Genomic DNA, 103,750 nt, shown 5'->3' on the forward strand with positions numbered 1-103,750 from the left:
CCCCCCCCCCCCCCCCCCCCCCCCCCCCCCCCCCCCCCCCCCCCCCCTCGGACCCAGCTTATCGCGACCTAATGCCCACGTGCCCACCAACACGTAGGAGAACGCCATGAAGCTGGATGACATACCTACAAAGGAACTGCTGGCCCTGCATAACCGGATCGCCGACAAATCGGCCGGACCCAAGACCTTCGCGACGCGTGCGAAGCTCGCGGCGCGGATCAGGCAGGTAGCAACAGACAAGAACATCGACCTGAGCTCGTTCGGGCAGCAAAGGCCGCCCGAGGCGACCGCGACGCTCACAGGGCCGGAGGCTGAGGCCACCGAAGCGCCGGAAGCGACCAATAAGATGCCGCGCGGCCTAGGAGTGGGTGATCTCGCCCGTGCAATCCTGATGGACCCCGTGGGCTATCCACACGCGTTGGTGGCCGACATGGTCAACGCGCAGATCGACGGCGCGGCAGCGACGGCAAAGTCGGTTAGGTGGTATGCCAACGACATGCGCAAGAAGGGCGTCGAGGTGCCGCCCCGCCGGAAGCACTACCCCGCCGACATGGACGAGGAGCAGTCGGCCGAGGCGCTGCGCACCGTGCGGGTGGTCGAGTCCGCGCCGTCCGACGGCTGACGCCGTTCTCCCGCCGTGTACGAGAAAGGGCCACCTTCGCGGTGGCCTTTTCTTTTCATGCGCTTGTGCGCGATCGCGTCCCGACTGCGGATCAGGTGGCCAGCCTCAGTGGCCAAGTTCCGGGCTCGTGCACAAGACCGAGCGCGTCGAGGATGTATTTCGATGCGCGCTCCTGGTGCTCACGTAGGTGGTCGATCGATGGGTGCAGGTAGCCCATCGTGACGCCGCCGCTCGACGCGCTGTGGTTCAGCAGGAACCGCAGCTCCAGTAGCGGCACGCCGGCCTGCAATGCGAGCGACGCGTATGCGTGCCGCAGCGCGTGGCCGGTGAGGTCGCCGAGTTCGTGCTGCTGGACCTCTGCCACCCGGCCCGACGCCGAGTCTGCCGGGAACAGGTAGGGCGTCCTGCGCTTTACGCCGTCGGCGTTCGCCTCGCGGTGGGTGAGCAGGTCGGCGAGCACCGACGACAGCGGCAGGTTGAACTTCTTGGACGAGCCGCCCTTGGGGTTCGGGACGTGAAGGCGCCCGTCGCCGAGTTCCGCGCGCCTCGCCTCGCACGAGGCCGTCCGGCGCATGCCCGACAGCAGCATAAATAGTTGGAGGTCGCGGCGCACCGGGTTGCCCAGAGACAGCACCGCTTTGCCCCAGGCCTTGAGCTTGTCGGGGCTGGCGTCCACCTCGCGACGGCGCATGCCGTTCATGTCCACGTTGCCGACCGGGTTCGGCGGCAGGTCGGGGAACTGTCGCAGGGCGCGGTTGTAGACCGAGCGCAGCACCCGCATGACGTTGTCGCCTGACGTGGCTCCATTCCTTTCGGTGATCCTGCGGTGGCGCTCGCGCACGCCCTGACGATCCGACCCAATCTCGGTCAGGGGGCGGCTGAGCCAGTCCTTGAGGTAGTAGGTGACGTGGTACTCGTAGCCGCTTCGTGTCTTGTCGGCGAGGCGGCGCGAGTTGAGGTGCAGGTCAAGCGCGTCGCGCAGGGTGATGCCGCGCGCCCGAGCCTTACGGCGCTCCTCGTTCGGGTTGGTGCCACCCCGCATGCCGACCAGCGTCTGCCTCGCGAGATCGCGGGCCTGCTTGGCGTCCATCGCCGGGTGGTCGCCAAGCTTCGTCCGGACCTGCCGGCCGTTGACGAGCGACTGGACGTAGAAGCTGCGCTTATTGGCGGTCACGATGAGGTAGAACCCCCTCATCTCGGTGTCCGCGTGCAGGATGCTCTTGCCGCGTTCGGACGCGGGTGTGCGCTCGACGAGCGCCTGGGTGATCTTCGACTTCATGCTGGCTCCGGGTGACGGGGCCACGGCTCGGACACGGTTTCGCACCACAAGGTGCCGTGTTCAGACGCGCCGTTTTTGCCCCTGAAGCCTCATTAAGTCGCGGTTTTTCCTCGGTGTAAGCCGCCCCGGACCATCCGATTTCAAATCATGGCACGGCTCAGGCGCACCGACTTGTAAGCGGTAGGTCCCCAGTTCGAATCCGGGTGCCGGCACCACGAAGGCCTTTCCGCTGTATCCCGGAAAGGCCCGCCCGCTGCCGGGCTTGGCGATCAGCTTCCCCAGAATGCGTCTTCCTGAACTTGATCGGCCGAGAACAACCGGACTTCGACGATCTTGCCGTCTTCGATGCGCAGCAGATCCACGCCGGCCTGCTTGAGCGTCACGCCATTGGCCTGGCCGGAAAATTCCAGCGTGATGGCCACCCAGTCGCCACTGGCCATGTAGTCATCGGCACGGCTGATGGCGAAGGTGCCGTTGGAGACCTCCATCATCTTGCCCAGCATCGGCCCGACGACTGCCATGCCGCGGTGGGTGCCGGAGAACTGATGGTTGCCGGGCTGGTGCCAGATCACGTCGGGCGAAATGAGGCTGCCCAGCGTTGCGTGGTCGCCGGTCTGGACCGAGGTGATGTAGGACTTGGCAGTGTCGATGTTGTTCATGGTGTTTTCCTTGGTTGGTTGAAATGTCAGCGTGTAAGGCCTGCAGGCGCGGGTGCCTGGTTGGCCGATCTTGAGTGGGAGTAAAGCGCGGTGCGGTCAGCGGTCATAGGTCAGGACATCAGGCTTTGCTGGGCGCCGGGATGTAACGTGATCGACCAATTGACGTGCACGACGCGCCAGCGTCCTTCGATGTAGCGGAAGACCTGTGTCGAATTCCAGGGAGTACCCGGCTTCTCACCGCCCTGGCCGTCGCCGAGGATGTTCTGCAGGTTGTAGTGCAACACAGCCATGTCGCGGTTATCGCTGACCATTACCACCGGCTGGATGTAGTCGTTGCGCAGGATCTTGAGCTTGCCCTCGAACACTTTGCGAAAGTAGGCCTCCACCGCCGCATGACCGTCCAGACGCAGCGCGGTCAAGGGATCGAAATACGACACGTCATCACTGTAGACCTCCAGTGCGCCATCGACGTCGCCCTTGTTCCAGCGTTCGTTGATGCCGTTGTCCACGGCCAGAATGGCCTGCGTGATCTGTTCGATATCGGCTTGCATCGTCTGTCTTCTCAGGAAAGTGGGGGGGCGTGCTGTGGGAGTGATTATTGGACTTGATTCGCCGACGCGAGCGGTCCAAAGTGGACGGCTAATGATCATTTCCGGACATCTTTCAACTGGTGCGGGCCGATGACCAGTCCCGGGCGCACCCGTTCTGCGAAGGCGCAGGCGAGGTCGCAGATCCTGCCGTTGGCCTATCACCCGCAGGGCCCCTATGGTCTCGACCTGGAAGTCTTCACGGTTGCCGATCTGCGAACCCGTGCAACCCCGGAAGAAGTGCAGGCGACGCACCGTTACGGCTTCCACACCTTGTTGTGCGTGACCCAGGGCGTGTGCACCCAGCTGATCGACTTCAAGGCGATCGCCTGCGAGCCAGGTTCGCTAGTGATCGTGCGGCCCGGCCAGGCGCACAGCTATGGCATCAAGGACGACTGGGATGGTTGGAACGTGATTTTCCGCCAGGAGTTCGTGCTGCCGGCAGCAACAACGCCGGGCGATCTGAAGCTCGCCTTCGATCTGGGCAAACTGCCGGATCACGTGCACCTCGGTCGCGATGACTTGAAGCGGCTGACCGATGTGATCGTGCAGATGCGCCAGGACACGCAGATGGAGGCGCCGCAAGAAGACGTGCACGCCCTGTTGCGTCATCAGCTGCATGCGTTGCTGACGCGGCTCAGCATTCTGCATGGCCGTACCCACGTGCGCGATGTTGCGGTGTCTGCGGCGCTGCGCCGCTTCCACCGGTTCCAGCAGCTTGTCGAAGACTATTTTGCCCAGTGGCATCAGGTTGCCGACTACGCCGATCGACTTGGGTGCACAGAAAAAAGCCTGGCGCGCGCAGTGCAAGCGGCGATGGGCACCACCGCAAAGACCTTCATTGCCGCACGGATCAATCTGGAAGCCAAGCGCCTGCTGGTGCACACATCCCTGCCGGTTGCCGCAATCGCCGAGGAACTGGGCTTCGACGAAGCGACCAACTTCAACAAGTTTTTCAGGCGGGAAGTGAGTTGTACGCCGTCGGAATTTCGGCGGCGGTATCGGGTTGCCGAGCGATAGCGACCGCCTGCATGCGACTGCGCAAAGAGCGGTGGCCCGCCGCCATCTCCGCCATCGGGACGTGATGGCGCGACGCGTCTGATGCGGTAGCGGCTTCATCGGGACACCTCGCTGGCCGTGCCCTCAGCGCAACCGCGCTCCTCGGCAAGCGGGCCGAGCTCCCGTATGCGGGTAAGTCGCGCGTAGCTCGCAGCTCGAAAATCGGCATCGCGCAGCGGTGTTGCTGGCTGCGCGGCAGGACGCTTGGCAGGTCAGGCCGGGCGACCAGCCGAGAGCAGTTCCAGCACGGCCTTGCCGGCGTCGGACTGTGCGGCGGCGTCGCTCAAGCGTTCGGCCAGGGCTGCCACGACAATGGCATGGGTGTGCCGCAACACGCTGTCTGCATCGGCGCTGGCGTCCACGACGTGTTTACCCGGCAATTGCAGCGCGGCGAAGATGGCACGGCAGCGTTCCAGGTTGTCCTGGGTTTCGAAGTGGTTGGGTGCGTCGCCGCGGGCGCGGATGCGGGCCAGACCGGTGGGTGGCGGCAGATCGAGCAGCAGCAGCACGTCCGGGCGCGGTGCGAAGGCATTGCGTTCCAGCAGATCGTCCAGCGGCAGGCCGGCCGCGCCCTGGTAGGCGACCATCGACGGAAAGTAGCGGTCCAGGATCACGATGTCGCCGCGCGCCAATGCGGGGGCGATGAGGGTGTCCACATGTTCGTGGCGGTCGCGGATCAGCAGCTCGGCTTCTTCGTCCGCGCTCAGGCGGCCGGTGGCGGCGGACTGACGCAGCTGGGTGCCCCAGGGGCCATTGGTCGGCTCCTTGCTCAGCACGACGCGGGCGCCGGCCGCTTCCAGTGCGTTGGCCAGGCTGCGGGCGAGGGTGGTCTTGCCGGCGCCGTCGATACCTTCGATCGCGATCAGCAAGCCACCGGGCTTCAGTTCGATTGTCATCGCGCTACTTTATCCGATCGTGGCAATGGATCCGTCGCTGGCGATCTTGCAGGGCGTGCGCCCTGCATTGCTGCGGGGCGCTGGATCACGCAATGGCATGGCGTGATCGCAGGCGACGACCTTCATCCCAGACGACCTTCATCCCACATGAGCAGGTTGCGCAGGACGGCGACGATGGCGGCGCCGCGCTGGCACGTCATCGCGCAACGCTTGCTGGGCAAGTTGGGCAGTGCATGCGCGTCCTGCCATCTGCCATCCGCCATCCGCCATCCGCCATGCACAAGCACCAAGCACAAGCACAAGCACCAAGCACCAAGCACCAAGCATTCGAACACAACCAGCCGTCGAATAGATCGATGGTGCATCTGGTGCCGAGTGGACGTATCGGCGAGGGTCTGGACAGCTCTCCCGCGCGCCGCCAAGCGCGGCAATCGCTGCAAGACGTCAGTCTTTGGCTGTGTGCAGCGGCGATCACTGCATCTTCGCCAACAGTGCGGTTCACGCGTAATACCGCGGGTTGTTCACAGATTCCCCGGTCGCCGCGTTACCCGGCGCTGCCGCTATTGCCGATTCAGTATCACGGGTATGTCTTGCGTGATGTCAGGAATGTCCTGATGTCACCGCTTCTGTCCGCTGGGCATACTGAATAAGTCAGACACAGCGCTCATTTGTAGTACGACTGAGTCGCGTTTCTGGCTTCAAGGAAGAAGGACGCGTCGCCGCCACCCTAGAGGCGGCATCCCCCGCGTGACGCCCTTTTAGGCCCGTCGTGACCGGATTCCTTGTTTATTTTTTTGGCGTTTTGCCCGCCGCCGTAGACGTACCGCGCCCGGGCGATCAGCTTGCCGAGGTATAGCGATAAGACAGCAGCGATTTCACCAAAAAGGTGATCTGGGTGGCCGAGCGCGCATCCACGCGCATGACCGGAATGCGGAAGCCTTCGGCCACCAGCGCATCGCGGAATGGCGGCAGCAGAAAGTCTTCGACCTCGTCGGTCATGGTGATGCCCACGGCCAGGCTGGCGTCCGGTGCGATCTGCGAAAACTCACGCAGCAACGCCAGGGTCGCCTCCAGCATCTGCGGGTCGCGCGCATTGCTCAGCACGATCACGCCCAGCGCGCCGTCGCAGACCAGCGGCCACATGAAATCCAGATATTTCTGGCCGGGCACGCCGTAGACGTGCAGCAATTCGCCGTCTTCCAGCTCGATGGAGCTGTAGTCCAGCGCGACCGTGGTGTAGGTCTTGTCGCCGTAGGCATCCTGGCTGAGCGGCATTTCGGTGCTGACCGGCTCCACGTCGGAGATGGCGCGCACCGCGGTGGTCTTGCCGGCGCCCATGCCGCCAACGAACACCAGTTTGTTGGCTGGAAGACTCATGACTGCGCCTGAGAAAGAGAGAGGCCAAACCGACGTGCGACCCAGGAGAAGAACCGGGAATTACTGCTGTCCGGGCGACGCGGCGTTGAAGGCACGGGGATCTCCGCAGTCTGGGCAAGGCCGCTGGCAAGTGCGGCGGCGAACAGGCATTCCACCGTCTGCAGCGGTAGCTTGCAAGCATTGGCCAGCGCCTGCGGGCGCCAGGGGCGCGCATGCAGGTGGGCAATGGCGAGCAGCTGCGCAGGCGAACTGGTGTCGGCGCTCAGCTCCGGCCACTGCCGCAGCTGCAACGCACGGCTGGCTTCCACCGCCGGCAGCGCGGGGCGCAGGTGCTCGGGCAGGGCGAAATACAGCGCTTCGAAGGAAAGGCGCTGCGTCAGAGCGGCATCGGCATCGCCGGTCACGCGCTGCCAGCCGGGGCGATCCAATGCGGCAACGAGCTCGGACAGCGACACGCCGGCCGGCAGGAGCAGGCAGCGACTGGAGGGGTCCACGCGCACCAGCAGGTGCGCAGTGCGCAGCAGCACCGGGCTTGCGCCGAATTCGCCGCGGCAATGGCGCAGCAGCAGCGCCGGTTCGGCCACCTGGGCGGTATGTGGCGAAGACAACAGCAGACGCATCTGCTCGTTGAGTTCGCGCACTGTGGCGCCGTGCTTGAGCCAGGCGCCAGCGACAGGCGTGCGCGAGACAACCAAGACGCGCACCGGCTGGCCTTGCAATGCCTGCCATGCGGCCAGGCCGTCGGCCGTTTCCAGGCCCAGCACCACCACGTCGGCCGCATGCTGCGGCCATTCGCCCAACTGCACGTCGATACGCTCGGCGAGCAGCAGCGAGCACGCCAGTTTCAGGCGCGTGGTGTGCAGCAGATCCAGGCCGGCCGTGGCGACCCGCATGGCGTGAATGGGTGTGGTCATGAGAGGGCGCAGGCGTGGCGCAAAGGTCGTGGCGCAGAAGAACGACAACACCTGCCGGTACGCACCGGCAGGCAGGGTCGGCGACGCGGGTGCGCCGCCGGACAGGCATCAACTGAAATCCAGGGTCTTTTCGAACGCCTTGAGCTCGTGGCGGGCCATGGCCAGGTTGGCCTTGGCGCGGTCCAGCACGACATACAGAAACAGCGTGCCGTTGCTTTCGAGCGGACGCAGCAGGTGGTACTGGCGCGACAGCGTGATCAGGATGTCTTCGATGGTGTCTTGCAGGCCGAGCTGCTCGGCGATACGGCGCTTGGCACGCACTACTTCGGTATTGCCGGCCGCGGCCAGTTCCAGGTTGAGCTCGGTGCCGCCGGTCATGCCCAGGGCCATGCCGCTATCGCTGTCGACCAGCGCGGCGCCGACGAAACCGGCGAGCGAATGCAATTGTTCCAGATTGAGTTTTGACATCGGTGGTCCCCTTCCAAACGGTGAGAAAAATCGGTGAGCTCATGCCAAGCACGAACAGTGCCAACGGCATCAGCCGGCCGCTTGCGCCAGGGCTGTGGCCAGGCGCCCGGCGCAGTCGCGCGCATTGAACAGCAGCGCGGCGGCATTGATATCGGAGCCGCCCACGGCGGTCAGCGTCAGCGGCTTGTCGGCGCGGATGCGGATCAGCACCAGTTGCCCGCCACGCGTGCTGATGGTCGCGTAGTCGGCCTCGCTCAGGCTCGACTCGCGGGCCAGCGTCTCGCCCAGGGTCAGGAACGAATTGGCCATCGCGGCTAAGCGACGTCCGTCCACATCCAGGCTGGATTGTTCGGTAATGGCGCGGCCATCGGCGGTGGACAGCATCAACAGCCGAATCCCCGGCTCGCGTTCGATGGTCTGTGCGAATTCGCGCCCGATCCGGTGCAGGTCGTACTGATGCGACGCCCGCGCGACTTCGCCCACGGCAGCCTTGACGACCTGGTTGACGGCGTTATGCGGCATGAAACTCCCCTGTTGCTGATGGCCCGAGCGCGTACGTGATGCGTGTCCTGCGCTGGCCGGCGCACCATACCACCGAGGTATTAGTGCGCAGTCACACCAGCCTCAGGCGCTTAACTGGGCGGTCAGACAAGCAGAATCTGCAAAGTCCAGCGGGCCACAAAGTGTCGTGGCACGTCACTGTAGCGGCGCGACAAGGCAGATCTAAACCCGTTCGTTTTGCCCGCAGACAGATGCAAACGGCATGCCGTGCTGCGCTGCCGCGCGTCACTGCGAGGGCGCGCCACTAGACTGCACGGCTTTATCGATGCTGGAGCAATACATGGCAACGCAGTACGTGCCGGTTTCCCTGATTGGCGTTCCCACCGATATCGGTGCCGGCCACCGCGGCGCACGGATGGGGCCGGAGGCGCTGCGCATCGCCGGGTTGCAGGAGGCCCTGGTCGGCCGTGGCGTGGAGGTGCGCGATCTGGGCAATCTGGATGGCCCGCGCAATCCCTGGCAGCTGCCGCAGGCCGGTTACCGGCATCTGGACGAAGTCGTCGCCTGGAACCAGGCGCTGATGGACGCCAGCTACGCCGAGCTGCAGGCCGGACGCATGCCGATCATGCTGGGCGGCGACCACTGCCTGGGCATCGGTTCAATCACTGCAGTGGCCAGGTATTGCCGTGAACAGGGGCGCCCGCTGCGGGTGCTATGGCTGGATGCGCATTCGGATTTCAACACCAGCGAGGTAACCCCGTCGGGCAACGTGCATGGCATGCCGGTGGCCTGCCTGTGCGGGCTAGGCCCGCAGGCGCTGACGCATCTGGGCGGCAGCGCGCCGGCGCTGCTCCCCGAGCAGGTACGGCAGATCGGCATCCGCTCGGTGGACCCGGAGGAGAAGCGCCTGATCAAGCAGCACCGCATCGACGTCTACGACATGCGTTACATCGACGAAGCCGGGATGAAGCGCACCATGGAAGCCGCGCTGCAGGGCATGAGCGCCGACACCCACCTGCATGTGAGCTTCGATGTGGACTTCCTCGACCCCAGCATCGCGCCGGGCGTGGGCACCACGGTGCCGGGTGGCCCCAACTACCGTGAGGCGCAGCTGGTAATGGAGATGATTGCCGACACCGGGCGCATGGGCTCGCTGGATATCGTCGAGCTCAATCCGGTGCTGGACAACCGCAATGCCACCGCCGAGCTGGCGGTGGATCTGGTCGAAAGCCTGTTCGGCAAGTCGACGCTGATGCGAGATTGATCCAGCGCTGAACGAGGCTGGCCCTCGTTCACATCAAATCCACGTCCGCGCAGTCAGATTTGGCGCCAAGCGAGGTGCGTTGGCACCGGGCGCAGACCGAGGAAGAGCAATGAAGCGACTGCTGACACTGATGGTGCTGGGCCTGTTCTCGGCCGGCGTGATGACTGGCTGCAACACCATGGCCGGCGCCGGCAAAGATATGCAGGGCGCGGGCGGCAAGGTCGAAAAGACCGCCGAGAAATGCAGCGACGGTAAGTGCTGATCCGTCACCGCTGGGTGGCGTTTGTTTGATTTGATTGATCTGCGGCAACGCGCCGCTTTACCCACGAAGGAGTCTGTTATGAAGCGTGCAATTGTGCTGCTGGTGCTGTCGATGTTCTCGGTCGCGATGTTGTCGGGTTGCAACACCGTCGCAGGTGCCGGTAAGGACGTGCAGGGCGCTGGCGAGAAAGTGGAAGACGCAGCGCGTAAGTAATCTGACGCCGCATGCAATAAAAAACGGGCCGCAAGGCCCGTTTTTTGTGCCGAATTGACTGCGCTTCAGCGCACGTGGATCGTGCCGCTACATTGCTGCGCGCGCATGCGCAGCTACACGTCAGCGCATTTGGTCGCCCGTTCAGTGCCGTGATTGCCGGGTTGACACCTCTTGATGCGCAACAAACGCATCGCTCGGCAACCTGCCAGAACGGTCAATCGCGGCCGCATCAAGCGGAGTCAACGCAATGAACACTGACATCATTTCTGGCAAGTGGACCCAGCTCAAAGGCAAGATGCAGGCCAAGTGGGGTGATCTGACCGACGACGATTTCAAGGTTGCCGAAGGTAATGCCGAATACCTGCAGGGCAAGCTGCAGGAACGCTATGGCTGGGATCGCGACCGCGCCCAGACCGAAGTTCGCGCGTTCGAAAAGTCCGTGCGCGACGACACCTGATCTGCACACCGCGTCGCCCCCGCGATGGTGGGCGACGCTGCATTCTCTCGGGCCGCCCTGTGCGGCCCGTTCTGCGTCTGGCAAGCGCGCAGCCGGGGATGAAGCGATGAGCAGCACGCGGAACCGTTAAACTTGCGCGCTGACTCCCTGGCATTACGCAGATGACCACTCGCGTTCTCACCGGCATCACCACCTCCGGCACCCCGCACCTTGGCAACTACGTCGGCGCGATCCGCCCGGCCATCCAGGCCAGCGCCGGCGACGATGCGGAGAGCTTCTATTTCCTGGCCGACCTGCACAGTCTGATCAAGGCGCAGGACCCGGCGCGCACGCAGCGCTCCACGCTGGAAATCGCCGCCAGCTGGCTGGCCTGCGGCCTGGATCCGGACAAGGTCTGGTTCTACCGCCAATCGGATGTGCCCGAGACCACCGAGTTGATGTGGTTGCTCACCTGTGTCGCCGGCAAGGGCATCCTCAATCGCGCGCATGCCTACAAGGCGGCGGTGGACAAGAATCGCGCCGACGGTGAGGACGACGATGCCGGCGTGAGCGCCGGATTGTTCATGTACCCGGTGCTGATGGCGGCGGACATTTTGATCTTCAACGCGCACAAGGTGCCGGTGGGGCGCGATCAGATCCAGCACATCGAAATGGCGCGCGATTTTGCGCAGCGCTTCAATCATGTGTATGGACGCGACTTTTTTACCTTGCCCGATGCAGTGATCGACGAGCAGGTGTCCACCTTGCCGGGCCTGGACGGCCGCAAGATGAGCAAGAGCTACGGCAATACGATTCCGTTGTTCGCCCCGCGCGAGGAACTGCGCAAGCTGGTGTTTTCGATCCTGACCGACTCGCGCGCGCCGGGCGAAGCCAAGGACACGCAGGGATCGGCGTTGTTTCAGCTGTATCAGGCGTTTGCCACGCCGCAGGAAACGGCCGCCTTTGCGCAGGCATTTGCCGACGGCATCGGCTGGGGCGACGCCAAGCAGCAGTTGTTCGAGCGGATCGATCAGGAGATCGCACCGCTGCGCACGCGTTACGAGACGCTGATGGCCGATCCGGCAAAGATCGAAGCGATTCTGCGCGCCGGCGGTGCACGCCTGCGTGCGCGCTACGCCACGCCACTGCTGGCCGAGCTGCGCACTGCGGTGGGTCTGCGCGATCTATCCGATCAGGCGGGTCCTGCGGCCGCGCAGGCGGGCGAAAAAATCGCCTTGCCGGTGTTCAAGCAGTACCGCGAGAACGATGGCCAGTTCTATTTCAAGCTAACCGATAGTGCCGGTGCACTGCTGCTGCAGAGCGACGGCTTTGCCTCGCCGCGCGATGCAGGCCAGTTGATCGCACGGCTGAAACAGGCCGAGCAGGCCAGCGATCTGCAGCTGCCGGGCGTGCATGCACAGGTCCAAGCCGATACGATCCTTGCGGCGATGCGGGTGCTGCGCGACGCGTGATCGATGCGGGTGCGCAAGCTGCGGCAACCGCCTTGCGCGCGTGGGGGATTGCATCGCATGTGCAAGGCCGAGATTCAACAAGATGCTTGCGTAGTGCTTGAAGCCATCGTGCTAATGCATCGTTGCCTGAAACCACCGGCACACCGCGCACGCACTGCCTGCGCCTACACTGCGGCAGTCTTCTTTTAAAGCAGCTAGCGAGACGTAGCGAGCGGTTGTCAGGTGGGTGTGGACGCCGCGCAGTGATCGGAGCGTACGCGTGGTACATGCCGCACCGAACAACGGCCGCACAGTCGTCTTGTCAGTTGCTCTTATCGCCACGGAATAGGAATGACCGCATTGAACGAACCCAGCATCCACACCATCGATACCGGCTTTGGCGGCGTGCAGTTCGACGCGGCGTATCTGATTGTCGAGGGGCAACGCGGGGCGCTGGTCGATTGCGGGACTTCCCTGTCGGTGCCGCATCTGCTGGCGGCAGTGCAAGCCGCCGGGCTGACGCCTGCGCAGGTGGAGTGGTTGATCCTGACCCATGTGCATCTGGATCACGCCGGCGGTGCCGGTGCCTTGCTGCAGCATCTGCCCAATGCGCGCGTAACTGTGCATCCGCGTGGTGCGCCGCACCTGATCGATCCGGCACGGCTGATTGCCGGTGCTACCGCGGTGTATGGCGAGGCGGAAATGGCACGCAGTTACGGCGAGATCGTGCCGGTGCCGGCCGAGCGCGTGGTGCAAGCGGTCGATGGCCAAGCGGTGCTGCTGGGCGAACGCGCGCTGCGCACGATCGATACACCGGGACACGCGCGCCATCATCTATGCGTGTGGGATGCGCGCAGTCGCAGCTGGTTCACCGGCGACACCTTCGGGCTGTCGTATCGCCAGCTCGATAGCGCGCAGGGCGCTTTCATCCTGCCGACCTCTTCGCCGGTGCAGTTCGAGCCGGAGGCGATGCTGCAGTCGATCGCGCGGCTGATGGAGACCGCGCCGGAGGCGATGTATCTGACCCATTACGGGCGGGTCACTTCGCCGGAGCCATTGGCGCAGGAGCTGATCGAGCAGATCCATGCGATGACCGCCATCGCACTGAGCTGCGCACAGCATACGGATCGCCATCGCTGCATGGTGGCGGGGTTGACCGAACTGTATCTGGAGCGCGCCCGCCTGCACGGCTGCCGCCTGGACGACGCGGCGGTGGCGCAGCTGCTGGCTACCGATATCGAACTCAACGCGCAGGGCCTGGCGTGTTGGCTGGATCGCGCAACGCGGGCCAGTTAGCGCGCTTGGAGCGGCTGACAAAATCTCTAGAACGCTGCATCAATTGCGGCGTGCATGCCGTCAACAATTCGATTAGCTCTCAAGCTGACCTACGCCTTGAGAAAGTAAGTCGGAGGACTGTGCTCACCGCCAAGCGGGCGCGGGCGCGGCCGGTGCTCGGTGCGGCATGTACCACGCGTACACTGCGGTTTCTCCGCGCCGTCCACACCCACCTGACGACTGCTCGCGACGTTTTGTTAGCCGCCCTTAGCCAGGCATGCAGTCCATGCGATTGAATACAGTCTCGTGTCGTTGCGCTCCGGTGTTGGCCGCACGCTTGTAAACTGTGTGTCATCTATCTGTTGCAAGGCCACGCCGTGAACCCGATGCGCATCCTGTTGTTGTCCGCCTGCCTGTTTGTGGGAGGTGTGGCGCAGGCCGCCAACGATCTGCCCGGTGGCGGCATCGATGCGGAGGCGTTGTCGCGGCACGTGCGCTTGCTGGCATCGGATGAATTCGAAGGCCGTGCGCCGGCGAGCGCGGGCGAGCAGCGCACCGTCGATTATCTGGTCGAGCAGTTCAAGGCCGCCGGCGTGCAGCCGGGTGGCGAGCAGGGCGGTTGGACCCAGGCCGTGCCGCTGGTACGCGCGCAGGTGGAGGGCCCGGTCAGCGCCACGCTGCGGGTGGGCGGCAAAACGCAGGCCTTGGTCAACGGCACCGATGTGACCTTGCAGAGCCTGCGGCCGATCGACAAGGTGGCGTTGAAGAATGCGCCGTTGGTGTTCGTCGGTTACGGCATCAGTGCGCCGGAGCGGCAGTGGGACGATTACAAAGGCGTGGACCTGCGCGGCAAGATCGCAGTGGTGCTGATCAACGATGCCGACTTCGACACCGCACAGCCGGGCGCGTTCGATGGCAAGGCGGTCACCTACTACGGCCGCTGGACCTACAAGTACGAAGAAGCCGCGCGCCGCGGCGCCGCCGGTGTGTTGATCGTGCACGAGACCGCGCCGGCCGCGTATGGCTGGGCCACGGTGCAGAGCTCGGGCCTGTCGCCGCTGTTCGATATCGAACGCAGCGATGCCGATGCGCGTGCGCAACACGTGCCGGTGCGTGGCTGGATGCAGCGCAGCTTGGCAGCGTCGTTGTTCACGCAGGCCGGGCTGGATTTCGAACAGGCCAAGCAGCGTGCGCAGCAGCTCGACTTCGCACCGATGGCGCTGGGCGATGCCACGTTGTCGGTGGACTTCAAGCTCAAGCGCGAACGCGTGGTCACGCATAACGTAGTGGCCAAGCTCACCGGCACCCAACATCCGGACGAGACGGTGATTTTCTCCGCGCACTGGGATGCATTCGGCATTGGCAAGGCCGATGCCAGCGGCGATACGGTGCGACGCGGTGCAGTGGACAACGCCACCGGCGTGGCCAGCGTGCTGGAACTGGCGCGCGTGTTCGCCGCCGGCCCCAAGCCGCAGCGCACGCTGTACTTCATTGCATTGACCGCCGAAGAAAAGGGCTTGCTCGGCGCCAACTATTACGCGGCGCATCCGCTGGCGCCGTTGGACAAGACCGTGGCCGTGCTCAACATGGAAATGTTCAGCCCCGACGGCCCGACGCGCGATATCGCCTCGTGGGGCCGCGGCCGCGTGTCGCTGGAAGGCGATCTGGAACAGGCCGCCAAAGCGCGCGATCGCAGCTATTCGCCGGACCCGAATCTGGAAGCGGGCTTCTTTTACCGCGCCGATCATTTTGCCTTCGCGCGCATGGGCGTGCCGGCGATTACCGCAGGCCCGGGACTGGACATGCTCAAAGGCGGCGTCAAGGCGGGCAAGGCATTGCGCGATACATACTTCGCCGACTGCTATCACCAGCCCTGCGACCGCTGGACTCCGCAATGGGATGCCACCGGACATGCCGCCGATACCACGCTGGTCTACGACGTAGGCGTGGCGCTGGCCAATGGCCGGCAGTGGCCGAGTTGGCAGGATGGCTCGGAGTTCAAGGCCATCCGCGCCAAGAGCGATGCCGCGCGCAAGTAAGGCCTGACGGGTCAAACGCCCGCTGCGGTGTTACCGGGCCGGGCGTTGTATGGCTGGCGATGGCCGTGCGCAGCGCATCCAACCGCTAAGAGCAGCTAACAAAACTACTGTGCAGCCGCCAGGCGGGCGCGGCCGGTGCTCGGAATCGGCATGTACCACCCGTACACTCCGGTTCCTCCGCGCCGTCCACACCCACCTGACGACTGCTCGCTACGTTTTGTTAGCCGCTCTAAAGCGCGGAGCGTCGGCTGCAGTTTTATTTTTTGGGTTTGCCGCAGGGATAGCGCTTGCGCAGCGCTTCGATGATCAGGCCGGGAGCGGCTTCGTCCAGGCGCGCATCGGGCAGCGCGGTGATATCGGCGATGATCGGCAGCAGATCCGGCGGGCCGGCCTTGCCCGCCGGCATGCACCATTGCGTGCGATAGCTGGTGCTGGCCACGCCGAGCACATAGGCGCCGGCGCGGCTGGCCGAGACCATGACCTTGAGTTCGGGCTGGTTCGGTGCGTTGATCTCCGGCGCCAGCGAGCCATCCAGCCCCGCCTCGATCAATTTGCGTCCGCTGAGTTCCCACGGCTCGAGTGTGCGTGCCGCTGCGGTGGTGGAGAGAACGGTCAGGGCGGCCATGGCCAGCCAGGGAAGGCGACGTAGCATCTGCGCTCCGCAATGAGGGGTGAGTTGCACCATAGCGCGCAAGGCGGCGAAGGGCATGCATGTAACGCCTTGGAGCGCCCCGCGCCGCGACTGCGCGAACAGCAGACACGCGCAGCTGGTGCTCCGCATCGGCATGTGTCAGATAGGCGCCAGTTCCTGTGCGCCGTCCATACCCGCATGCAGCCGTTCTTAGGTTGCGGCCAGGCAGACGCAGCCGTGGCGCATCAGCAACATGCCACGCGTGCTGTGGTGTTGGTGCACGCCGTCCACGCGCCTGATACGTGGCTGCCAGGTGCCGTCAGCCGTTTTTGGGCTTGGGTAGGTGCTCTAGAATGACCGCTTCCGCTGCACTTGGCCCTGTTCCGATGTCTTCCTCTCACGACGCTGCCGCGCCTGCGCGCAGCGGGTTGGTCGCTCTCGCGTTGCTGCTGGTCTATGTGGTCTGGGGCTCGACCTATCTGGCGATCCGGTTTGCGCTGGAAGGCGGCGCGCAGCCGCTGACGATGGTGTCCGGCGCGCGCTTCATCATCGCCGGCAGCGTGCTCTACAGCGTGCTGCGTTGGCGTGGCGTGGCGGCACCGACGCGTGCGCAATGGAAGAACGTGGCCTTGATGGGCGCGGCCTTGTTGCTGCTGGGCAACGGCATGGTGGTGCTGGCAGAGCGCAGCGTGTCTTCGGGCTTGGCGGCCACGTCGGTGGCGTCGGTGCCGCTGTGGATGGCGTTGTTTGGCGCGTTGCGCGGGCAGCATGCCAGTCGTGGCGAATGGCTGGGCATCGTGATCGGATTTCTGGGCGTGGTGTGGCTCAACGCCGGCAGCAGTCTCACCGCAACGCCGGGGGGATTGGTGTTGTTGCTGATCGCGCCGATCGGTTGGGCATTCGGCTCGGTGTGGTCGCGTGGACGCGATCTGCCATCGCCCTTCATGACTGCCGCCGGGCAGATGCTGTGCGGCGGTGTGCTGCTGGTGAGCACCGGCCTGCTGATCGGCGAGCGCCCGCAGGCCTGGCCGACGTCGCAGGGACTATTGGCGGTGGCGTACCTGTGCGTGTTCGGCTCGATCGTGGCGTTCACTGCGTACGTGTGGCTGCTGCATCACGTCCGCCCGGCGCTGGCCGGCAGCTATGCCTACGTCAATCCGGTGATTGCGGTGGCGCTGGGGGCGTGGCTGGGGCATGAGCAATTCACCGCGCACGATATCGGCGCGATGGCGGTGATTCTGGGTGGCGTGCTGGTGGTCACCCTGGCCAGGGCACGGCGATGAGCACGCCTGTGCCGGTGCCGGCGGAGGACGCGCGGCGCGGTCTGTTGATCACCGCCTCGGCCTTCGTGATCTGGGGTCTGGTGCCGCTGTATTGGCATCTGCTCAAGGCGGTGCCATCGCTGCAGATCATTGCGCACCGTATCGTGTGGAGCACGGTGCTGGTGGTGGCGTGGCTGGTGGCGACCTCGGGCCTGCGTTGGTGGCGCACGATTGCCGCGCAGCCGCGCGCGTTGTGGATGCTGGCTGGCAGCAGCGTGGCGATCGCCTTCAACTGGGGCCTGTATATCTGGGCGATCAACGCCGGGCATGTGATCGAAGCCAGCCTGGGCTACTTCATCAATCCATTGCTGAGCGTGTTGCTGGGCGTGCTGGTGCTGAAAGAGCGCCTGCGCGGCATCCAGTGGCTGGCGGTGGTGTGCGCCGCAATCGGTGTGCTGTGGTTGACCATCGATGCCGGTGCGCCGCCGTGGATTGCGCTGGGGCTGGCGGTGTCGTTCGGTATGTATGGCCTGCTGCGCAAGCTGGTGGCGGTGGATGCGGTCGCCGGTCTGGGCGTGGAAAGCGTGTATCTGTTCGTGCCGGCGCTGCTGCTGGCGGGTTGGGGCGAGCAGGGCCACGGCGGCGCGTTCCTGAGCGGCTGGGATCTGCGCACCGATCTGCTGCTGATCTTCGGCGGCGTGGTCACGGCGGTGCCGCTGATCGGGTTTGCGTATGGCGTGCGGCGTATCCCGCTGTCGCTGGTGGGCATCCTGCAGTACATCGGGCCGAGCCTGCAGCTGTTGCTGGGCGTGTGGTTCTTCCATGAGCCGTTCGATCAGGGGCGTGCGATTGGATTCGCTGCGATCTGGGCCGGTTTGCTGCTGTTTGTCGGCGACAGCGTGCTGCGCGCACGGCAGCCGGTGGCGGTGCGCTGAGCGCGTGCCGGCTGCGTCCTGTGCGAAGGACGCAGCGAGTGCTCGATCAGCTACTCGGTACCGGCATCGGCAACGCGATCGCCAGCGTGGAGGCCGGCAGTGCCTGCGGAGCGGGGCAGTGGCCGGGGCTCTGTTGAACCTGCGCCAGCCAGTGGTCGATCGGTGCGCCCAGCAGGTCCAGCCGCAGCGGCAGGCTCAGATGGTTTTCGCCGGGCAACTCGACGTAATGCGCGCGCGTGCTGGCCAGCGCCAGGGCGCGGCCATGCGCCACCGGAATGTGCTGATCGGCATCGCCATGCAGCAGCAACACGCAGCTGCGCGTGTCGGCCAGCGCCTGCGCCACATCGACGTGGTCCAGATCCAGCTTGAGCTGGCTGTCGGCGGCGGCGATCACCGCATCGAGATTCTGGTCGGCATAGCGCCAGCGTGCGTACGCCGCCACCGCGTGCCCGCGCCAGCCGCTGGGCTGGCTGGTCAGCAAGTGCGGCACCATGTCGCGGATGCCGCGCCCGGCATTGGCAAAGGATTCCATCGCCACCACGCCGGCCACGCGCGGGCCGAGTTTGTCGGCGGTGAACAGCGCAGTGGCCGCACCATAGGAAATGCCGAACAGATACAGCGGCCCGTGGATTTCGCCGCGCGGCTGCAGTGCGTTGATGACATCGATCACGTCGTCGGACTCGCGCGTGCCGTAGCCCGATGGCCCACCGCCGGAATGGCCGTGGTTGCGCAGATCGATGGTGATCACCCGATAGCCGGCCTGTGCCAGTTCCAGCGACCACGGCAGCAGTGAATCGCCATCCATCATCCAGCCGTGCAGCAACACCACGGTGCCGCGTGGCGTCGGTGGCGGCACGCGGGGCACGCTGAAGCTGAAGTCCACATCCAGCGCATGCGCCGGGTCGTTGCGCTGTCCCAGGTAGCGGTAGTGCATGGCGTATTGGCCCGGATCGATCGCACGCCAGAAGATCGGCACCGCATCGCGCGTGACCACATGGCCGCTGCGGTTGGGCACCGTGGCGATGGTGGCGGCGATGCGTTCTTCGTCCAGCAACGGCGACACGCCACCGGGCGCGACCAGGCGCTCGCTGAGCGAGGTGGAGGACGAAGAACAGCCGGCCAGCCACAGGCAGGCGCAGGCCAGCAGAAACAGGCGCGTCATAGCGGCACATCGTTGGATCAAACGGCCGAGCAGGCTACGGCCTGCCCGGCCCGCGCATCTACCGCACTGCGGTGACAAAACGATGACAGCCTGCAATACATTCAGTTACTGCAGGCAGCGCTGCGGCGACGGAGGCGGCGACTTCAAATCCCGACGCCCAGCCCCAGGCGGTCCAACAACCAACTGAAACCGGAGAAGCCACGATGCCGCCGCCACCGGCATCGCGCCTTCGCCGTGACCAATCCCCACTCCCACTCCCAAATCCCGGCACTCCAAAGGAGTGCCTACACCTCGCGCAATGCGGTGGTGATCGGCAAGCGCGCCGCGCGCAATGCCGGAAACAGCCCGCCGACCAGGCCAATGCCCAGCGCCCACTTCAAACCGCTCCACAGCAGTTCCGGCGACACCTTGAACTGGAACACCACCTGGCTGAAGTTGTTACCCAGTGTGGAGACGGTGTAGCCGTTGAACACCGCCCAGGCGATCAACCCACCGAGCAGCCCACCCAGCAGCGCCAGCAGCATGGTTTCCAGCATCAGCGCCATGATCACCGGCGTGCCACGAAACCCGATCGCCCGCATCGTGGCGATCTCACGTGCACGCGTGGCCACCGCCGCATACATGGTGTTGAGCGCACCGAACACAGCGCCCACCGCCATGATCGCGCCGATCACCGTGCCCAGGATGCTGATCAGGCGGTTCAACCCGCCGCCTTGCTTGCCGTAATACGCACGGGTGGTTTCCACATCCAGCTTGAGCCGCGGGTCGGCCGCCATGGCCGTCTTGAACTGATCGAAGCCGGCCTTGCCAGCGGTGCGCACGGTGATCGACTGGTACGCGCGGCGGTTGTAGGTGGTGGCTAGCGTCTGCGCATCGGTCCACATCTCAGAATCGTGCGCATCGCCAGAGGCGAACACGCCCACCACCGTCCATTGCTGGCTGCCCAGGGTGAGCGTCTTGCCCAGCTCCAGGCCGCGGAACTGATTCAACGCACCTTTGCCGACCACCATTTCGCGCAGGCCGGTGGTGAAGCGGCGGCCCTGCACGATCTTGACCTTGTCATGCACGCCCCAGGCCTGCTCGCCCACGCCACGCAATTGCGCATTGACATCGGTGCCATCGGAGCGCGAAGCGATGTTGACCACTTGCGACAACTCCGGCGACACCATCGGGCGCCCGTTGGCATCGGTGGCGATCCCCGGCAGGCTGCCGATCAGCGGCACCAGGTCGCGGGTGATCACCGAGTTGGTCTCCGCCTGCGAGCCGCCACGCAAGACAATGGCGGTGGTGTCGTCGCCGGTGCTGTTGAGCGTGGCCTGGAAGCCCTGGCCCATCGCCAGCATCGCCACCAGCACGCCGACCACGCCGGCAATGCCGACCACGATCACCGAGGTGGAGCCCCAGCGTTGCGGCAGGCTGGCGATGCCGATGCGCGCGGCGGCCAGCGACAGGCGGCCGCTGCGCGTGACCACCAACCACACCGCCAGCAGCAGCGCGATCGGCAGCAACCACATCCACGGCAGCGCGATCCACAGCCCCAGGCCGACTGCCAGCAGCACCACGGACAACAAGGTGACGCCACGATCTTTCCATTTGCGTTGCATGTGCATGCTCCTGTCAGCGGCCGGCGAGGGCATCGACGATCTTCAAGCGCTGCGCGCGTAACGCCGGCAGCACACCCACTACGATGCCGATGCCGGCCATCAGGCCGAACGCCACCAGCCAGGTCTGCAACGGCACGGTCTGGGTCGGCATCAGCCCGCCGCTGCGCGCGGATACCGCCGGGATGACCAATTCCGCCAAGCCCATGCCGATCAACCCGCCCAGGCTGATCAACAACACCGATTCGATCATCACCAGGCTCAGCACCGTGCGGTCCTGAAAGCCCAGCGTCTTGAGCGTGGCCAACTCCGGAATGCGCTCGCGCACCGCCTGCGCCATGGTGTTGCCGGTGAGCAGCAACAGGGTGAAAAACACTGCGGCCATGATCGAGGTGACGATCAGCCCGATATCGGCGAACTGCTTGACGAAGGCCTGCTGAAACGCCGATTCGGTTTGCGACTTGGTTTCGTGATCGGAGTTGGCCGACAGCGCATCGATGGCCTGCGCCACGCGCGAAGCCTGGTCGGGGTTGCTCAGGGTCACCGTCAACCAGCTCACTTGATTCTTGATGTAGTCGTTGGATTCGTCGAAGTATTTCCAGTTCATCATCAACTGGCGTTCCTGATTGGCCGCCACGGTGCGATCCTTCATCCGATAGATGCCGACCAGTTGCAACGGCCAATCGTTACTGCCGCCACGCGGAAAGATGGTGGCCTGCAGCGGGATGGTGTCGCCGATCTTCCAGCCGAATTGCTTGGCCAGGGTTTCGCCGACCACCGCACCGGTGCGCGTGGTCTGAAAGGCCTTGAGTTGGTCTTTGGGAAGTGCGTATTCGCTGTAGACGTCGAAAAAGTTCGGCGCCACTGAAAAGTTGGGAAAGAAATTCTTCGGGTCGCGATAGATGCCGCCGAACCACATGGCCGAGGTCACATCGCGCACGCCCGGCACGCCGCGTACCTGCGCTTCCAGGCGGATCGGCAGCGATTGGGTGATCGACAGGCGCGAGGCCACCACCAGACGATTCACTCCACTGACGCTGCCGCCGGAGGTAAACGCCACACGCACCGAATCCAGCATGCCGAATAATAAAAACGCAGCCACCACCGACAGTAGCGTCAGCAAGGTCCGTGTCTTGCTGCGAAACAATTGCGCCCACACCAGCGAGAAATACTTCATGGCAGCGCTCCTTTAGAGCGCGAGTGGCGCGTCGGCCAGCTCGCCCTTGTCCAGATGGATGGTGTGCGTGGCGTACTCGGCGGCCTTGGGGTCGTGGGTGACCATCACGATGGTCTTGCCGTGTTCGCGATTGAGTTCCTGCAACAGGCGCAGGATTTCTTCGGCGTTGTGGCGGTCAAGATCGCCGGTGGGTTCGTCGCAGATCAGAAACGTGGGGTCGGACACGATGGCGCGCGCAATCGCCACGCGCTGCTGCTGGCCGCCGGACAATTCGCTGGGCTTGTGGCTGCGTCGCTCCTGCAGGCCCACCAGGGTCAAGGCGATCTCCGCATTGCGTTTGCGCTGCGCGGCATTGAGCGAGGTCAGCAGCAGCGGTAATTCCACATTCTTCTGCGCGGTGAGCATCGGCATCAGGTTGTAGAACTGAAACACGAAGCCGACGTGGTGGCTGCGCCAGGTAGCGAGCTGCCCACCGCTCATACGGTCGATGCGCTCGCCCTCGATTTCGATCTCGCCACCGCTGGGGCTGTCCAGCCCGCCGATCAGATTGAGCAAGGTGGTCTTGCCCGAGCCGGACGGGCCCATCAACGCGACGAAATCGCCTGCGGCAATTTCCAGATCGATGCCGTGCAGCACCTGCACCTGCTCCGGGCCGCGTTGGTAGGTCTTGGTGATGTTGCGCAAGCTGACGAGAGCGGTCATGGCGACTCCTGGCGATGCAATGGGATAAGGAAGCGATGCGGCACAACAACTGCGATTGCGTGAGTGACGATGCGAGGCACGACGGCGGTGAAGCGATCGATCAGCAGCGTGGTGCTGTGCGGTATGCGCGCGGCGAGCCAGCCGGATCGCCGCGTGCCGCACTCGCGCGACTCCCTGTGTTTGATGCCGTTCGAGGCCCCCTCAAACAGCACATAACACCTGCTGTAAGCGAATGGGCTGGATCGCCTTCCGCTCTCTAACGACGATGTTTCATTGCAACAAGCCCATCCCGATGCGGCGTGATGCTGGCAACACCGATGCCGCGCGCCGCAAGCGATACCGCGGAACAGCGTTGTGCGTGCCGGGCCAGCCTTTACTGCGCAGCATCGGCATCCGCTTCGGCCACGGTGTCGCCATCCTTCAAGGTCGCTGGCGGATTCACTACCACGCTGTCGCCGGCACTCAACCCCGAGACCACCTGGCGATCCTCGCCCATCGTCATGCCGGTGGTGACGGCGCGCTCGCTGACCGCATTGCGCTCGCCGACCACGAAGGCCACGGTGCGCGTGTCGCGTTCCACCAACGCCGCTGCCGGCACGCGCACGCCTTGCGGCTTGGCCGCTTCCTGCGGCTTGGCCTGTTCCAGAAAACTCACCCGCACGCCCATTTCCGGCACGATGCGTGGGTCCTTGACCTTGAGCGCCACGCGCACTTTCACCGTCGCCTTGCCGCGGTCGGCAGTGGGGATGATGGCGATCACTTCGCCGGGAATCTTCCATTCCGGGTAGGCGTTAAGTACCGCTTCCACCGGCATCTGCGGCTGCACACGTCCGATGTAGGACTCACCGACTTCCACTTCGATTTCCAGCGATTCCATATCGACGATGGTGCCGATGCCGGTACGGGTGAAGCCACCACCGGCAGACAGTGGCGAGACGATTTCGCCCGGCTGCGCCGCCTTGGCGGTGACCACACCGGCAAACGGTGCGCGCACCACGTTGAAGTCCGAGCGGATGCCGGCAATGGCCAGTTGATCGGAGGCCACCTGCACGTTGCGCTGTGCGTTCTGCAACTGCGCGCGCAATGCGTCGCGTTGCGCGGTGGCTTGTTCGTACTGCGAGCGCGATACCAGTTGTGCACCCACCAGCGATTGCAGGCGCGTGGCATCGGTGTTTGCCACGGCCAGTTGCGCCTGTATGTTGTCGACCTGGCTGCGCGCGGCCGACACCTGCGATGCAGACAGCGTGCGCTGCGCATCGGCATCCAACGGGTCCAGCGTGGCCATCACCTGGCCCTGTTCGACGCGCATGCCTTCTTCGATCATCACTTCGCGCACCTTGCCGGTGACCTGCGCCGACACCGTGGCCATGCGCCGCGCCACCACGTAACCCGAAGCATCCAGCACCGAGGCGCTGCTACTGCCGGCGCTGATCGCCACCACCGGCGCGGTCTGCACCTTGATCACCGGTGTGCGGGTGAACCACCACGCGGCCGCAGCCAGCACGATGACAATGACGATGGCGGCGATGATCCAGCCGGTGCGGCGCACAGGCGGCGGCGTGGCAGGACGCTGGCGGTCGATGCGGAGTTGCTTGAGCAGATCGGCGGATGTGTTCATCGATAACCAGGACAGAAGGCTGCGCAGAATGTGACTGCCTGCAGGGCGCGCCGCAAGCTGCCGGAAGTCACCAACTGCAGCGAGGCGACCAACGGTAAGCCGGCACGGCGCAACTGCAAGGTGCTGCGCAGCATGCGACCAAGGCCACCGTATCGACCAGTGACAGGTGTCACCTGCACGCCATGACAGGCGCGACTGTGCGCATCGGCTGCAAGCGACCACGCTTGCGCCACCGCCTGATTGCCGAAATCCCCATGCACTGTCTCCGCCAGTCCGACGTCGACGTCCCTGCTGCCGCACCACATCGCACACCATCCACCAGCGGCGGTGACCCCCATGCATGAGACCGCTCGTCCGCCGCGACCTGCCACATGGCGCGCCCAGGCGAACCCGGCAGTGGCAGAATCCGCTCACTCCTACGGATCCATCCCGATGCACCTGAGTCTCCCGGCCTGGCTTCGTCCGGCCGCAAATTCGCAAGTGGCCGCGCGCCTGGCGCAGGGCCAATCGCCCTGGATGGATGCCGTGCACCTGCTGTGGTCGGCCTGGGTGTTTGTGGTGCCGGTGTTTTCTTCGCGCGGGTACGACAGCACCTGGTGGCTGTGCACGCTGTTGTCGTATCCGATCTTCCTGTTGTTGTACGCGCGCATGTTGCTGGCACCGCGCGGCACCCTGTACCGCTATGCCTGGGCGATGGGCGTGCTCAGTGCCGCGCTGCTGCCGATATACGCCTCGGGTATCAGCTATTTCGTATTTGCCTGCCTGAGTCTGCGCCCGTCCACGCGGTATGCGCTGTGGCGGCACTTCGCCATGCTGTTGCTGATGAACGCGCTGTACCTGGGCTGGGCGCGTTGGCTCGGGCTGGGCTGGCAGTCGCTGGTGTGGTTGCCGGTGTCGGTGCTGGGCATGGCGGCGGTCGGCGCGGTGTACAGCATCAACGAACGCAAGGACGCGCTGCTGCAGTTATCGCAAGACGAAGTCCGCCGCCTGGCCGCCACCGCCGAACGCGAACGCATCGGCCGCGATCTGCACGACTTGCTGGGCCATACCTTGTCGCTGGTGGCGCTCAAATCCGATCTGGCCGCACGCCTGATCGAGCGCGACCCGCAGGCCGCACGGAGCGAGATCGATGCGGTGGCGCAGATCTCGCGCGACGCACTGGCGCAGGTGCGGCGCGCGGTCACCGGCATCCGCGCCGCCGGGCTGGTGGCCGAGCTGGCATCGGCCAAGGTGTTGCTGGACATGGACGGTATCGCGCTGGAGCACACGTTGGAGGCGCTGCCGCTGCCGCCCGAACACGAAACCGCGTTGGCGCTGGTGGTGCGCGAGGCGTCCACCAACGTGCAACGTCACGCGCAGGCACGGCGGGTGCGGGTGAGCCTGCGTGCACACGGGCAACAGGCGCTGCTGGAAATCACCGACGACGGCCGCGGCGGGGTGATCGTGCCGGGTAACGGCCTGGACGGCATGCGCGCACGCTTGCAGAGCCTGGGCGGTACGTTGGAGGTAGAGGCGTTGCCACGCGGCATGCGCTTGCGCGCCAGCATGCCGTTGCCCCAGTCGGGGCCGGAGCCGGAGCCGGCAAGCCCGCTATTGTCGGCGCCGCTGATGCCGCAACCGCACTGAGCGCTCCTGGCTGGCGCAGCGCTGCCATGCACGTGATGGGTCAGCGCTGTTATCGTGCTCAGCCGTTGCACACAGACGAGCGCGCGCGATGATCCGGGTGTTGTTGGCCGAAGACCAGGCACTGCTGCGCGGCGCCTTGGTGGCCCTGCTGGGACTGGAAGACGACATCGAGGTGGTTGGCAGCGCCGGCGATGGCGAAGCCGCCTGGCGCGAGCTGCAGCGGCTGCAGCCGGATGTGCTGGTCACCGATATCGAGATGCCCGGGTTGAGCGGCCTGGAACTGGCGCAGCGCATCCAGCGCCAGGCGCTGCCGGTGCGGGTGATGATCGTCACCACGTTTGCGCGCCCGGGCTTTTTGCGGCGCGCGCTGGATGCCGGCGTGGCGGGGTATCTGCTCAAGGATGCGCCGGCCGAACAATTGGTCAGCGCGCTGCGTCAGGTGCATCGCGGCGGCCGGGTGATCGACCCGCAATTGGCGATGGATGCCTGGGTGGAAGCCGACCCGTTGAGCGAGCGCGAACGCACTGTGCTGCGGCTGGCCGGCGAAGGCCGCTCGGCCAGCGAGATCGCGCAACAGTTGCAGCTCTCGCACGGCACCGTGCGCAATTACCTGTCCGAATGCATCGGCAAGTTGGGCGTGGCCAATCGCATCGAAGCGTATCGACTAGCGCGGCAGAAAGGCTGGTTGTAAGTGCCTGCAGGCGGTGCGGTGTGTGATCGCTACTGACGCGTTTCAGCGTGCGCCAATCGAACACTGCTGATCGCAAAGCGGGCGCGGCCAGGGCGTTCAACCGTCAGAGCTCATGCGAACGGTTGGTGGTTTTACTGCAGCCATGCATGGCGTGCGCACGCGCGCGGCATTTTGTAAGCAAGCGCACTGCGACGTTGCATGGAGTGCATGCTTTGCAATCGCTTCGATACGCAACGGCTTGTATCGGCCATGCGCTGCGGAAGCGATCAACAGCTATTCCAAATGCCTGCGAAGGCATGCCGTCGCCGCGCAGGTACACTGCGCAGCGATCGTCGTCATCGCGAGTAACTACATGAAATCTGTGTGGCTGTTGGGCTTGCTGCTGATCTGCGCATTCAACGCATCGGCCGAGCAATTCAAGATTCTGGTGGCGGCCATTCCCAACCAGTATCACCACGATTACATCCCGGTGGCCAAGCCGCAGTTCGAAGCGATGGCACGCAAGCAGTATGTCGAGCTGGTGTGGGCGTGGAATGCCAAGGCCTTCGACGGCGATCTCTCGCAATACGCCGCCATCGTGCTGCTCAATACCCCGGCCACCGATCTGGATCCGGCCCAGCGCGCCAACTTCCAAAAATACGTGCGCAATGGCGGTGGCGTGGTCGCGGTGCACAAGGCGTTTGCGATCAAGCGCGGCGAGTGGGAGTGGTACGACCATCTGATCGGCCGCTCGTTCCGCACTCACCCGTACATGCAAACCGCGATGGTGGATGTGGTGGACGCCAACTTCCCCGCTACCGCTGGCCTGCCCAAGCGCTGGGTGTGGAGCGATGAGTGGTACGAATACGACCCGCCCTACAGCGACGATCTGGTCACGCTACTCACGGTGGATGAAACCAGCTACGACCCCACGCTGATCTGGCCGGGCCAGGTCGCCAAGGGCATGGGCAAACAGCACCCGGTGGCGTGGTATCACCACTTCGAAGGCGGCCGCGTCTTCGCCACCGCCTTAGGCCATCTGGCCGAGGCCTACAACGACCCACGCTATCTGGAGCATCTATACGGCGGCATTTATTGGGCGGCGACCGGGAAGGGCATCCAAGCCTCAGAGCCAGCGGCCAAAACAAAACGCCAGCGTTAAGCACTCACTCCTCTTCCTGCGGGAGAGGAGTGAGAGTAGGGGCAAAATCACTGCAAATGGCGGGGACCAGAAGCTTCGTCCGTACCTTCATGCGCCCCTGCGGGGCAGCCTCTCTCGGCGGGAGAAGGGAGATCAAGCCCCTCTCCCGGCGGGAGAGGGATTGGGGTGAGGGTACGTCCGCGCAGTCAAATCACTCCGTGCAAGACGTCTGCCAACACCCAACCAAACCCATCAACGCGCAGAGCGCTCCCCACGCGCCATGCTGGAAAACACGCCATCGCGGCGTACCCATGCATGGAACAGCGCAGCGCTCAGATGACCAACGACGGTGGCGAACAACAGATACGCCAACCAACCGTGTGCACTGCGTAGCCATGCGTACAGCGCTGGGTCGTGCGGGACGATCGCCGGCAAGTTCGCGCCGGGCCACAGCACGATCGGGTACCCGCCGGCCGAGAGCATCGCCCAGCCGATCAGCGGCATGCCCAGCATCAACGCATACAACAGCCAATGCGAGGCGATGGCGGCGGCCTTCTGCCAGGTAGGCAAATCGGCGGGCAAGGCCGGCGGCCGATGGCGCAGGCGGTTGATCAAGCGCAGCACCGCCAGGATCAGGATCGCAATGCCCAGCGGGCGATGCAGGTCGATCAACCACGGCCGCTGCGTCACCGAGGCCACCATGCCCACGCCGACAAACAACATGGTCAGGATCATCGCGGCCATCAGCCAATGCAGCACGCGCGCGGGCAAATTGAAGTGGGTATGGCGGCTCATTGATGGGCTCCCTGGCCGGTAGCGTCGCTGCCCTTGCCGTTGGCGATCTCATGCTCGCGGCGGTTGAACGACTGCGAATACACCGACGAGCGTGCGGCCAGAATCGGGTCGTTGGAGGCAGCAAGACCCTTGGGCAGAATCAACGGGTCGTAATTCAGGTCGCGGCAGGGGCCGGTGGCTTGCGGCTGCGCATGCTCCAGCGACAGTGTGCCGGCCACGATCTGTTTGCGACTGGCCGGCCAGGGCTGCGAGGGGTCATCCACCGGGTCGCCCGGCTCGGCCACGGTCAGCACCAGATCCCAGCGCAGTGAGCCCTGCGCCAGGCGCGCGTCCAGGTCGGTGGCCAAAAAATCGCCATCGGCCTGTTTGCGCTGTTCGGCGTTCAATTCCTTGAACGGCGTATGCGGGCGCATCGACCAACGGATATAGCGCTCGCGACCATCGCTGGCGATCGCGCGGAACGCGTTGACGCCGTTGTATTGGGTATTGGCCCAGCTGTCTGACCACGGCGCGGTCTTGGCCCACTGCTGAAACTTGGCGGCCTCCGGATACTGCTTGCCGAAGGCAGCCAGTTTCTCCGGGTCCGGTTTGCCGGTGGCCGGGTCCGGCTTGGAGGCCACATTCAAGGCCTGGAAGCCGGCAGGCGTGGCCACCACGAAGAACGGAAAGCTGTTCATCGCGGTGCGCCATTCCTGCCCGTCGTCGCTGCGCAACAGCAGCGCCATGCTGCGCACGCGCGCCGCACCATCGGCACCGTGCGGGTCGCCACCGCCGATCGACATGCGCCCCAACACCGGCGTGCTGGCCTGGCTGAAGATGCGCGCCGACGACACCCAGGTCGCCTTGCCGCTGGACTGGAATTGTCCGCTCACGCACACGCCCTTGCTATGCGCGCGGCGAAAGCCCGGATGCGGCGGCCCGCTGGATTCGATGGTGTCGGTCATGCGCGCAGCGGTGAGCCGGTCGCCACCGATCCACCCGGCGGTCCAGGCAAACGCGATGGCGATGCCACCGGCAATCGCGGCAATGCCCAGCAACGGCAGCACGGGGCTGCGCGTGCGCTGGGGCGAGGGAGGTGGCAACGTCATGGCTGGCTCCGATGTGATGCGATGGACGGCGTGTCGACGGTCGCATGGCCAAGCCTCATCGCTGCGGCCGAGCACGTCTGCACAACATCATCCGCAATGGGCTGCCTCCGGCGCGTGATATCTCGTTGCCGCACCGGCTGGCGGCAATCCTCTAATCGCCCATGCGCAGCAGCGGTGCCGGCACTGCATGGCGGTGTCGCTGCCGGCCGAGCAACGGTTCTACACCGCGCTTGGTGCTGGAGTGGTCCATGGCCGGCGCCGCTCAGTCGGGCGTGCAGCAACCGCAGGTAGCGCGCTACATCACTTCCGACTTCCGACTTCCGACTTCCGACTTCCGACTTCCGACTTCCGGTACGCCGCTCCTGGCGGTAAGCGCCAGGCTCTATCGACGGCTCCTAGCCGCCGTAACGCACCTGCAGCATCGCAAACGCCGAGCGCAGCGCCAGGGCTTCGCCACCGGCGGGGCGACCGGGGCGGTCGCTGTCGTTCCAGGCGTAGACGTCCAGGTGCGCCCACTGCTGCCCCGGCGCCACGAAGCGCTCCAGATACAGCGCGGCGGTGACCGCACCGGCCATGCGCGAGCCGGCGTTGGCCATGTCGGCCACGTGGCTGTTGAGATAGCGCAGGTACGGGCGCCACAGCGGCATGCGCCAGACCGGGTCGCGGGTCTGCTCGCCGGCGCTGATCCAGGCCTGCGCCAGCGCATCGTTGTTGGCGAACAGGGCCGGCAGATCCGGGCCCAGCGCGATGCGCGCGGCGCCGGTGAGGGTGGCGAAATCCAGGATCAGGTCCGGGCGTTGTTCAGTGGCGTAACTGAGCGCATCGCACAGCACCAGGCGGCCTTCGGCGTCGGTGTTGTCCACTTCCACCGTGACCCCGGCGCGCGTGGTGATGACCTCGCCCGGGCGGAACGCATCCGGGCCAACCGCGTTTTCCACCGCAGCGATCAGCAGCGTCAGCCGCACCGGCAACTGCTGCGCCATGACCAGCCCGGCCAGCGCCAGCGCATGCGCCGCGCCGCCCATGTCCTTTTTCATGTTGCGCATGCCATCGGCAGGCTTGAGATCAAGCCCGCCGGTGTCGAAGCACACGCCTTTGCCGACAAGCACCAGATGCGGATGCGCGACATCGCCCCATTGCAGCTGGATCAGCCGCGGCGCGCGATGCGATGCGCGGCCGACCGCATGGATGGTGGGGAAGTTCTGCGCCAGCAACGCATCGCCCACGATCGCCTCGACCTGCGCGCCATGCGCTTGCGCCACTGCGCGCGTGGCATCTTCCAGCTGCTGTGGGCCCATGTCTTCTGTCGGCGTATTGACCCAGTCGCGCACCTGCAGGCACGCCGCGATCAGTGCGTGCGTGGCTGCCGAAGGCGTGGCCGCCAACTCGGCCGGCGCACGCGGCACCTTGCGATATCGCGTAAAGCGATAGGCGCCCAGCCCCCACCCCAGGTGCAGCAGTGCCAGTTCGGCATCGCTCAGGCTGTTGGCCAGCGTCCAGCGGCTGGCCGGCGGCAGCGCCATCGGTGCGTGCGCGTAGGCATACGCGTCGGCGCGGTCGCCGACACCCACGATCGCGCCGGCCAGCCCTTGCTCGCCGGGCAATAACAACACGCTACCCGGTGCGGCATCGAACCGCTGCGCCTGTGCCCAGGACAACGCTCGCGTGGGCTGCTCGGCGCACCAGCGCGCAAAGCCCTCGCGGTCGAGCACATACAGCGGCAACGCGGCGGCGGCGGGATCGGTAAAACCGGTGAGGTGCGACATGGACATCCTTCAATGGCGGTGTGCGCCGTCGGGTTGAACTCAGGCGGGAATGCGGATGCCGTCGCGCGCGGCGCCCGGGTGCGGTTGCTGCGCGTCCAGCCAGTCGGCCAGCCCGGTCATGCTGTCGAACTCCAGGTCCGGCTGCTGGGTCGGATGCGACCACTCCGCGCCGTCGCGATTGATCCAGCATGCACGCAAGCCGGCATCCAGCGCGCCCAGCACGTCCATCCGCACGTGGTCGCCTACATGCAGCACCTGTGCGGGCGGCACGTCCAGACGCGCGCATGCAGCCAGAAAAATGCTGGCCTCCGGCTTGGCGCTGCCGTGCTCGCGCGAGCCCAGCTGAAACGCGAAGTGGTGCATCAGCCCGATGCGCTGCAGATCGGCATTGCCGTTGCTGAGCGCGGCCACCGGCACATGCGCGGCGATGCGTGCCAGCGCGTCCAGCGCATCCGGATAGCATTCCACCTGGTTGCGCGCGGCATAGAACACTTCGTAGGCCGGTTCCACCAGCGCCAGATCGCCGCCGCTCTCGCGCAAGGCCATTTCCAGCGTCAACCGGCGTAGCGCACTGAGGTCGTGATGCAGCTGCGGGTTGTCGGCAAAGCTGCGCTCACGCAGCTCGCGCATCGCCTCCACCGGAAACCGCTCGGCGGTGACTGGGCTGTGCTCGCGCATCCAGTCGTACAGCACCTGGTCGATGCGCGCACCGATCGGTGCGAAGGGCCACAACGTGTCGTCGAGGTCGAGAGTGATGGCGCTGATGTGGAAGCTCATCGCAAGATTTTACGGTCTTGCGTCGGGATTGGGGAATGGGGAATGGCAAGGGCAGGAGCTGCGCTCTACCCATTCCCCACTCCCGATTCTCGATTCCCGGCTACTCAAGCAGCCGTGCCCAGCGCTGCATCCCTTCCACCCGGCTCAGCACCATCTTGATGCAGACCAGCAGCGGCACCGCGAGCAGCAGGCCCACCATGCCCCATAGCCAGCCAAACAGCATCAGTGCCAGGATCAGCATCAGCGGCGAGATCGCCATGCGCCGGCCCAGCACGATCGGGGTGACCACCTGGCCTTCGATGGTATGCAGCGCCAGATACAGGATCGCCGGCAGCATCGCCGACAAGGGGGTGCGGAATTCCACAAAGCCCATCAACAGCATCAGCATGACGCCGATCAGCGGGCCGACGTAAGGCGCGAAATTCAGCAGCGCCACGACCGTGCCCCAGAGCAGGGCTTCGGGCAGCGGAATCTGCAGTACGTACAAAATGCCTGCAAAAACTAGCCCGACCAGCGTATTGATCACGCTGATGGTGAGCACATACCGCGAGACCTCGCGCTCGATGTCCAGCATGATCTCGGTGGTGAAGCGCTGTTGTTGTCGATTGGGCAACAACGCAATCGCGTGCCGTTGCAGGCTCTCGCCATAGACCATGAAAAAGAACGTCAGCAGCACCACGGCCAGCACCGAGGCGGCCAGCTTGGGTGTGCGCACCAGCGCCTTGTACGGGTCGTCCATCTGCGTGCGCACGATCTGCACACCGCGCTGGCCTTCGCCACCGGCGGCGCGTGCAAAGTTTTCCGCCGCCTGATTGGCCTGCATCACCGGCTTGGTGAAATCGCGCACATCGCGTGCGATCTGGCGCATCTGGCGCGGTGCCTGTTGCACCCATTCGGCGGCGGGCCCAGCCAATTGCGCCGCCAACGTGACGGTGCCGGCCAGACCCAGGCAGAGCACCAGCAAGGCACCGAGAAAGCGTGGGATATACAGCTTGCGCAGTCCGCGCAGGATGGGGTTGCCGATCAGTGCGAAGAATGCCGCCAGCATCACCGGCAGGATGATCGTCTGCGCCGCCCATAAGGTGTAACCGACGGCAAGTGTTGCCAGCACCACCAACGAAGCCGGTGCGCGCGGACGTGGTGCCGGAGGCGGCGGAAGCGGATCTGCCGGAATGGCAGCATCCAAAGATTCAACGGAGATAGACATGCGCGCCCTGGCTGCAGACTGGCGTGCTGCCAGCGATGAGCCATTATCGGCACAACGCGTCAACGGCGCGCACAGGACCTGTGCGTGCGGTGTCAGTCCCCTTGCAGGCGACTGCCGGTCTCGACCATGCGCGGTGACGGCGCCTGAGCGCCGCAGACAACCTCAAAACAACCTCAAAAATCAGGCGGCGCGCTCGGGGGGCACCTGTACCACTGTGACGGTCGGTTCGGCCGCCACTTCTTCGGCATTGTCGGCGGCACGTTCGGCCTGTTCGGAGGCTTCCTGGGCACGGTGGGCCGTGAACAAGGCAGAGATCGTGCTGACCATCTGCAGAATCTTGGGAATACCGCCCAGCTTGCCAGCGATGCTGCCCAGCGCGGCCTGCGGCTCGTTGCGACCGGTCACAAAGCCCAGCCCGAAGCCGATCATCATGATGCGTGCCGGCGACCAGCCCGCACGCCAGGTCTGGCGCAGTTCGCCCCAGTGCGTGCGCGTTTCCTGCGCGCGCCCTTCCACTAAAACTTCGGCGCGTTCCACGCGCTGACACAAAGTGCCGAACTTCATGACTTGCCTCCACTGGCAGGCGCTGCGGCCGTGTCGTCATCGCTGGAATCGTCGAAGATGCCTAGCTTGACCAACTGACGCCGCGTTGCATTCATGCCGGTGTGATCGAAGTAGAAGAACACCCGCCATGCCGCGATTCCGGTCACCAGCAAACTCGCCAACGCCGTAAAGAACATCGCCTGAAACCACGACAACCCGGCGCGCTGCAGCAATGCAATGATGGCGCCTGCCAGCAACAGCCACGACGAAGCGCCGAAGACCACTGCCACGCATGCCCACGCCAAGCCACGCCCGAATGCACTGCGTGCCAGTTTTAGGTCGGCCGAGACCAGCCGGCGCAAGGCGCGACTGGTCTCGTGGGCCGAGCCCAGCGTTGCGCGGCCGGCAGCGCCGACCGCGCGTACGCTTTCGTCCAGTCCCGGCGTCTCCGGACGCGCGTCTGGCGCGCCGGAACCGGCAGCTGTAGAAGCCTGATCGACCACGACTTAGTTATCGTTGCTACGCGCAAGCTTGGCGATGACCCAGCCAGCGGCAAACGCAACGCCGAATGCGGCCAGCGGACGCTCGCGGATCAGGTCGGTGGCGCTGTCGAGCAGGTCGTTGCCCTTGGCAACCAGCACGTCCATCTGCTCCTTGGCAGCGGCGCCGCCAAATTCCGCAGCCGCCATGCCGGACAGCGCGGTGTCGGATAATTCGGCCTTGACGTTGGCACGGCCGAGCTTGAGCTCGTCGCCCGCAGCGCTGGTGGCGCCCTTGACGGCTTCACCGGCGGCGCTGGCGGCCGACTTCAGGTGGGTGCCGGCGTCGCTCAGGTTTTCCTTCAGCTGATCGGTATTGGTGGGGCTCATGCGATATCTCCTTCGGTCATTGATGGCAGCCGCCACTCACGTGCGGTCGTGCAGTAGCAATAGCATCGGGGGGGTGTAGGAGGCGTTAGTGGGAGCCGCGTGCAGTGCACAGTGCGTCAACGCATGAGCGCGTCGTACTGCGCGTTGCCACGCAGGATGCGCACCACCAGTTGCTGCGGTTTGCGCTGGAAATTGGCACGCCAGCTGGCCAGGTCCGCAAACTCGCCCACACTGCTGGCCACGATCACATCGCCGGAAACCAGGCCGTTGGCCGCGGCGCGCCCGCCACGTTTGACCTCGCTGACCATGACCCCGGTAATGCCGGACTGACGCAGCGACTCGGGCAGGTCCACAAAGGTGGCGCCGCTCAACCGTGGGTCCAGCATGTCGCCGGTGACTGCGCGGTCCTGCTCCTTCAAGGTGGCCTTGAGCTTGAGCGGCTTGCCGTCGCGACGGATGTCCAACGTCACCGCACTGCCAACCGCCTGCAGACCTTCGTAGTTGTGCAGCGCCTCGGCGCTGTCCACGCGTTGATCGTTGGCAGCCACGACCACATCGCCCGGCTGCACGCCGGCTGCTGCCGCCGCAGCGCCTGGCAACACGCGTGTCACCAGCGCACCGCGCAGCGAATCCACGCCCAGGCCCTGCAGCATCTGCTGGGTGAGGTTCTGGGTTTCCAGGCCGAGCGTGCCGCGCACCACCACGCCCTTGGTCACCAGTTGCTCGACCACGTTGCGCGCGAGGTTGGAGGGAATCGCCAGACCCAGGCCGATATTGCCGGCCATGCTGCCCTGCGGATTGAAGCTGGCGGTGTTGATGCCCACCAATTGGCCTTGCAGATTGACCAGCGCACCGCCGGAATTGCCGGGATTGATCGAGGCATCGGTCTGGATGAAGTTCTGATAGCCGAGCCCGCGAATACCGCTACGTCCCACCGCCGACACGATGCCGGAGGTGACGGTCTGGGTGAAGCCGAACGGGTTGCCGATCGCCACCACAAAGTCGCCCACGCGCAGCTGATTGCTGTCGGCCAGTTTGATGTCGGTGAGGTTGTCGGCCTTGATGCGGATCAGCGCGATGTCGGTGTCGGCATCGGAGCCGATGAAGTCGGCCTTGACCGTGCGCCCGTCGCCGAGCGTCACCTGCACGTCGTCGGCATTTTCGATGACGTGATGGTTGGTCAGCACATACCCTTTTTGCGCATCGATGATCACGCCGGAGCCCAGCGATTCGTTGATGCGGTCCTGCGGAACCTGCGGGAACAACCGGCGCAGGATCGGGTCATTGAAGAAGGGGTTGCGCACGCGCACCACCTGCTTGGTGTTGACGCTGACCACCGCCGGCATCGCCTGCTGCAGCATCGGTGCCAGCGAAGGCACCGGTTGCCCGGCAACCGCGGCCGGTAGCGCAGCAGCGGCCGGCAGGGTGAAGTTGGTAGCGCCGGCCGGCGCGGCGTCGGCGCGGTTGTCCAGCCACGCGTTGATACCGGTGGCGGCAAAACCACCGAAGGCGGCGGCCAGGGAAAGCGTCAGCAAAGTGGGAAGCGGTCGCATGGAACGGATTCCGGGTTACGCGGTGGAAAGGGAATAAGGTGTCTGGCTACGTAAATCAAGCTGAACGAGAGTGCCAGCCAGCAATTTAACTGCCGGTGAAAGCGCCGCGCATGCCTTGCCGCCACTGCGTTGACAGCCCGTCGAGCCGGGCGTAGCGTCCGCTTGTTCCGATGCCTGTTCAGCATACGCACGCCATCGCGCATCGCCCGCATTTATCGAACTGATGCCCTTAAGGAGGGTCTATGAGCAACGGCAATGGTGTAACCGCAACCCTGTCCGACGCCGTCGACAGCGTCAAGAGCACCGCAACTGAGCTGACCGACACCATCGCCAGCACCACCAGCGAGGCGGTGACCAACGTGCAGGAAGCGGCTGGGGTGGCAGTGGCGGAGGTCAAGACGCGCGTCGCCAAGGCCCGCAAGGCGGTGGTCAAGGCCGAAAAGAACGTGGTCAGCAAGGCTGGCGAGGCGGCGAGTGCAGTCAAGCGCAGCGTGGCCAAAACCAAGCGCTCGCTGACCGCGACCAAGGACGCTGCAAAAGACAAGCTGACGGCGACCAAGGATGCGGCCAAGCAGAAGCTGCTCTCCACCAAAGATGCGGCCAAGCAAAAGCTGACATCGACCAAAGATGCCGCCAAGCAGAAGTTGAGCAGCACCAGCGCCGCGGCCAAGAAAAAGATCTCCGATACCAAGGCCAACACCAAGCAGAAGCTGGAAACCGCCAAGGCCAACGCCAAGGCCGAAGCGGCGGCGCTGAGCGCCAAGACCGCTGCCAAGAGCGCGGCACGCAAGACCGCCGTGGCAACGGTGAGCGCGCGCACGGCCGCGAAGAAGGCCGCGGCCAAATCGGCGTCGCTGAAGAAGTCGGTCGCCAAAGGCATCGCCAAGAAAGCGCCGGTCGCCAAGCCGGCCGCAACCAAGCAAGCCGCAGTGAAAAAGGCCCCGTTGAAGAAGGCCGTAACCAAGACTGCATTGAAGAAAGCGGCCAAGGTCACCAAAACGCCTGCAACGCGCGCAGTGGCCAAGACCACCGCCGCCCGCAAGGCCGTCGGCAAGAAGGCCGTCAAGCGCGTCACGCGCTGACGGCTGAGGGCGGCATTGTGTGGCGCCGCTCGTGCTGGAAGCGCAGATGTACGCTGCAGGTTGAGATGTAAGTGACGTTGAGACGTATCGAGAGAGGCCGGCGCTGCCGTACAGCGTCGGCCTTTTTTATGCGTTTGCGTTGCTCCAGCTGCGTGGTGCTCCAACTGCACGATGCTGTGCACGTACCCTCATCCGCCCCTTCGGGGCACCTTCTCCCGGTGGGAGAAGGGACGTGCGCTTGAGCCCCTCTCCTGCGGGAGAGGGGTTGGGGTGAGGGTACGCAGCGAAGCGCTCCAGATGTTTCGACTGCAGCTTGCGTTGCTCCAGCTGCGTGTTGCTCCAACTGCACGAGGCTGCGCACGTACCCTCATCCGCCCCTGCGGGGCACCTTCTCCCGGTGGGAGAAGGGACGTCCGCTTGAGCCCCTCTCCTGCGGGAGAGGGGTTGGGGTGAGGGTAGGCAGCGAAGCGCTCCAGGTGTTTCGACAGCAGCTTGCGTTGCTCCAGCTGCGTGTTGTTCTAACTGCACGAGGCTATGCACGCACCCTCATCCGCCCCTTCGGGGCACCTTCTCCCGGTGGGAGAAGGGGACGTGCGCTTGAGCCCCTCTCCTGCGGGAGAGGGGTTGGGGTGAGGGTACGCAGCGAAGCACTCCAGATGTTTCGACTGCAGCTTGCGTTGCTCCAGCTGTGTGTTGCTCTAACTGCGTGTTGCTTCAACTGTACAAGGCGGCGCACGTACCCTCATCCGCCCCTGCGGGGCACCTTCTCCCGGTGGGAGAAGGGAACTGCGTAGGCTTCGTCTCGCACCTACTCGATGCCGTCGACCAACTGCTCGGCGCCCTTGCGAATACCGGCCTTCGCCGCGTCATACGCGCCCAGGCTGGCCTTGATGTTCATTGCGCTGGGATATTGCTTCTCGACATACGCGGCGAGCAGGCGATCGCTTTGCGCATCGAAAATCTCCACCGCATAGCTGACCGAGCCGGAGAACGCGCCCTCCTTGCCGCGTGCAGCCTGCACCGCGTTGTACGAACCGCCGCCCAGGTCCACCTTCATGATAGTACCCAGTACGCGCTTGCTGGGCTTGGCGCCGGTCAGGGTGATGCGGACGCGCAAGGTGTCGCGATCGGCCGATGTCGTCGGGCGCCAGCGCCGCGCGATGGCGTTGCCGAATTCCTGCTGCATGACGTCGGCCAACATGCGCTTGTCCTGCTCTGGAACGTTGTCGAACTGCGCATCCGGTCCGCGGTAAACGGCGACCGGCTCAACGATGGCTGCGCGGTAGTGCGTCCAATCCACGTCGCTGTGATACGCATACGGCATACGGTCGCCGCGGCTGCCGTCGTGCGGGCGTAAGTAACTCGACGAAGGCAATTGGCTATATGGCATGGGACGGGTGCTGGCGCAGCCGACCAGGGTGATGCCGACAATGGCAAGCGTGCAGCAACGGGCGAAGGAATGAACGGACATGAAAACGGCCTATAAGGGATTTAAACGATGGGGCAACAGCACGTGCGCGCATGCTCAATGAAGCAGGCAGCGCAGCAGCGCCAGTGCAAAGACCGCACCCGCGGAAGTGAACAACACGCTGCGTGTGGCTCGACGTTGCAGACGACGTATCTGGCGCGCGCTGCGGATATCCGGCAACGCGCACCAGATGTCGCGGTTGCGCGTGCCGGTGCGGCTGCAGCGAAATTCCGTCGCCGGGACCAACGCAGTGGTAGACGCGATCACGCTGTCATTGGCCGCGGTTTGCATGGCCAATTGCGACAGCACGGTTGGAGCGCGTGGGGTGGAGCGGGTCGAGCGAATCATCACCATGCATCCTGGATGCGTGCGGTGAGTGCACTCTAGGTAGGCAGCTTTAGAAACTTATTGGAAGCGAGCAGAACGCCGCTAACATCGCGCCTGGTCTCTTGGCGCGATCAACAAAACCAGTGCGCGCCCACCAGATGGGCGCGGTGATCTACAACCGGCGATGGCGTTGTGTGCTGCGTCCGACAGTGCTGTTTTGCTGGCTCGATCGCGATCATCTCGCGCACGGAATCGGCAAGGACCAAGCGTCCATCCCGCTTTCAATACGCCGTCCACACTCGCGTGGCGGCCGCCTGCTAGGTTGTTTCAGCTGCTCTTGGCCGTCGGCGCGCCATCGCCGGCAAACACCGTGCGGACACACAGGCCGCGTCCTTCGTTGCCTTCGCAGGTTTCGATCGTCGCGCCATGCAGGCGCGCAATGCCCGCCACCAACGACAGCCCGATCCCGCTGCCCTGCACCTCGCTGCCCGGCACACGATAAAAGCGCTCGAAAATGGACGCATGTGCGGACTCCGGCACACCCGGGCCGTCGTCGCTCACCTGCACGAACGGGTGCAGCACATCGGCACGCAGGCAGTAGCCGCAACTGACTTCCACCGTGCCGCGGCTGCGCCCGTAGCGGATGGCGTTGTCGACCAGATTGCGGATCAGGATGCCCACCGCATCCACATCGCAGCGCACCAGACACGGCGATGCCTCCACATGCAGATTGATCTGGCGCGCGTCGGCCTGCACGCTGAATTCGTCAAGCACATGCGAAATCAGTTCCCCCATCTCCACCTGGTGATAGGCAGCAGAGCTGATGCCGGCATCCAGTCGTGCCAGATCCAGCAACTGCTCGGCCAGGCGGTTGCTGCGGCGCGCGGTCTCCAGCAGCTGACGCAGCGCGGCGTCCTTGGCCTCCAGGGTGGGCGCACGCAGGGCGACTTCTGCATAGGCGTGCAGCGCCGACAGTGGCGTGCGCAACTCGTGTGCGGCATCGGCTACGAAGTCGCGCTCGGCCTGCACCGCTTTTTCGACACGTGCCAACAGGGTGTTGAAGGAAGCGATCAGTGGGCGGATTTCATCGGGGACCTGATCCAGCGGCACCGGTTCGGTTTCAAGCCCGGTGCGCTGTGCGATGGCGCACGAAATGCTGCGTAACGGTCGCAGCGAGGTACGCACCGCCCACCACACCAGCAGGCCAAGAATGCCCAGCTGCAGGGTGTTGAGCACCATCGCAATCAGGGTCTGCTTGAAGCTTATGCGCGAGGACGCATTGCCGAGCGGGGCGTCGATGTTCGCGTCGTTGGATGCCGTTGCGGGTGTGTCGAAGTGGTGCTGCAGCGCATCGGGCAAGGTGCTGACCAAGCGGTCGCCGAGCAGATTGAGTTCCTGCTCGACCACGCTGTGATGGCCCTGGGTGACCAGCGCAATCAAAATCCATAACGACGTGGACCAGCTCAGCAGAACGATGGCCGCCAACGCCGCCAGCATGCGCGCCTGCAAGGATTTCATTCGGGCGCCTTGCCGACCATATAGCCCTGGCCGTAGACGGTGGAAATCAGCTGGTCGCCCAGTTTGCGCCGCAACTGATGCACATACACCGCAATCATGTTGCTGCCGCCTTCCGACGGGCCGCCATACACGCCTTCTTCCAGCTGGTCCTTGGTGACCACGCGTCCCGCGCGTTCCATCAATGCCAGCAGCAAGCGATATTCATGCGCGCTCAGCGCCACCCAGGTACCGGCGCGGGTGACCTTGCGGCTGCTCGGATCCACGCAGACATCGCCCTGATTGAGCACCGGCACCACGCGGCCCTGGCTGCGGCGGGTGATCGCGCGCAGCCGCGCCATCAGCTCGTCGAACTGGAAGGGCTTGACCAGGTAATCGTCGGCGCCGGCATCCAGGCCGCGAATGCGATCGGTGAGCTGGCCGCGCGCGGTCAAGGCAATCACCGGGGTGGCGTCGTAGTGGCTGCGCATGAAGCGGATCACCGTCAGCCCGGATTCGCCAGGTAGGCCGATATCCAGCAGCACCGCGGTGTAGCGGTGATCCACCAGTGCGGTCTTGGCCGCGTTGGCGCTGCCGACATGGTCGATGGTCCAGCTCTGCTGGCGTACGCCGTCGCAGATGGCATTGGCCAACATGGTGTCGTCTTCGACAAGGAGCAGGTGCATATAGGGTCCGCCGGGTATCGGGCAATCCGAGATCCGCAGCACTGTCGAAGATGCGCGTTAGGGAAATATTAGTGCATGCCCCATCCGGCGCGGTTGCGTACCCGATGGGCGGCCGGCACGCCCGGGGCGCTTGGGCCGGCGGTAGCTCAGCGCTGCAGGATCGCGCGCAGCGCCGGCTCCAGTTGCGGGTACTGGAAGCGGAATCCGGCGTCGAGCGCGCGCTGCGGCAGCACGCGCTGGCTGATCAGCAGCAGGTCTGCCATTTCGCCGAAGCCCAGCCGCAGCAGCCCGGCCGGCAGCGCCAGCAGCGCCGGGCGGTGCAGCACCTTGGCCAGGGTGCGCGCGAACTCGGCATTGCTGACCGGGTTGGGCGCGGTGGCGTTGTAGGCGCCGGGCTGGCCGTGCTGCAGCAGCCAGACCAGCAGCGCCACCATGTCGGCGCGGTGGATCCAGCTCATCCAGTGCCGGCCGTTGCCGAACGGCCCACCGCCGCCCAGCCGAAACGCCGGCAGCATGCGTGCCAGCGCGCCGCCATCGCGGTCCAGCACTATGCCGGTGCGCACCCAGCTCACGCGAGGGCCAAGCGTGCCGATGCGGGCGGCTTCCGCTTCCCAGTCGCGGCACAGCACCGCCGAAAAATCGTCGCCCGCGGCATCTGCTTCGGTCAACACCGTGTCGCCGCGCTCGCCGTAATAGCCCACCGCCGAACCGGAGATCAGCACCGACGGCCGCTGCTCGGGTGCCTGCTGCGCCATCCAGTCGTGCAGTTGGCGGGTGATGCCCAGCCGCGAATCGCGAAATCGTTGCTTGCGCGCATCGGTCCAGCGGCCGGCGGCCAGCGGTTCGCCGGCCAGGTTGATGACGGCCTCGGCCTGCACGCCGTCCAGCGTGTCGACAGCGGTCACGCCGGGCAGGGTACGGCTGGCGCGACGGGTGTCGCGCGTCAGCACGCTGACCTGATGGCCGTGCAGCAGCGCGGGACACAAGGCCTGGCCGATGAAGCCGGTGCCGCCGGTGATGAGCAAGCGCATGGGAGGTTCCTGGGCCGAGTCGATGCGGCACCATAGGCCAGGGCAGACCGAAGCGAAGTGAAGCTGGCACGCGGAGCGCTGGCAACCTTGCCGATGCTGTGGCCGATACCTTGGTGCAGCTGGATCGGGACGGTGGCGTTGATGCGGGCGCCTGCAGTCGCGGCTGGCGTGTCGAGCACGGTGATGCAGCAATGCGCTCGACGCACTGCTAGCCGCCAAACGCAAACGCGCCGGACAGGCCGGCGCGTTGCAGGGTGCAAGGGTGGTGCGCTTACCTCGACGACGATACCGCGTGGGCACGTTCGAAGTGCGCCGACACCACACGACGGGTCTCTTCCAGGTGCTGCTTGACCGGCGCGCTCTCTGCGGCGGGCAGCAGTTCGGAATCGATGATCTTGATGGTGTCGCCATGGTCGATGACCATGGTGCGCATGAAGGCGTTGCGATACGCATCCTTGCCGTCCGGCAGGGTCAGCGTCTTGGACAATGCCTCTACGGCGGCTTTGCCCTTGGCGTGCAGCGCGTCCGCACGCGGGCTGTCCTTGGCGCCCAGCGCCTTGGTTTTCTCGAGGTTGGCTTCGTGGTCGTGCAACATCTGCTGGGCGAATTCGCCGGTGGCGCCGCCCAAATCTTGCTCGATGGCCTGCTTGGCCAGCGCAATCTCGTTCTCATCGATCGCGGCCAGTACGCCCAGCGCGCCGCCATCGCCCTTGGCCAGCTCGGTGGCCCCGCTCCCGCTCACCGGCGCGGCGGTGGGTTCCGGCGACACTGCCGGTGCAGTGCGCGAGGTATCGCCACCGGGGCGATCGCAGGCGGTGAGGGTCAGCATGGCCAGCAACGATGCAGCAACAAAAGTGGATTTCATGAATGTCTCGGGCTGAGTCGGCAGTGCCGACGGTGAAATGTAAAGGAGCCGCTGCGCGGCTCCGGTAGTGCGTTGCTCAGGCCCACTGCGGCTGGGCGAGCGGTGTCATGCCCAGGGGTCTGATCGGCGTGCGGATTGCGTCCTGCGCGGTGCGGCATTGCCGCGCCATGCGCGTCGTGCGCTCGCGAATCATGGCGTGTTCGCTGATAGGCGCGCTGCCCAGCAGGCTGGCCACATGGAAGCCAAGGATTTCCTCCGCGCGGTCGCCTTGGTCGCTGATGATGTGCGGTACCAACCGCTCCAATCGTTCCAGCTCCTGCTGCACTTGATACGGGGTTTTCATGACGATCTCCAATGAATAACGGGTCTTGCGTATTACGTGCGTGCTCAACTGTTGCGCGCGCCCAGGCGCTGCCAGCAGTCGGTTGCCAACTGTTCGTAGTTGGACTGCGTACTGGATGAAATGAAGTGATGCTCTAGGCGGTCGCGAAACAGACGCAGACGTTCCTGATCGCTTGAACGCGGTGCCTGCAGATAGATATCGCAGGCCATTTTCACCACCGGTGACAATTCGCTGAACTTGCCTGCACCCAGATTTCCTTGGGCGTGCCGCGCTTGCCAATGCGCGATTTCGGCTTGTACATCGATGACGGATGGGTCTCTGCTCATGACTTGGGGCGTTCCGGGATTAAACAAACTTGACGTGCAGAGTAACTGCGGGTATGTCAACGAATGATCATCGAACGCAACCATTGCCTGCGATTTCAACGCGCAACGCTTAATTGGTCAGCTTTTTTTCGCCTCTCTACACGCGTTGCATGCACAGGCATCGGTGCGATGTATGCCGCTTGCCATGACGCCAGCTTCGCGCGCTGATTGGCCACACACAATTGATTGGCGGCAGCGCAGCGATGCGCACTGTGTCAGTCGCTACCGTATCGGCGCGTTCAATGCGCATGTTTTTGGTGCAAAAGCAGGCGTGCGGTGCCGCATTTTACGGAAGATTCTGAACCGCTCCACACCTGTGTAACGTCTGATCCGTAAGGTAGGCGATGACGTAATGGAGAGAGCAGACAGGATGCAGGAGAGTGAAAGCAGTCGTGGGAAGCCGCGCCATGCCAGTGGTACACCAGAAGCGCGCGTGTGGTGGCATGCCTTATTGGAACTGCGCGGTGGGCGAATGGCCATCAGTTTGATCGTGGTGGTGCTGATCGTGGTAGGCCTCTATCTGGCCTTGAAGTAAGCGCAGACGCCTACCTGCAACATCGCACTGCGCCCCTCGGCCGCAACGAGGCTGGCGCCGGTATGCGGCCTTGCCGCAAGGGGATGTGATGGCAGATCCGTCATATGAGTGGGTGCGTGGATACACCACACGCATGGTGTCTGCCGATGGACACGAGCGCGCCACGCATACCTGGGTGTGCAGCGAAATTGCACGCCTGCTGGGCGCACACGATGGCGGTCTGTCCGATGTTGCGATGATCGACGAGGGTATCGGGCACCGCATCTTGCACGTGCCCGACGACACCTTGACCACCGAACAGGCCCACGCATTGGGAATTCACGATGCCGGCGGCTTGCTGGGTGGCATTGTGCCGCACGCGTTTATCGCTACCAAGGTCATCGGCCATCCATTGATCAGCGAGACGGCAACGCGAATCGATGGCTGGAATCAGGCGCTGGCGACCGCGCTGGTGCCGGCTACCTTGCCTGGCTATACGGTGTTTTCTCGGGACGATGCGCTGCATGCGGTGGACCTGTTGCTGGCCGACGGCGGTGTGCGGCTGAAACTGCCTACCGGCGTGGGTGGGAGTGGACAATGGCGCATTGCCGATACCGGCGAACTGGTGCAGGCGCTGGACAGTCTGCCAGCAGATTACCTGCGCACCCATGGCGCTGTGCTCGAGCGCAATATCCTGCAGCCGCTGACGCATAGCGTAGGCGAATTGTGCGTGGCAGGAATCCAGATCGCGTATTACGGCACGCAATGCAGCGTGCGCAATGCGCAAGGCGATGCGGTCTACGGTGGATCGTCGCTGCATGTGCATCGCGGCTCGCTGGAAGCGCTGCTAGCCACCGCATTGCCGCCGTTGCAGCGGCGCGTTGTGGAACAAGCATGCCGCTACGATCGCTGCATCACGAATGCTACTGCCGGCCTGCACATTTCGCGACGCAACTACGATGTGGTCAGTGGCGAAGATGCGCATGCGGTGCCTGTCTGCGGCGTGCTGGAGCAATCCTGGCGGATTGGTGGTGCGACGCCGGCCGAGCTGGCGGCGATCGCCTGTTTCCAGCAGCAGGCCGGCCTGCACTGGGTGCACGCATCCACGCACGAACTCTACGAGGGCGAGCCACCGGCCGATGCGCAGGTGTATTACCGTGCAACCCAGCCCGGCGCCGGTCCGCGCTACAAATACCGAAGGGTCTCAACCGACTGATGGAAGCCAAACTTTCCAGCATCGACATTGCGGTCGATCACGACGCGCTCAGCGGCACCTTGCTCACGCCCACCGGCATTCCGGCGGTGCTGTTCGTCCATGGCTGGGGCGGTAGCCAGCATCACAGCCTGGTGCGCGCGCGCGAGGCGGTGGGCCTGGGCTGCATCTGCTTGACCTTCGATCTACGCGGTCACGAAGGCCATGCCTCGATGCGGCAGACCGTGACCCGCGCGCAGAACCTGCAGGACATCATCGCCGCCTACGATCAGCTGGCGGGGCTTCCGTATGTGGATCAACAGTCGATCGCCGTGGTCGGCCTGAGTTATGGCGGCTACCTGTCGGCGCTGCTGACGCGCGAGCGCCCGGTGGAGTGGCTGGCGTTGCGCTCGCCCGCGCTGTACAAGGACGCGCATTGGGACCAGCCCAAGGTCAGCCTCAATGCCGATCCGGATCTGACCGCATACCGCCAACGTGCCCTGACACCCGACGACAACATCGCGCTGGCGGCCTGCGCTGCGTATACCGGCGATGTGTTGCTGGTCGAAGCCGAGAACGACGTCATCGTGCCGCATCCGGTGCTGCGCAACTATGCCGATGCCTTCGTCAATGCGCGTTCGCTGACCGCGCGCGTGATTGCCGGCGCCGACCATGCGTTGAGCGTCAAGGAGCATCAGCAGGAATACACCCGCGCGCTGATCGATTGGTTGACCGAAATGGTAGTGGGCCGCCGGATTGCATTGGCCAAGGAAGTGGTGGCTGCACGCAAGCAACTGCTCAAGCAGCAGGGTGACGCAGCGTCAACGGGGCAGGACGCACTAGCGTTTCGCGGCGATATCCGGGCGGTGGAAAACACGTCCGGTTGATCCGCCGCGCGTTTGCGTCGCCGTGCAGGAACACGTGGTGCAGCATGTTGCGCGGCCATCCCGACCATGCGGAACGCGCAAGGCGTCGTGATGCCGCAAGAGGCTACGAAGGCGCTGCAGGTTATGGCCCACCGCAACTCACACAAACAAACGGGCCCTCGCGGGCCCGTCTGGTCTACTGCGGATCACTGGCGTTTAGCGCGGCCAATGCGCCGCGGTCTAAACGAGCTACGGATTACACGCGTGGATCGGTCGGGTTGCGACGTGCCGCGTCGCCATGATGGTCCGAATCGAACGCCTCACGCACAGCGTGCTTGGCCTTTTCCCAGGTCAAACGCGAGTCCGCCTTGAAGCGGTCCCAGCCATCGCCAAGGTCGCGCTCCAGATGGTCGTCCCACTGGCGGCCGGCATGCTGCTGACGCGCCTGCATGCCGTAGCGGTAGGCAGGGCGATAGTCGTCATACGAATACTCGCTGTCACGGTAGCTGGCGCTGTCGAAACGGCCGGCATAGTGCGTGTCGCCATCGCGATACACGGTGTGGGTGCGATCGGCGCGATCCCACGCGTCGCGTGCAGCCAGACGTGCGTCATCCCATTCCAGGCGCGATTCGCCACGATGACGCGGCCACTCGCCCGCCAACGTGGCTTCGGTTTCTTCCCAGGTGCTGGTGGGGCGCGTCTCGCGTGCCTGCAGGCCAAAGCCATACACGGTGGCGTAGTCGCGGTCGTAGTCGGTACCTTCTTTGTAGTACGGGCGGTTTTGATGCTCCTGGCGCCAGTATTCGGTTTCTACGGTCGGGTCGAGGCGCTCGGCCACGCCCTTGCCGGCAGCTGCGCCTGCCACGACGCCGGCAGCCGCGCCGATCAACGTGCCCAGCGGACCAAACACCGTGCCTGCCAGTGCGCCTGCCGCCGCACCGCCAGCGATGCCGCCCACACCCACGCCAACCGGATGCGAGCCCGGGGCACCGGAGATCGGGTCGCGGTTCAAATCCTGTGCGTCTGCTTTGCGTTCCTGCCTGTCGAGATTGCTCATGCCGCCTCCGGTTACCTGATGGATGCAGCCTGCGAAGACAGGCCGCGAACGTGGCGCAACCATGGCGGCGCAAGAGTGAAACGCTTGTGCTTTGATGTGAGTGCCATCGCGACATGACTGAACTGTGCATTCGCATGTGCGGATGAGGTCGCAGACAGCTTGCAACCGCGACATCGCTAAAAACATGACGAAAGAGGGCCGCGACTGCGGCCCTCGGTTTATCCCTTGATGCACACCACCTGGCGCAGCGTGTGCAGCACTTCGACAAGATCCTGCTGCGCGGCCATCACCGCCTCGATCGACTTGTATGCCGCTGGCGATTCGTCGATCACTGCCGCATCCTTGCGGCATTCCACATGCGCAGTCGCCTCGCGGTGCTGAGCCAGCGTGATCTGTGCACGCGCTGCGGTTCGGCTCATCACCCGTCCCGCACCGTGGCTGCAGCTATGGAAGCTCTCTGCGTTGCCTAACCCACGCACGATGTAGCTGCGCGTGCCCATGCTGCCGGGAATGATGCCCAGCTCGCCGGTACGTGCGCTCACCGCGCCCTTACGGGTGATCAGCAATTCCTCGCCATGGTGCGTCTCCCTCTGCACATAGTTGTGGTGGCAGTTGACCGCCAGCTTCTCCAGCTGGAACTTCGGCAGACGGTGACGCATCTCCGCCAACACCCGCGCCATCATCGCTTCACGATTTTCGCGTGCGTAATCCTGCGCCCACGACACCGCTTCCACATACTCATCGAACAGCGGCTCGCCCTGCATGAAGAAGGCCAGGTCCTTGTCGGGCAGATGAAAGCCCAGCACGCGGTGTGCCAGTTGCTCACGCGCCCGCTCGATGAAGTAGGTGCCGATCAGGTTGCCGGTGCCACGCGAGCCGCTGTGCAACATCACCCACACCGCGTCGGTCTCGTCCAGACAGAGTTCGATGAAGTGGTTGCCGCCGCCCAGCGTGCCGATCTGGCACGCCAGCTTATCGGTGCGGATGCGCTTGTGCTGCTGCTTGATCGCTTCCAGGCGCTGCACCAGCCCCGACTGCGCGATCCGCGTGTCGATGCTGTCGGGCAGGTTGCGATGCTCGCCGCCACGGCCGTTGCCGACCGGCACGCTACGCTCGATGCTGGAGCGCAGTTGCGCCAGGTTGTCCGGCAGGTCGCTGGCACGCAGGGTGGTGCGCACCGCGGCCATGCCGCAGCCGATATCCACGCCAACCGCGGCCGGGATGATGGCACCGCGGGTCGGGATCACCGAGCCCACGGTTGCGCCCTTGCCCAGGTGCACGTCGGGCATCACCGCCACCCACGGCCCGACAAACGGGACGGCGGCGATATTGCGCAACTGCGCATGCGCCTGTTCTTCCAGCGGCACGCCGCGCACCCAGCCCTTGATCGGGGTGGTGCTGCCTTCGGCATGCAGCCATTCGAAGTGTTGTGAAGTACTCATGCTGTTCATTCCTTTGCGCGGGTGTGCGGCCAGTCCTTTCGCCGCACACCCGCATGATTATCTGAGCGTCACCAACTGCTTCAGCACGCCATCCAGGCCGCCGAACACGGTGAGCTTGTCGATCTTTTCGGTGACCTTCTCCAGCGCCTCCAGCTCCTTCAATCGCATCAGCACCGGGCTGTCTTCGATCAGCTTGGCGGTGTTGAGCAAGGAACGGGTGGCGTTGGCCTCCTCGCGCCTGCGGATCACATTGGCTTGCGCCTGCTTTTCCGCCTGCACGACCGCATTGAGGATCTCGCGCATCTCACCGGGCAGGATCACGTCCTTGACCCCAACGCCGAGCACGTCGATGCCGAAACCGCCTACGCTGCCACGCACGTAGCCGAAGATATCCGCGTCCAGCGATGCCTTGTCGCCCAGCAATTCGTCCAGCGTCTTGGCCGCAACCGCGCGGCGCAACCCGTACTGCAATTCGCGGTACAGGTAGTCGCCCGCCTTGGCCACACGCGTCCGCATTGCTACCGCATCGGTGACGCGCATGCTCGCTGCCAGATTGACCCGCAACGACACCTTGTCGCGCGTCAGCAATTCCTGGCCGGAGACCTCCACCGATTGCACGCGCAGGTCGATCACCTCGGTGGCCACGTTCTTCTGGAAATTCCAGAACGCGTACGCACCGGGGCCGAAGGGTGCCATCAGCCTGCCGTCGACGAACACCAGCCCTTGCGATTCGGCGGGCACGTCCATGCACACGGCCACGCGCGACACGGTGCCGAGCTGACGCAGGCGCCGCTGCACATCGCCCGGCACCTGCAGGCCATCGCCCAACGGCAAGCTCTGCACCTCGACGGTGGCGGCGCCGCGCCAATACAGCGCGCGGGTGCCCGGTGCCAGGACCTGGTCGAGCTTGCCGTTGCGGATCAGCAGGCCCACTTGCGCGGTGCCGATGTCCGCCAGCACGAAGTGCTGCGGCAATGCGGCGCCCAGCGTGTCGATCAGCATGTCGGCATCGCGGCCGACCTCGTCGCCACTGTGGATGTTGTGCACGCTGACCTCGGTACGGCTCAGCGGGTCGAACAGGCGGTAGACACCGGGCACGAGCACGCGCTCGAACCGACGATTTCGATACACCAGGCCGCGCTCGCCGTCGCCGATCACGACCCTCTTGGTCCAGAACATGACACTTCTCCTTGGGTTGGCTCTGGTGGTCCGATCCGTAGGTACTGCCGTTTTGCCGCCCGGATCGGACTGATGGCCAAACGTGTGCCGATGCAACGCGGCGTTGGAAGGTGGAAACGCCGGTGACGGCGGCCGTGCGGGGCACGCTGCGCTGTTGGCGCCTGCCGATGCGTTGCCGCAGCTGCGCGATGGTTTGCGAAGGCAGGGCTGAGCGCAGGGTGACGCGTCCAGGGCAAGTGCCCGGCGACGTCGCCGCTGCTGCGTGCATTCGCGCGATGCATTGCTTGAATGCACGCAGCATGGGCGTTTCCGTAAAGGGACTTGCGTCCCCGAGATGACCGGAAAGGTCATTGCTTGGAGCGGGAGTCGAACCCGCGACAGACAGATTAGAAATCTGTTGCTCTACCCTCTGAGCTATCCAGTGGTGGGTAATGCGGAATTGAACCGCGCCTGCGGATAGTGCCGCCGCTCGACCACGAGCCGATACCCAAAACGAGAAACACCAGAAAGATGATCGGTATACGCCACGGCACAGCCGCGCGCACCAGCTGGAATAAACTCCAGTCCGCTGACGATCTTTCGCACTGTTTCCGATGGCCGTTTTATTCAAACGGTCATTCAGTCGGTGCATGACCACACACCACCCGTGCCCGAAACCTGGGCACAGCGCTATCGCGCCTCGTGGCAATCCAACATCCCTGTTGTCGGGCAGTCCGTGCCCGGGTTTCAACTGCGGTCATCCACAGGTTCGCGACGAACGCACAACGAAAAACGCCCCCGGATGCAGCATCCGAGGGCGTTTGCGTGCCTCGGAGATCGGGTGACCGATCTCCTTGAATCAGGACATCAGCCGATGATGGTGCGCACGTCCTGTTTGGCCGTGCACGCAAACGATGCCGCGCGAAGCGCGCCGGGCAGTCGATTGCGTTCGATGAAATGGCTGGTGTGCATGAGCGTGGGTCAGGTCCGGGTGCAGGCAGTGCTGCGTAGGGCGCGAACATTACCTGCAGGTTTTTGGTTATGCAAGCACTTTATGAAAATAATTGATTATGTTTTTTTGGGGTGCTGGCAATGTGCGGATTGAAAGTGAAGATTCCGAATGGCGAAGACTTGGTTCGATTGGATAATCATCGACACATGTTGCGCAGGAACTGTCGATGCGCGGTTGTGCAGACAAGGGGTATTCCCGTTACAGGGATGCGGTCGGGTATGCAGTTGCATTCGTGGCCGATGGTGCGCGGTTAGTGGCGTCTGGGAATGTGCGGTCGCACCCATGATGTAAGGCAGTTGCCGCTGTCGACCTCGTGCCAATCACGGGCCTGCCGCATACAACAGCGCGTCCGGTCATTCACTGCGAAAGGCGCAACCCGGTCGCTGGCAGCAGGCTGCAGTACCAAGTGCGCGCGGCGAATGCAACGGCGGAGCTCAGCGCCAGGTGAACGCGATTGGTGCGTCATGCGGCGTGCGCCACGGTGATGAGAACGCCGACCTACCTGACCACTACGCGCGATGCGCCGCGCTCAGCCGCCGTGCGTGCCTAGCGTGCGCGCGCCGGTCAGGATCATGCGCAGCATCTGCGAGATCTGTTCGATCAGTTCCGGGTCTTTTTCCGGTGGCGAGTCCATCGCCACCGCGCCCATCGCAAAGACCAGGCGGGTGATCGCCTTGGACACCAGCGCCGGCGCGTGCAACTTGGCGTTGTCGGCGGCGGCCAGGCGGATCAGGTCCACGCGCAATTCGTCTTCGAAGTAGGTCAGCTCGCGCTCCACCGCCTGCTTGAAGGCGTCCGAACCCACCGCGCCTTCGCGCAGCAGTACGTGCAGCAGCTTGTCGTCGGCGCGCAATTGCTCCATGAACGCTTCCACGGACACGCGGATGACGCTGCGGTCGGTGGAGGTGGCGCGCTGGCGGGCCTGCCCGATGATGGTGCGCAGCGAGCGCCCGGCCAGATCGATCAAGGACACCGCGAGCTCATCCATATCGCGGAACTGGCGGTAGAAGCTGTTTGGCGCAATGCCGGCTTCGCGTGCCACTTCGCGAAGGCTCAGCGTGGACAGGCTGCGGTGCGGGCCGATCAGCGACAGCGCCGCGGCAATCAGGTCCTCGCGTGAAATCGCCGGCTTGCGTGACGGCGGCGCGTCGTGGGAAGGCAGGGCGATGGAGGTCATGAGGCAGCAGCCGGGCGTGGGGATGAATCATAGCCCCTCTGGTCGATATACAACTGTATACACGCGTGTGCATGCATGCGTATAGTGCAACCTATGAGCCTGGCACCCACTCCCAAGAGCAAGTCCCCGCTGCCCGCACGGCTGGCGCGCCGGCTGGTGTCGCCACAGCTGTTCGATTTCTGGGCAACCCGAATCAATCCGCTGTGGACGCTGGATCGGCCCATGGCCCGTCTGGTCGAACGCAACCCCGCCAGCCGCGACACGGTGACCTTGGTGTTTCAGGCCAATGGCCACTGGCAGGGCCTGCAGGCCGGCCAGCACGTCAGCGTGGGTGTGGAGATCGACGGCCGCCGTCTGCTGCGCAGCTACAGCCCCACCGTGCTGGCCGACGGCCGCCTGGCGATCACCGTCAAGGCGATCGAAGGCGGGCAGGTGAGCCGTTATCTGGCGCACGATGCGGCGCTGGGCACGGTGGTGTCGCTGGACCCGGCCTTTGGCGACATGCTGCTGCCGGCCGCGCCCACTCCGCTGTTGCTGCTGGCCGCAGGCTCGGGCATCACCCCGATGCGCGCGCTGCTGCGTGCGGCCGCGCAGGCTGGCATGCCGGTGGATGTGGACCTGCTGTACTGGGTGCGTCAGCGCGATGAAGCCTGCTTTCTGGACGAATTCGAGGCGCTGGCCGCCGCGCATCCGCGTCTGCGCGTGCAGGTGCTGACCACCCGCGAGGGTGCGGCGCCGGCGGCGCGCGTGGACAGCTATCCGTTGGAGCAGATCGCCGATCTGTCCGCACGTCACGTCATGGCCTGCGGCCCGGGCGGATTTGTGCAGGCGGCGCGTGCACGGTTGGAAGGTCAGGTAGCGGCGTTTCAGGCCGAAGCCTTCAGCGTGCCGACGCTGGACGACGGCGAAACCGGCGACGTCCAGGTCCAGCTGTCACGCAGCGGCCGTACGCTCACCCTGCCGCGCGGCCAGTCGCTGCTGGAAGGGTTGGAAGCGCAAGGCCTGCGCCCGAAACACGGCTGCCGCATGGGCATCTGCAACAGCTGCGCCTGCGCGCGTCAGTCCGGCACCACGCGTCACCTGTTGACCGGTGAGCGCAGCAACGAACCCACCGCACAGGTGCGCCTGTGCATCAGTGCCCCGAGCACTGACCTGATCCTGGATCTGTAAGGAATCTTCATGAGCCGAGTTCATAACCGTGCCCTGTCCGCCGCCGAACTGCAGTCGTTTGGCGACGAACTCGATGCCATCCGCGCCCGCGTGCAGCGCCAGGTAGGCGCCGCCGATGCGCGCTACATCCGTCGCATCGTGGCCGCCGTGCGCTGGACCGGCGTGGCCGGCCGCGCGCTGCTGTTTTTGGGCGCGTTCGTGCACAGCGTGCTGATTCCGGCCTGGATTGCCGGCGTGGTGCTGCTGACGCTGTCCAAGATCCTGGAGAACATGGAGCTGGGCCATAACGTCATGCACGGCCAGTACGACTGGATGGGCGACCCGCAGCTCAACGGCAACACCTACGAGTGGGACATCGTTGCCACCGGCGACAACTGGCGCAAGACGCACAACTTCAAGCACCACACCTATACCAACGTGCGCGGCATGGATGACGACATCGGCTACGGCCTGCTGCGGATCTTCCCCGAACAGCGCTGGCGCCCGTTCTACCTGGTGCAGCCGTTTATCGCGGTGGTATTTGCGCTGCTGTTCGAATGGGGCGTGGCCATCCAGGACCTGCGCCTGGGCCGCTGGTTCGCGGGCAAGATGAAGGCCGCCGAATTGCGCGCGTCGTTCCTGCCGGTGGGCCGCAAGATTGGCCGCCAGATGCTTAAGGACTACATCGTGTTCCCGCTGCTGGCCGGCCCGTTCTTCCTGACCGTGCTGCTGGGCAATCTGGCGGCCAATATGCTGCGCAGCATCTGGACCTTCGTGATCATTTTCTGCGGCCACTTCACCGCTGATGCGGAAGTGTTCCCGAAGGAATCGATCCGCAACGAGTCGCGCGGCCATTGGTATCTGCGCCAGTTACGCGGCTCGTCGAATCTGACCGGCGGCAAGCTGATGAACGTGCTGTCGGGCAATCTGAGCCACCAGATCGAACATCATTTCTATCCGGACCTGCCGGCCAATCGTTACGCACAGATTGCGGTCGAGGTGAAGCAGATCTGCGCGCGCTATGGGCAGCACTACAACACCGGCTCGTTGCCGCGTCAGTTTGGCCAGGTGATGTGGCGGATCGTGCGGCATGCCTTCCCGAGCCGGCCCAAGCCGGTGCGCCAACGTGGCGCTGCGCTGCAAAGCGCTTGAGTGATACGAGAAAGGCCGCCATTGGCGGCCTTTTTTTATGGGTTTGGATTCAATCAATTTGATGGGATGCGATTTAGCCGGCACGGTCGCAAGCGTAGCGATGCGGCGCGCGCGTGCGCCTGCAATGCATGAGCGTGGTCGGCGTCGGCGAGCGATGGATACCTCGCCGGTGCAACGGTGAGGTTGGCTGAGCGACAGCGCAGTGATTGCAATCGCTACTTCGACAACAGGCTAGTTGTGTGTGAGCGGTGCCGCCACCTATCTGCATGCAACACATGCACGTCATTGGCGTAGGTAAGTGATGGCACCAATGGTGGGTCTGAGGTACAGAGTCGAGGGTCGTGGGATTCGGGTAGCGTCGGCAAGGCGCGAGGCCACTTGTTCGGGGTCCTGACGAGCTGGGCCCAGCACAGACACAGTGGTTACGAGCGCCACTTTGAAACCACGCCATGGTGTAAGTGGTTGCCTGGGTTGCGGCATTTCAGCCGATGGCGGCGGTACGCCTGAGCATCCCAATCGTGCCAGGCGACGCGAAAGATCCTGACGTTGCAGCTTAGGCCTGCATCTAATCTCCAATGCATCGAAACGGCTTACCGGCCGGATGCCTTGACGGCCGCGGCTACCTACTTGAAACCGTGCGCCGCAACGCTGCGCGCCTGCGCGTGATACGCGATGAAGCCGGTCGCCGGCAGCGCGCGCGAGAACAGCCAGCCCTGCGCAAGATCCACGCCGTGTGCGCGCAGGTAATCCAGTTGCTCCTGGCGCTCCACGCCTTCGGCGATCGTACGTAGCTGCAACGTCTTGGCCATTTCGATGATGTGCGCGGTCACCGAACTGGTGGCCGAGTGGGTGCCGATGGTGTCCACGAACGACTTGTCGATCTTCAACGCATCCAGTGGCAAGCCTTGCAGATACTGCAGGCTCGAATAGCCGGTGCCGAAGTCGTCGATCGACACCGTATGGCCGGCACCGCGTAGATGGGTGATGGTGGTGCGCGCCGCATCGATGTCCATCAGGCTGCGCTCGGTCGCCTCCACCCACAATTGCCCGCTGTTCACCCCGGCGCCTTGCAGCGCCTGCGCCAGTACCGACTGCACACGGCCGCTCTTGATGTCGCCAGCCGAGACGTTGATGGCCACATGCAGCGCGGGATCGGCGGCCAGGGTGGGGCCGAGGTCGCGGATGACTTCGGCCACTACCAGATCGGTGATCGGCAGGATCAGGCCGCTTTCTTCTGCCAGCGGAATGAAGGCATCCGGTGGCACCAGCACGCCGTCCGGCTGTTGCCAGCGCACCAGCGCCTCGGCGCCGACGCAACGGCCGTCGTCGAGCGCAATGATGGGCTGGTAGTGCACGATGAATTCGCCGCGCTGCACCGCAATCTCCAACCGTGCCAGCGGCGACAAGCGGCGTCGTGAAACCCACAGCACCAGGCCGACCAGCAGCACCGCCAGCGCGATGCCGGCCGGCACCACCTGCAGCCGTGCGGCGGCCAGCGGCCCGCGCAGATAGGCGGCAGGCTCGGTGACCACCGCGGCCCAGTCGCCGCGCCGGTCGCGCCCGGACAACACCTGCGCGTCGGCGATGCTGCGGATGTCGGTGTCGGTGGCGTCGCGTGGCGTCACCAGCAACTGTTCGGCGGCGGTGCCGGTGCTGCTGAGAAGGTGCCCGTCGGGAGTGCCGATCGCCAGCTGCAGGCCGGGCGGGATGTTGATGTCGGTCAGCGTGTTCGGGTTGATCAGGACGTTGTAGTCGCCAAGCTGCAGCGCCATCAAGGGATGCTGCGGATTGGCCAGCGGCAACAGCCGGGTGGTCACCGCGATGCCCCGCTTGACCACGAAGTCCGGGCTGGTCTGCGGGATGCTGTCGGGCAGCTGCCCCCATGAGGTACAGCGCAAGCGGCGTTGCTGGAAATGTCCCAGTTCGACGATGTAGTGGTTGGTCAGCACCAGCGCGCGCATCTGCGCCAGATGCGCGGGCGAGCAGGACGGCATCCGTGAGGTGGCCATGCTCAGCAAGGCACCATGCGCTTCGTCGAAGGCGGTTTCGGTACGCCGGATCGACAGCGCTGCCAGCTGGCTGAGTCTGCTTTCTTCGCGCGACAACGCCAGCCGCCACGCCAGGTAGTAGGACAGGCCGATCGGAAGCGTTGCGCACAGCAGCACCAGCAGCACGGTCAGACTGATGATGCGTTGACGTTTCACGTCACCACCCGCATCGGCTTGGGGGCCAGCTCATGCGCGTGGCCTCGTGTAACCGGCGCGGTGGACCACGATCTGCGCGTACGCCACGGCCGGATTACCGCGCGCCGTAGCGCGCCGTACCGGCGTGATGTGGACCACAGATATGGACGGATGAGGCTGCACGTCGCGAATGTACGACACACGCGTGCATTGCGCGCGTCCGTCGAGCGAAGTGGACGTGATTTTTCTGCCGCCAGGTGCATGTGCGCTGCGGCAGTTGCCACAGCCAATGGATTCACGCGCCTGCACGCAGGTGCGCGTTAGGGTCGGTACGTCTGCGCTCGCCAACGCGGGCTGCGGGACCACCCGGTCCCCTGCAAGGCGCTCTCACTGGAGGAATCACCCATGACAACGCAGAAAGAACGCGTCGGCGGCACCGATGCGGTACCGATCTTCAAGATGCACGAAACCACGCGCGATGGCGAACTGGTCAAGTACGTGGTCGGCGACACCGGCGTGGCCTTCGACAGCCTGGAAGGCGCGCAGGCTGCTGCCAAGGATCTGGGCACGCTCAACGGCTGAGTAGGGCGGTTGATTGCAACGGTTGATGGCAACGGGCGACCTGGTCGCCCCGGTAATCGCCGGAGTCGAAGCGGCCGGAGCGGAGAAGCGGCGCGGCTTAGTGCGGCGCGGTTTCCATGCTCCGGCCGTTGTTGTATGGGGTTGAGTTTCCGGGTCTGTTTGCGGCGGAGTGCTCGATCGCAGTGGCGCTTTGGATCAGCTAACAACCCGTGGCGAGCAGTCGTCAGTTGGGTATGGACGGCGCGCTCAGAACCGGAGTGGACGAGTGGTCCATGCCGCACCGAGCACCGGCCGCGCCTGCCTGATGGCGGCGCAGTCGTTTTGTTAGCCGCCCTCAGTTAGCAATGCTGCCGGCAGCTTGCACCGATGCCTGGCGTGTGGGCCCGATGCAGGACTACTTCGTTAACAACACGTCGCGCTCAGCGCGTATGGGCGTGCTGTCGGCATATGGCGCATGCCGCGCGCTGATCAGCGGTGTACTGGGAGTCGAGGGCCAGCCGCATCTTGCGGAGTGCATGCCCAGGCCGCGGCTGACGTGCGCCGCGCACTAGCAGTGATCGCCACGCATCCTCAGGGAAGCGGTTGCTCGGTCAGCCGCCCGGTGTGCGGGGTGTGGATCAGTGGCGCCAGGTCGAACCCTTGTTCGCGCGCATGTGCCAGGTAAGTCTGGGCGATGTTTTCGTCCAGCTGCGGCAGGCGCGCCAGCAGCCACAGATAGTTGCGATCAGGACTGCCCACCAATGCGGCGGTGTATTCCGCATCGACCCGCATCACCCAGTAATCGCCCTTGGTGAAGGGAATCCAGCGCAGGCCTTCGGGCAGGAAAGTCACTTCGAGCCGGGCGTTTGTCGCGTCGATGGCGCGCGCCTGACCGACCGCTTCCTCCAACGCGCCGGCCGCGGTCAGGCAGCGGTTCTGCACGCGCACAGTGCCGTCGTCTTGCAGCGAATAGTGCGCCGACACATCGGTACAGTCCGCATCCTCGAAGCGGATCGGCAATCTGGCGATCTCGTACCAGGTGCCGAGATAGCGGTTCAGATCCAGCGACGCAACGGTGATCAGTTCGGGAAATCGGCTCATGACGGCCTCTGCGCAAGGGGATGGCAGACGTTGTACGTGCATGGCCATGAAGTGGATGTTGGGACGCGCCGCGACCGGCTGTCAGATGCGCGCCATCGCTCACGCAGCCACTGACGGCGACTGTCTGTCGTCGACGTCGTGCAGAAGCTGTTGGTTGCTTCTGCCCGGTAGCGCGCGATCGGCCGTTGTCGGCGCAGCCAGCCAAGCGCATCTCACACCACTAGTGCGCGATCACCATGTGGGCGCGGCCGGCGCTCTGGTGCGGCACGGGCCACTCGTCCACTTTTGTTTCTGGAGTGCACCGTCTACACCCGCTTTACGACTGCTCGCTACCTTTTGTGCGCCGCGCTACGCCGCGCTACGCCGCGCTGGCGGCAGTCAGTGCGCGATCCAGCTTGCGATAGCCGATCGCTTCGGTCAGGTGGCGTGTGGCAATGGTGGCGCTGTCGTCCAGATCGGCGATGGTGCGCGCCACGCGCAGGATGCGATGCATCGAGCGTGCGGACAGCTGCAGATGCTCGATCGCACGTTCCAGCAGCAGTTGGTCGTCGTTGTGCAGCCGGCAATGGCGATCGGTGTCCGGCTGATCGAGTTGCGCATTGGGCAGCGCGCTGCGTGCGAGCTGGCGCTGCCGCGCGGCAACCACACGCGCACGCACGCTGGCGCTGTCTTCGCCCAGGTTGCCGCTGCGCAATGCCTGTGGCGGCAACCGCGGCACATCGACATGCAGGTCGATGCGGTCCAGCAGCGGCCCGGAGATGCGGCTGCGATAGCGGCGGATGCTGTCGCTGCTGCAGCGGCACCGCCCGCTGCCATCGCCGGCCCACCCGCAGGGACATGGATTCATGGCTGCCACGAGCTGAAACCGTGCCGGGAAATCCACGCTGCGGGCTGCCCGCGAGATGGTGACCAGACCCGATTCCAACGGCTCGCGTAGCACTTCCAGCGTCTGTCGTTGCCACTCTGGAAGTTCATCCAAAAAAAGCACACCGTTATGGGCCAGCGAGATCTCTCCGGGGCGCGGATGCGTGCCACCGCCGACCAGTGCGACGGCGCTGGCGGTGTGATGCGGAGCGCGGTAGGGGCGCTGCCGCCAGCGGGCAAGGTCCAGTCCGCGGCCGCTGATGGAGGTAATTGCGGCAGTCTCCAGGGCTTCGGCTTCGCTGGCTTCCGGCAGCAGGCCAGGCAGGCGCGAGGCGAGCAGGGTCTTGCCGCATCCGGGGCTGCCGACCAGCAGCAGGTGATGGCCACCGGCTGCGGCGATCTCCAGTGCGCGGCGTGCGTGCGGCTGGCCACGCACGTCGGCCATGTCGGGCAGGGCACGTGCGCCCACCGCTGCCACCGCCAGTTCGGCAGCAGGCGCCTGCTGGGTGCCATTGAGGGCGGCGCAGACTTCCAGCAACGTGCGTGCGGTGAAAGCCTGGACGTGCCCGGCAATGGCGGCCTCGGCGCCATTGGCCAGCGGCACGATGAGCCGTCGCCCGGCCTGCGCGGCAGCCAGGGCGGCCGGCAGTACGCCATCGACGCCACGCAACTCGCCGGTCAGCGCGAGCTCGCCGATGAATTCGTAATCGGCCAGCGCCTGCCGGTCGATTTGCCCGCTGGCAGCCAGGATGCCGAGCGCGATCGGCAGATCGAAGCGGCCGCCGTCCTTGGGCAAATCCGCCGGCGCCAGATTGATGGTGATGCGCCGGGCCGGGAATTCGAACTGTGCGCACAGCAAGGCGGCACGCACGCGTTCGCGCGATTCGCGCACCGCCGCCTCGGGCAGGCCCACGATCTGGGTGGAAGGAAGGCCGCCGGAGAGATGCACTTCCACCCGAACCTCAGGCGCATGCACCCCCACGCGGGCACGGCTGTGCACCAGCGCCAGACTCATGGTGGAGGGCTCGTCAGGGGGTGTCGGAGGAACCGGGTGCCGCACTGGGCGATGCGCCCGGTGCGCGCGCTTCCAGTGCGGCGACGGCCTGCTCCAGCGCGTCGAGTTTTTCGCGCGTGCGCAGCAGTACCGCGCGTTGCACATCGAATTCTTCGCGGGTGACCAGGTCGAGCTTGCCCAGGCCGGCCTGCAGTGCGCCCTTGAAGGTGCTCTGCAGTTCTTCGCGCGATTGGCGCAGGCCCGGCGGCACCAGGTCGCTGAGGCGGCGGGCGAGGTCGTCGAGCTGATTGAAATCGATCATGGTGTTCTCCGCAGGTCCGTAGGAAGCCTAGTGCAGGCCGGGACACACGGGACATCGGCAAGGCAGTCGGCAGGCGGTAAGGATAGTCCCATTCGGTTGTGGGCCGCGGTGACGGCGGCTAAGAGCAGCGAACAAAACGACTGTGCTCACCGCCAGGCGGGCGCGGCCGGTGCTCGGTGCGGCATGTACCACGCGTACGCTCCGGCTCCTCCGCGCCGTCCTCATTCACCTGACGACTGCTCGCTACGTTTTGTTAGCCGCTCTAAGCATGGGTGAGTGTTGCAGCCGTCCACGGTATGCTGCGCGCCCGTCATGCCCTGGGATCTGCATCAATGAAAATGATCATGGCCATCGTCAAACCGTTCAAGCTCGACGATGTGCGCGAAGCACTCGCCGGCTGCGGCGTGGCGGGCATCACGGTGACCGAGGTCAAGGGCTTCGGGCGGCAGAAGGGCCACACCGAGCTGTATCGCGGCGCCGAGTACGTGGTCGATTTCCTGCCCAAGGTGAAGATCGAAGTGGCGGTGACCGACGACCAGGCCGAGCGCGTGGTCGAAGCCATCGTGGCCGCCGCCGGCACCGGCAAGATCGGCGACGGCAAAGTCTTTGTGTACGACCTTGGCACCGTGGTGCGCATCCGCACCGGCGAGCTGGATAGCGACGCGCTGTAAGGTCTGTCGCGTGCGGCGCTGCGGCGTCTTTGCAGTGTGCTGAAAGATGCTCACGGCATTGACGCGCGTACCAGGGGTTTTTCAACGCTGACAGCGCATGCGCCGATCGATTGATGCGCTGGGCAAGGCCGTGTTGCAGGCACAACGGAATGGCTGCAATGTGCCTGTCACTGGCGTAGCGTCGGCGTCCGCCGCATGCTGAAAGTGCTGGCGCTGTCGACGCGCGCATCAGCACTTCTACGACGCCAACACCACACACGCCGATCGATTGATGCACGCGGCGATGACGCGTTAGGGGCAACCGGAACGGTGGGGATAAGTGCCCTGCGCCTGCCATGGTGGGCTGCACGCGAGCCCGACCGCGCGACCGCTACATCCGATGTGTCACGACTCAGGTCGGTTCCGGCGCCAGCGTGGCGTCTTGGCGGCTCTCGTCATGGCCCCCGCGCGCTGGTGGAGCGTCGAGTACGCCCATGCTTCATCTGGCGATACAGCTCGTCTCGCCGCCGCTTCAGGTGGACTCGCTGCTACCGCAACCCGTGGTCCTGACGAAGCCAATCGCCCCGCTTTTCATACCATTTCAATACCGCAACTCATGGCCGGCGCGCCTAGTTCCTTTCGGTCCAGACAGCGCGTTCGCTGATAGCAATCGCAGCCAAAACCAGACTCAACCCTCCAAGACCAAGCCACGCTTGTCGCCAAGCAACGACTTGCCTACTCTAGGCCGTAATACCATTCCAATACCGGAGTTCGGACATGAAGCGACGCAACAGGAAGTCGGGCTTGCGCCTGCTCTCGGTCTTGGTGGCAGTGGGACTGACCGCGCCTGCGCTGGCCGCGCCGGTCACCCAGCCGGCGCTGTTTCCGACCCCGGTATCGATCGTGCTGGATGGGCAGACGATCAGCTTGGGCCGGTCGGTGGTGCTGGTCGTCGCGCCGGGCGCGGACCCGGCCTCGGTCGCGTTGGTGCGTCGCCTGCTCGGGTCGGCCGGCGTCAGCAAGATCGCCACCGCATCGCGCCTGCCGACCACGCTCGATCGCCCGCATATCGTCATTGGCACCGGCGAGGCGGCGGTGGTGCGCGATGCACTGACGCGCAGCAAAGCCACGCAGGACACCCATACCGAAGGCTATACGTTGACCAGCGTTGCGCTGGGCGGCGGCAGCCTGATCACGCTGGCCGGCCACGACAGCGATGGCCTGTTCCATGCCGTGCAGACGTTGCGTCAGTTGCTCGAGCGGCCGGCCATCCCGGCGCTGGTCATCCAGGATTACCCGGCCATGCCGATCCGCGGCACGATCGAAGGTTTTTACGGTGCGCCGTGGTCGATGGCCGACCGCAGCAAGCACATCGATTTTCTGGCGCGTACCAAGGCCAACACCTACATCTACAGCCCCAAGGACGACCCGTACGCGCGCGACCGTTGGCGCGATCCTTACCCCAAAGCGACCTTGAAGGCGCTGGGCACGTTGGCGGCCACCGCCAAGCGCAACCATGTCGATTTCGTCTATGCGATTTCGCCCGGGCCAAGCGTGTGTTTTTCCGATCCGGCCGATGCCAAGGCGTTGCTGCGCAAGTTCGATGCGTTCCGCGCGCTGGGCGTGCGCAGTTTCTATGTGGCGTTGGACGATATCGAATACACCAAGTGGAACTGCGAGCGCGACAAGACCACTTTCGGGGCGTCTGGTGCGCAGGCGGCGGGCATCGCGCAGTCGCACCTGCTCAATCTGGTGCAGGCCGATCTGGTCGCCCGCCACGATGCTGCGTCGGAGCTGATCATGGTGCCGACCGAGTATTTCGACGCCAAGGAAAGCCCGTACAAGGAGGCGCTGCGCAAGCATCTGGATCCGAAGATCGTGGTGCAGTGGACCGGCACCGACGTGGTGCCGCCGGCCATTTCCATCCCCGATGCGCGTGCGGCGACCAAGGCATTCGGGCGCAAGACACTGCTGTGGGACAACTACCCGGTCAACGATTTCGAAACTTCCGCCGGGCGCTTGCTGATGGCGCCGTATGCGCGCCGCGAGGCCGGGCTGTCGGCTGAACTGTCCGGCATCGTCTCCAACCCGATGAACCAGGAAGTGCCCAGCCGCGTCGCGGTGATGGGGCTGACTGCGTTCGCGTGGAACGACAAAGGCTACGACGCGCAGCGCACCTGGCATGCGGCGGCGCGCGATCTGGCCGGTGGCGATGCGCGCGTGACGGCGGCATTGCTGACCTTCTTCGATACCCAGCATCTGGCACCCACCTTTGGCAGCCAGCCGTGGCAGGAGCAGGCGCCGCGTTTGAAGGCTGTGCTCGACCAGGTGCGCGAGGCGATCGCACTGGGCGATGCCACGGCGCGCAGTCAGGCCATTGCAACGCTGGCGCGCACCGCCGACGACATCGCCGCTGCGCCGCAGATCATTCGCGACGGCGTGGCCGACAAGGGCTTTGCCGAGCAATCGCGCCCCTGGCTCGACGCGATGGAAAGCTGGGGCCGCGCGCTGCAGCAGACCGCCGCCGGCCTGGATGCCGCCAATCGCGGCGATACCGCAGCGCCGGCGTTGTTTGCCGATGCTGCGGCAGTGGCCGCCAAGGCCGCGGCCGTCCCCTCGATTCCCGGCGCCACGCGCTTCGGCGGGCCGGTCAAGATTGCCGATGGGGTGCTCGACCGCTTCGTGGCAGACGCATCGACGCTGATCGCCTACAAGGTGCCAGCCGGATCGGCAGCGGTAGAGCACTGACGGCGCTGCTGGCGATTAAGAGCAGCCAGCAACACGACTGTGCTCACCGCCAGGCGGACGTGGCCGCTGCGCGGTGCGGCATATGCAACTCGGATACTCCGGTTGCTCCGCGCCATCCGCACCCAGCTGACGACTGCACGCCAGGTTTCGTGAGCCGCTCTTAGGTGTTTACGCATCGCGTTTGAGGCGGCGATACAGCCGCTTCCAGCCGCCGCGCAGGCCACGCACCCAGCCCGGCTCGGCGCTGCGTGCGGCCTCGTCGGCGGTGGGTGGGATCCCGGCCAGGCGCTGGCGCATCTTCTGGAAATTGGCCACGTCGCTGCGTTGCAGCTGCCGCGCCACCGTGCCGCGCCGCAGCCAGCGCGGGAACCGCCACGCCGAGGTGAAATCGATCAACACCGGCACCCCGGCACTGACCACCACGTTGGTGCCGTGCAGATCGTTGTGGGTGATGCCGAATGCATGCAGGCGACGCAGCGCCTGCTGCAATTGCTGGAAGACCTCCTGGCCCACCACCGCACTGGCGCTGAGCGTGTCGCCGGGGATGAACTCCATGCCCAGCGCCAGGCCGCCCAACGTACCAAGCAGGGCCGGGGCATGCCGCCAGCCGTGCAGGCGGCGCAGCATGCGTGCTTCATGGTGGACCATCAGCCGGGCGATGGGTGCCAGCAGCGTGCGGCGATAACGGCCGTAGTCCTTGACCACGGCCAGTTGCCCGTCCAGGTGGGTGCGGTAGACGTTGGGCTCGAACAGCCGTGTGCCCTGTTTGAGCAACACGGGAGTGACGAGCTGCAGGCTGGACACATCCAGCGGTTGGTAATGCATGACAGTTCTCCGGACCCTGGCGGCGCGGAAGTGTCACGCGTGACGCAGGTCCAAGGGGATCACAAGGGATCGGGGTCACGCAATTTTAGAACTTGCGAGTATTGAAATTACATTTGTTTAACAAATGAAATGTTCCGGACATGGAACGCCCTTGCAATTCAGTCGGTTGAAGCCCTCAGGTACCTCCAAAATCACTGGGCTGCCGCGCGCTGCGGAAGCGCCACTCCGCAGCTGCCGACACACGCGACACGACCGCCGCGTCGGTATCTGCGCGGGACCGGGATGGAAACGGGTGATCGGTTGGCGGGGTTGTCGGCCTCGGTTTGGAACACGTCAAAGCCGCACTCCGGCGGACCGTCTGTCGACGCACGTCTCAGCGCTTCTTGACAGTCAATGAGACTCCAGACACTGTGCGCGCTGCGGTCAGGGGGCTGCATCACGCGCGCGTCGCGCACATCCACGCCGATGTGCCACGGCCGGTGCCTTGGGCAGTGCAGTGATGCGGGGACGCTCCCGGAAAGATGACGGCAACTGCGCCACTTCCAGACGCTGTCGGGTCCGCCTGCGTGCGCACGGATGCGGGAACGAGGGAGGATCACTTCATGGGGAATGCGATGAAAAAGACTGCAACACTGCTGTTGGCCTGCACGGCGTTTGGCGTCACGGCACAGACCTCGGCGCAATCGTTGTCGCGCGGCTGGGATAGCTACCGGAAACAGCAAACGCAACCGCAGGCAGGCACGCAGGGCAACTCTGCACCGGCCGCGCCGCTGTCGCGGCCCTCGCACGCCGGCAACGGCGGCGCTCCGACGGCCGTCGGTGGAAGCGGAAGCGCAAATGTGGCCGAAGAGACTGGCGGATTTGCCACCGTCACGACGCAGACGCCTGCGGTGGATGCGCCGCCTGCACCGGCCTATGTGCTGCCAATGCCGCGCGAAGAGGATCAACGTCTGAAGAGCGGCGTTTTTCTGGGCGTGCAGGGTGGTCAGGGCAAAGTGTACGAAGGCATCGAACAAGACATGCTCGGCTTCAACGCAGGCTATCGTTGGAGGGCGGGTCCGGCGACGCTGGTCGGCATTGAGGCGGCAGTTGGGAAGCTGGCCCGTATCAGTGATCACGACGGCGCCTACGTCCCTAGCGTTGAGTTCGGAAGTCTGGGCGCCATGGCACGTTTCAACTTTGGCGACAGTCCACTGTTCGCCGTGGTGCGCCTAGGCTACTGGTCGGCCAACTCCAATGGCGAATCCAATGAACGGGTTTCCGGCGGGTATGCCGGTGCCGGATTAGGCGTAGATATTGGCCGGCATGCGAGTTTGAGCGTGCTCTATACGAACTATCTCTATGCCAACGACTACTACGATTCCGACGAAGACATCACCATCAATCGCGCGGATGTGTTCAACGTCGGCGCCGAAGTCCGCTTCTGAGTGAAGTGGATGCTCGCAAAAGGGCGGACGGCAACGTCCGCTCTTTTGCGTTCCGGCGACGCATCCTGACAGCGATATCTGGACACGCGTAGCACGCGTGCCTCAGCTGGCCAGCTTGCGTTGCAGAGGCGTCCATGCAGCTTGCTGTAGTGTCGTGCGCAACGCGGTGATCAGCCGGTGGTGAGAGCAGATGAACGCAGTGGCGCAGTTGTTGACAGACGAACAGGACCCGGTGGCCGCCGGCAAGATCCTGCCCAAGGTGACCGAGCTGCTGACCGCAGACGAGCAGGTCGCCTATCTCGGGATCCAGAAAAAGATGGTGATGAATCTGTCGCCCGATGCGGTGGTGCTGACCAACCGTCGATTCATCGTGGTGCGGCCAACCCTGTTCGGCATGACGTTCCAGGATTTCCCGTGGCGCGATGTCCAGGATGTGCACCTGAGCGAGCAAATGCTGGGCGCCACCATCACCTGCCGCACCGTGCAAGGCCGTATCGCGGCGATCGACAGCCTGCCCAAGCGGCAGGCGCGACGCATCTACGCCTACGCGCAGCAGGTGGAAGAGCTGGCCTACGAAAAACGTCAGCAGCTGGAAATCGAAAAACTGCGCGTGGCGGCCGGTGGCGTGGTGGTGCATGCGCCGCCAGCGCACCTGCAAGCGTCCCCGGCAGCGCAACCGCCGGCGATGGACGACCCGGTGCAGGTGCTGGGCAAGTTGAAGCAATTGCTGGATGCCGGGCTGGTCACCCAGCAGGAATTTGATGCCAAGAAGGCCGAGGTATTGGCGCGGCTATGAGCTGCTTGCTCTGCGCGCACGCTTGATCGGATACGCGAGGCCGCCTCTGTAAGCCTACAAGCGGCTGATAAGTAGCCGGCGTGATGTGGAGACGGACGGCATACTCGGAATCGGCCTGGACGCACGGCAGAGACCGATTGCGCGCGAAGAACGCGCCGGCCTGTCGGTGAGCGCAGCAGTCTTGTCATCGCGCTTCGTCGCGCCGCTGCGCTGGCGCAATGCAGTGCGCTCAACCGTCGTTGCAACGGTTGCCTGATCGCAACGATCTTCCCACCAGCGCAGCCAGGTGTGGCAGCGCAGTCATCGAAGCGATGGCTGCGAATCGTGTAATCAACCACCACCGCAAGCGCAATGCCGCGCTCGCGGTGGTCGGGCTGCCTTACTCGCCCAGCGCCTTGGCCACGAACGGCGGTGACACCAGCACGCCGGTATGCAGATGGGCGGTGTAATACAGCGTGTCGAAGCCCTTGGCCTGCGCATCGGCCTGGCGGAAGGCGAAGTCGGCCTTGGGCTGCTTGCTGGCCATGGTCACGCTCCACCAGCCGGTGGGGTAGCAAGGCTGCGGGAACGGCAGGGTCTTGAACGACTGGAAGCCGGCCTTGCCCATTTCGGTGCGCATTTCGTTGATCAGGTCCAGCAGCGCCAGCGGCGATTCGGACTGCTGCACCAGAATGCCGTCGTCCTTCAGCGCCTTGAAGCAGCTGTCGTAGAACGCCTTGTTGAACAGGCCTTCGGCCGGGCCCACCGGGTCGGTGGAATCGACGATCACGATGTCCACGCTGCCGGCCGGGCAATTGGCCATGTAGGCCACGCCGTCGTCGAACAACAGCTCGGCGCGTGCGTCGTGGTTGGAGTCGCACAACTCGGGGAAATACTTCTCCGACATGCGCGTGACCTGCTCATCGATATCGCACTGGGTGGCGCTTTCCACGCCGGGGTGCTTGAGCACCTCGCGCAGCGTGCCGCAGTCGCCGCCGCCGATGATCACCACGCGCTTGGGCGCGGCGTGGGTGAACAACGCCGGGTGGCTGATCATCTCGTGATAGAAAAAATTGTCGCGGGTGGTGAGCATCACCGCGCCGTCGATGAGCATCAGCTTGCCCCAATCGGTGGTCTGGTAGATCTCGATCTTCTGGAACGGGGACTGCACCTCGTCCAGCTTGCCGCTGATGCGAAAACCAATCGCCGAGCCGGTCGGCTGGAAGTGTTCGATGTACCAGTTGTCGTTGGCGCTCATGCAAAGTCCTAAAAGAAGGGGCTGTCCCTGCTCCCACCGGGAGAAGGTGGCGCAAAGCGCCGGATGAGGGGAGGGCGCAGCCGCGTGCAGCCAAACTGCGCGGCGGCCGACCCCGCAGACCACCCCGCTCCAGCAGGAGAGGGGCGTGAAGTCGGCGCGGATTGTAACGGACCGTCTGCATGTCAGGCGTTACAATTCACGCCCTTTTGCCCCTGCCGAGACAACGAAATGAGCGATTGGTCCCTCGACCAAGCCCGCAAGACCTACTCGATCCCGCACTGGGCCGATGGGTATTTCGATGTGAACGCCGCCGGACACATCGTGGTCACGCCTACCGTCGACGGCCCATCGGTGTCGCTGCCCGAAGTGGTGGATGCCGCGCGCGCGGCTGGCGCCAAGCTGCCGCTGCTGGTGCGCTTCCCCGACATCCTGGGCCAGCGCCTGGGCAAGCTGCAGGCGGCCTTTGCGCAGGCGCAAGCGGAGTGGGACTACGCCGGCGGCTACACGGCTGTGTACCCGATCAAGGTCAACCAGCACCGCGGCGTGGCCGGTACCCTGGCCAGCCATCACGGCGACGGCTTCGGGCTGGAAGCGGGCAGCAAGCCGGAGCTGATGGCAGTGCTGGCGCTGTCGCGTCCGGGCGGGCTGATCGTCTGCAACGGCTACAAGGACCGCGAATACATCCGCCTGGCGCTGATCGGGCGCAAGCTCGGCCTGCAGACCTTCATCGTCATCGAAAAGCCCTCCGAGCTGAAGCTGGTGCTGGAAGAGGCGCGCGCGCTGGACGTCAAGCCAGGCCTCGGCGTGCGCATGCGGCTGGCGTCGCTGGGCGCGGGCAAGTGGCAGAACAGCGGTGGCGACAAGGCCAAGTTCGGGTTGTCGCCGCGTCAGGTGCTGGACCTGTGGAAGACGCTGCGCGACACCGAATACGCCGACAGCCTGAAGCTGCTGCACTTCCATATGGGCTCGCAGATTTCCAACGTGCGCGACATCGCCAACGGCATGCGCGAGGCCACGCGGTATTTCGTGGAACTGTCGCGGCTGGGCGCCAAGATCAGCCATGTGGATGTCGGCGGCGGTTTGGGCATCGACTACGAAGGCACGCGTTCGCGCAGCTATTGTTCGATCAATTACGGCCTGCATTCGTACGCTAGCAATATCGTGCAGCCGCTGGCCAGCGCTTGCGAAGAACACGGCCTGACCCCGCCGCGCATCGTCACCGAATGCGGCCGCGCGATGACCGCGCACCATGCGGTGCTGATCGCCAACGTGTCCGAAGTGGAGCAGGCCCAGGAAGGCCGCGTGCCGGATGCGCACGACGACGAGCCGGCAGCGATTCGCCACCTGCGCGAGATCCATGACGAACTCGATGTGCGCCCGGCGGTGGAACTGTTCCAGGAAGCCCAGCACTTCCACGCCGAAGGCTTGAGCGCTTACGCACTGGGCCAGATCGACCTGACCCACCGCGCACGTATCGACGACCTGTTCTATGCCATCGCGCATGGCGTGCGGGCGCGGCTGAGTTTCGATGAGAAGAGCCACCGCCCGGTGCTGGATGAGCTCAACGAGCGGCTGGTGGACAAGTACTTCGTCAACTTCAGCGTGTTCGAATCGATCCCGGACGTGTGGGCGATCGATCAGGTGTTTCCGATCGTGCCGATCGAACGCTTGAACGAAGCGCCGCAGCGGCGCGGCATTATCGCCGACATGACCTGCGACTCCGACGGCATGGTCAAGACCTATGTCGAGAACGAAAGTCTGGACAGCTCGATGCCGTTGCATGCGTTGAATCCGGGCGAAAGCTACCGCATCGGGTTTTTTCTGGTCGGTGCCTACCAGGAAATCCTGGGTGATATCCATAACCTATTCGGTGATACCGATGCGGTGGAAGTGGCTGTGGACGGCGATGGCTATCGCATCGTGCAGCAGCGTCGCGGCGATACCACCGATGTGATGCTGGATTACGTGGGGTATCAGCTGGAGACGCTGCGCGCGACCTATGCCGAACGCATCGCTGCAGCACAACTGCCGCCCGCGCGCGCACAGGAACTGCACGACGCGCTGGAGGCCGGCCTGACCGGCTATACCTATCTGTCCGACGAACCCTTGGGCTGATGCATAGCGCGCGCTGCGGGCCTGTACCGCAGCGCGCCGATCCTGTTTTCAAACAATCCGCGTCGTGCGCTGCAGGCGTGGAAGCCCGCGCAGAGCACGTGGCGGCGGCACTACCCAACAGCGCACTACTGCGACCGGCATCCGCCGCGTCGCACTCGATCCTGACCGCATAGCTGGCCGCCAGGCAGCCGTCCTGGCTGTCTTGATGGCAGCTAGGCGTAAGCCCATACCAGGCAAGCTCAGCCGCACCATGGGCTGCGATCTGCGCAGCGCCACATCAGCAAAACGCAGCGACGCTGCATGCCGATGACAAGCAGACGACGCTTGCGTGATCGTGCGACCACCTGCAGCGTTGCTGCAGAAAGCACCGTGTTTCATGCAGTGATTTGCACAATACGCAGGCGCATCAACGCTGGCATGTGCACTGGTCTTATGCGTTGCGATCCTTAGAGGTGGCGCGAACGCCGCATCCCCTCCTTCGTTGCGCTCAAATGATCTGCACGGCATGCGCCGCCGTTGCAGCTAGCGCGTGTTGCCAAATACCCGCTGTTTTACGCAGTGATTTGCACGAAATGCAGACGTATCAACGCTGGTGCGCGCACTGGTCTTATGCGCGGTGCTCGCTGCGAGTAACGCGATAAGCGCAGCGTCTGTTTGCTGCCGGGCGCAGAGCGTTTGCGCATTGGGTGCTGTATTCGCGGTGTTTTCTTCCAATGCGGATCGTTGTCGCATCGCATTTGCCTGCCGCTATGCATGCAGAACACTAGTTGAAATCACACTTCGGTTAAAAATTTTTGCACATCACATGCAATTCGTGATTTTTGCACGGTTCTGCCCGCGAACGAATTGTTAGTGTTCGTTTAACTTGTCGGGATACAAGTTGCTCTAATCAGATATCTGCACGTCGAAGTTTCGATTGTGCCTGTCGCCTCGTTGTGCGTGCCCATTGTGCGTTTCCACCGTGTATTGCCGGCATCTGCCGACAGTCGATGGTGCTTTCTATCTTGCGTTTTATTACTTAGGTGCTGATCCGGCGTCACTGTGACCGCAACGCGGCCAGGGTCCGCCGGGCGACCGCGCGCCACACAAAAGGATGCTTGCAATGCACGCCGATGCCGCCCCGCTGTTTCCCTTGACCAGAGCGCAACGCGGCCTGTGGGTGGCCAGCAAGTTGCATACCGACAACACCTTGATGCTGTCGGAAGCGCTGGAAATGTTTGGTCCGCTGGACCCTGCGCTATTGATCCGCGCCACCCTGCAGCTGGCGCGCGAGTTCGACACGCTGCGGCTGTGCATCGTGGAGCACGATGGCGTGCCGCAGCAGGTGATCCTGCCCGAGTACACCGCGCCGGTTCCTTTCTTCAACGTCAGCGAAGATCCCGCGCCGCGCAATGCCGCCGAGCACTGGGTGGACGAACAAATCCGTCAACCGGAAGACCTGGAGCATGGGCCGTTGTGGCATTGCGCGGTGTTCCGGCTCGGCGAAGATCACCATATGTGGGTGCAGTGCGTCAGCCATCTGGTGATGGACGGCTATTGCGCATCGATCATGATGCAGCGCATGTCGGTGCTATATAACGCGTACGCCGCAGAGCTGGAGCCGGAACCTGCGCAGTACGGCAGCGCGTTGTCGCTGGTGGAGATGGAGCAGCAGTACCGCGCCTCCGACCGCTTCCAGCGCGATCGCGAGTACTGGATGCAGCAGCTGGCCGATCTGCCGCCGCCGGCAACCTTGGCGCGCCCCGGCAATCATCTGTCTACCGGGCTGTTGCGCGGCACCGGGCAGTTTTCGCCGCAGCAGGTGGTGCGTCTGCGCGCGATGGGTAAGCACTACGGCGCCAGCTTGCCGCAGATGCTGATCTCGCTGATCGCCGCCTATTACTACCGCTGCACCGGTGCCGAAGATCTGGTGCTGGCGATGCCGGTGACCGGCCGCATCAATGCGCGCTACCGGCAGACCGCCGGGCTGGTGGCCAATGTGATTTCGCTGCGTCTGAAGATGGACCCGCAGCAGCCGATCCATGCGTTGTTTGCGCAGGTCGCGTCGGTGGTCAGGCATGCCTTGCGGCATCAGCAATATCGCTTCGAGGATGTACGTCGCGACATTGGCATGTTCGGCATCGACCAGAAGTTCGCACGCCTTGCCGTCAATATCGAAGCCTTCGATTACGCCCTGCGATTTGGCGAGGCGTATGCGATACCGCATAACCTGTGCAACGGCCCGGCCGACGATCTGACCATCTTCTGCTATGAGCGTGGCGACGGCGCGGCCCTGCGCTTCGATCTGGACGCCAATCCGGCGTTGTACGACAGCGATGAGCTGGCCGAACACTGCCGCCGTCTGACCCATCTGGCCGATGCCGTGCTGGCAAACCCGGAATGCGCGTTGGGCGAGGTGGACGTGCTGGGCGATGAAGAGCGCCACCGTTTGCTGCACACCTGGAATCACACCGCCGCGCCGTTGCCGGAAGCTGCCACGTTGTTGCACGGCATGTTGCAGCGTGCCGAGATGATGCCTGCGGCCGTTGTCGTGCAATACGACAACCGCACGCTGGATTACGCCACGCTGTGCGAGCTCGCCTCGCGGATCGCTGCGCAGTGGGTGGCCGATGGAGTGCGCCCCGGCGATGTGGTTGCGGTCGCATTGCCGCGCAGCGAGCATCTGCTGGTGGCCTTGCTGGCCATCATGTGGAGCGGTGCGGCCTATCTGCCGCTGGATCCGGAAAGCCCGGCGGCGCGCAATCGGCAGATGCTCAACGATTCCGGCGCCATTGCGCTGGTCTGCGAGCCGGCATTGTGCGAGCGCTATCTGCTCGGCGGCATGGTGTGGCTGGACCCGCGCCCGGCGCATTTGCCAGCGGCGATCGCCCCGATGGCGACCCCGGATGGGACGGCGTATGTGCTGTACACCTCCGGCTCCACCGGCACGCCCAAGGGCGTGGAGATCAGCCATCGCAACCTGTTCAATTTCCTGCATGCGATGGAACACGAGCTGGCGTTGCGTCCGCGCGACCGCGTGCTGGCGGTCACCACCATCACCTTCGATATCTCAGGGCTGGAGCTGTATCTGCCGTTGCTGGTGGGTGCCCGCGTGGTCATCGCACCGGCCGGCATCAGTCACGACCCGCGCGGTCTATCGCGCCTGATTGCCCACGAGCAGATCAGTCTGGTGCAGGCCACGCCGTCGCTGTGGCGCATCCTGCTGGCCAATCAGGATCTGTCGCTGGATCGCATCCATGCGCTGGTCGGTGGTGAGGCCTTGGTGCCCGAGTTGGCGACGCAATTGCTGAGCCGGGTCGGGCGCCTGACCCAGTTGTACGGACCAACCGAAACCACTATCTGGTCGACCATCATGCCGCTGCAGTTGGCCGATGCCACCGCACCGCCGATCGGCAGGCCGCTGCTCAATACGCGCGTTTACGTGCTGGATGCGCAGCGGCAACCCTTGCCGACCGGTGCGGTCGGTGAGCTCTATATCGGCGGCGCGGGCGTGGCCAAGGGCTATCGCGGCAAGCGCCAACTCACCAGCGAGCGCTTCCTGCGCGACCCGTTTGCCAACGACGGCAGCAGCATGTACCGCACCGGCGACCGCGTGCGTCAGCGCCGTGACGGCTTGCTGGAATTCATCGGCCGCGCAGATGCGCAACTGAAGATCCGCGGTCACCGCGTGGAGCCGGCGGAAATCGAAAATGCGCTGCTGCTGCATGCGCAGGTGGCTCAGGTGGCGGTGGTTGCGCACAGCGATGGCGACAACGCCGTACAGCTGCTCGCCTACGTCGTGGGCAAGCATGGCAACACGCCGTCGAGCGAATTGCTGCGCTCCCATCTGCAGCAGCGTTTGCCGGCGGCGATGATTCCGAGCCTGTGGATGCCATTGCCGGCGTTGCCGCTGACAGCCAATGGCAAGCTGGATCGCCGCGCATTGCCTGCACCGGGCGCGTTGCCCAAGCTTGCGCATGTGGCGCCGCGCGACGCACTCGAGCAGCAGCTTGCAGCCCTGTTGCAGGAAGTGCTGGGCATCGAGGTGGTGGGGGTGGACGATAATTTCTTCGAGCTCGGTGGCGACTCGCTGCGTGCGGCAGAAATGGCGGCACGTTTCCCGCAACTGTTCGGCGTTGACCTGCCCTTGGGCGCGCTGTTCCATGCGCCGACGATTGCCGGTCTGTCCGAAGTGATCAAGCGCAGCGCGCAGACAACGAACGACCCGCTGAGCGTGCTGTTGCCGCTGCGTGCCGGCAGCGCGGGTGCCACGCCGTTGTTCTGCATCCATCCGGTCATCGGCCTGGGCTGGTCGTATCTCACCTTGCTTGGCCAGCTCGATCCGCAGTGGCCGGTGTACGTGTTGCAGTCGCCGAGATTGAGCGACCCGCAGCATCGCTCGGAAAGCATCGAAGCGATCGCCCGCGACTACCTGGCGCGTCTGCGCAGCGTGCAGCCGCATGGCCCGTACCGCTTGATGGGCTGGTCGTTGGGCGGCTTGATCGCGCACGCCATCGCCGCCGAGCTGCACGACCTTGGCGAACAGGTCGAACTGCTGGCGATGCTCGACAGCTATCCGCATCTGGAGCAGGCCGCTGCCTTGCCCGAAGCGGAAAACGTGCGCGCATCGGTGCATGCGCTGGGGCTGACACTGGCGCACGACCAACCGATGCCGACCACGGTGGCGCAGCTGGCCAGTCTGTTGTGCGATCACTACGGACTGAACGATGTGCCGGCGGTGCGTCAATTGCTGGAGCAACGCCCCACCCTGCTGGACGACCTGGGCGCGGTGACCCAGCATCACCTGCATCTGGCGCGACGCCACCGTCCCCGCGTATTGAATCAGGATGTGCTGTTTGTCGAAGCAGCCGTGCGGATGAGCTCCGGTGGGGACGATGCGCAGTGGGTGGATTACCGGCCGCAGGCATGGCGCCCCTTTGTGCGCACGCTGCACCTGCACGCCCTGGACAGCGACCACCACTCGATGCTGTCGGCCGCGCACTCGGCAACGCTGTGTGCACTGCTGCACGATGCCAGCGCACAGGTGTCGCATCGTAATACCCGCATCGCCAGTGCCAACGACGGGGTGACCGAATATGCCTGAGTCTCTTACATCCGCTGCAGCCAACCGCCCGATTGTGATCGCCACCCTGGGCACGCACGGCGATGTGCGCCCGATCATCGCGCTGGGACGCGGTTTGCAGCAGCGCGGTTATACGGTGCGGGTACTGACAAGTAGCAACTTCGAAGCGCTGATTCGCGCCAACGGTCTGGAGTTTTTCCCGCTCAGCGGCGACCACCAGAAATTGCTGCAAGGCAACCCAGATGTCGCAGAAATGCGCGGCGGCTGGCGTGGCATCTGGGGCACCTTGCGCGCGCAGCTGCTGAACTGGGCGCCCGATTGGGCAGCGCAGGGCAGTGCGGCGTGCGCCGATGCCGGCTTGATCCTCGGCGTCGGCAGCGCAAGTTTTCTGGCCCATAGCCTGGGTCAGGCCTTTGGGCTGCCGGTGTGCTTCGCGCAACTGCAACCGCTCACCGCCTCGCGCCATCTGCCGTTGATGATGATGCCCAATGTGCGTCTGCCCGGGCGGGTGAATGTAGCCCTGCACCACGCGGTGCGGTTTGCCGGCTGGCAATTCATGCGCCCTGCGCTCAACGACATCGTGCGTCCGGCGCTGGGGCTGCCGGCGTATCCGTGGCGCGGTCCGGACCGCACCGCGATACGTGTGATCTACGGCTACAGCGCGCAGCTGTGCCCACGTCCGCCGGACTGGCCGCAACGCGCGCAGATCTGCGGATTCTGGCAACTGCCGCAGCCGCAGTGGCAACCGCCGGCCGCGTTGCAGGCGTTTCTGCAGGCCGGGCCGCCGCCGCTGTATATCGGCTTCGGTAGCATGCCCAGCAGCGATGCGATGCAGCTCACCGCCACGGTCAAGGCTGCCGTGCGCCTGACCGGTCAACGCGCATTGCTGGCCAGTGGCTGGGGCGGGCTGGCGGCGACCGACACCGCGGCTGCGGATGACGCCGAGCGCTTCTTCCATCTGGAACAGGCGCCGCACGATTGGTTGTTTCCTCGCGTGACGGCGGCCGTGCATCACGGCGGCGCCGGCACCACCGGCGCGGCGCTGACGGCGGGGATTCCGTCGGTGGTGTTGCCGTTCGGCTACGACCAACCGTTCTGGGCGTATTGCATGGCCGGACGTGGCGTGGCGCCGCCAGCGCTGGCGCGTGTCGGCTTGCAGCCGGAGACGCTGGCCGAAGCCCTGCGCCAGGCCAGCACGCCGATCATGCGCGCGGCGGCACGCGCGCTGGGCCAGCGCATTCGCGACGAAGACGGCGTGCGCAACGCGGTCGATCAACTGGAAGCCTGGGGGCTGTTGAACGCGGCAGCGCCGGTGACACGGATTGCGCAGGCGGCGATGGCCTGAGGCCGAGAGTGCTCCATCGGCGTCAAGCCGTGCATCGTGCTCGCCGACAGGGGAGCACGATGCGCCAGCAGGATAAGCGCGGCGAACAAACCAATTGGGTTCGCCGTCAGGCGGGCACGGCGAGTCCTCGTTGCGGCATGTGCCACTCGTACACGCTGGTTTTGAGCGCACCGTGCACATCGCCTGACGATTGCGCGCTATGTGTCGTTAGCCGCTCCACATCGCCGGCGTGATGCAACTGGGTGGTAGGCCGTGCGTTGAACGCAAGGTTGCCATCGGCCGGCGTCAGCCGTAGCGGCCAACTACATCGCTGCCGCATGGCGATGCGCCTCTCGCCAAGCCGCGCAAGTGCAGCAACACGCCGTGACGTCAGGGCAACGTTGCCAACCGTACCGATCGCGCGCTACCACACGGTTGTGTCTGTGTACGTTCGCCAAGCCGCGCAAGTGCAGCACACGCCGTGACGTCAGCGCAACATTGCCAGCCGCACCGATCGCGCTACCACGCGGTTGTGTCTGTGTACGTTCGTCGCAGCGATCGCCTGCCGTTGAGTGCGGTGTCTGTCACCTGGCTGCCGCGATGCCTTGCATGCCCATGCTTGCCTCCGGTGCGTGAGGCAGCACCTATTGTGTTGTCAGCTTTACCCGCAGCGCCGCAGGCCACGCACACCTTGCGCAACCTACGCATGGGTGTGTGTCATGCGGCACAATCGGTCTTTCTCATTGCTGATCGCCCACATGCGCTATCCCGCCCTGGACCTGTTGCGTGGTATCGCCATCGTCTGGGTGATGCTGTTCCACGCATTTGTGGTCGGTGGGCTGGGGCCGGACTGGGCGTGGCTGTCGCGCTATGGCTGGATGGGGGTGGACCTGTTCTTCGTGCTCAGCGGGTTCCTGATCGGTAGCCAGGTGCTGACACCCTTGGCGCGCGGGCAGCGGCTGGACTTCAAAGATTTTTATCTGCGGCGCGCGTTGCGCATCCTGCCGGCGTTTGCGGTGGTGTTGCTGGTGTACATCGCGTGGCCCGGCGTGCGCGAAGCGCCCGGGCTGGCGCCATGGTGGATGTTCGCCACCTTCACCTTGAATCTATTGGTCGATTACGGCCAGCAGGCGGCGTTTTCGCATGCCTGGTCGCTGTGCGTGGAAGAGCATTTCTATCTGGTGTTTCCGCTGCTGGCCACGCTGTTGTTGCGGCGTCCGTCGGCTGGGCGGTTCATCGCGTTATGCGTGGCCGTGGTGGTGGCCGGCATCGCGTTGCGTACCAGCGTGTGGCTGCACAACACGGCGCTGGATCAGGTGGGCGGCGGGAAGCAGCGCAACTGGTTTGTCGAAGATATCTACTACCCCACCTGGAACCGCCTCGACGGCCTGCTGGCCGGCGTGGTGCTCGCGGTGCTCAAGGTATTTCGTCCGCAGGTCTGGCAACGTCTGCAGCAGCGCGGCAACACGTGGTTGCTGGCCGGCGTTGCGGTCATGGCGCTGGCACTGTGGTTGTTCCGCGAGCGCACCGGCCTGATCGGCAATGCGCTGGGCTGGCCGGTGCTCTCGTTCGGGCTGGCATTGCTGGTGCTGGCAGGCACTGCCAATAGCGCGTTTGGCCGGTTGCGGGTGCCCGGTGCGGCATGGCTGGCGGCGATTTCCTACAGCCTGTATCTGACCCACAAGGCGATGTTCCATGTGACCCAGACCTGGTTCGGCGCGGAATTGGAGGGCCGTGGCGTGCTGGCATTTGCGGTGTATGGCGCGGTGGCGCTGCTGGCGGGCGCGTTGCTGCACTACAGCGTGGAGCGCCCCTTCCTGCGGCTGCGTGGGGTGCTGCTGCGCAGCCGTGCGGGATCGCGCGGCATGCCCGAGTCGGCGTAGCGCAGCTTGCGGAATCGTTGAACAGAATCGTTGAACAGACAAGCCGCGCAGTGCGCGGCTGTCGAGGATCGCTTGTGTCTGCAGTAGACCAGCAGCGCGCGCTTGGGGGGCGCTCACCACGCGCGACGCGGGCTGGATCCTTCGCTGCCACACCGCGGATGTGGCAGCGCATCTTCACTGCGCGTCCTCTCAGGCGCAGCGTCGCTTCCTCACTGCGCGTCGCGCGCCACCTGAAATCCTGCGAACGATTGCGTCACCGGCATGATTTCCAGCCGGTTGATATTCAAGTGCGCCGGCAAGCTGGCGACGTAGAAGATCTGCTCGGCGATGTCCTCGGCCGTCATCGGGGTGGCGCCGCGGTACAGCGTGTCCGAGGCGGCCTGGTTGCCGCCGGTGCGCACCAGGGTGAACTCGGTTTCGGCCATGCCTGGTTCGATCGAGGTCACGCGTACGCCGGTGCCGTGCAGGTCCGCGCGTAAGCCCAACGAAAACTGCTGCACAAACGCCTTGGTGCCGCCGTAGACGTTGCCGCCGGTGTACGGGTAGGTCGCCGCGACCGAGGCGATGTTGATGATGGCGCCACGACGCGCGATCAGCGCCGGCAGCAGGCGGTGAGTGAGTGTGACCAGTGCGGTGACATTGGTGTCGATCATCTGCTGCCACTGCGCAAGGTCGGCCTGCTGCGCGGGCGCGGTGCCTAGTGCCAGGCCGGCGTTGTTGACCAGCACGTCGATATCGGCGAATGCGGCCGGCAGCGCGTCGATGGCGGACGACAAGGCCTGCGCATCGCGCATGTCGAACGCGGCGGTGTGCACTTGGCCGGCGGGCAGTTCGGCGGCCAGTGCGTCCAGGCGGTCGGCACGCCGGCCGGTGGCGATGACCTTCCAGCCGGCGGCGGCAAAGCGACGCACCGCGGCGCTGCCGAATCCGGAGGTGGCACCAGTGATCAGGACGGTCTTGGACATGGGAACTCCAGGGGATGGGGGATGCTTAAAGCGGCTAGAAAATAGCGAGCGCTGGTCAGGTGGATGTGGGCGGCGCGCTTAGAACCAAAGTCTACGAGTGGTCCATGCCACACCGGGAACCTGCCGCGCCCGCCTGGCGGTGAGCGCAGTGGTTGTGTCAGCCGCGCTTAGGGCACAGGAACCGGGCGTGCGGCTGCGGCCTGACGTGCGCGCAGCATGTCTGCGGTGAGCGGTTCGCGGGCGACCACATGCCCTCGGCGCAGCCGCAGCGACACATAGCCGGCCGGCGCGTCGGACGTGGCGTTCTCCGCAGCCGGCAGCGCGGCGATCAGTTCGCCATCCACCCACACCGCCGGTACCGGTGCGCGCTGGCCGGGAAACAGCACCGACAGCGGCAGCTCCGGCGGCGCCTCGGCGCAAGCACCGAGCACCACGCGATCGAGCACCAGCTGCTCTGCGTCCACGCGCCAGAACGCCTGATAGCCACGCCAGTTGGCACTGCAGCCGCCCAGCGAACTGCCCGCCTGTGCGACGAAGCGCTTCCAGGTAGCGGGGTCGTCCAGCTGCCCGGACAGGGGCTCTGCCAGCAGCAGTGCCTGCTGGCCATCGATCTGGATGTGGTCGGGAATCTGTTCGGTGGCCTGCGCCGTGCCGATCAGTGCAAGCAGTCCGAACAACGCGCTGGCGATGCGGCGCCTCACTACGTTTACTGCGCCTTGATCGCGATGGCAGGCAACCCGCTGCCAGTGAGCTTCTGCTTGGCTTCGGCCAATTCGCTTGCGGTGCCGTACGGCCCCATGCGCACGCGATAGACCGTCTTGCCGCTGATATCGGCCGATTCCACACGCGCGGCCAGGCCCATCATCGCCAGCTTGGCCTTGGTTGACTCGGCGTCGCCAGAGGCGCCGAAAGAGCCGGCCTGCAGGATGTAACGGGTGTTGTCGGTGGCGGCCGGTGCTGTCGGCGTCGTTACTGCTGCGGCCGCAGGCTTCGGTGCCGCAGCGGCCGGCGTTGTGAGTGCCGCGGTGCTGGCCGGTGCTGGCGTTGGCGCTGGACGTGTCTGGGCGGCTTCCGGCAACGGCTTGGGCGCGCTGGCGGTCGTTTCTTTCAAGGGCATCGGCACGCTGGCTGCGGGTACGGCCGACGCGACGCTGGCTGCTGCACCCGGCGCCGGCGCGATGGGCTTGCCTTCCAGCGCAGCGCGCGCACGTGCGGCTTCTTCGGCGCGCGCACTGGCAGCCAGCTCGGCGTCGGACATCTGCACTTCCTTGCCGGGCAGCAAGGTGTAGAAGTCGTACTGGGTCTGCGCATCGCCCGGCTTGGGCTGCGGCTTGGGCGCTTGCGTACTGGGCTTGGGCAACTCGGCCGGCGTATCGGTGTCTGCATCGGCCACCGGTTCGGGCTGTGCATCCGGATTGGCGCGGGGACCCACACGCAGGAAGCCGTCGCCGTCCTTCTTGAACAGGTTGGGTGCGGCCAGGAAGATCACTGCCGCAATCGCGGCGCCCGCCACCAACCACACCCAACCGGGGGTGCCATTGCTGGTGTTGCGTCGTGCCTGGCTCTTACCGCGTCGTGCTGCCATCTACCACTTCTCCGAATCGTGTCGTTGCGGGCGGTGCGCCCGGCTTGGTGCGGCGATCGCTGCCGCTGCGTCTGCCGCGTGCGGTGCAACGGATGCGCGGGCGATGGTGGATACCGCTGCTCACTGCGCAGGCAGGCGTGCGCCTCACGCCTGCCTGGCGACTTCCAGTGGCTTACATCTTTTCCGGGGCGCTGACACCGAGCAATTCCAGGCCGTTGGCAAGCACCTGCTGGGTCGCGACGGCGAGGGTGAGTTTTGCGTCGCGCTCTGCGGCATCGTCCACCAGCAGTTTGGTGTTGTGATACCACGTGTGGAAGGCATGCGCCAATTCACGCAGGTACTGCGCGATCTGGTACGGCTCCAGTGCCTGGCCGGCGATTTCCACCACTTCCGGATAGCGCGACAGCTCCAGCATCACGTTGAGCGAATGCTCGTCGTCCAGCCGAGCGAGCTGTGCAAATCCATTGGCCTGCTCGTACTTGAAGCCTTTCTCCTGCGCCTGGCGCAGCACGCTGCACACCCGTGCATGCGCGTATTGCACATAGAACACCGGGTTGTCGTTGCTCTGCGCGCGCGCCAGATCGATATCGAAGGTGAGCTGCGAATCGGGCTTGCGCGCGATCAGAAACCAACGCACCGCATCGGCACTGGTTTCTTCGATCAGGTCGCGCAGGGTGACGTAGCTGCCGGCACGTTTGGAAAGCTTCACTTCTTCGCCGCCGCGCATCACCGTGACCATCTGGTGCAGCACGTATTCCGGCCAGCCCTGCGGGATGCCCAGCTCCATCGCCTGCAGGCCGGCGCGCACGCGCGTCAGCGAGCCGTGGTGGTCGGCGCCCAGCTCGGTGATCGCGCGCTCATAGCCGCGTTGCCACTTGGTCAGGTGATAGGCCACGTCCGGCACGAAGTACGTATAGGTGCCATCGGACTTGCGCATCACGCGGTCCTTGTCGTCGCCGAAGTCGGTGGACTTCAACCACAGCGCGCCGCCTTCCTCGTAGGTATGGCCGGAGGCGATCAGCTTCCGCACCGCTTCTTCGACCTTGCCGTCCTTGTACAGCGAGCTTTCCAGGAAATAGATATCGAAGTCGACGCGGAACGCGGCCAGGTCGTGGTTCTGCTCGTTGCGCAGATAGGCCACCGCAAAGCGACGGATCGATTCAAGATCGGCCGGATCCTTGGTGCCGCTGACCAGATGACCTTCCAGGTCTACGCTGTCGCCGGCCAGATAGGCTGCTGCGACATCGGCAATGTAGTCGCCGCGGTAGCCGTTTTCCGGCCAGCCGGCGCTGTCGGGGGTGAGCCCCTGCGCGCGCGCCTGCACCGACAGCGCCAGATTCTCGATCTGCACGCCGGCATCGTTGTAGTAAAACTCGCGCTTGACGTTCCAGCCATTGGCATCGAGCACGCGCGCCAGGCTGTCGCCGATCGCCGCGGCGCGGCCATGGCCGACGTGCAGCGGGCCGGTCGGGTTGGCCGAGACGTATTCCACGCCCACCGAGCGGCCGTTACCGGCCAGCCCGCGACCATAGTCGTGGCCCTGCTTGATCACATGCGCCACTTCACGCTGATACGCGGTGGGCGCCAGATGGAAATTGATGAAGCCGGGGCCGGCGATCTCGACCTTGGCGACGTCGTCGCTGGCCGGCAACGCGGCTACCAGCGCCTGCGCCAGGGCGCGCGGGTTGCTGCGCGCGGCCTTGGCCAGCAGCATCGCGGCATTGGTGGCGAAGTCGCCGTGCTCGCGTGTCTTGGGCCGCTCGACCACAAAATCCGGCGGCAGGGTGTCGGCGGGCAAGGTGCCGTTGGCGCGCAAGGCTTCGATGCCTTGGCCGATCAGTGCGCGGAGTAGGGCTTTCACGTGGGATCTGCTTGGAACCAAACCAGCGATTTTACCCGACCGCGCGGCACACGGTCCGGCCGATGGTTCAGGTCGGCGCGGCGGTCTCATTCCAGCCAGCCGCGCTCGGCTAGCGAGACCGGGCGGCCATCGCCGATCACGAAGTGGTCGAGCAGGCGGATGTCCACCAGCTCCAGGCCCTGCAGCAGACGCTGGGTGACCGCGCGATCGGCCTCGGACGGCTCCGGATTGCCGGACGGATGGTTGTGCCCGACGATCACCGCCGCAGCGTTGTGCAGCAGCGCCCGCCGCACCACTTCGCGCGGATGGATGTCTGCGCCGTCGATGGTGCCGGTGAACAGCTCCTCGAAAGCGATCGCGCGATGGCGGTTGTCCAGAAACAGTACCGCGAACACTTCGTAGGCCCGCGCGCGCAGCCGCTGCGAGAAATAGCGGCCCACGCTGGGTGGGTCGCTCAGGGCCTCGCCACGCTCCAGTTCGCTCATCAGGTGACGATGCGCCAGTTCCATCGCGGCCCTGAGCTTGCACGCCGAGGCCGGCCCCAGCCCAGGCAGGCGCGCCAGGGCCTTGGCCGGGCGATCCAGCAACAGGCGCAGCGGGCCGTGGCGGTGCAGCAGATCGCGCGCGGTCTGGACCGCATCCTGGCCGCGCAGCCCGGAGCCGACAAAGATCGCCAGCAGCTCCGCATCGGAGAGGGCAGGAGCCCCGCGCGCCAGAAGTTTCTCGCGCGGGCGTTCGTTGGTGGGCCAGTCGTGTATGTGCATATGGCGAGATTGCCGGTGCTCATCGCCGACGCCCATCAGGCCAAGCAGGGGCATCGGCTAATCTAGTTGTCCTTGTAACCGTAGGACGACCCCGACGTGATCGGCTCCACTCAGGCCCGCCCCCTGGACGGACAGCGTTTGCTGCTGTGCGTCGGCGGAGGCATTGCCGCTTACAAATCGCTCGAACTGGTCCGTCGCCTGCGCGACGCCGGCGCACAGGTGCAGGTCGCCATGACCAGCGGCGCGCAACAATTCGTGACCCCGCTGAGCTTCCAGGCGCTGTCCGGGCAACCGACCCGCACCACGCTATGGGACAGCGCCGCCGAGCAGGCGATGGGGCATATCGAACTGGCCCGCTGGGCCGACCGGGTGATCGTGGCCCCGGCCACCGCCGATCTGCTCGCGCGCCTGGCGCACGGGCTGGCCGACGACCTGGTCACCACGCTGTGCCTGGCCACGACCGCGCCGCTGACCGTGGCCCCGGCGATGAACCACCGCATGTGGCTGCACCCGGCGACCCAGGCCAATATCGCGACCCTGCGCGGGCGTGGCGTGGCGGTGGTCGGCCCCGACGACGGCCCGCTGGCCGAAGGCGAGTCCGGTCCCGGCCGCCTGGCCGAACCGGCGGCGATCATTGCCGCGCTGGCCGCCACTGCCACTGCGCCTGCCGCCGATGCATCGCCGGGCACTGCCGCGCCGGCCTTCGTGCCCAGCAGCGCCGAGCTGGACGGCCTGCGCATCGTCATCAGCGCCGGCCCGACCTTCGAAGACCTGGACCCGGTGCGCTACGTCGGCAACCGCAGCAGCGGCAAGATGGGCTATGCGCTGGCTGCCGCCGCTGCGCGCCAGGGCGCCGAGGTGGTGCTGGTCAGCGGGCCGGTGCACCAGGTCACGCCGGTCGGCGTGCAGCGCATCGACGTGCGCTCGGCTGCGCAGATGCGCGATGCGGTACTGGGTGCGTTCCCGGCCGATATCTACATCGGCGCCGCTGCGGTCGCCGACTACACGCCCAAGCGTGTGGTCGCGCAGAAGATCAAGAAGACCGGCGAAACGCTGACCCTGGAACTGGTGCGCACCCCGGACATCCTGTCCGAGGTCGCCGCGCAGACCGGCGCGCTCAAGCTGGTGGTCGGGTTTGCGGCCGAAACGCACGACGTGGAGCACTACGCGCGTGGCAAGCTGGCAGCCAAGCGGCTGGATCTGATCATCGCCAACCAGGTGGGGATCGTCGGCGGCGGCTTCGAAAGCGACAACAATGCCGCCACCGCCTATTGGCAGGGTGGCGAGCGCGCATTTCCCACTAGCAGCAAGACCGAACTGGCCGACCAACTGCTGGCCCTGATCGCGGAGAGATTGCAGGCATGAGCCACCCGACCCACTCCTTGCAGGTGAAGTTGCTCGACCCACGCTTTGGCGATGTCTGGCCGCTGCCGGCCTACGCCACCGAAGCCAGCGCCGGCATGGACCTGCGCGCCGCGCTGGAAGCGCCGATGACGCTGGAGCCGGGCGATGCGGCGTTGATTCCCAGCGGTATCGCGATCCATTTGGCCGACCCGCAGGTGTGCGCGGTGATCCTGCCGCGCTCCGGGCTGGGCCACCGCCACGGCATCGTGCTGGGTAACGGCACCGGGCTCATCGATGCCGACTACCAGGGCCCGCTGCTGATCAGCACCTGGAATCGCGGCCGCGAGGCCTTCACCATCGAGCCGGGCGACCGGATTGCGCAATTGGTGATCCTTCCGATCGTGCGCGTAGGCTTGCAAGTGGTGGATACTTTCGTGGACAGCGCGCGGGGAGCGGGTGGATTCGGCCACACCGGCGTGCGCTGACGGGGGAGTCTCATGAGCAAGGCGAACGAGCGCAGGCAGGGGATGTCGAGCGTGCGTACGAGTGGTCCGGTGTTGGGAGGCATGTTGTTGCTGCTGGCCGTCTGGTTCGGTTGGAGCAGTTACGCGCAATGGCGTGAGGATGCGGCCGCCCAGAACCTGGCACAGGCGCGCGACCGCGCCGTGCAGGATGTTGGCAAGGCGATGGCGGCGCAGGCCACCCAGCTCGATGCCGTGCTCAAGCAGCCGCCGGTGGCCGGTGCGTTGGCCAATGGGGACGCTTTGGCGGCCGCCTCGGCGATCCGCGAGCGCTTCAAGGGCGCCGAGGACGTGCAGGTACTGCCTGGCGATCTGGCGGCGGCCTATGCCAACCCCAAGGATTTCGGCTATGCGCGGCTGAGTCTGCTTGAATCGGCGTTGGTGGCCGACCGTGCGCAGGTGCATGTGGTGCGCGATGCCAAGCAGGTGCGTCTGGGTGTAGCCGCCGCGGTGCGTCTGGGTGCACAGCCCGCGGTGGCCTATGCGCGGCTGCCGGTGCTGCGCCTGACCGGCCCGCTGGATGCGATCGCGGTGCCCGGCAGCGCCTACCTGGCGTTGCGCCAGGGCAGCTACAACGTGGCCCAGCAGGGCGACGTGAGCTTGGCCGATGCGGCCGAAACACTGGCAAAACCGCTCGGCTCCAGCGGCCTGCGTGTGGCTGCTGCAGTCCCGCAAAGCGATAGCGGGCCACTGGGCCTGGGCGCGCTTGGCTGCGCCATCGTCGCCGCGTTGCTGGTCATCGTCGCGGTGTTGCTGGTGCTGGCCAGCCGTGGCCGGGTGGCGCTGCCGCGTCGCCGCGTTGCCGGCGAGTCGGCCACCGACGAACCGACCTTCAGTCAAAGCCTGCAGCACGACGCCAGCCTTGCCAGCGACGTGCGCGTGCTGGACGAGGCGACAGCGCCTGCGCCGCCGCCGCTGGTGCCGGCGGTGCAGATCGCCAGCGAGATGTTCCGCGCCTACGACATACGCGGCGTGGTCGGTAAAGACCTCAATCCCGGCGTTGCCGCGTTGATCGGCCAATCCATCGGCAGCGTGATGCAGGCGCAGGGGCTGCGCGATGTGGTGGTGGGGCGCGACGGGCGTCTGTCCGGACCGGAGCTGACCAATGGCCTGATCGAAGGCCTGCGGCGCGCCGGCTGCAACGTGACCGACATCGGCCTGGCGCCCACGCCGGTGGTGTATTTCGGCGCCTATGAACTGCGCGCCGGCAGCTGCGTTGCAGTCACCGGCAGCCACAATCCGCCCGACTACAACGGGTTCAAGATCGTGATCGGCGGCGAGACGCTGTCCGGCGCTGCGATCGCCGAGCTGCATCAGCGCATCAACGAAGGCCGCCTGCATACCGCAGCCACGCCGGGTGAGCTGGAACAGCGCGACATCAGCGATGCCTACATCCAGCGCATCGCCGACGACGTACAGCTGGACCGCCCGATCAAGGTGGTGGTGGATGCCGGCAACGGCGCGGCCGGCGAGATTGCGCCGCGTCTGCTGGAAGCCATCGGTGCCGAGGTCGTGCCGCTGTATTGCGATATCGACGGCACTTTCCCCAATCATCACCCCGACCCGAGCGAGCCGCACAACCTCGACGATCTGTTGAAGATGGTGCAGCGCTTCGATGCGGACATCGGCGTGGCCTTCGATGGCGATGCCGACCGTCTGGGTGTGGTTACCAAGGAGGGCAAGGTGGTCTTCCCCGACCGCCTGCTGATGCTGTTCGCCGCCGACGTGCTGCAGCGCAACCCCGGCGCCCTGGTCATCTACGACGTGAAGTGCACCGGCAAGCTGTCGGACTACGTGCTGCGCAACGGCGGCAGCCCGCTGATGTGGAAGACCGGGCATTCGCTGATCAAATCCAAGATGCGCGAAACCGATGCCGAACTGGCCGGTGAGATGAGCGGGCATTTCTTCTTCAAGGAACGCTGGTACGGCTTCGACGACGGCATCTATGCCGCTGCGCGCTTGCTGGAAATCCTGGCCCAGCGTGAGGAAACCCCGTCCGAAGTGCTGGATGCCTTGCCGGAAAGCGTGTCCACCCCGGAGATCAAGGTGCCGGTAGAGGGCGATGCGCATGCGCTGGTGGCGCGCTTTGTCGAGCGCGCGCAAGCCGGGGAAGAGTCGCCCTTCGAATCGGCGCGTTTGTCGACGATCGACGGCCTGCGTGCGGATTTTGTCGATGGCTGGGGCCTGGTGCGTGCGTCCAATACCACGCCGATCCTGGTGCTGCGTTTTGAAGCCGACACCGACGCTGCATTGGAGCGCATCCGAGCGCTGTTCCGCAGCCAATTGCAGGCATTGCTGCCCGAGCACCCGCTGGGGTTCTGAGCCGCGCACGCTGAGGTAAGCGCGCCCAACGCGTGGGCCGCGCTCACGGTCAGCTGGGTTGCCTGATGCGCGGCAGAACAGCCGCGCATCGACTCGGCGCTTGCCGACGGATGTCGAGCGAGCGAGCACGATCAGGTTCTTGTGCCGCCCGCGCTTGCCAGGCACGCGGGGGCATGAGGCGCAGGTTCCTGTTGTGCAGCGTGGTCGTCGGGCAACAGCCACACCGCGTCCCAGTACGGGTACGCGCCGATCCGCTCCGCCAGGCCGGCACGTAACGGCAGTGCGATCAAGCGGCGGGCGAATTGCCGACAATCGACCTGCAACGCCAGCGCGCTCGCCTCAATCTCCGGTTGCCAGACCGTGCCGCCGCGCCCACGCGCCCGATTGACCGCTTCGCCGGCGGCCTGCCGTGCAGCAGTCGCTGCGTGCAGCACGGTGGGTTTATCTGGCGCCTGCAGCAAGGCGCACCACATCTCTGGCAGCAACACCCAACACAGCACCTGCGCACCGAGCCAGCTGCGTGGCATCGCCAGGATGGCGGCCGCTGCACGCGCGCAGCGCCAGTCCGCAAACAGCGGTACGTGCTGATGCGTGTGCAGACGCACGTGCCAATGCGGTGTGGCAGGTGTGGACACGGCAAACGGGCGGTGGAGCAGGGCGCTGGGCATGACCACAGCGTGCCCATGGCCTCAGCGCAGCGACATCGGCCGCCGGCGCGGTCTCAGGTCAGTCAATCGCGTATCGCCATGTCCGGACAAACGCATCGATTGTCGGCGCTGCTGCGGGCACAGCTGGTCGCACAGAACCCAAAACATCACTTGCAACGACAACAGCATCCACTCAACACGCTAGCGGCTAGCCGCTAGCCAAATCCCAAATCCCAAATCCCAAATCCCAAATCCCAAATCCCAAATCCCAAATCCCAAATCCCAAATCCCAAATCCCAAATCCCAGCCCTCAATGCTCCGCCCGATCCCGCTTCCAGCCGCGATGCTTCACATCCAGATACAGGCTGTAGAACGCGGTAAACGCCGGGAACATGTTCTGTAGCACGCCCACCGAATCCTGCTTGGCCGAGAACACGAAGTAGCTCAGTGTCATCAAGCTGCCGACCACGCTCATGTACCAGAACATCCGCGGAATCACCGGCTTGCCGGCACGCTTGGAGGCGACGAACTGCACCAGCCAGCGCCCGCCGAACATCAGTGCGCCCACATAGCCGATCAACTTCCAGCCGGTGACGTGGATGCCGGTCCAGTACAGCCAGGTCAGCTGCTGGTCGAGAAAGGTCGGTTCCATCAACGCTCCTCCGCCACGGTGCGCTTGCTGCGGGTGATCAGCCACGCCACGCCGCGCAGGTCGCGGATGCCGACCAGCGCGCGATTGAGATTGTTGTACTTGGACACGCCGGCGGTGCGATGGCGGTGGTTGACCGGCACGCTGATCGTGCGCCAGCCGGCGCGCTGCATCAGTGCCGGCAGGTAGCGGTGCATGTGATCGAAGTAGGGCAGGTCCAGAAACGCCTCGCGCTCGAACAATTTGATGCCGCAGCCGGTGTCGGGCGTGTTGTCCTGCAGCATGCGCGAGCGGATCGCGTTGGCCCACTTGCTGGCCCAGCGCTTGGACCCGGAATCCTGCCGGTTGACCCGCCAGCCGGCGAACAATTTGACCTGCGGCTCGGCCTGGCTACGCGCGATCAACAGCTTGGGAATGTCGGCCGGGTCGTTCTGGCCGTCGCCATCGAGCGTGGCGATCCAGCTGGCGCGCGCGGCCTTGACCCCGCTGCGCACTGCGGTGCTCTGGCCGCTCTGGGTGACGTGGTGCAGCACCCGCAGTTCCGGCGTGGTGGTCTTCAGGCCTTGCAGCACCGCCAGGGTGTCGTCGCGCGAATGGTCGTCGACATAGACGATCTCGAAGGCCACCAGGCCGCGCAAGGCGACGACGATTTCGCCGATCAGGGCTGCGACGTTATCGCGCTCATTGAACACCGGGACGACGACGGAAAGCTGAGGTTGGCTCATGGATTCGTGGTGGCCCGATGATGGCTGAGCAAAAAAGATCGCGCATTGTGCCCTGACCGTCTGAGCCAGGCATGAAGCTGAGGCGCGTTATGTGCAGTGGAGCGCGCGCAAAACGGCCTATAGCGTTGGCGCAGGCAATCAGCGCGGCTATCGAACGGCGCAAGCCTGCATCCTTCGGCGTGCCCCAGGACTCACCACATCGTAGTGTACGAACACACGCAGGGCGCGTACTGCCTGAGTGCCACGCGGCTGCGATGGGCTCAGGCACGCTCGCCGAAGTAGCTGCGGCACCACTCCACGACCTGCGGCAAGCCGCGCTCCACCGGGGTGGCCGGATCGAAGCCGAACGCGGCCTGCGCGCGCTGCGTGTCGGCCATGGTGCGGATCATGTCGCCTGGTTGCATCGGCTTGTACACCTTTTCGGCCGGGCGGCCCGCGGCCTGGGCGATCACGTCGATGAAATGTTCCAGTTCCACCGGGGTGTGGTTGCCCAGGTTGAACACCCGGTGCGGGATCGCCTCGCCGCTGGGGGTGTCCAGCGCGCCCAGCACGCCGGCCACAATATCGGCCACGAAGGTGAAGTCGCGCTGCATCTTGCCGTGGTTGAACACCTCGATCGGGCGTCCGGCCAGCACCGCGCGGCTGAAGATCAGCGGCGCCATGTCCGGCCGGCCCCACGGGCCATACACGGTGAAAAAGCGCAGCCCGGTGGCGCGCAAGCCGTACAGCTGCGCATAGGTGTAGCCCATCAATTCGTTGGACGCCTTGGTGGCCGCGTACAACGAACGCGGCTGATCCACACGCTGGTCTTCGGAAAACGGCGGGGTGGCCGAATCGCCGTAGACCGAGCTGCTGGACGCATACACCAAGTGCTGCACGCCGCGGTGCCGGCATAGCTCGAGCATGTTGACGAAGCCGACCAGGTTGCTGTCGACATAGGCAGACGGGTTTTCCAGCGAATAACGCACCCCGGCCTGTGCGGCCAGATGCACCACGCGGGTGGGCTGGATCTCGTCGAACAGCGCCGCCAGGCCCTCGCGGTCGGTCAGGTCCAGCGTGCGGATGTCGATCTGCGGGCACAACGCCGCCACCCGATCGCGCTTGAGCTGCGGGTCGTAGTAGCTGTTGTAGTTGTCCAGGCCCACCACGTTCTCGCCACGCGCAGCCAGTGCGCGGCAGGTGTAGGCGCCGATGAAACCGGCGGCGCCGGTGACGAGGATGGTCATGGCAGTGGTCCTGAAAACATCAAAGGGAGGCGAGGAAGCAGTGCTCAGAACAGCCCGAAAAAGCGCTTCTTCGCCACATTGCGGCGGCGCAGGTCGATGTTGTCCTGAATCTTGCTGGCATCGAAGCGGTCCAGCAGTGCATCGCTGCCCTGGCTCAGCTTCAATGCCATTTCTTCCGGATACAACGGCACCGCCGTCATGAAGGCGATGGTTTTGTCGGCATCGATGCGCAGATGCGCGAACTCTGGCGGCGCGCTCAGCGGCGGCAGCACGATCGCGCCGTCGAAGGCGACGCCGGGCGCATACGGCTCGGCCGGGTTGCCATTGGGAACGGTATGGCCAAACCCCAGCCAGGTGTCGAACTTGTGCGGCAGCCGCGCAAGGTTCTTGAGCAGGCGGATGGGCCAGTAATGGCGCTCGTCGTCGAAGTCGCGCTGGTCCATCGGCCAGTCGCCCGGCAGGCTCAGCATCAGCTCCATGTAGCGCGGCGCCTCCACTCCGTCGGGCAGCGTCATCGGCAGATCGCTCATGCCCGAGGTCACCAGGCGCAGGGACGACGAGTGCGCATTGGGCGGCACGATGTGCACGTCCAGATGCACGGTGTCGGAGAGGATTTCATGAAATACGTTCGCAATCGGCCCGAGGTGCTGCTCGATATGCGCGCTGATCTGCTCGATGCTTTCTTCGCCGCGTGCCGGCTCGAAGTCCTTGGCCTGCGCGTGATGCAGGATCGGGCTGCCGGACGGGCTGATCGTCTCGTCGGCGTGGCTCATGGGCGGTGTTTGCCGTCGCTGCTGCTGCCAGTGCCGGTATTGGCGACACGGCGCGCCGGCAGCGGTGCAGTGGCTGGCGCCTCTGCGCGCTCGGCTGCCAACGTTGCCTTGCGCTCGGCGCTGAAGTCCCACCAATTGCGTGCCGGCGCGCCCTGCATGAAGCGCACCAGCGACAGGAACACATCGATCACGCACGGGTCATGGGTGACGCCGGTGCGCAGGCAGAGCTGGGCGTACATGTCGTAGGCATCGCGGCCGTGCAGCTGCGCCGGCATGCGGATGCCGATCCGCTGCAGATCCTTTTCGCAGGCCGGCCCGACGTTGGGCAAGTCGGTCAGGCGCAGCAGATGCGCGCGGTCCACTTTGGCGGGATGCATCGCTAATTCTCCTGCGCTGGCTGCATCACCCCTTGCGGGTGCGCAAGCGTTCCAGCACGCCTTCCAGGGTGTCCAGGTCGGTGTAATGGATCACCAGCTTGCCCTTGCCGCCGCGGCCGTGATTGAACACCACCTTGGTGCCCAGCGATTCGGACAGCTCGGTCTGCAGCGACGCGATATCGGCCTGCGGCGCAGCGGTGACTGGCTTGCCCTTGCGCAGCGAGCCCGGCACCTTGCCGGCGGCGAACTGCTGCGCGCGGTGTTCGACCTCGCGCACCGACCAACCCTGGTCGGCCGCTTCCTGCGCCAGTTTGCTTGCCAGTTCCGGCGCCAGCGTGAGCAGCGCACGCGCATGGCCCATTTCCAGGCGGCGGGTTTCCAGCAGCACCCGGATCGCCACCGGCAATTCCAGCAGCCGCAGCAGGTTGGACACCGACGCCCGCGAGCGGCCCACCGCTTCGGCGGCCTCGGCGTGGGTCAGCGAAAATTCGTCGATCAACCGCTGCAGCGCCTGCGCTTCTTCCAGCGGGTTGAGGTCTTCGCGCTGGATGTTCTCGATCAGCGCCATCGCGATGACGGTGCGGTCGTCCAGCTCGCGCACCACTACCGGCACTTCGCTCAGCCCGGCCAGCTGCGAGGCGCGCCAGCGGCGTTCGCCAGCCACGATCTCAAACTGCGCCGGCCCCAATGCGCGCGCCACGATCGGCTGGATCACGCCCTGCGCCTTGATCGACTCCGCCAGCTCGGCCAGCTTGACCTCGTCCATCTCGCGGCGCGGCTGGTACTTGCCCGGCTGCAGTTGCCCCACCGGCAACTGGCGCAGGGTGTCGCCCGGCTGCAGCGCGTCTTCGCTGGTTGCGCCAGGTGCCGTTGCTGCTGCTGCGCCCTTCGGTCCCAACAGCGCTTCCAGGCCACGGCCCAGACCGCGCTTCTTTGCCAGGGGCGGCTTGCTCATCAGACGGTCTCCACGGGCCGGACGGCCTTGTTGCGGTCGTTCTGGCGGCGCACGATTTCGCCGGCCAGCCCCAGGTACGCCACGCCACCGCGCGAGGTGCGGTCGTAACCGAGGATGCTCTGGCCATGGCTGGGCGCCTCGGCCAGGCGCACGTTGCGCGGCACGATGGTGCGGAACACCTTGTCGCCAAAATGCTCGGTTAGCTCGGCCGACACCGCATTGGCCAGGTTGTTGCGGATATCGAACATCGTGCGCAGCACGCCTTCGATTTCCAGCGCCGGGTTGAGGTTGGCACGCAGCGCTTCGATGGTTTCCAACAGCGCGGTCAACCCTTCCAGTGCGTAGTACTCGCACTGCATCGGCACGATGATCGAGTCGGCCGCGGTCAGCGCATTGAGCGTCAGCAGCGACAGCGCCGGCGGGCAGTCGATCAGGATGAAGTCGTACTCGTCGCGGATCGGCGCCAGTGCGCGCTTGAGCCGCTGCTCGCGCTCGCCCTGATCCATCAGCTGGATCTCGGCGGCGGTCAGATCGATGTTGCCCGGCAGCAGGTCGAAGCCTTCCGGCGCGGTCACCCGGATCTCGGCAGCGGTGTTCTCGCCCAGTAGCAGATCGCAGGTGGAGGCGGCCACATCGCGCTTGTCGATGCCGCTGCCCATGGTGGCGTTGCCCTGCGAGTCCAGATCCACCAGCAACACACGCTTGGGCGCGCGCGCCAGGCCGGCCGCCAGATTGACTGCCGTCGTGGTCTTGCCGACGCCGCCTTTCTGGTTGGCAATGGCGATGATCCGGGCCATGCGGGAGAGCCTCGTGGGCAAGGAGTAAGACCGGCCATTATGCGGGCAGGGCGTCGGATCGGGAAATGCCGCCCGCAGCGGCGCAGCGGGCGAGCGGGAATGCCGCCTGTGCGGTTCAGCCGGTGGGCGCGGTGGCGCCGGGCGGTTCCTTCATGGCGCGGTAGCGCTGAAGGATGTCGGCAATTTCGCCGTCCAGCGCGGTGCGCTGCTGCTCGAAGCTGGTCTGCAGCCGCAACTGCGCCATCAGTTCTCGATGGCGTTGCTGGATGTCGCCGGCCAGCTTGTCGGCCACTGCCTGGCCGGCCAGCTCGCGGTCGCCGGCGGCACGCAACATGCTGACCAGGCCCTCGCGCAGGCTGGTGACATTGAAGCGTGCGGTGTGGATGTTGTTGTCCACGATGGCGATGCGCTCGTTGAACACCCGGCGCAGGTCGTCCTCGCTCTGATACGACATCAGCATGGCCTGATCGGTGCGCTGGCGCATCTGCTCGGCGGCCAGGTCGGCCTGGCGTTGTTGCTCATTGGCCGCGGCCGCAGCGCGCTCGTCGCTACTCAACGCGCGCTGTACCTCGGCGCTGCGCATGCCGCTTTTGACGTTGAACTCGTCGCGCGCCTGATTCACCGCCTCCGGTGGCAGCGTATCGCTGCACACCCGGGCGCCGTTCTGGTTCCAGCAATACAACTTCTTGGCAGCCGGCTTGTCCTGCGCAGCAACCGGCACGGCCATGACAGCCACGGTCACGGCAGCGAGTAACGCCAAACGTCTGTGTTTCGGCATCATCGCAGCCCCCTGTCGCCTGCCGTCAGCCTGTGGTGTCGGTTCCGTAGCGGCCACGATAGGCCAGCAGCGGTTCCCGGTAGCCGACAAGGTCGGCGTTTCCTGCCGCAAAAGCAAGCAGATCGGCCAGGTTGGCCACCGCGATCACCGGGATGCCGGCCTCGGCCGCCACCGCTTGCGCCGCCGAACGGCGGTCCTGCTCGGAGGCGATCTCCTGCCGGTCCAGCGCCACCACGATGCCGGACGGCGTACCGCCAGCGGCGCGAATGATGCCCAGCGCCTCGCGGATCGCGGTGCCGGCGGTGATCACGTCATCGACGATCAGCACCTTGCGCCCGGCCAGCGGCGCGCCGATCAGGCTGCCGCCCTCGCCATGATCCTTGGCTTCCTTGCGGTTGAACGCCAGCGGCAGATCGCGCCCGCGCCCGGCATAGGCACAGGCCAGCGCGGTGGCCAGCGGGATGCCCTTGTAGGCGGGGCCGAACAGCAGGTCGAACTCCACCCCGGCCGCATCGATCGCATCGGCATAGCACTGCGCCAGCTGCGCGGTCTTGACCCCGGAATCGAAGCGCCCGGCGTTGAAGAAGTACGGGCTGAGCCGCCCGGACTTGAGCGTGAACTCGCCAAAGCGCAGGGCATCGGCGCCCAGCGCCAGCTGCAGGAAACGGGTGCGGTGGTCGGTCATTGGACGGGAATGGGGAATAGGGAATGGAGAATCGTAAAGCCTACCCCAGCCGCACAAGGAAGGCTGCCGGTGCGCGATGCGTTTACCATTCCCTATTCCCGACTCCCCATTCCCGGCCCCCAATGCGCATCATCAGTTTCAACGCCAACGGCCTGCGCTCGGCCGCCAGCAAAGGTTTCTTCGAGTGGTTCGCCACCCAGGACGCGGACGTGCTGTGCATCCAGGAAACCAAGGCGCAGGAGCATCAGCTGACCGGGCCGGAATTCCTGCCCGCTGGCTACAAGGCCTGGTTTCGCGATGCGAGCACCAAGAAGGGCTACAGCGGCGTGGCGATCTACGCCAAGCGCGCGCCCGACGAAGTGCGCACCGCGCTGGGCTGGCCGGAGTTCGACGAAGAAGGCCGCTACATCGAAGCGCGCTTCGGCAATCTGAGTGTCGTGTCCTTCTATATCCCGTCCGGGTCTTCCGGCGAGCTGCGCCAGGGCTACAAGTTCCAGGTGATGGAGTGGCTGCGGCCGATTCTGGACGAGTGGCTGGCCAGTGGTCGCCAGTACGTGCTGTGCGGCGACTGGAACATCGTGCGCTCGGCGCTGGACATCAAGAACTGGAAGTCCAACCAGAAAAATTCCGGCTGCCTGCCGCCCGAGCGCGACTGGCTCAACGGCCTGTGCGCCGACGCGGCAAGCGAAGCCAGCGCTGCCGACGGCCGTGGCTGGGTCGACAGCTACCGCGTCCTGCATCCGCAGGGCGAGGACTACACCTGGTGGAGCAATCGCGGCGCGGCGCGCGCCAACAATGTCGGTTGGCGCATCGACTACCAGCTGGTCACCCCCGGTCTGCGCGACGCATTGCAGGCCTGCGCGATCTATCGTGAGCAGCGCTTCTCCGATCACGCGCCGTATATCGTGGATTACGCGCAGTGAGTGAGCGCGTGCACCCGGCCGGCGCTGCGACCGGTAAGGATGGACGGTCGATTGGTTCAGTGCCTGCAACCAACAAAGACATGGCTGCGATGAGGATCGGCATGTGGACAGCACGTCGCTGCTGGGGTCTGGTCACTGCAGGTATTGCGCATACCCTCTGGACCGGCCTGCTCGCCTCCGGGAGCTCGGCCTGCGCGCCGGCTGCTGACAATCCACCGGCCGTATCGCTCGCCAATCGCTTCCGCCGGCTGCACGCATGACCAAGTCCGCGCCAAAATACAAAGGGTTGCGCGGCATCCGGCAGGCATTCGCCACCCCATCGGCGGCGACCATGGCGCTGCTGGGTTTCGGCAGCGGGCTGCCATTCCTGCTGATCGCCTCGCAGACGTTGTCGACCCGGCTGCGCGATGTCGGCCTGGACCTGGGCAGCATCGGCCTGATCAGCCTGGCCAGCTTCTTCTATCTGCTCAAATTCCTGTGGGCGCCGCTGATCGACCGCTACGCGTTTCCGCTGACCGCCTTCCTGGGCCGTCGCCGGTCCTGGCTGCTGGTCGCGCAGATCGGCGTGACCATCGGCCTGGTCGCACTGGCGTTTTCGCGGCCGGACCTGAGCGTCACCGGGCTGGTGAGCTGGGTGCTGTTCGCCTCGTTCTGGGGCGCCACCCAGGATTCGGTTGTGGATGCCTATCGCATCGAGATCGCCCCGGAGACCGCACAGGCCGCGTTGGCCGCGACCTACACGCTTGGGTATCGCGTCGGCTTGATCCTGGGCGGCGCGGGTGCGCTGTACATGGCCGAATACCTCGACTGGACCTGGGCCTATCTGGGCATGTCGGCGTTGATGGTGCTGCCGATCATCACCACCCTGGTATGCCGGGAGCCGGACCGCCCCGAAGCCACCGTGGTACGCCGCGTCGACGTTGCGGGTGCGTTCTGGCAGCCCATTTCCAGCTTCTTTTCCAGCAATGGCCTGGCGCTGGGGATTGTGCTGCTGTTATTCGTTGGCCTGTACAAGTTCCCGGACCAGGTGATCGGCGTGATGGCTGGCCCGTTCTATCTGGACTCCGGCTACACCAAGGCCGACATTGCCACCGTCTCCAAGCTGTTCGGTGTCTGGATCGGCATTGCCGGTGCCTTCGCCGGTGGTGCCGCAGTGGCGGCGTTCGGCTTTCGCCGCATGTTGTTGGTGGCCGCGCTGGGAGTGGCGCTGTCCAATCTGGCCTTCCTGCTGATGGCGCACAACCCGGGCAAGCTGTGGGCGTTCTATGCCGCGCTCAGTGCCGACAACCTGTTCCAGGGCTTTGCTGCCACCGTGCTGGTGGCCTTTATGTCGTCGCTGACCGATCGCAACTTCACTGCCACCCAGTACGCACTGCTGGTGTCGCTGGCCAATCTACCGGGCAAGTTCGCCGGCGGCGTGTCCGGGTTCCTGGTCCAGGCCACCTCATACAGCACTTTCTTCATCCTCAGCGCGCTCACCGTGATTCCCACCCTGGCATTGCTGGCCTGGCTATGGCCGCGCTTGCTGGCACACGACCGGCGGCCGGATTGAAACGTCCGCCAAGGTTGCCGATGATGCCGGCGGGGCAATCCATCGCACGAGGAAGGGCATGACCGATCTGGTGTTGCGTGATATCGATCCGGTGCTGGTAGACCGCATCCGCCGCATTTCCGTCGCACGCGGCTGGACCCAGCACCAGACCGTCATGCATCTGCTCGAACAAGGCCTGTTCGCCAGCGAGTTCGAAGTCACCGGTGGCCTGCAGCACCCGGAAGTCGATGCCCTGGCCGAAGCCATCGCCGCGCTCAAGGCGCTGCCGGCCGGCAACACGCCTTAGAGCGGCTGACAGAACCGGCGCGGACAGTCGTCGGATGGGTGCCGTACGCGTGCTCAGAATCGCAGTTGCGAGTGGTAAGCCAGGCTTGCCAGCACTGCACGCGCCCGCCTGGCGGTGCGCGCAGTTGTCTTGTTAGCCGCTCTCCGCGGTCACTCTCTACCTGCGCGCCTTGCAAGGTGTTTGTCGTAAAGCTTCAGCTCAATCGATGCATCCAGTTGCGCAGGCCAGGCCAGTCGTTATGTATGCAGCGGCCATGGATTACTGAACATGCATCACTCGCTAAGCGCTAAGGCTCGATAGCGGCCGGCAAGCTTGCGTGTTTTTCAGAACCACCTCGCTGCGTTGGCCTTGGCAACCTGGCGCGTGGCGCCAGCGCGGGCCCCTGGCTTAGGGCGCCAGCGTTGGTCGTGTGGCGATTCACGCCGGATAGATCGCCCCCAGCAGTCGCGGCCCCGCAGCCCCGGTGACCGAAGGCAGATTTGCCGGTCGCCCGGCCAGCAATTCGGCCGCCAGCCATGCAAATCCCATCGCCTCGAGATAATCCGGGTCCAGCCCGTGTCGCGCGCTGGATTCCACCACCACACCTGGCAGCCGCGCCGCCAGCCGCGCCATCAGTACCGGATTGCGCACGCCGCCGCCGCACACCAGCACGCGGCGGGTCTGCGGCTGCAGGCGCAGCAAGGCATCGGCCACGGTAGCGGCAGTGAGCTCGAGCAAGGTCGCCTGTACATCGGCGGGCTGCAGCGTCGCGCTGCCCATCGCCTGCCGCACCCAGGCCAGATGGAAATGTTCGCGCCCAGTGCTCTTGGGCGGCGCCAGCGCAAACCACGGGTCGGCCAGCAACGCCTGCAGCAATGACGCATCCACACTGCCACTGGCAGCAAACGCACCCTCGGCGTCGAACGCCGTGCCGCAATGGTGCAGGCACCAGCTATCCAGCAACGCATTGGCCGGGCCGGTATCGAAGCCCAGCACCGTGCCGTCGCGCGGAATCAAGGTCAGGTTGCCGATCCCGCCCAGATTGAGCACGGCGCGGTCTTCATCGCCGGCCCCCAGCATCGCCAGATGAAACGCCGGCATCAGCGGTGCGCCCTGGCCCCCGGCTGCCACATCGCGGCGGCGGAAGTCGGCCGCCGTGGTGATCCCGGTGTGCTCGGCAATCCGGCTCGCATCGCCGATCTGCCAGGTAAAGGCCGGGTCGCCGGTCGGCCGATGGCGAATGGTTTGCCCATGCGAGCCGATTGCGCGGATGTGCTGCCGCGCGATGCCACAGGTGTCGATCAATTGATTGGCCGCGTCCGCGAAGGCCAGGCCTACCTGCGCATCCAGCTGGCCCAGCGCATCGATGGCGATGGTCTCGGCGCCCTGGCCCAGCGCCACCAACGTCTCGCGCAGCTGCGGTGCCCACGGCACCGTCATGCCTGCCACCAGTTCGCAACGACAGTGGCGGTCATCGGCAAAACGCACCAGTGCGGCATCGATGCCATCGGCGCTGGTGCCCGACATCAGGCCCAGATACAGCGGGGAGTTTTCGTGTTCCAGAACAGTCATGCCAGAGCCAATTGCGCAGCGGTCACCCAGCTTGTGCAGCTCAGGGAGGCCAGTCAACTGGCCTGTCGATGGGCTGGCCCGGAAGGGCGGTGACCCTTACAAGCGAAGGCCGCCAGCAGACAGGAATCCACGCGACCATCTAGGAGCGGCGAGCAAAGCGTCGCGAGCAATCGTCAGGTGGGAATGGACGACGCGGAAAAACCGGAGTGTACGAGGGTGAGCTGCTGCACCGAGCACCGTCCGCGCCCGTCTGTTGGCTGCAACGTAGCTTTGTCAGCTGCTGTCAATGCGCCGCTGACGTCTTCACCGCTTCCGCTGATTGCAACAGTTTGCTGACGTGCTGGTCGGCGCGGACACGCCTGCCGACCAAGGCCACTGCCAAGAGCGCCCCGCAGATCTCAAGCGAACTCGCGCAACTGCAGTCGCTCGGCACGGCGGCACGCGGACCAGTGCTACCCGCACCGGTTAATGCCCGCCGCAGTCCTCAGCCGCGCGACTTGTTCTTGGCGGGTTTGTTGGCGTCGGCATAGATCATCTTTTCCATGCCTTCGATGCGCGCCATGGCCGGAGCGGTCTGTGCACGGAAGGCCGCCAGTTCGGCGCCCTGCAGCGGCTCCGGCGGCGGCATCGTCACCGACATCGGGTTGCGCTGCTGCCCGGCGACGCGGAATTCGTAATGCAGATGCGGGCCGGTGGCCAGGCCGGTCATGCCGACATAGCCAATCACCGTGCCCTGATTGATGCGCTGGCCGGCCTTGACCTTGCCGAAGCGCGACATATGCCCGTACAGCGTGCTGTAGTTCTTGCCGTGATCCAGGATCACAACATTGCCGTAGCCGCGCTGGGTGCCGACGAACACCACCCGCGCATCGCCGGCCGCCATGATCGGCGTGCCCGACGCGGCCGCGTAATCCACACCTTTATGCATGCGCATCGTGCCCAGCACCGGATGCTTGCGCGCACCGAAGGTGGAGCTGATGCGGCTATACGCCACCGGCATGCGGATAAAGCTCTTCTTCAACGGCCGGCCGGTGATGTCGTAATACTCGGCCGGCTTGCCGGCGCGCTCGAAGCGGAATCCGGTGTAGGTCTTGCCGCCGGTGGTGAAGGTCGCCGCCAGGATGTCGCCGGTGTTGATCCGCTCGCCCTCGCGCCAGGTTTCATCCATCACCACGCTGAAACGGTCGCCTGGCTGCAGATCCTTATCGAAGTCGATGTCGTACTTGAAGATCTCGTCGGTCATGATCGCCACCGCAGCTGGCGACAGCCCGGACTTGCCGGCCGAGGCGGACAGCGAACTGCTGATCTCACCGCTGGCCACCACGGTGCGCGTGGTCGTCGCGCGCTCGGTCACCTTTTCGCGCACGCTGTCGCCCAACAGGCGCAATTCCACCCGATGGCTGTCGTCGCGATCAAAGCGCAGTGCTCGTAACTCACCCGGCGTCGGCAGATCGAACGCAATCTCGGTACCCGGGCGCAGCTTGGTCAGCGCCTCCTTGGTACCCGGATGCGCCAGCACCTGATACATCACCGCGGTCGGGATTCCCAACTCCCCGAACAAGGTGCTCAGCGTCTGTCCCGACTTGACCTGCAGGATTTCCCACTCGGTGCTCGGCGCCAGCTGCTTGCGGCTGGGCACCAGCGGAGGCAATGGCAATGCCAGCGTGGAATGGCTGGAGAGCGGGGTGTCGATGGCATTGGAGAAACCCGGCACGATCGTGGCCACCATCGCGCCGATGGTCGCGAACAGGCTGGCGTGGATCCAGTGACGGCGGGTCCAACGGTCGTTGAATGCAGCCGGGAGGTGCTGCTTGAGCTTGCGATGCAGTGCAGTGTCGTGGAGGACGTGGAGGCGTTCTTGAAAGCGCCGCTTGCGTGCACGGCCCTGCTCTGAGTTCTGCATCGTTGGATTTCCTCGCTGGCTCGAAGTGCGAGCCCAATCGCCGGTACCATAGACAGCCTGTAACAGCGCGTCAAACCATTGAGCCTGTTCATTATTTTCACTTGGCGCGGAATTAACCTGCGTTTAACATCATTCACGTTGTTGACGGCAAACGCCGCTGGAGTCTGTGGTTGGCCACTATCGAAGAATCCCTCGCACTCATCGGCCGTGGCGCCGACGAGATTCTCAAGCTCGATCAGCTTGAAGCCCGCCTGACGTCGGGCGTTCCGCTGCGGGTGAAGGCCGGCTTCGACCCCACAGCGCCGGATCTGCACCTGGGTCACACCGTGTTGCTCAACAAGATGCGGCAATTTCAGGAGCTGGGTCACCAGGTCATTTTTCTGATCGGCGACTTCACCGGCATGATCGGCGACCCGAGCGGCAAGAACGTCACCCGCAAACCCCTCAGTCGCGACGATGTGCTGGCCAATGCCCGCACCTATGAAGAGCAGGTCTTCAAGATCCTGGACCGCGAGCGCACCGAAGTACGCTTTAACTCCGAGTGGTTCGGCCAGATGAGCGCCGCCGACATGATCAAGCTGTCCGCCCAGCACACCGTGGCGCGCATGCTCGAGCGCGACGATTTCGCCAAGCGCTTCGCCGGCCAGCAGCCGATCGCCATCCATGAGTTCCTCTATCCATTGGTGCAAGGCTACGACTCGGTGGCGTTGGAGGCCGACGTCGAGCTGGGCGGCACCGATCAGAAGTTCAACCTGTTGATGGGCCGTGGTCTGCAGGAGCATTACGGCCAGGCACCGCAGGTCGTGCTGACCATGCCGTTGCTGGAAGGGCTGGACGGCGTCGCCAAGATGTCCAAGTCACTGGGCAACTACATCGGTATCAATGAGCCGGCGATCGATATCGTCACCAAGACCATGAAGATCGGCGACGAGCTGACCTGGCGTTGGATCGATCTGTTGTCCTTCGACATCGGCGTGGCCGAAGCGGCACGCCTGAAAGAGCAGGTCGCCTCCGGTGAACTGCATCCGCGCGATGTCAAATTGCGCCTGGCCCGCGAACTGACGGCGCGTTTCCACGATGCGGCGATAGCCGAGCAGGCTATCGCGGGCTGGCACGCCGTAGTGACGGGGCAGGGCGACACCAGTCTGCTGCCGCTGCAGGAGGTCGTGGTCCCGGCGGAAGGACTGCGGATCGCCAGCCTGCTGACGGCTGCCGGGCTTACGCCGAGCAACTCAGAGGCCAATCGCAAGCTCAAGGAGCGTGCGGTCAAGATCGACGGCGAGGTGATCGAGGATGCCGGCCGCGTCTTTGGCCCAGGATTCGAAGCCGTTATCCAGGTGGGCAAGCGCAATTTCGCCAGGGTGTTGCTGGTCGCTGCGTGAGCCGGCTGCAGCGTTGCTGCACAGCCGCAACATTGGGTCGCTGTCGCAACACTCTATATATGTGAGTCGCGACCCATCCGTTGCCTTTCAATGTGTCCTGCGAGGCCAAACGAGTGCCAGCGCAAGCATTTGGCAATCCCGTGAAATTTTTTTCACAAAAAGCTTCCCAAAATTGTTTCGTAGGCATATAGTTCGCCTCCCCCGACGCAACGGACTCCGCAAACGCGGAACCAGAGCGAAAGGGTTCGAAAATCCCCTGAAATTAGGGTGTTGACGAAACGA

The 103,750-nt window shown here is 65.1% G+C and carries 95 protein-coding genes, 1 tRNA gene, 8 other RNA genes and 1 pseudogene; 44 read left to right on the forward strand and 61 right to left on the reverse strand.

Annotated elements, in window-relative coordinates:
* Window positions 1–106 precede the first annotated feature (106 nt).
* Entirely contained in the window at window positions 107–622 is a 516-nt protein-coding gene (locus RQH86_RS19910; protein ID WP_311240580.1) for a hypothetical protein, read from the forward strand.
* A 91-nt stretch (window positions 623–713) separates the two neighbouring features.
* Here the strand turns inward: RQH86_RS19910 and RQH86_RS19915 are convergent, their stop codons facing one another.
* The 3 genes from RQH86_RS19915 to RQH86_RS19925 form a co-directional block, all read right to left on the reverse strand.
* A complete protein-coding gene (locus RQH86_RS19915; protein WP_311240579.1) occupies window positions 714–1,901 on the reverse strand; it encodes an integrase family protein in 1,188 nt (395 codons plus the stop codon).
* A 269-nt stretch (window positions 1,902–2,170) separates the two neighbouring features.
* Window positions 2,171–2,560: a nuclear transport factor 2 family protein gene (locus RQH86_RS19920; protein ID WP_055847206.1), complete on the reverse strand. Its 390-nt coding sequence runs from the start codon at window positions 2,558–2,560 to the stop codon at window positions 2,171–2,173.
* A gap of 110 nt (window positions 2,561–2,670) precedes the next feature.
* The gene (locus RQH86_RS19925) at window positions 2,671–3,111 is read right to left on the reverse strand and encodes a nuclear transport factor 2 family protein (RefSeq protein WP_115514170.1); all 441 of its coding nucleotides are present in this window, start codon (window positions 3,109–3,111) and stop codon (window positions 2,671–2,673) included.
* Between the two features lie 129 nt (window positions 3,112–3,240).
* Here RQH86_RS19925 and RQH86_RS19930 point away from each other — a divergent pair, with 129 nt between their 5' ends.
* Window positions 3,241–4,167, forward strand: coding sequence for a helix-turn-helix transcriptional regulator (locus RQH86_RS19930; protein ID WP_311240578.1), 927 nt, complete (start codon window positions 3,241–3,243; stop codon window positions 4,165–4,167).
* A 251-nt stretch (window positions 4,168–4,418) separates the two neighbouring features.
* Here the strand turns inward: RQH86_RS19930 and tmk are convergent, their stop codons facing one another.
* On the reverse strand, window positions 4,419–5,102 hold the full coding sequence (gene tmk, locus RQH86_RS19935) for a dTMP kinase (protein WP_311240577.1): 684 nt from the start codon (window positions 5,100–5,102) through the stop codon (window positions 4,419–4,421).
* Window positions 5,103–5,194: 92 nt separating this feature from the next.
* Here tmk and RQH86_RS19940 point away from each other — a divergent pair, with 92 nt between their 5' ends.
* The gene (locus RQH86_RS19940; RefSeq protein ID WP_311240576.1) at window positions 5,195–5,752 is read left to right on the forward strand and encodes a hypothetical protein; all 558 of its coding nucleotides are present in this window, start codon (window positions 5,195–5,197) and stop codon (window positions 5,750–5,752) included.
* 187 nt (window positions 5,753–5,939) lie between these two features.
* Here RQH86_RS19940 and RQH86_RS19945 read toward each other — a convergent pair whose 3' ends face one another.
* The 4 genes from RQH86_RS19945 to RQH86_RS19960 form a co-directional block, all read right to left on the reverse strand.
* Complete coding sequence (locus RQH86_RS19945) at window positions 5,940–6,479, reverse strand: GTPase (protein WP_055847218.1); 540 nt, start codon at window positions 6,477–6,479, stop codon at window positions 5,940–5,942.
* Entirely contained in the window at window positions 6,476–7,393 is a 918-nt protein-coding gene (locus RQH86_RS19950; RefSeq protein ID WP_311240575.1) for a hypothetical protein, read from the reverse strand. The genes RQH86_RS19945 and RQH86_RS19950 overlap by 4 nt, the downstream gene beginning before the upstream one ends.
* A 108-nt stretch (window positions 7,394–7,501) precedes the next feature.
* Window positions 7,502–7,861, reverse strand: coding sequence for a hypothetical protein (locus RQH86_RS19955; protein ID WP_055847222.1), 360 nt, complete (start codon window positions 7,859–7,861; stop codon window positions 7,502–7,504).
* Window positions 7,862–7,930: 69 nt separating this feature from the next.
* The gene (locus RQH86_RS19960) at window positions 7,931–8,383 is read right to left on the reverse strand and encodes a roadblock/LC7 domain-containing protein (RefSeq protein ID WP_055847225.1); all 453 of its coding nucleotides are present in this window, start codon (window positions 8,381–8,383) and stop codon (window positions 7,931–7,933) included.
* 319 nt (window positions 8,384–8,702) lie between these two features.
* Here RQH86_RS19960 and rocF point away from each other — a divergent pair, with 319 nt between their 5' ends.
* From rocF to RQH86_RS19985, 5 genes are all read left to right on the forward strand, one after another.
* Window positions 8,703–9,626, forward strand: a complete 924-nt coding sequence (gene rocF, locus RQH86_RS19965; protein WP_055850197.1) for an arginase — start codon at window positions 8,703–8,705, stop codon at window positions 9,624–9,626.
* A 109-nt stretch (window positions 9,627–9,735) separates the two neighbouring features.
* Entirely contained in the window at window positions 9,736–9,888 is a 153-nt protein-coding gene (locus RQH86_RS19970; protein ID WP_055847227.1) for an entericidin A/B family lipoprotein, read from the forward strand.
* Window positions 9,889–9,966: 78 nt separating this feature from the next.
* A complete protein-coding gene (locus tag RQH86_RS19975) occupies window positions 9,967–10,101 on the forward strand; it encodes an entericidin A/B family lipoprotein (protein ID WP_005989324.1) in 135 nt (44 codons plus the stop codon).
* Between the two features lie 247 nt (window positions 10,102–10,348).
* Window positions 10,349–10,558: a CsbD family protein gene (locus RQH86_RS19980; RefSeq protein ID WP_115514165.1), complete on the forward strand. Its 210-nt coding sequence runs from the start codon at window positions 10,349–10,351 to the stop codon at window positions 10,556–10,558.
* Window positions 10,559–10,719: 161 nt separating this feature from the next.
* On the forward strand, window positions 10,720–12,009 hold the full coding sequence (locus RQH86_RS19985; protein WP_311240574.1) for a tryptophan--tRNA ligase: 1,290 nt from the start codon (window positions 10,720–10,722) through the stop codon (window positions 12,007–12,009).
* A 192-nt stretch (window positions 12,010–12,201) separates the two neighbouring features.
* Here the strand turns inward: RQH86_RS19985 and RQH86_RS19990 are convergent.
* Window positions 12,202–12,277: non-coding RNA, sX9 sRNA (locus RQH86_RS19990), on the reverse strand.
* A gap of 62 nt (window positions 12,278–12,339) precedes the next feature.
* Here RQH86_RS19990 and RQH86_RS19995 point away from each other — a divergent pair.
* The 4 genes from RQH86_RS19995 (at window position 12,340) to RQH86_RS20010 (ending at window position 15,528) form a co-directional block, all read left to right on the forward strand.
* Window positions 12,340–13,284, forward strand: a complete 945-nt coding sequence (locus RQH86_RS19995; RefSeq protein WP_311240573.1) for an MBL fold metallo-hydrolase — start codon at window positions 12,340–12,342, stop codon at window positions 13,282–13,284.
* A gap of 166 nt (window positions 13,285–13,450) precedes the next feature.
* A non-coding RNA gene (locus RQH86_RS20000) (sX9 sRNA) lies at window positions 13,451–13,526 on the forward strand.
* Between the two features lie 81 nt (window positions 13,527–13,607).
* A complete protein-coding gene (locus tag RQH86_RS20005) occupies window positions 13,608–15,302 on the forward strand; it encodes a M28 family metallopeptidase (protein ID WP_311240581.1) in 1,695 nt (564 codons plus the stop codon).
* Window positions 15,303–15,452: 150 nt separating this feature from the next.
* Window positions 15,453–15,528: non-coding RNA, sX9 sRNA (locus RQH86_RS20010), on the forward strand.
* 30 nt (window positions 15,529–15,558) lie between these two features.
* On the opposite strand, the gene RQH86_RS20015 is transcribed toward RQH86_RS20010, so the two are convergent.
* Window positions 15,559–15,987 (reverse strand): Rap1a/Tai family immunity protein, encoded by a 429-nt coding sequence (locus RQH86_RS20015; RefSeq protein WP_075286288.1) that lies wholly within the window; start codon window positions 15,985–15,987, stop codon window positions 15,559–15,561.
* A gap of 332 nt (window positions 15,988–16,319) precedes the next feature.
* Here RQH86_RS20015 and yedA point away from each other — a divergent pair, with 332 nt between their 5' ends.
* Both yedA and rarD read left to right on the forward strand, forming a co-directional pair.
* On the forward strand, window positions 16,320–17,216 hold the full coding sequence (gene yedA / locus RQH86_RS20020; RefSeq protein WP_115514160.1) for a drug/metabolite exporter YedA: 897 nt from the start codon (window positions 16,320–16,322) through the stop codon (window positions 17,214–17,216).
* Complete coding sequence (rarD, locus tag RQH86_RS20025) at window positions 17,213–18,130, forward strand: EamA family transporter RarD (protein WP_311239099.1); 918 nt, start codon at window positions 17,213–17,215, stop codon at window positions 18,128–18,130. The genes yedA and rarD overlap by 4 nt, the downstream gene beginning before the upstream one ends.
* Window positions 18,131–18,176: 46 nt before the next feature.
* On the opposite strand, the gene RQH86_RS20030 is transcribed toward rarD, so the two are convergent.
* The 5 genes from RQH86_RS20030 to RQH86_RS20050 form a co-directional block, all read right to left on the reverse strand.
* On the reverse strand, window positions 18,177–19,292 hold the full coding sequence (locus tag RQH86_RS20030; protein WP_311239100.1) for an alpha/beta fold hydrolase: 1,116 nt from the start codon (window positions 19,290–19,292) through the stop codon (window positions 18,177–18,179).
* A 284-nt stretch (window positions 19,293–19,576) separates the two neighbouring features.
* Complete coding sequence (locus tag RQH86_RS20035; RefSeq protein ID WP_311239101.1) at window positions 19,577–20,902, reverse strand: ABC transporter permease; 1,326 nt, start codon at window positions 20,900–20,902, stop codon at window positions 19,577–19,579.
* 7 nt (window positions 20,903–20,909) lie between these two features.
* A complete protein-coding gene (locus RQH86_RS20040; protein WP_115559242.1) occupies window positions 20,910–22,070 on the reverse strand; it encodes an ABC transporter permease in 1,161 nt (386 codons plus the stop codon).
* 12 nt (window positions 22,071–22,082) lie between these two features.
* Complete coding sequence (locus tag RQH86_RS20045) at window positions 22,083–22,772, reverse strand: ABC transporter ATP-binding protein (RefSeq protein WP_055847251.1); 690 nt, start codon at window positions 22,770–22,772, stop codon at window positions 22,083–22,085.
* 373 nt (window positions 22,773–23,145) lie between these two features.
* Window positions 23,146–24,390, reverse strand: coding sequence for an efflux RND transporter periplasmic adaptor subunit (locus tag RQH86_RS20050; RefSeq protein ID WP_311239102.1), 1,245 nt, complete (start codon window positions 24,388–24,390; stop codon window positions 23,146–23,148).
* A 432-nt stretch (window positions 24,391–24,822) separates the two neighbouring features.
* On the opposite strand from RQH86_RS20050, the gene RQH86_RS20055 reads away from it, so the two are divergent.
* From RQH86_RS20055 to RQH86_RS20065, 3 genes are all read left to right on the forward strand, one after another.
* Window positions 24,823–26,016 carry a sensor histidine kinase gene (locus RQH86_RS20055; RefSeq protein WP_311239103.1) on the forward strand — a complete coding sequence of 398 codons (1,194 nt, stop codon included), beginning with the start codon at window positions 24,823–24,825 and terminating at the stop codon, window positions 26,014–26,016.
* Window positions 26,017–26,104: 88 nt separating this feature from the next.
* Window positions 26,105–26,707: a response regulator transcription factor gene (locus RQH86_RS20060; protein ID WP_115514154.1), complete on the forward strand. Its 603-nt coding sequence runs from the start codon at window positions 26,105–26,107 to the stop codon at window positions 26,705–26,707.
* Window positions 26,708–27,059: 352 nt separating this feature from the next.
* A complete protein-coding gene (locus RQH86_RS20065; RefSeq protein WP_104614822.1) occupies window positions 27,060–27,848 on the forward strand; it encodes a ThuA domain-containing protein in 789 nt (262 codons plus the stop codon).
* Between the two features lie 231 nt (window positions 27,849–28,079).
* Here RQH86_RS20065 and RQH86_RS20070 read toward each other — a convergent pair whose 3' ends face one another.
* From RQH86_RS20070 to RQH86_RS20110, 9 genes are all read right to left on the reverse strand, one after another.
* Window positions 28,080–28,622 (reverse strand): cytochrome b, encoded by a 543-nt coding sequence (locus tag RQH86_RS20070; protein ID WP_115554825.1) that lies wholly within the window; start codon window positions 28,620–28,622, stop codon window positions 28,080–28,082.
* Window positions 28,619–29,710: a catalase family peroxidase gene (locus tag RQH86_RS20075; RefSeq protein WP_311239104.1), complete on the reverse strand. Its 1,092-nt coding sequence runs from the start codon at window positions 29,708–29,710 to the stop codon at window positions 28,619–28,621. Before RQH86_RS20075 ends, RQH86_RS20070 begins: the two co-directional genes overlap by 4 nt.
* Before the next feature lie 395 nt (window positions 29,711–30,105).
* Window positions 30,106–31,476 (reverse strand): leucyl aminopeptidase family protein, encoded by a 1,371-nt coding sequence (locus RQH86_RS20080; protein ID WP_311239105.1) that lies wholly within the window; start codon window positions 31,474–31,476, stop codon window positions 30,106–30,108.
* A gap of 39 nt (window positions 31,477–31,515) precedes the next feature.
* Window positions 31,516–32,253, reverse strand: a complete 738-nt coding sequence (locus RQH86_RS20085; RefSeq protein WP_311239106.1) for an HAD-IA family hydrolase — start codon at window positions 32,251–32,253, stop codon at window positions 31,516–31,518.
* A gap of 100 nt (window positions 32,254–32,353) precedes the next feature.
* Window positions 32,354–33,460 carry an AI-2E family transporter gene (locus RQH86_RS20090; RefSeq protein ID WP_055847280.1) on the reverse strand — a complete coding sequence of 369 codons (1,107 nt, stop codon included), beginning with the start codon at window positions 33,458–33,460 and terminating at the stop codon, window positions 32,354–32,356.
* Between the two features lie 180 nt (window positions 33,461–33,640).
* Entirely contained in the window at window positions 33,641–34,024 is a 384-nt protein-coding gene (locus tag RQH86_RS20095) for a hypothetical protein (RefSeq protein ID WP_055847283.1), read from the reverse strand.
* The gene (locus RQH86_RS20100; protein WP_311239107.1) at window positions 34,021–34,506 is read right to left on the reverse strand and encodes a phage holin family protein; all 486 of its coding nucleotides are present in this window, start codon (window positions 34,504–34,506) and stop codon (window positions 34,021–34,023) included. The genes RQH86_RS20095 and RQH86_RS20100 overlap by 4 nt, the downstream gene beginning before the upstream one ends.
* Window positions 34,507–34,509: 3 nt before the next feature.
* Window positions 34,510–34,872 (reverse strand): hypothetical protein, encoded by a 363-nt coding sequence (locus tag RQH86_RS20105; protein WP_055847289.1) that lies wholly within the window; start codon window positions 34,870–34,872, stop codon window positions 34,510–34,512.
* 116 nt (window positions 34,873–34,988) lie between these two features.
* Window positions 34,989–36,425 carry a Do family serine endopeptidase gene (locus tag RQH86_RS20110; RefSeq protein WP_055847292.1) on the reverse strand — a complete coding sequence of 479 codons (1,437 nt, stop codon included), beginning with the start codon at window positions 36,423–36,425 and terminating at the stop codon, window positions 34,989–34,991.
* A 242-nt stretch (window positions 36,426–36,667) separates the two neighbouring features.
* On the opposite strand from RQH86_RS20110, the gene RQH86_RS20115 reads away from it, so the two are divergent.
* Window positions 36,668–37,507 carry a histidine biosynthesis protein HisIE gene (locus RQH86_RS20115; protein WP_311239108.1) on the forward strand — a complete coding sequence of 280 codons (840 nt, stop codon included), beginning with the start codon at window positions 36,668–36,670 and terminating at the stop codon, window positions 37,505–37,507.
* An 808-nt stretch (window positions 37,508–38,315) separates the two neighbouring features.
* Here RQH86_RS20115 and RQH86_RS20120 read toward each other — a convergent pair.
* The 8 genes from RQH86_RS20120 to RQH86_RS20155 form a co-directional block, all read right to left on the reverse strand.
* On the reverse strand, window positions 38,316–38,978 hold the full coding sequence (locus tag RQH86_RS20120; protein WP_311239109.1) for a DUF3313 domain-containing protein: 663 nt from the start codon (window positions 38,976–38,978) through the stop codon (window positions 38,316–38,318).
* Window positions 38,979–39,032: 54 nt separating this feature from the next.
* Window positions 39,033–39,266 carry a hypothetical protein gene (locus tag RQH86_RS20125; protein ID WP_311239139.1) on the reverse strand — a complete coding sequence of 78 codons (234 nt, stop codon included), beginning with the start codon at window positions 39,264–39,266 and terminating at the stop codon, window positions 39,033–39,035.
* A 363-nt stretch (window positions 39,267–39,629) separates the two neighbouring features.
* Window positions 39,630–40,820 (reverse strand): ATP-binding protein, encoded by a 1,191-nt coding sequence (locus tag RQH86_RS20130; protein ID WP_311239110.1) that lies wholly within the window; start codon window positions 40,818–40,820, stop codon window positions 39,630–39,632.
* Entirely contained in the window at window positions 40,817–41,482 is a 666-nt protein-coding gene (locus RQH86_RS20135) for a response regulator transcription factor (protein WP_055847304.1), read from the reverse strand. The genes RQH86_RS20130 and RQH86_RS20135 overlap by 4 nt, the downstream gene beginning before the upstream one ends.
* 146 nt (window positions 41,483–41,628) lie before the next feature.
* On the reverse strand, window positions 41,629–42,513 hold the full coding sequence (locus tag RQH86_RS20140; RefSeq protein ID WP_311239111.1) for a TIGR01777 family oxidoreductase: 885 nt from the start codon (window positions 42,511–42,513) through the stop codon (window positions 41,629–41,631).
* Between the two features lie 271 nt (window positions 42,514–42,784).
* Window positions 42,785–43,378, reverse strand: coding sequence for a DUF4142 domain-containing protein (locus tag RQH86_RS20145; RefSeq protein WP_055847310.1), 594 nt, complete (start codon window positions 43,376–43,378; stop codon window positions 42,785–42,787).
* A 76-nt stretch (window positions 43,379–43,454) separates the two neighbouring features.
* A complete protein-coding gene (locus RQH86_RS20150; RefSeq protein WP_055847314.1) occupies window positions 43,455–43,721 on the reverse strand; it encodes a hypothetical protein in 267 nt (88 codons plus the stop codon).
* A 44-nt stretch (window positions 43,722–43,765) separates the two neighbouring features.
* Window positions 43,766–44,047, reverse strand: coding sequence for a hypothetical protein (locus tag RQH86_RS20155; RefSeq protein ID WP_003486531.1), 282 nt, complete (start codon window positions 44,045–44,047; stop codon window positions 43,766–43,768).
* A gap of 409 nt (window positions 44,048–44,456) precedes the next feature.
* Between RQH86_RS20155 and RQH86_RS20160 the strand changes: the two genes are divergently transcribed.
* The 3 genes from RQH86_RS20160 to RQH86_RS20170 all read left to right on the forward strand — a co-directional run bounded on the left by RQH86_RS20160 (window position 44,457) and on the right by RQH86_RS20170 (window position 46,679).
* The gene (locus tag RQH86_RS20160; protein WP_164497025.1) at window positions 44,457–44,621 is read left to right on the forward strand and encodes a hypothetical protein; all 165 of its coding nucleotides are present in this window, start codon (window positions 44,457–44,459) and stop codon (window positions 44,619–44,621) included.
* 88 nt (window positions 44,622–44,709) lie between these two features.
* Window positions 44,710–45,816: a DUF3182 family protein gene (locus RQH86_RS20165; RefSeq protein ID WP_311239112.1), complete on the forward strand. Its 1,107-nt coding sequence runs from the start codon at window positions 44,710–44,712 to the stop codon at window positions 45,814–45,816.
* Window positions 45,816–46,679, forward strand: a complete 864-nt coding sequence (locus RQH86_RS20170; RefSeq protein ID WP_055847320.1) for an alpha/beta fold hydrolase — start codon at window positions 45,816–45,818, stop codon at window positions 46,677–46,679. Before RQH86_RS20165 ends, RQH86_RS20170 begins: the two co-directional genes overlap by 1 nt.
* A gap of 235 nt (window positions 46,680–46,914) precedes the next feature.
* Here RQH86_RS20170 and RQH86_RS20175 read toward each other — a convergent pair whose 3' ends face one another.
* From RQH86_RS20175 to RQH86_RS20190, 4 genes are all read right to left on the reverse strand, one after another.
* On the reverse strand, window positions 46,915–47,715 hold the full coding sequence (locus tag RQH86_RS20175) for a hypothetical protein (protein ID WP_311239113.1): 801 nt from the start codon (window positions 47,713–47,715) through the stop codon (window positions 46,915–46,917).
* A 218-nt stretch (window positions 47,716–47,933) separates the two neighbouring features.
* Window positions 47,934–49,157, reverse strand: a complete 1,224-nt coding sequence (locus RQH86_RS20180; protein WP_161963173.1) for an RtcB family protein — start codon at window positions 49,155–49,157, stop codon at window positions 47,934–47,936.
* Window positions 49,158–49,214: 57 nt separating this feature from the next.
* Window positions 49,215–50,336 carry a slipin family protein gene (locus RQH86_RS20185; RefSeq protein WP_311239114.1) on the reverse strand — a complete coding sequence of 374 codons (1,122 nt, stop codon included), beginning with the start codon at window positions 50,334–50,336 and terminating at the stop codon, window positions 49,215–49,217.
* Window positions 50,337–50,690: 354 nt separating this feature from the next.
* Window positions 50,691–50,757 (reverse strand) — tRNA-Arg (locus RQH86_RS20190).
* Between the two features lie 399 nt (window positions 50,758–51,156).
* On the opposite strand from RQH86_RS20190, the gene RQH86_RS20195 reads away from it, so the two are divergent.
* Complete coding sequence (locus RQH86_RS20195; protein ID WP_311239115.1) at window positions 51,157–51,420, forward strand: hypothetical protein; 264 nt, start codon at window positions 51,157–51,159, stop codon at window positions 51,418–51,420.
* A gap of 436 nt (window positions 51,421–51,856) precedes the next feature.
* On the opposite strand, the gene fabR is transcribed toward RQH86_RS20195, so the two are convergent.
* On the reverse strand, window positions 51,857–52,504 hold the full coding sequence (gene fabR, locus RQH86_RS20200; RefSeq protein ID WP_055847328.1) for an HTH-type transcriptional repressor FabR: 648 nt from the start codon (window positions 52,502–52,504) through the stop codon (window positions 51,857–51,859).
* 93 nt (window positions 52,505–52,597) lie between these two features.
* Between fabR and RQH86_RS20205 the strand changes: the two genes are divergently transcribed.
* Window positions 52,598–53,674, forward strand: coding sequence for a ferredoxin reductase (locus RQH86_RS20205; RefSeq protein WP_311239116.1), 1,077 nt, complete (start codon window positions 52,598–52,600; stop codon window positions 53,672–53,674).
* A 9-nt stretch (window positions 53,675–53,683) separates the two neighbouring features.
* Window positions 53,684–54,805, forward strand: coding sequence for an acyl-CoA desaturase (locus tag RQH86_RS20210; RefSeq protein ID WP_115514138.1), 1,122 nt, complete (start codon window positions 53,684–53,686; stop codon window positions 54,803–54,805).
* Between the two features lie 623 nt (window positions 54,806–55,428).
* On the opposite strand, the gene RQH86_RS20215 is transcribed toward RQH86_RS20210, so the two are convergent.
* Window positions 55,429–57,009: an EAL domain-containing protein gene (locus RQH86_RS20215; RefSeq protein WP_311239117.1), complete on the reverse strand. Its 1,581-nt coding sequence runs from the start codon at window positions 57,007–57,009 to the stop codon at window positions 55,429–55,431.
* A gap of 384 nt (window positions 57,010–57,393) precedes the next feature.
* Between RQH86_RS20215 and RQH86_RS20220 the strand changes: the two genes are divergently transcribed.
* A complete protein-coding gene (locus tag RQH86_RS20220) occupies window positions 57,394–57,570 on the forward strand; it encodes a hypothetical protein (protein WP_005989247.1) in 177 nt (58 codons plus the stop codon).
* Window positions 57,571–57,767: 197 nt separating this feature from the next.
* Here RQH86_RS20220 and RQH86_RS20225 read toward each other — a convergent pair.
* Together RQH86_RS20225 and RQH86_RS20230 are read right to left on the reverse strand one after the other, a co-directional pair.
* A non-coding RNA gene (locus RQH86_RS20225) (sX9 sRNA) lies at window positions 57,768–57,844 on the reverse strand.
* 296 nt (window positions 57,845–58,140) lie between these two features.
* A complete protein-coding gene (locus RQH86_RS20230; RefSeq protein WP_311239118.1) occupies window positions 58,141–58,650 on the reverse strand; it encodes a lipocalin family protein in 510 nt (169 codons plus the stop codon).
* A gap of 266 nt (window positions 58,651–58,916) precedes the next feature.
* On the opposite strand from RQH86_RS20230, the gene RQH86_RS20235 reads away from it, so the two are divergent.
* Window positions 58,917–58,995: non-coding RNA, sX9 sRNA (locus RQH86_RS20235), on the forward strand.
* 13 nt (window positions 58,996–59,008) lie between these two features.
* Here the strand turns inward: RQH86_RS20235 and RQH86_RS20240 are convergent.
* Window positions 59,009–60,529: a YifB family Mg chelatase-like AAA ATPase gene (locus RQH86_RS20240; RefSeq protein ID WP_055847342.1), complete on the reverse strand. Its 1,521-nt coding sequence runs from the start codon at window positions 60,527–60,529 to the stop codon at window positions 59,009–59,011.
* Between the two features lie 13 nt (window positions 60,530–60,542).
* Window positions 60,543–60,830 carry an accessory factor UbiK family protein gene (locus RQH86_RS20245; protein ID WP_055847344.1) on the reverse strand — a complete coding sequence of 96 codons (288 nt, stop codon included), beginning with the start codon at window positions 60,828–60,830 and terminating at the stop codon, window positions 60,543–60,545.
* 183 nt (window positions 60,831–61,013) lie between these two features.
* Between RQH86_RS20245 and RQH86_RS20250 the strand changes: the two genes are divergently transcribed.
* The 4 genes from RQH86_RS20250 (at window position 61,014) to RQH86_RS20265 (ending at window position 64,384) form a co-directional block, all read left to right on the forward strand.
* Window positions 61,014–61,089, forward strand: a non-coding RNA gene (locus RQH86_RS20250) — sX9 sRNA.
* A 37-nt stretch (window positions 61,090–61,126) separates the two neighbouring features.
* Complete coding sequence (locus tag RQH86_RS20255) at window positions 61,127–61,501, forward strand: P-II family nitrogen regulator (RefSeq protein ID WP_202863455.1); 375 nt, start codon at window positions 61,127–61,129, stop codon at window positions 61,499–61,501.
* A 756-nt stretch (window positions 61,502–62,257) separates the two neighbouring features.
* Window positions 62,258–64,228: a beta-N-acetylglucosaminidase domain-containing protein gene (locus RQH86_RS20260; protein WP_311239119.1), complete on the forward strand. Its 1,971-nt coding sequence runs from the start codon at window positions 62,258–62,260 to the stop codon at window positions 64,226–64,228.
* 80 nt (window positions 64,229–64,308) lie between these two features.
* Window positions 64,309–64,384: non-coding RNA, sX9 sRNA (locus RQH86_RS20265), on the forward strand.
* A 12-nt stretch (window positions 64,385–64,396) separates the two neighbouring features.
* Here the strand turns inward: RQH86_RS20265 and RQH86_RS20270 are convergent.
* The gene (locus tag RQH86_RS20270) at window positions 64,397–65,053 is read right to left on the reverse strand and encodes an RIO1 family regulatory kinase/ATPase (RefSeq protein ID WP_311239120.1); all 657 of its coding nucleotides are present in this window, start codon (window positions 65,051–65,053) and stop codon (window positions 64,397–64,399) included.
* 614 nt (window positions 65,054–65,667) lie between these two features.
* On the opposite strand from RQH86_RS20270, the gene RQH86_RS20275 reads away from it, so the two are divergent.
* On the forward strand, window positions 65,668–66,480 hold the full coding sequence (locus tag RQH86_RS20275) for a hypothetical protein (RefSeq protein WP_311239121.1): 813 nt from the start codon (window positions 65,668–65,670) through the stop codon (window positions 66,478–66,480).
* Window positions 66,481–66,670: 190 nt separating this feature from the next.
* Window positions 66,671–67,276, forward strand: a complete 606-nt coding sequence (locus RQH86_RS20280; RefSeq protein WP_311239122.1) for a PH domain-containing protein — start codon at window positions 66,671–66,673, stop codon at window positions 67,274–67,276.
* A gap of 379 nt (window positions 67,277–67,655) precedes the next feature.
* Here the strand turns inward: RQH86_RS20280 and speE are convergent, their stop codons facing one another.
* Window positions 67,656–68,513 (reverse strand): polyamine aminopropyltransferase, encoded by an 858-nt coding sequence (gene speE / locus RQH86_RS20285; RefSeq protein WP_115559232.1) that lies wholly within the window; start codon window positions 68,511–68,513, stop codon window positions 67,656–67,658.
* Between the two features lie 228 nt (window positions 68,514–68,741).
* On the opposite strand from speE, the gene speA reads away from it, so the two are divergent.
* The 5 genes from speA to RQH86_RS20310 all read left to right on the forward strand — a co-directional run bounded on the left by speA (window position 68,742) and on the right by RQH86_RS20310 (window position 78,897).
* Window positions 68,742–70,628 (forward strand): arginine decarboxylase, encoded by a 1,887-nt coding sequence (speA, locus tag RQH86_RS20290; protein ID WP_311239123.1) that lies wholly within the window; start codon window positions 68,742–68,744, stop codon window positions 70,626–70,628.
* 1,102 nt (window positions 70,629–71,730) lie between these two features.
* Entirely contained in the window at window positions 71,731–75,711 is a 3,981-nt protein-coding gene (locus RQH86_RS20295) for an amino acid adenylation domain-containing protein (protein ID WP_311239124.1), read from the forward strand.
* Window positions 75,704–77,035 carry a glycosyltransferase gene (locus RQH86_RS20300; protein WP_311239125.1) on the forward strand — a complete coding sequence of 444 codons (1,332 nt, stop codon included), beginning with the start codon at window positions 75,704–75,706 and terminating at the stop codon, window positions 77,033–77,035. The genes RQH86_RS20295 and RQH86_RS20300 overlap by 8 nt, the downstream gene beginning before the upstream one ends.
* 137 nt (window positions 77,036–77,172) lie before the next feature.
* Window positions 77,173–77,248, forward strand: a non-coding RNA gene (locus tag RQH86_RS20305) — sX9 sRNA.
* 524 nt (window positions 77,249–77,772) lie between these two features.
* The gene (locus RQH86_RS20310; protein ID WP_311239126.1) at window positions 77,773–78,897 is read left to right on the forward strand and encodes an acyltransferase; all 1,125 of its coding nucleotides are present in this window, start codon (window positions 77,773–77,775) and stop codon (window positions 78,895–78,897) included.
* 209 nt (window positions 78,898–79,106) lie between these two features.
* On the opposite strand, the gene RQH86_RS20315 is transcribed toward RQH86_RS20310, so the two are convergent.
* The 5 genes from RQH86_RS20315 to radC all read right to left on the reverse strand — a co-directional run bounded on the left by RQH86_RS20315 (window position 79,107) and on the right by radC (window position 84,108).
* Window positions 79,107–79,862: an SDR family NAD(P)-dependent oxidoreductase gene (locus tag RQH86_RS20315; RefSeq protein WP_311239127.1), complete on the reverse strand. Its 756-nt coding sequence runs from the start codon at window positions 79,860–79,862 to the stop codon at window positions 79,107–79,109.
* Window positions 79,863–80,029: 167 nt separating this feature from the next.
* Window positions 80,030–80,563, reverse strand: coding sequence for a hypothetical protein (locus RQH86_RS20320; RefSeq protein ID WP_311239128.1), 534 nt, complete (start codon window positions 80,561–80,563; stop codon window positions 80,030–80,032).
* Between the two features lie 5 nt (window positions 80,564–80,568).
* Complete coding sequence (locus RQH86_RS20325) at window positions 80,569–81,447, reverse strand: SPOR domain-containing protein (RefSeq protein ID WP_311239129.1); 879 nt, start codon at window positions 81,445–81,447, stop codon at window positions 80,569–80,571.
* 172 nt (window positions 81,448–81,619) lie between these two features.
* Window positions 81,620–83,308 carry an arginine--tRNA ligase gene (gene argS / locus RQH86_RS20330; protein WP_115514128.1) on the reverse strand — a complete coding sequence of 563 codons (1,689 nt, stop codon included), beginning with the start codon at window positions 83,306–83,308 and terminating at the stop codon, window positions 81,620–81,622.
* 86 nt (window positions 83,309–83,394) lie between these two features.
* A complete protein-coding gene (gene radC / locus RQH86_RS20335) occupies window positions 83,395–84,108 on the reverse strand; it encodes a DNA repair protein RadC (RefSeq protein ID WP_193552513.1) in 714 nt (237 codons plus the stop codon).
* A gap of 60 nt (window positions 84,109–84,168) precedes the next feature.
* Between radC and coaBC the strand changes: the two genes are divergently transcribed.
* The 3 genes from coaBC to RQH86_RS20350 are packed head-to-tail and all read left to right on the forward strand — an operon-like array spanning window position 84,169 to window position 88,259.
* A complete protein-coding gene (gene coaBC, locus RQH86_RS20340; RefSeq protein WP_311239130.1) occupies window positions 84,169–85,437 on the forward strand; it encodes a bifunctional phosphopantothenoylcysteine decarboxylase/phosphopantothenate--cysteine ligase CoaBC in 1,269 nt (422 codons plus the stop codon).
* On the forward strand, window positions 85,434–85,901 hold the full coding sequence (gene dut, locus RQH86_RS20345; RefSeq protein ID WP_055847387.1) for a dUTP diphosphatase: 468 nt from the start codon (window positions 85,434–85,436) through the stop codon (window positions 85,899–85,901). The genes coaBC and dut overlap by 4 nt, the downstream gene beginning before the upstream one ends.
* Window positions 85,902–85,913: 12 nt before the next feature.
* Window positions 85,914–88,259, forward strand: coding sequence for a phosphomannomutase/phosphoglucomutase (locus RQH86_RS20350; RefSeq protein WP_311239131.1), 2,346 nt, complete (start codon window positions 85,914–85,916; stop codon window positions 88,257–88,259).
* A 131-nt stretch (window positions 88,260–88,390) separates the two neighbouring features.
* On the opposite strand, the gene RQH86_RS20355 is transcribed toward RQH86_RS20350, so the two are convergent.
* The 10 genes and pseudogenes from RQH86_RS20355 to pyrE form a co-directional block, all read right to left on the reverse strand.
* Complete coding sequence (locus RQH86_RS20355; RefSeq protein WP_311239132.1) at window positions 88,391–88,927, reverse strand: hypothetical protein; 537 nt, start codon at window positions 88,925–88,927, stop codon at window positions 88,391–88,393.
* 289 nt (window positions 88,928–89,216) lie between these two features.
* Complete coding sequence (locus RQH86_RS20360) at window positions 89,217–89,558, reverse strand: lipid-A-disaccharide synthase N-terminal domain-containing protein (protein ID WP_055847392.1); 342 nt, start codon at window positions 89,556–89,558, stop codon at window positions 89,217–89,219.
* Window positions 89,558–90,280 carry a glycosyltransferase family 2 protein gene (locus tag RQH86_RS20365; RefSeq protein ID WP_055847395.1) on the reverse strand — a complete coding sequence of 241 codons (723 nt, stop codon included), beginning with the start codon at window positions 90,278–90,280 and terminating at the stop codon, window positions 89,558–89,560. Before RQH86_RS20365 ends, RQH86_RS20360 begins: the two co-directional genes overlap by 1 nt.
* Before the next feature lie 260 nt (window positions 90,281–90,540).
* Window positions 90,541–91,506 carry an SDR family NAD(P)-dependent oxidoreductase gene (locus RQH86_RS20370; RefSeq protein ID WP_311239133.1) on the reverse strand — a complete coding sequence of 322 codons (966 nt, stop codon included), beginning with the start codon at window positions 91,504–91,506 and terminating at the stop codon, window positions 90,541–90,543.
* A 44-nt stretch (window positions 91,507–91,550) separates the two neighbouring features.
* Window positions 91,551–92,279, reverse strand: coding sequence for a suppressor of fused domain protein (locus RQH86_RS20375; RefSeq protein ID WP_311239134.1), 729 nt, complete (start codon window positions 92,277–92,279; stop codon window positions 91,551–91,553).
* Window positions 92,280–92,368: 89 nt separating this feature from the next.
* Window positions 92,369–92,656, reverse strand: a pseudogene (locus RQH86_RS20380) (helix-hairpin-helix domain-containing protein); the annotation flags it as partial.
* 25 nt (window positions 92,657–92,681) lie between these two features.
* Complete coding sequence (locus RQH86_RS20385) at window positions 92,682–93,611, reverse strand: ParB/RepB/Spo0J family partition protein (protein WP_055847405.1); 930 nt, start codon at window positions 93,609–93,611, stop codon at window positions 92,682–92,684.
* On the reverse strand, window positions 93,611–94,408 hold the full coding sequence (locus tag RQH86_RS20390) for an AAA family ATPase (RefSeq protein WP_055847409.1): 798 nt from the start codon (window positions 94,406–94,408) through the stop codon (window positions 93,611–93,613). Before RQH86_RS20390 ends, RQH86_RS20385 begins: the two co-directional genes overlap by 1 nt.
* 115 nt (window positions 94,409–94,523) lie before the next feature.
* Window positions 94,524–95,135, reverse strand: a complete 612-nt coding sequence (locus tag RQH86_RS20395; RefSeq protein ID WP_311239135.1) for a hypothetical protein — start codon at window positions 95,133–95,135, stop codon at window positions 94,524–94,526.
* 76 nt (window positions 95,136–95,211) lie between these two features.
* Entirely contained in the window at window positions 95,212–95,871 is a 660-nt protein-coding gene (gene pyrE, locus RQH86_RS20400) for an orotate phosphoribosyltransferase (RefSeq protein ID WP_104617280.1), read from the reverse strand.
* A 122-nt stretch (window positions 95,872–95,993) separates the two neighbouring features.
* On the opposite strand from pyrE, the gene RQH86_RS20405 reads away from it, so the two are divergent.
* The 3 genes from RQH86_RS20405 to RQH86_RS20415 all read left to right on the forward strand — a co-directional run bounded on the left by RQH86_RS20405 (window position 95,994) and on the right by RQH86_RS20415 (window position 98,632).
* Window positions 95,994–96,794, forward strand: a complete 801-nt coding sequence (locus RQH86_RS20405) for an exodeoxyribonuclease III (RefSeq protein ID WP_055847415.1) — start codon at window positions 95,994–95,996, stop codon at window positions 96,792–96,794.
* A 256-nt stretch (window positions 96,795–97,050) separates the two neighbouring features.
* Entirely contained in the window at window positions 97,051–98,346 is a 1,296-nt protein-coding gene (locus RQH86_RS20410) for an MFS transporter (RefSeq protein WP_311239136.1), read from the forward strand.
* Between the two features lie 58 nt (window positions 98,347–98,404).
* Window positions 98,405–98,632: a hypothetical protein gene (locus RQH86_RS20415; RefSeq protein ID WP_055847421.1), complete on the forward strand. Its 228-nt coding sequence runs from the start codon at window positions 98,405–98,407 to the stop codon at window positions 98,630–98,632.
* Window positions 98,633–99,049: 417 nt separating this feature from the next.
* Here the strand turns inward: RQH86_RS20415 and RQH86_RS20420 are convergent, their stop codons facing one another.
* The gene (locus RQH86_RS20420; protein WP_311239137.1) at window positions 99,050–100,183 is read right to left on the reverse strand and encodes an anhydro-N-acetylmuramic acid kinase; all 1,134 of its coding nucleotides are present in this window, start codon (window positions 100,181–100,183) and stop codon (window positions 99,050–99,052) included.
* 484 nt (window positions 100,184–100,667) lie between these two features.
* Entirely contained in the window at window positions 100,668–102,086 is a 1,419-nt protein-coding gene (locus RQH86_RS20425) for a M23 family metallopeptidase (protein ID WP_055847426.1), read from the reverse strand.
* 170 nt (window positions 102,087–102,256) lie between these two features.
* Here RQH86_RS20425 and tyrS point away from each other — a divergent pair, with 170 nt between their 5' ends.
* The gene (gene tyrS / locus RQH86_RS20430) at window positions 102,257–103,468 is read left to right on the forward strand and encodes a tyrosine--tRNA ligase (protein ID WP_311239138.1); all 1,212 of its coding nucleotides are present in this window, start codon (window positions 102,257–102,259) and stop codon (window positions 103,466–103,468) included.
* The last annotated feature ends 282 nt before the right edge of the window (window positions 103,469–103,750 follow it).

It is taken from the genome of Xanthomonas sp. WCS2018Noco2-27, assembly GCF_031843525.1.
GTDB lineage: Bacteria > Pseudomonadota > Gammaproteobacteria > Xanthomonadales > Xanthomonadaceae > Xanthomonas.

What these genes read in the sequence shown, in the direction of transcription:
- RQH86_RS20185 (WP_311239114.1), bottom strand. Translation starts at nt 50,336, where the DNA reads ATGTTCTGGACCAAGAGGGTCGTGATCGGCGACGGCGAGCGCGGCCTG.
- RQH86_RS20350 (WP_311239131.1), top strand. Translation starts at nt 85,914, where the DNA reads ATGAGCAAGGCGAACGAGCGCAGGCAGGGGATGTCGAGCGTGCGTACG.
- rocF (WP_055850197.1), top strand. Translation starts at nt 8,703, where the DNA reads ATGGCAACGCAGTACGTGCCGGTTTCCCTGATTGGCGTTCCCACCGAT.
- RQH86_RS19995 (WP_311240573.1), top strand. Translation starts at nt 12,340, where the DNA reads ATGACCGCATTGAACGAACCCAGCATCCACACCATCGATACCGGCTTT.
- RQH86_RS20375 (WP_311239134.1), bottom strand. Translation starts at nt 92,279, where the DNA reads ATGAGCCACGCCGACGAGACGATCAGCCCGTCCGGCAGCCCGATCCTG.
- RQH86_RS20275 (WP_311239121.1), top strand. Translation starts at nt 65,668, where the DNA reads ATGAAAAAGACTGCAACACTGCTGTTGGCCTGCACGGCGTTTGGCGTC.
- RQH86_RS20030 (WP_311239100.1), bottom strand. Translation starts at nt 19,292, where the DNA reads ATGACGCGCCTGTTTCTGCTGGCCTGCGCCTGCCTGTGGCTGGCCGGC.
- RQH86_RS20125 (WP_311239139.1), bottom strand. Translation starts at nt 39,266, where the DNA reads ATGCAAACCGCGGCCAATGACAGCGTGATCGCGTCTACCACTGCGTTG.
- RQH86_RS20385 (WP_055847405.1), bottom strand. Translation starts at nt 93,611, where the DNA reads ATGAGCAAGCCGCCCCTGGCAAAGAAGCGCGGTCTGGGCCGTGGCCTG.
- RQH86_RS20080 (WP_311239105.1), bottom strand. Translation starts at nt 31,476, where the DNA reads ATGTCGCACCTCACCGGTTTTACCGATCCCGCCGCCGCCGCGTTGCCG.
- pyrE (WP_104617280.1), bottom strand. Translation starts at nt 95,871, where the DNA reads ATGACCGACCACCGCACCCGTTTCCTGCAGCTGGCGCTGGGCGCCGAT.
- RQH86_RS20425 (WP_055847426.1), bottom strand. Translation starts at nt 102,086, where the DNA reads ATGCAGAACTCAGAGCAGGGCCGTGCACGCAAGCGGCGCTTTCAAGAA.
- RQH86_RS20060 (WP_115514154.1), top strand. Translation starts at nt 26,105, where the DNA reads ATGATCCGGGTGTTGTTGGCCGAAGACCAGGCACTGCTGCGCGGCGCC.
- RQH86_RS20140 (WP_311239111.1), bottom strand. Translation starts at nt 42,513, where the DNA reads ATGCGCTTGCTCATCACCGGCGGCACCGGCTTCATCGGCCAGGCCTTG.
- yedA (WP_115514160.1), top strand. Translation starts at nt 16,320, where the DNA reads ATGTCTTCCTCTCACGACGCTGCCGCGCCTGCGCGCAGCGGGTTGGTC.
- RQH86_RS20105 (WP_055847289.1), bottom strand. Translation starts at nt 34,872, where the DNA reads ATGAGCCCCACCAATACCGATCAGCTGAAGGAAAACCTGAGCGACGCC.
- RQH86_RS19940 (WP_311240576.1), top strand. Translation starts at nt 5,195, where the DNA reads ATGGCATGGCGTGATCGCAGGCGACGACCTTCATCCCAGACGACCTTC.
- RQH86_RS20175 (WP_311239113.1), bottom strand. Translation starts at nt 47,715, where the DNA reads ATGAGCAATCTCGACAGGCAGGAACGCAAAGCAGACGCACAGGATTTG.
- RQH86_RS20085 (WP_311239106.1), bottom strand. Translation starts at nt 32,253, where the DNA reads ATGAGCTTCCACATCAGCGCCATCACTCTCGACCTCGACGACACGTTG.
- RQH86_RS20050 (WP_311239102.1), bottom strand. Translation starts at nt 24,390, where the DNA reads ATGAACACATCCGCCGATCTGCTCAAGCAACTCCGCATCGACCGCCAG.
- RQH86_RS20180 (WP_161963173.1), bottom strand. Translation starts at nt 49,157, where the DNA reads ATGAGTACTTCACAACACTTCGAATGGCTGCATGCCGAAGGCAGCACC.
- RQH86_RS20410 (WP_311239136.1), top strand. Translation starts at nt 97,051, where the DNA reads ATGACCAAGTCCGCGCCAAAATACAAAGGGTTGCGCGGCATCCGGCAG.
- RQH86_RS20355 (WP_311239132.1), bottom strand. Translation starts at nt 88,927, where the DNA reads ATGCCCAGCGCCCTGCTCCACCGCCCGTTTGCCGTGTCCACACCTGCC.
- RQH86_RS20045 (WP_055847251.1), bottom strand. Translation starts at nt 22,772, where the DNA reads ATGACCGCTCTCGTCAGCTTGCGCAACATCACCAAGACCTACCAACGC.
- RQH86_RS20310 (WP_311239126.1), top strand. Translation starts at nt 77,773, where the DNA reads ATGCGCTATCCCGCCCTGGACCTGTTGCGTGGTATCGCCATCGTCTGG.
- RQH86_RS20150 (WP_055847314.1), bottom strand. Translation starts at nt 43,721, where the DNA reads ATGAAAACCCCGTATCAAGTGCAGCAGGAGCTGGAACGATTGGAGCGG.
- rarD (WP_311239099.1), top strand. Translation starts at nt 17,213, where the DNA reads ATGAGCACGCCTGTGCCGGTGCCGGCGGAGGACGCGCGGCGCGGTCTG.
- RQH86_RS19975 (WP_005989324.1), top strand. Translation starts at nt 9,967, where the DNA reads ATGAAGCGTGCAATTGTGCTGCTGGTGCTGTCGATGTTCTCGGTCGCG.
- RQH86_RS20055 (WP_311239103.1), top strand. Translation starts at nt 24,823, where the DNA reads ATGCACCTGAGTCTCCCGGCCTGGCTTCGTCCGGCCGCAAATTCGCAA.
- RQH86_RS20365 (WP_055847395.1), bottom strand. Translation starts at nt 90,280, where the DNA reads ATGAGCCAACCTCAGCTTTCCGTCGTCGTCCCGGTGTTCAATGAGCGC.
- RQH86_RS20420 (WP_311239137.1), bottom strand. Translation starts at nt 100,183, where the DNA reads ATGACTGTTCTGGAACACGAAAACTCCCCGCTGTATCTGGGCCTGATG.
- RQH86_RS19960 (WP_055847225.1), bottom strand. Translation starts at nt 8,383, where the DNA reads ATGCCGCATAACGCCGTCAACCAGGTCGTCAAGGCTGCCGTGGGCGAA.
- RQH86_RS20205 (WP_311239116.1), top strand. Translation starts at nt 52,598, where the DNA reads ATGAGCCTGGCACCCACTCCCAAGAGCAAGTCCCCGCTGCCCGCACGG.
- fabR (WP_055847328.1), bottom strand. Translation starts at nt 52,504, where the DNA reads ATGACCTCCATCGCCCTGCCTTCCCACGACGCGCCGCCGTCACGCAAG.
- RQH86_RS20295 (WP_311239124.1), top strand. Translation starts at nt 71,731, where the DNA reads ATGCACGCCGATGCCGCCCCGCTGTTTCCCTTGACCAGAGCGCAACGC.
- RQH86_RS20170 (WP_055847320.1), top strand. Translation starts at nt 45,816, where the DNA reads ATGGAAGCCAAACTTTCCAGCATCGACATTGCGGTCGATCACGACGCG.
- RQH86_RS20065 (WP_104614822.1), top strand. Translation starts at nt 27,060, where the DNA reads ATGAAATCTGTGTGGCTGTTGGGCTTGCTGCTGATCTGCGCATTCAAC.
- RQH86_RS20145 (WP_055847310.1), bottom strand. Translation starts at nt 43,378, where the DNA reads ATGAAATCCACTTTTGTTGCTGCATCGTTGCTGGCCATGCTGACCCTC.
- RQH86_RS19910 (WP_311240580.1), top strand. Translation starts at nt 107, where the DNA reads ATGAAGCTGGATGACATACCTACAAAGGAACTGCTGGCCCTGCATAAC.
- RQH86_RS20040 (WP_115559242.1), bottom strand. Translation starts at nt 22,070, where the DNA reads ATGAAGTATTTCTCGCTGGTGTGGGCGCAATTGTTTCGCAGCAAGACA.
- RQH86_RS20130 (WP_311239110.1), bottom strand. Translation starts at nt 40,820, where the DNA reads ATGAAATCCTTGCAGGCGCGCATGCTGGCGGCGTTGGCGGCCATCGTT.
- RQH86_RS20070 (WP_115554825.1), bottom strand. Translation starts at nt 28,622, where the DNA reads ATGAGCCGCCATACCCACTTCAATTTGCCCGCGCGCGTGCTGCATTGG.
- RQH86_RS20395 (WP_311239135.1), bottom strand. Translation starts at nt 95,135, where the DNA reads ATGGCCGTGCCGGTTGCTGCGCAGGACAAGCCGGCTGCCAAGAAGTTG.
- RQH86_RS20220 (WP_005989247.1), top strand. Translation starts at nt 57,394, where the DNA reads ATGACAACGCAGAAAGAACGCGTCGGCGGCACCGATGCGGTACCGATC.
- RQH86_RS20240 (WP_055847342.1), bottom strand. Translation starts at nt 60,529, where the DNA reads ATGAGTCTGGCGCTGGTGCACAGCCGTGCCCGCGTGGGGGTGCATGCG.
- RQH86_RS20360 (WP_055847392.1), bottom strand. Translation starts at nt 89,558, where the DNA reads ATGGAACCGACCTTTCTCGACCAGCAGCTGACCTGGCTGTACTGGACC.
- RQH86_RS20280 (WP_311239122.1), top strand. Translation starts at nt 66,671, where the DNA reads ATGAACGCAGTGGCGCAGTTGTTGACAGACGAACAGGACCCGGTGGCC.
- RQH86_RS19915 (WP_311240579.1), bottom strand. Translation starts at nt 1,901, where the DNA reads ATGAAGTCGAAGATCACCCAGGCGCTCGTCGAGCGCACACCCGCGTCC.
- RQH86_RS20325 (WP_311239129.1), bottom strand. Translation starts at nt 81,447, where the DNA reads ATGGCAGCACGACGCGGTAAGAGCCAGGCACGACGCAACACCAGCAAT.
- RQH86_RS20035 (WP_311239101.1), bottom strand. Translation starts at nt 20,902, where the DNA reads ATGCACATGCAACGCAAATGGAAAGATCGTGGCGTCACCTTGTTGTCC.
- RQH86_RS20415 (WP_055847421.1), top strand. Translation starts at nt 98,405, where the DNA reads ATGACCGATCTGGTGTTGCGTGATATCGATCCGGTGCTGGTAGACCGC.
- RQH86_RS20115 (WP_311239108.1), top strand. Translation starts at nt 36,668, where the DNA reads ATGAGCAACGGCAATGGTGTAACCGCAACCCTGTCCGACGCCGTCGAC.
- radC (WP_193552513.1), bottom strand. Translation starts at nt 84,108, where the DNA reads ATGGGCGTCGGCGATGAGCACCGGCAATCTCGCCATATGCACATACAC.
- RQH86_RS20370 (WP_311239133.1), bottom strand. Translation starts at nt 91,506, where the DNA reads ATGACCATCCTCGTCACCGGCGCCGCCGGTTTCATCGGCGCCTACACC.
- speE (WP_115559232.1), bottom strand. Translation starts at nt 68,513, where the DNA reads ATGAGCGCCAACGACAACTGGTACATCGAACACTTCCAGCCGACCGGC.
- RQH86_RS20155 (WP_003486531.1), bottom strand. Translation starts at nt 44,047, where the DNA reads ATGAGCAGAGACCCATCCGTCATCGATGTACAAGCCGAAATCGCGCAT.
- RQH86_RS20160 (WP_164497025.1), top strand. Translation starts at nt 44,457, where the DNA reads ATGCAGGAGAGTGAAAGCAGTCGTGGGAAGCCGCGCCATGCCAGTGGT.
- RQH86_RS19950 (WP_311240575.1), bottom strand. Translation starts at nt 7,393, where the DNA reads ATGACCACACCCATTCACGCCATGCGGGTCGCCACGGCCGGCCTGGAT.
- RQH86_RS19925 (WP_115514170.1), bottom strand. Translation starts at nt 3,111, where the DNA reads ATGCAAGCCGATATCGAACAGATCACGCAGGCCATTCTGGCCGTGGAC.
- RQH86_RS20255 (WP_202863455.1), top strand. Translation starts at nt 61,127, where the DNA reads ATGCTGCGCGCCCGTCATGCCCTGGGATCTGCATCAATGAAAATGATC.
- RQH86_RS20315 (WP_311239127.1), bottom strand. Translation starts at nt 79,862, where the DNA reads ATGTCCAAGACCGTCCTGATCACTGGTGCCACCTCCGGATTCGGCAGC.
- RQH86_RS20075 (WP_311239104.1), bottom strand. Translation starts at nt 29,710, where the DNA reads ATGACGTTGCCACCTCCCTCGCCCCAGCGCACGCGCAGCCCCGTGCTG.
- RQH86_RS20120 (WP_311239109.1), bottom strand. Translation starts at nt 38,978, where the DNA reads ATGTCCGTTCATTCCTTCGCCCGTTGCTGCACGCTTGCCATTGTCGGC.
- RQH86_RS20110 (WP_055847292.1), bottom strand. Translation starts at nt 36,425, where the DNA reads ATGCGACCGCTTCCCACTTTGCTGACGCTTTCCCTGGCCGCCGCCTTC.
- RQH86_RS19930 (WP_311240578.1), top strand. Translation starts at nt 3,241, where the DNA reads ATGACCAGTCCCGGGCGCACCCGTTCTGCGAAGGCGCAGGCGAGGTCG.
- dut (WP_055847387.1), top strand. Translation starts at nt 85,434, where the DNA reads ATGAGCCACCCGACCCACTCCTTGCAGGTGAAGTTGCTCGACCCACGC.
- RQH86_RS20390 (WP_055847409.1), bottom strand. Translation starts at nt 94,408, where the DNA reads ATGGCCCGGATCATCGCCATTGCCAACCAGAAAGGCGGCGTCGGCAAG.
- RQH86_RS19955 (WP_055847222.1), bottom strand. Translation starts at nt 7,861, where the DNA reads ATGTCAAAACTCAATCTGGAACAATTGCATTCGCTCGCCGGTTTCGTC.
- RQH86_RS20245 (WP_055847344.1), bottom strand. Translation starts at nt 60,830, where the DNA reads ATGATCGATTTCAATCAGCTCGACGACCTCGCCCGCCGCCTCAGCGAC.
- RQH86_RS20090 (WP_055847280.1), bottom strand. Translation starts at nt 33,460, where the DNA reads ATGTCTATCTCCGTTGAATCTTTGGATGCTGCCATTCCGGCAGATCCG.
- RQH86_RS19945 (WP_055847218.1), bottom strand. Translation starts at nt 6,479, where the DNA reads ATGAGTCTTCCAGCCAACAAACTGGTGTTCGTTGGCGGCATGGGCGCC.
- RQH86_RS20405 (WP_055847415.1), top strand. Translation starts at nt 95,994, where the DNA reads ATGCGCATCATCAGTTTCAACGCCAACGGCCTGCGCTCGGCCGCCAGC.
- RQH86_RS19985 (WP_311240574.1), top strand. Translation starts at nt 10,720, where the DNA reads ATGACCACTCGCGTTCTCACCGGCATCACCACCTCCGGCACCCCGCAC.
- RQH86_RS20300 (WP_311239125.1), top strand. Translation starts at nt 75,704, where the DNA reads ATGCCTGAGTCTCTTACATCCGCTGCAGCCAACCGCCCGATTGTGATC.
- speA (WP_311239123.1), top strand. Translation starts at nt 68,742, where the DNA reads ATGAGCGATTGGTCCCTCGACCAAGCCCGCAAGACCTACTCGATCCCG.
- RQH86_RS20230 (WP_311239118.1), bottom strand. Translation starts at nt 58,650, where the DNA reads ATGAGCCGATTTCCCGAACTGATCACCGTTGCGTCGCTGGATCTGAAC.
- RQH86_RS20210 (WP_115514138.1), top strand. Translation starts at nt 53,684, where the DNA reads ATGAGCCGAGTTCATAACCGTGCCCTGTCCGCCGCCGAACTGCAGTCG.
- RQH86_RS20270 (WP_311239120.1), bottom strand. Translation starts at nt 65,053, where the DNA reads ATGCATTACCAACCGCTGGATGTGTCCAGCCTGCAGCTCGTCACTCCC.
- tmk (WP_311240577.1), bottom strand. Translation starts at nt 5,102, where the DNA reads ATGACAATCGAACTGAAGCCCGGTGGCTTGCTGATCGCGATCGAAGGT.
- RQH86_RS20095 (WP_055847283.1), bottom strand. Translation starts at nt 34,024, where the DNA reads ATGAAGTTCGGCACTTTGTGTCAGCGCGTGGAACGCGCCGAAGTTTTA.
- RQH86_RS19980 (WP_115514165.1), top strand. Translation starts at nt 10,349, where the DNA reads ATGAACACTGACATCATTTCTGGCAAGTGGACCCAGCTCAAAGGCAAG.
- RQH86_RS20165 (WP_311239112.1), top strand. Translation starts at nt 44,710, where the DNA reads ATGGCAGATCCGTCATATGAGTGGGTGCGTGGATACACCACACGCATG.
- RQH86_RS20260 (WP_311239119.1), top strand. Translation starts at nt 62,258, where the DNA reads ATGAAGCGACGCAACAGGAAGTCGGGCTTGCGCCTGCTCTCGGTCTTG.
- RQH86_RS19920 (WP_055847206.1), bottom strand. Translation starts at nt 2,560, where the DNA reads ATGAACAACATCGACACTGCCAAGTCCTACATCACCTCGGTCCAGACC.
- RQH86_RS20015 (WP_075286288.1), bottom strand. Translation starts at nt 15,987, where the DNA reads ATGGTGCAACTCACCCCTCATTGCGGAGCGCAGATGCTACGTCGCCTT.
- RQH86_RS20135 (WP_055847304.1), bottom strand. Translation starts at nt 41,482, where the DNA reads ATGCACCTGCTCCTTGTCGAAGACGACACCATGTTGGCCAATGCCATC.
- RQH86_RS19970 (WP_055847227.1), top strand. Translation starts at nt 9,736, where the DNA reads ATGAAGCGACTGCTGACACTGATGGTGCTGGGCCTGTTCTCGGCCGGC.